Raw genomic sequence first — 114,881 nt, 5'->3', positions numbered from 1 at the left:
CTCGGCTGGGCTGCAGGCATGGCGTTCCGCAAAATGGGCGCTTGCAAGGTGTTGGTAGGCAAGGACACCCGGATCTCCGGCTATATGTTCGAATCGGCGCTCGAGGCCGGACTTACGTCGGCAGGTGCCGATGTCATGCTCCTGGGTCCGATGCCGACACCGGCCATCGCCTACCTGACACGTACCTTCCATGCCGAAGCGGGCATCGTGATCAGTGCCTCGCACAACCCTCACGACGACAACGGCATCAAGTTTTTCTCCGGAAAGGGCACCAAGCTTCCGGATGAAGTCGAGCTGATGATCGAAGAATTACTCGATACCCCGATGACCGTGGTTGAGTCGAGCAAGATCGGCAAGGTGTCGCGAATCAACGATGCCTCGGGTCGTTATATTGAATTCTGCAAGAGCAGCGTCCCGACAGGCACCAGCTTCGCGGGCCTGAAAATCGTGATCGATTGTGCTCACGGTGCGACCTACAAGGTGGCGCCTAGTGTATTCCGTGAGCTGGGGGCCGATGTCGTTGTACTTTCTGCTCATCCTAACGGCCTGAATATCAATGAAAATTGCGGTTCGACCCATATGGGGCCGCTGCAAGCTGCCGTATTGGCCGAGCATGCTGATTTGGGTATCGCCTTTGACGGTGACGGTGACCGGGTTCAGATGGTTGACCATACCGGTACTGTTGTCGACGGTGATGAGTTGCTGTTCATCATTGCTCGTGATCTGCATGAGCGCGACAAATTGCAGGGCGGAGTAGTCGGTACGTTGATGAGTAACCTGGGGCTGGAGTTGGCCCTGGCGGATCTGTCGATTCCATTTGTGCGCGCCAACGTCGGTGACCGTTACGTGATCGCTGACCTGCTGGAGCGCAACTGGCTCGTAGGTGGTGAAAACTCAGGGCATATTGTCTGCTTCAATCACACCACGACGGGTGACGCGATTATTGCTGCGCTGCAGGTGCTGATGGCGCTGAAGCGTCGCTCCGAGGGTCTGGCTCAAGCCCGTCAGGCGTTGCGCAAATGCCCTCAAGTGCTGATCAACGTGCGTTTCAGCGGTGGTGCGAGCCCGCTTGATCATTCCTCTGTCAAGGAGGCCAGCGAACGCGTTACCAAGGCTATGGCCGGTCGCGGGCGCGTGCTGCTGCGCAAGTCCGGGACGGAGCCGCTGGTGCGGGTCATGGTCGAAGGCGAGGACGAAATACAGGTTCGCGGGTACGCCGAAGAGCTGGCAAAACTGGTTACTGAAGTTTCTGCCTGAATTCGGCTTGCCAGCCATGATTGTGTTGGGTAACATCTGCGCCCACTTTGACCGACGAGGTACAGCATGCGTCGCCCTATGGTAGCTGGTAACTGGAAGATGCACGGTACCCGCGCCAGCGTCGCTGAGCTGATCAATGGCCTTCGTCATCTGGCCTTGCCGAGCGGTGTTGATGTAGCGGTATTCCCGCCTTGCTTGCATATCAATCAAGTGATTGATGGCTTGAAGGAAATGTCGATTTCGGTCGGCGCGCAGAACTCTGCGGTGGAATCCATGCAAGGTGCGCTGACCGGTGAAGTCGCGCCGAGTCAGTTGGTAGATGCAGGCTGTTCCCTGGTACTTGTCGGGCACTCCGAGCGCCGCCAGATTATGGGCGAGCAGGACGGTATGCTGATTCGCAAGTTCGCGGCGGCACAGGCATGTGGCTTGATTCCGGTGTTGTGCATAGGGGAAACCCTTGAGCAGCGTGAAGCCGGTAAAACTCTGGAGGTTGTCGGGCGTCAGCTGGGCAGTATCATAGAGGAGTTGGGTGTTGGTGCCTTTGCAAAGGCAGTAATCGCTTACGAGCCGGTCTGGGCCATTGGTACTGGGCTGACTGCTTCGCCGCAACAGGCGCAGGATGTGCACGCAGCCATTCGCGCTCAGTTGGCGGCAGAGAATTCTGAAGTCGCACAAGGTGTGCGGCTTCTATACGGCGGCAGCGTGAAGGCGGCCAATGCGGTCGAACTGTTCGGCATGCCGGATATCGATGGGGGGCTCATTGGTGGAGCTTCCCTGAATGCAGATGAGTTCGGTGCGATCTGTCGCGCCGCGGGAAACTGAAAAAATGCTGGAAACAGTCGTAGTCGTTTTTCATCTGCTGGGTGCATTGGGCGTAGTTGCTCTGGTATTGCTGCAGCAGGGTAAAGGTGCGGATGCTGGCGCGTCTTTCGGAGCAGGTGCTTCAAATACTGTGTTCGGAAGCCAAGGTTCCTCTACCTTTCTTAGTAAGTTTACTGCTATACTTGCCGCCGGTTTCTTCATAACCAGCTTAGGGTTAGGTTACTTTGCTAAAGAGAAGGCTCACCAGCTGACTCAAGTAGGTTTGCCAAATCCAGCAGTGTTGGAAGTTCCAAAGCAACAACCGGCTTCTGATGATGTACCGGTGCTTCAAGAGCAAAAGTCGGCTACTCCAGCGACTGACGTACCTCCAGCTCAAGAGCAAAAGTAAGAAGGGTTTCAAACGTAGTATTGCCGAGGTGGTGGAATTGGTAGACACGCAACCTTGAGGTGGTTGTGCCCATAGGGTGTAGGGGTTCGAGTCCCCTTCTCGGTACCAATTATCAGGAAAGCCCGCTGTTGCGGGCTTTCTTGTAGGTGGAAGGTTACATTGACCCTGTCAGGGATCGGTCGTATACTTCCGCCCCAGCTTTGTCGCGGGGTGGAGCAGTCTGGTAGCTCGTCGGGCTCATAACCCGAAGGTCGTCGGTTCAAATCCGGCCCCCGCAACCAGTTTAAGGAGCCCCTTTTAAGGGGCTTTTTGTTAGCTGGACACTTTCAACGCCGCTGTTCGACGGCGTTTCAAGGATGGGCGTTTCGCCCATTTTTTTATTTTGCACAGCATGCACATACATGCACGAGGGGGTTCAGGTGTCGAGCAAGCTAGAAGAGTTGCAGGCCTTGCTGGCCCCGGTGGTCGTGGCCCTAGGCTATGAATGCTGGGGTATTGAGTTTTCGGCTCAAGGTCGCCACTCAATGTTGCGCGTTTATATTGATAAAGAGGGCGGCGTGCTGGTGGACGATTGTGCCATCGTCAGCCGTCAGATCAGCGGTGTTCTGGATGTTGAAGATCCAATCGCCGTTGAATACACCCTTGAAGTTTCCTCGCCTGGCATGGAACGCCCACTGTTCACTATTGAGCAGTTTGCAAAATTTGCCGGTGAACAAGTGAAGATCAAGCTGCGCTCGCCTTTTGAAGGCCGACGCAACTTTCAGGGCCTTCTGCGCGGTGTAGAAGAGCAGGACGTCGTGGTGCAGGTAGAAGACCATGAGTTCCTGTTGCCGATCGATATGATCGACAAGGCCAACATTATTCCCAGTTTTGACTGAGACGCGGATCCCGCGGATCCAATGGCTTGCGAAAGGCGAGGCGTACGATGAGCAAAGAAGTACTGCTGGTTGTTGAGTCGGTATCCAATGAAAAGGGCGTACCGGCAAACGTAATTTTTGAAGCGCTGGAGCTGGCCCTGGCCACTGCTACCAAAAAGCGGTTCGAGGACGAAGTCGATCTGCGTGTGGAAATCAATCGCCACACGGGTGCTTACGAGACATTCCGTCGCTGGACGGTCGTCGAAGAAGCAGACCTGGACGATCCGGCCATCGAAACCTGGCCGAGCAAGGTTGCCGAAACGCATCCGGGTGCTCAGGTCGGTGATGTAGTCGAAGAAAAGATCGAATCCATTGAGTTCGGCCGCATCGCTGCACAGACTGCCAAGCAAGTCATCGTGCAGAAAGTTCGCGAAGCCGAGCGTGCTCAAGTCGTTGACGCCTATCGCGAACGCCTGGGGGAAATCATCTCCGGCACCGTGAAGAAAGTGACCCGCGACAATGTGATCGTCGACCTGGGCAACAACGCTGAAGCGTTGCTGGCTCGCGAAGACATCATCTCTCGCGAAACCTTCCGTGTTGGCGTGCGTCTGCGTGCGCTGCTCAAGGAAATCCGCACCGAGAACCGCGGCCCGCAGTTGATCCTGTCGCGTACCGCGCCGGAAATGCTGATCGAATTGTTCCGCATCGAAGTGCCGGAAATCGCTGAAGGCTTGATCGAAGTAATGGCAGCGTCCCGTGACCCGGGTTCGCGTGCCAAGATCGCGGTCCGCTCCAAGGACAAACGCATCGACCCGCAAGGCGCTTGCATCGGTATGCGCGGTTCGCGCGTCCAGGCAGTGTCGGGTGAGTTGGGTGGCGAACGTGTGGACATCGTCCTGTGGGACGATAACCCGGCTCAGTTCGTGATCAATGCAATGTCGCCGGCTGAAGTGGCGGCAATTATCGTTGACGAAGATGCCCATGCAATGGACATCGCCGTTGGCGCAGACAATCTGGCTCAGGCCATCGGTCGCGGAGGTCAGAACGTGCGTCTGGCTAGCCAGTTGACTGGCTGGACCCTGAACGTGATGACCGAATCGGACATCCAGGCTAAGCAGCAAGCAGAAACCGGCGACATCCTGCGCAACTTCATCGACGAGCTGGAAGTCGACGAAGACCTGGCACAGGTGCTGGTAGATGAAGGCTTCACCAGCCTGGAAGAGATTGCCTACGTACCGTTGGAAGAAATGCTCAACATCGACGGCTTTGACGAAGAAACCGTCAACGAGCTTCGCGCTCGCGCCAAGGATCGTTTGTTGACCAAAGCCATCGCTACTGAGGAAAAGCTGGCAGACGCCCATCCGGCCGAAGACCTGCTCTCGCTTGAGGGTATGGACAAGGATTTGGCGATGGAACTGGCGGTGCGCGGCGTAATTACCCGCGAAGACCTGGCCGAGCAGTCTATTGACGATCTGCTCGACATCGACGGCATTGACGATGATCGTGCCGGCAAGTTGATCATGGCCGCCCGAGCCCACTGGTTCGAGTAATTAGGCGCGGCCTGAGGAGAGAAGTGCATGACGCAAGTCACGGTGAAACAACTGGCCGATGAGGTCAAAACACCGGTAGAGCGCCTGTTGCAGCAGATGCGTGAGGCAGGTCTGCCGCACACCGCCGCCGATGAAGGTGTGAGCGATAGTGAGAAGCAGTCTTTGCTGACTCACTTGAAGAGCAGCCACAAGGCGAAAGTGGAAGAACCGCGCAAGATTACATTGCAGCGCAAAACCACCAGCACCCTGCGTGTTGCTGGCAGCAAAAGCATCAGCGTTGAAGTACGCAAGAAGAAAGTCTTCGTACAGCGCAGCCCGGAAGAAATCGAAGCCGAGCGCAAACGCGAACTGGAAGAACGTCGCGCAGTAGACAATGCTGCACGTCAGAAGGCTGAAGAAGAAGCCAAGCGTCGCACTGAAGAAGAAGCGCGTCGCCAGCCTGCTGCTGCGCAAACCGCTACTAACGACGCCGTTGCAGCACCTGCTGCAGTTGCTGAGCCAGTACGCGAAAGCGCACCGGTTGTGGCCGCTGCACCAGCGCCGTCTGCTGACGTTCGCAACAAGCAGAACGAACAGCGCCGTCCGGACAAGCCACGTGCCGACGATAACAGTCGTCGTGGCAGTGGTGATGGTGAGCGCAAAAACGCTCCGCATCGTGCTTCGGTCAAGGAAAAAGCGCCTGCTCCACGCGTTGCTCCACGTACTACCGACGAAGAAAGCGATGGTTTCCGTCGTGGTGGTCGCGGCAAGGCCAAGCTGAAGAAGCGCAACGCCCACGGTTTCCAGAGCCCTACCGGCCCTGTCGTGCGTGATGTGCAGATCGGCGAGACCATCACTGTTGGCGATCTCGCCAATCAGATGTCGGTCAAGGCTGCTGAAATCATCAAGTTCATGTTCAAACTGGGTACTCCAGCGACCATCAACCAGGTGCTTGATCAGGAAACTGCTCAACTGGTAGCCGAAGAACTGGGCCACAAAGTGACCCTGGTCAGCGACACCGCCCTGGAAGACTCCCTGGCTGAGTCCCTGAAGTTTGAAGGTGAGACGTTCTCCCGTGCGCCAGTTGTGACCGTAATGGGCCACGTTGACCACGGTAAAACTTCGCTGCTCGACTACATCCGTCGTGCCAAGGTAGCTGCTGGCGAAGCCGGCGGTATCACCCAGCACATCGGTGCGTACCACGTTGAAACTGATCGCGGCATGGTCACATTCCTCGATACCCCGGGTCACGCCGCGTTTACCGCAATGCGTGCCCGTGGTGCCAAGGCGACTGACATCGTGATCCTGGTCGTTGCAGCGGACGACGGCGTAATGCCGCAGACCATTGAAGCGGTCCAGCACGCCAAGGCTGCCGGTGTTCCGCTGGTTGTTGCAGTGAACAAAATCGACAAGCCGGGCGCTGATCTCGATCGCATCCGTAGCGAACTGTCGGTTCACGGCGTGACGTCGGAAGAGTGGGGCGGCGACACCCCGTTCGTATCGGTTTCGGCGAAAGTCGGTACTGGTGTGGACGAGTTGCTCGAAGCTGTTCTGCTGCAAGCTGAAGTTCTGGAACTGAAAGCGACTCCTTCGGCTCCTGGCCGAGGCGTCGTGGTTGAATCGCGTCTCGACAAAGGTCGTGGTCCGGTTGCTACCGTTCTGGTTCAAGACGGTACCCTGCGCCAAGGCGACATGGTGCTGGTCGGTTCGAACTATGGCCGTGTACGTGCCATGCTCGACGAGAACGGCAAGCCAATCAAGGAAGCGGGTCCTTCCATCCCTGTCGAGATCCTCGGCCTGGACGGTACCCCGGACGCTGGCGACGAGATGAGCGTGCTGTCGGACGAGAAGAAAGCCCGTGAAGTGGCTCTGTTCCGTCAAGGCAAGTTCCGCGAAGTCAAACTGGCTCGCGCTCACGCCGGCAAGCTGGAAAACATCTTCGAGAACATGGGCCAGGCAGAGAAGAAGACGCTTAACATCGTCCTCAAATCCGATGTCCGTGGTTCGCTGGAAGCGTTGAACGGTGCCTTGAACGGCCTGGGTAACGACGAAGTGCAAGTGCGTGTTGTCGGTGGCGGTGTCGGTGGTATCACCGAGTCCGACGCTAACCTGGCACTGGCCTCCAGCGCTGTACTGTTTGGCTTTAACGTGCGTGCCGATGCTGGCGCTCGCAAGATCGTCGAGCAGGAAGGTCTGGATATGCGTTACTACAACGTGATCTACGACATCATCGAAGACGTCAAGAAAGCCCTCACCGGTATGCTGGGCAGCGATGTTCGCGAGAACATCCTGGGTACTGCGGAAGTGCGTGACGTGTTCCGTTCGCCGAAGTTTGGCGCGATCGCCGGTTGCATGGTTATCGAAGGTGTTGTTCACCGTAACCGTCCAATCCGTGTACTGCGTGAAGACATCGTTATCTTCGAAGGCGAGCTGGAATCCCTGCGCCGCTTCAAGGATGACGCTTCCGAAGTACGTGCCGGCATGGAATGCGGTATTGGCGTGAAGAGCTACAACGACGTCAAAGCTGGCGACAAGATCGAAGTCTACGAGAAGGTTCAGGTTGCTCGCAGCCTCTAACTCGCGCACTTCAAGGGCCACGGCGAGCCGCCGCATGCAAGTGCGCGGCACGGCGTCAGGACTCTAAACGCAACGCCCGGTCTGGCTTTTGTCAGGCCGGGCGTTTGCCGCTTTCAGACCCCACGGGTTTCACCGTGAGGCAGTAACAGGTAACAAGACATGGCAAAAGAATACAGCCGTACCCAACGTATCGGCGATCAGATGCAGCGTGAGCTGGCACAGCTGATCCGTCGTGAAGTCAAAGACCCGCGCGTAGGCCTGGTCACCATTACCGCTGTTGAAGTCAGCCGTGACGTCGGTCACGCCAAGATCTTCATCACCGTGATGGGTCAGGACAACGCCGAAGACATCGCGCAAAGCATCAAGGTGCTCAACTCCGCCGCCGGCTTCCTGCGTATGCAGTTGGCTCGCGAAATGAAGTTGCGCAGCGTTCCACAGTTGCACTTCCACTACGACGAAAGCGTCGTGCGTGGCGCGCACCTGTCGGCCCTGATCGAGCGCGCGGTGGCTGAAGACAATCAGCACCCGGTAGCGGCTGAAGCCGAAGACGCCAAGGAGTAATCGGTGGCTCAGGTCAAACGTATCCGTCGTAACGTCAGCGGCATCATCCTGCTCGACAAGCCGCTGGGGTTCACCTCCAACGCGGCATTGCAGAAGGTTCGCTGGTTGCTGAACGCCGAGAAGGCCGGTCACACCGGCAGTCTCGATCCGCTGGCCACCGGCGTGCTGCCGTTGTGCTTCGGTGAGGCCACCAAGTTTTCGCAATACCTGCTCGATTCCGACAAGGCTTATGAAACCCTGGCGCAACTGGGCAAGACCACCACCACGGCCGATGCCGAAGGTGAAGTTTTGCAGGAACGTCCGGTGACCGTTGGTCGCGCCGATGTCGAAGCTGTGCTTCCGGGTTTTCGTGGGCAAATCAGTCAGATACCGCCGATGTACTCGGCGCTCAAGCGTGATGGCCAGCCGCTGTACAAGCTGGCCCGTGCAGGCGAAGTAGTGGAGCGCGAACCGCGTTCTGTTACTATTGCGCGCTTGGAATTGCTGGCCTTTGAGGGTGATACTGCGCGGCTTGCGGTGGATTGCAGCAAAGGCACCTATATCCGCACCCTGGTGGAAGATATTGGTGAGCAACTCGGTTGTGGCGCTTACGTTGCTCAATTGCGACGTACCCAGGCCGGGCCTTTTACGCTGGCTCAGACGGTCACGCTTGAAGAGTTGGAAGCGGTACATGCCGAAGGCGGCAACGAAGCGGTCGATCGCTTCCTGATGCCATCGGACAGCGGCCTGCTCGATTGGCCGCTGCTGCAGTTCTCGGAGCACAGCTCGTTCTACTGGCTAAACGGCCAACCGGTACGGGCCCCGGATGCACCGAAGTTCGGCATGGTACGGGTACAGGATCACAACGGTCGCTTCATCGGTATCGGTGAAGTGAGCGAAGACGGGCGCATCGCGCCGCGTCGACTGATTCGGTCAGAATGACCGGACGAGGGTGGCTGTTAACAGGCACGGTCACTTCCTCATTTTATAGATACAGGGATTTGTCCCTGGCCTGTTGAAGCTGTTTCTTTGAAACAGTTTCCTGATAAAAGGATTGCCTCATGGCTCTCGACGTTCAAGAAAAAGCTCAAATCGTAGCTGACTACCAGCAAGCTGTTGGTGACACTGGTTCGCCAGAAGTGCAAGTTGCACTGCTGACCCACAACATCAACAAACTGCAAGGTCACTTCAAGATCAACGGTAAAGATCACCACTCCCGTCGTGGTCTGATCCGCATGGTAAACCAGCGTCGTAAGCTGCTGGACTACCTGAAAGGCAAAGACGTGAGCCGTTACAGCGCTCTGATCGGTCGCCTGGGTCTGCGTCGCTAATCAGCGATTGCGCTAGAGGTTGGTTGTCTGTCGTACGTCAGTGGGTTTCCCGCTGGCGCATGGCAGGCTCCCAGCCTCAAGTTTTATCTGGATACACGTTTTACCCTGGACAGGCGTTGGGTCGACTCCCGACATTGCCCAAGAATTTCGCAAGAAGACAAGTTCCCCAAGAGCCACAAAAGAAGGTAGGACACCGTGAACCCGGTAATCAAAAAATTCCAGTTCGGTCAGTCGACCGTTACCCTCGAGACTGGCCGTATCGCCCGTCAGGCCTCCGGCGCAGTATTGGTCACCGTTGACGACGACGTCAGCGTGTTGGTGACTGTGGTCGGCGCCAAGCAAGCCGATCCAGGCAAGGGCTTCTTCCCTCTGTCCGTTCACTACCAGGAAAAGACTTACGCTGCCGGTAAGATCCCTGGCGGTTTCTTCAAGCGTGAAGGCCGTCCTTCCGAGAAAGAAACCCTGACTTCCCGACTGATCGACCGTCCGATCCGTCCGCTGTTCCCAGAAGGCTTCATGAACGAAGTGCAGGTTGTCTGCACCGTCGTTTCCACCAGCAAGAAGACCGATCCGGACATCGCTGCGATGATCGGTACCTCGGCTGCGCTGGCCATCTCCGGCATTCCTTTCGATGGCCCGATCGGCGCTGCCCGCGTTGCGTTCCACGAAAGCACCGGCTACCTGCTGAACCCGACTTACGAACAACTGAAAGCTTCGAGCCTGGACATGGTCGTTGCCGGTACTTCGGATGCCGTTCTGATGGTTGAATCGGAAGCCAAAGAGCTGACCGAAGACCAGATGCTGGGCGCGGTACTGTTTGCTCAAGACGAATTCCAGGTTGTGATCAATGCCGTTAAAGAACTGGCTGCCGAAGCTGCCAAGCCAACCTGGGCCTGGGCTCCACAACCAGAAGCTACCGCTCTGCTGGGCGCTATCCGTGCCGAGTTCGGCGACGCGATCTCCCAGGCTTACACCATCACCATCAAGGCCGACCGTTACGCTCGCCTGGGTGAGCTGAAGGACCAGGTTGTTGCCAAACTGTCCGGTGAAGAAGGCCAGCCTTCTTCCAGCGAAGTCAAAGCAGCTTTCGGCGAAATCGAATACCGCACCGTTCGCGAAAACATCGTAAACGGCAAGCCACGTATCGACGGCCGCGACACCAAGACTGTACGTCCTTTGAACATCGAAGTCGGTGTTCTGCCTAAGACCCACGGTTCGGCACTGTTCACCCGTGGCGAAACCCAGGCTCTGGTTGTTGCAACGCTGGGCACCGCCCGTGACGCACAGCTGCTGGACACCCTGGAAGGCGAGAAAAAAGACCCGTTCATGCTGCACTACAACTTCCCTCCGTTCTCGGTAGGTGAGTGTGGTCGCATGGGTGGCGCTGGTCGTCGCGAAATCGGTCACGGCCGTCTGGCCCGTCGTTCGATTCAGGCCATGCTGCCTGCTGCCGACGTGTTCCCGTACACCATCCGTGTTGTGTCGGAAATCACCGAGTCCAACGGTTCGAGCTCCATGGCTTCGGTCTGCGGCGCTTCCCTGGCGCTGATGGATGCCGGCGTTCCGATGAAGGCACCGGTTGCCGGTATCGCCATGGGTCTGGTTAAAGAAGGCGAGAAATTCGCCATCCTGACCGACATCCTGGGTGACGAAGACCACCTGGGCGACATGGATTTCAAAGTAGCCGGTACCGCCAAAGGTGTGACCGCGCTGCAGATGGACATCAAGATCAAAGGCATCACCGAAGAAATCATGGAAATCGCTCTGGGCCAAGCCCTGGAAGCGCGCCAGAACATCCTCGGTCAGATGAACCAGATCATTGGCCAGTCGCGTACCGAACTGTCGGAAAACGCTCCGACCATGATCGCGATGAAAATCGACACCGACAAAATCCGTGATGTTATCGGTAAAGGCGGCGCGACCATTCGTGCGATCTGTGAAGAGACCAAGGCTTCGATCGACATCGAAGACGACGGCTCGATCAAGATCTTCGGCGAAACCAAGGAAGCGGCTGAAGCGGCACGTCAGCGCGTTCTGGGCATCACCGCAGAAGCTGAAATCGGCAAGATCTACGTTGGTAAGGTTGAGCGCATCGTCGACTTCGGCGCATTCGTCAACATCCTGCCTGGCAAGGACGGTCTGGTTCACATCTCGATGCTGAGCGACGCTCGCGTTGAGAAAGTGACCGACATCCTGAAAGAAGGCCAGGAAGTGGAAGTGCTGGTACTGGACGTGGACAACCGCGGCCGTATCAAGCTGTCCATCAAAGACGTAGCAGCAGCCAAGGCTTCGGGCGTTTAATCACCCCGCACGCCTGACCGCTTCAACGTTGTAAAAAATGCCCTGCAGTGAAAGCTGCGGGGTATTTTTTTGCCTGCAAAAAAATGAGACGAGTCATGAAGTTGCCTGACCCCAAAGTCAGTGCTAGGTTTAGCCCACTGCCCGTGTAGCTCAGTTGGTAGAGCAGCGCACTCGTAACGCGAAGGTCGCAGGTTCGATTCCTGTCTCGGGCACCAGCGACACGTTGTTTTCAGATGATCCCGAATGGTTCTGAAGGCCAGATAATCCGGGTTTCAAACGGTTTTTTTGCGTCAGAGAGATCCTTGATGATCCAGATCCATCTTCCATTCCCCAGATCAAAGAGAACGCCATGACCGTTAAAGAATTGACCCAAGAAGCCAGACACGAAGAAGCGCTGAAGAAGTACTTGCTGGAATCACCCCAGCTAGCCGATGAGATCAAGGACTTGCCCGCCGACGATCAGAAAGACCAGATCCAGTGGGCGTTCGAAGATGAGGCAGAAGCTCAGGGCTTGCAGCCGTGGGAGCTGACGCTCAAGTACACCTCACCCCCTGAAGAGTTCGAGGCGGCGCGCCTTGTTCTGCACAAGGAGGCTGCCGAAGTGTTGGGCGTCGAGTGGGAAGAGTACTGCGAGATGAATAATCTGGTGGTCTGATAAAAACGCCAGCCTCACGAGGCTGGCGTTTTTCATTCACACAGGCGTTATCAAAGGCTCAGGCGCATCGACAGATCGACAGCCTTCACATCCTTGGTCATCGCACCAATCGAGATGTAATCCACCCCGGTTACGGCGATCGGTAGCAGCGTGTTTTCGTTGATACCGCCACTGGCCTCCAGTTTTGCCTTGCCTGCGTTCAGGCGCACGGCTTCGCGCATGTCATCCAGGCTCAACTCGTCGAGCATGATGATGTCGGCACCTGCCGCCAGGGCTTCCTTCAGCTCCTCCAGGCTTTCCACTTCGATCTCCACCGGTTTGCCCGGGGCAATCTTGTGCGCAGCGTTGATGGCCTCCGGGATGCCACCGCAGGCCGCAATATGGTTTTCCTTGATCAGGAACGCGTCGTACAGACCGATGCGGTGGTTGTGGCAACCGCCGCAGGTCACGGCGTACTTCTGCGCCAGACGCAGCCCCGGCAAGGTTTTACGGGTGTCGAGCAACTTCACCTGAGTCTCGGCAACGAAATCCGCCAGGTACTGCGCGCGTGTGGCCACGCCAGAAAGCAACTGCAGGAAGTTCAGTGCACAGCGTTCGCCCGTCAGCAGCGAGCGCGCCGGGCCTTCGAGGTGGAACAGCACTTGATCAGGTTTCACCCGCTCGCCATCGCGCACCTGCCAGTGCACCGCCACACGTGGGTCCAGCTGCCGAAACACCGCGTCAACCCAGGCTGTGCCGCAGATGACGGCAGCGTCACGGGTAATGATGGTGGCTTTGGCCAGGCGTTCGGTGGGGATCAACTGAGCGGTGATGTCGCCGCTGCCAATGTCTTCGAGCAACGCACGGCGCACGTTGGCTTCGATTTCGGCGGTCAAATCGGCGAGACGTAGATTCGGCATAACGGACTCCACAAACAAAGTGGCCCGATTATAGGGCCATGGTGCCGGGCAACCCAAGGCATCGACGCGTTCCCATCGCTCTGAAACCTGCATTTGGTCGATTCGCTTGAGCAATCGGCACTAAGTCAACGCCCTCCGTAAGCGTCTATTTCAATAGGACACGCAGAGTCTGCTGGTACAAGGGACATCTTTTGCAAGATAATCCGCCTTGCTTTTGACGTCATGGCTTTGACGTGGATTTGAATTGACGACTATTCGAAGACTCACCGTTTCAGGAGGCCTGAATGCACAACGACGGGAATGTAGTGCCTTTGCACAAGGTGGCTACCGATCAGGCGACTCCCTCGCCGCTCGCCCGCCTGCCTGTGATTCTGCTTCAGGTTCGCGACAAGGCCGCTCAACAGCTCAGGCATGGTTTGCAGGAACTGTTCGATAACGCCGACGACACGCTGTTCGAAATGGCCGACCGGGCCCGCACTGACGTCGATCAAAACCTCTTCTTTGAAGCCATGCGCGACTTGCGCCTCAAGCGCAAAAACATCGAACGCGGCGTTCTCGAACAATTCTTCGAGGCTTTTGTCCGCCTCACACAGTACGACAGCACTCAGTCTGCCTTGTCCCAGGCGCTGGCCTTCGACGCCGCGGCGGCGCTGTCCAATGACGACATGGAGCGCAGCGTGGCAGTGGAGGCGATGGTCAGCAAAGTGCTGAACCGCGACGGCTTCGCCCTGGACCAACTGACGGCCCGACTCGGCGCACTGCTGGGCAGGGAGCTGCTCGATCAGCTCAATCCCATGGGGCCGGCGATGCTCTGCGAGTACTTTTTGCAGGCCGGGCGCAACCTGGGAGTGGAGATCAAGGTCAAGCTGATCATCCTCAAGCTGTTCGAGCGCTACGTGCTCAGGGATGCCAGTCAGCTCTACGCCGAAGCCAATCAGTTGCTGATCGCCACCGGTGTTCTACCCGACCTCAAACCTGCCCCTGCGCGGCGGGCCACGGATCGTGCGGCCGCCAGCGCCGGTGTTGAACCCGCTCAGGCCAACACCCGCGCCGGTGCTCCGCCGATCGACGACAGCGTGCAGGAAGTCTTCGCCGCGTTGCAGCAATTGCTGTTTCACGTGCGGGGCAGTGTCGCGCCGACGCTTGAAGCCAGTGCCCAGACGCAGCCGATTTCCACCCGCGACCTGCTGCGCCTGCTCTCGCACTTGCAGCAATACGTGCCGACGCCGGCAGCCCGGGAAGACTTCGATCTGCGAAACCAGCTCGAACAACTGCTGACCCGGGTCAGCGTCAAAAGTGGCAAGTCACGCGTGGTCGGGGTGGCTGATGAAGACGTGATCAACCTGATCGCGATGCTCTTCGAATGCATCCTCGATGACCGCAACCTGCCGGATTCGCTCAAGGCATTGATCGCCCGTTTGCAGATCCCGATGCTGAAAGTGGCGGTGCTCGACAAGAGCTTTTTCAGCCGCAGCAGTCACCCCGCCCGGCGCCTGCTCAACGAAATCGCCACCGCAGCCATGGGGTGGGGCGAGTGCGATGACCATGAGCGCGACAGCCTGTATCTGCGCATCGAGCAAGTGGTGCAACGGTTGCTGAATGATTTTGTCGATGATCCGGCGGTTTTTTCCGAATCGCTGGCGGATTTTCTCGCCTTCACCAGCGACGAGCGCCGTCGCAGTGAGTTGCTTGAGCAACGTACCCGTGACGCCGAAGAAGGCCGCGCCAGGACTGAACTGGCCCGCCAGCGCGTCGAACAGGTGCTGAATCAGGCCTTGTTGGGCAAAGTATTGCCGCAACGGGTGGTGGTGTTTGTCCAGGACGCCTGGAGCCAAGTGTTGCTGCTGACGTGCCTCAAGCACGGCGATCAGTCAGCCGAGTGGCACGCCGATGTGCAGACCATGGCGCACTTGATCTGGAGCGTACAGCGCCATGCCGAGTCCGATGCGAGCCTGCGCCTGTTGACGCTGGTGCCGGGGTTGCTCAAGTCGTTGCGCGACGGGCTGAGCAGTTCGGCATTCGATCCGTTCGCCACCAGCGAGTTTTTCAGTGAGCTGGAAGCCTTGCACGTTCAACTGTTCGAACGTCCAGGGCAAAAGCTTGAACAGTCTGTCGATACGCCGGTCATGGTCGAAGTGCTGCAGGAAGTCGTCCTGCGAACCGCCGACGAAGGGCCGGTCGATACGACGTCAGTGCGTTTGCCGGAGGACGATGCCGGCCTGCTTCAGGTCGATCAGTTGCGGTTGGGGTGCTGGGTCGAGTTTCAGGAAGGCGACGAGAACACCTTACGCTGCAAACTCGCGGCGATCATCGAAGCCACCGGCAAGTACATTTTCGTCGATCGTACCGGAATGAAAGTGCTGGAGCGCAACCGCACCGGTCTGGCTCTGGAATTCCGTTGTGGCGCGGTGCGAGCGCTGGACGACACTTTGCTGTTTGACCGGGCGCTGGAGTCAGTGATCGGTAACCTGCGGCGCCTCAATCGCGGCAAGTGATCGCGCCCCGAGGGTCTATCACGGCATACTGGGCGCCAACACAATCGTCGTTGAAGGAACCTGTATGCAGTTGGACCCCGCGAGCGGTTGGTGCCAGGGTGTGCGTTTATGCCCCTCGCCCAACTTCAATGCGCGCCCCACGGGCGAAATTTCCCTGCTGGTGATCCACAACATCAGTTTGCCGCCAGCGCAATTCGCCACCGGCAAGGTGCAGGAATTTTTCCAGAATTGCCTGGATGTCACGGAGCATCCCTACTTTGAAGGGATCGCCGACCTGCGTGTGTCTGCGCACTTTCTGATCGAACGTGACGGCACGGTCACTCAGTTTGTCTCTTGTCTTGAGCGTGCCTGGCATGCCGGCGTTTCGAGTTTCGAAGGGCGGGAAACCTGTAACGACTTTTCCGTGGGCATCGAACTAGAGGGCACGGATGATCTGCCGTTCACCGACGCTCAGTATCAAGCATTGACGACCCTGACCCGGCAGCTGCAAAGCGCCTTCACGGCCATCACCGCACAGCGCATCTGCGGGCACAGCGACATCGCACCCGGGCGTAAAACCGACCCGGGACCCGCGTTCGACTGGGCACGCTATCGCGCTGCCCTGGCAAAAGAGGAACAACAATGAGTTTTCTGGTGTTGCTGTTGGCGGTCTGGATCGAGAAGTTCTCGGCCCTGCGCCATCGGGTTCAGCGCGATGGCGGTTGGGTCCGCGAGTTGAACAAGCTTGAGGTCAATCCGCGTCTGGCGAAAAATCCGTGGCTGATCTTGGTGATCCTGGTTTTGTTGCCAGTCGCACTGTTGGGTTTGCTGCTGCTGGTGCTGGACCCGGTGGCTTACGGTCTGCTGGCGTTGCCGGTGCACCTGCTAGTGGTGATTTACAGTTTGGGCCGCGGTGATCTGCTGGCCGGTCTCGGGCCGTTTCGCGATGCCTGGCGCCGGGAAGACCTGCAAGCTGCCGCTCATGTGGCGGAACGCGACCTGGGTATTTGCGCCGATAGCGGCGAACAACTGCTGGAACGGGTCGAAGGGCATCTGCTGTGGGAGGCTTATCAGAGCTTTTTCGCGGTGATTTTCTGGTACTTCCTGCTGGGTCCGGTCGCAGCCCTGAGCTATCGACTGCTGGCCCTGGCCGAAGAGCACGGGCAGAACCCGGCCGTGGTTGAACGCGCCGCACAACTGCGTCATGCGTTCGACTGGGTGCCGGTGCGTCTGCTGGCGGCGAGTTTTGCGTTGGTCGGCAACTTTGTCGCGGTCAGCCGGGTGATGTTGCATGAACTGCTGAACTGGAACATCAGCGCCGCCCAATTGATCGAGAAGGTCGGACTGGTGGCCGGTGAAATTCCAGCGCCGGTGGTCGGGCCTGACGGCATCAACAGCCTCGACCGGATCTGGGAACTGTTGCTGCGTGCGGCGGTGCTCTGGTACGCCGGTTTTGCGTTGTGGACTGTCCTTCCCTGATTACACCAATCCTGTAATTGGATGGACTCGCCCTCGCTGTCGTTGGCTGTTTAGACTGCCACCGTGGCGCATTGACGCCTCGGCTTGGGCGAGTCCATCCAATTACAAGACCGCGTGCGCCGTGTCGTTAACCTTAAGTTACAAAACCTCCCGCCGATTTAAGCTATACACAGTTAGCGCCGAATAGTGGCTATCTGCTGTCGACCCGCGCCTGCCAATAAAAATAAGAAATCAAAGGGAGACCTCCAGTGAAGAGCTTGCTCTATCCCGCTGTCGCGCTGATGAACCGCCTGAGCTTTGGCATGAAGTTCAGCCTGATCAGCGTGCTGTTCCTTGTGCCGATGCTGGTAACCAATTTCTATCTGGTGCGCGATTCCTATCGTGAATTCCAGGGCACCCAGGTCGAACTGCAGAGTCTCGACCTTTTGGGCAGCAGTCTTTCGTTACGGCGCGATCTGGAAACCCTGAACAATCTGGTGCAGATCAACGTCACGCTCGGTCAATCCGGTAAGGCCGGCAATGTCGAGTCGCAGATCAGCAGCCTGGGGCAAAGTGTGCTGAGCCGTTTGCAAGGGCTGACGGCGATGACCACTGACCCCGAGCAGATCATCGTTTTTGATAGTAAGCGCGATGAAATGATCGCCGCGTTCAAGGTCCAGCAAGCGGAAAATTCCCTGCAAAGTAAAAGCGGAATGATCGGCAAGCTGCTCGGCAATGCGCAGATTTTCAGCCAGATCATCGCCAGTCAGGCTGGCCTCAGCCGCGACACCCAGAGCGACATGCGCCAGCTGAGCGAACTCATTACCAATGTCACCCCGCCCGTTACCCAAATTCTGGGTGAAGGCCGGGCGATGGGCTCTTTTTCGCTGGGGCAGGGCTTTCTCAACTCGGCATCGAGTACCCGTTTTGATGAGTTGTTGGCGCAGATCGAAAAACTGCAGGCCGAATATGCCCTGAAGTTGCAGGACGCGCTGGGTTCCAGCAAAGCAGCACGGGAAACCCTGGCTGTTCAGGCCGATAGCAGCAAGGCGTCGTTGAAAAAGGCCAGTGAACTGTTCGAAGAACAGGTCGTGATGGCCGATACGCTCGATACGCCGTGGCAGGGCTTTTACGATCAGGTCACAGGCCTGATGGACCAGACCTACCAACTCAACGAAGCTACCCTGAGTTTTCTCGGCATCCAGTTACAACAGCGACTGGAGCAGAACCGCACCCACATGGTCTTGCAGGCTGTGGCGTTGTCGGTGGTGTTTGTGTTGATTTTTTACCTCTACGGCGGTTTCTACGCCTCGACCCGCACCACCCTCAAGCGTCTTGGCGCAGTGATGGACAAGGTGGCGGCGGGTGACATGACGCAGACCTTCAGCGCGAACAGTCGCGATGAACTGGGCGAGTTGGGCGAGGTGTTCAACGGCACCGTGAAGAAAATCCATGACTTGATCGAGCGGGTCGGCCAGACCGTCAGTGAGGTCGAGCGCCAGGCCGGGCAGGTGGAGACCGTTTCCGCCCAGAGCAACCAGGCGGTGGCGGGGCAGCGCACTCAGATCGAACAGGTCGCCACGGCCATGAACCAGATGTCGGCCACCTCGCTTGAGGTGGCCCGCAGTGCCGCAGCAGCGGTCAGCAGCGCCCATAGCGTCAACGACGAGACCATCAGTGGTCGCGGACTGGTGGAGTCTCAGCAGGGCAGCATCGCCGCCCTTGCCACTGAAATCGATCAGTCGGTGCTGGTGATCAATCAACTGGCCAGCGACAGCCAGTCCATCAGCCGTGTGCTGGAGGTGATCAAGAGCATCGCCGAACAGACCAACCTTCTGGCGCTCAACGCGGCCATCGAAGCTGCTCGCGCCGGTGAGCAGGGCCGTGGTTTTGCGGTGGTGGCGGACGAGGTCCGGACATTGGCCAAGCGCACCCAGCAATCGACCGAAGAAATCGAGCAGATGATCGCCAAGCTGCACAGTGGTGTCGGCGCTGCGGTGAAGGCGATGGGTACCAGTCATCAGATGGCCAACGGCACCGTGGGGCAGTCGGAGAAGGTTCAGCAAGCGCTGGAGAACATCCTCGGCGCCGTCGGCATGATCGTCGATCAGAACCAGCAAATCGCTGCCGCGGTGGAGCAACAGACAGCAGTGGCTCACGACATTGACCAGAATATTGTCGAGATCAACCGCGCGGGTGAACGCACCGCCGAAGGGGCGCACCAGACCGAAGATGCCAGTCGTGCGTTGTCGGCTCAGGTGGTGGAGCTCAAGCAGCTGATCAGCGCGTTTCGGGTGTAATCAACGCCAGTTGAACAGCTCACAGGCGTTGGCCGTGCTGGCTGCGGCCAATTGCTCGGGGCTGATCGCCATGATCCCGGCCAACGCAGAACAGATCGCCGGCAAATGAGCCGGGCTGTTGCGTTGGCCGGGGAACATGGCGGGCGCCATGTCCGGAGAATCGGTTTCCAGTACCACCGACTCAAGCGGCAAGTCGGCAAGCACACGGTGCATGCGCAGGGCTTGAGGCCAGGTTGCGGCACCGCCCAGGCCCAGTTTGAAACCGAGCTTGATGTATTCGCGGGCTTCTTCTTTGCTGCCGGCGAAGGCATGAATAATCCCCGCGCGTTTCAAGCGAAACCGTTTAAGCGTGGCAATCACCGCCGCATGGCTGCGTCGCACATGGATCAGCGCTGGCAGATTGAAGTCCGCCGCCAGTTGCAGCTGCGCGTCGAACAACGCCTGCTGGCGCGCGCGATCGAGGGTTTCGATGAAGTAATCCAGACCGATCTCGCCCACGGCGCACAACTGCCGATGGCCAGCCAGACGGGTCAGCCAGTCGCTGAGTGCCGTCAGGTCCTCGGGGCGATGAGCATCCAGATACACCGGGTGCAAACCGAACGCCGCATGCAGATCGGGATCGCTTTGCACCAGATCCCAGACACGCTGCCAGTTGCCCTGATAAACCCCCAGCACCACCATCCGCCGCACCCCGAGGGTGCGGCTCTCGGCCAGCAACGCCGTGCGATCCTCGTCGAAGTCCGGAAAATCCAGATGAGTGTGGCTGTCTATCAGCTCCACGGTTCAGTCCTGGCGAATACGCTGCTTGAAGGTCCGCGCGATGGCCTGCACGCCGGGTTGGTAATCCGATTGTTCAATGGCGGCCAGGGCCAGTTCCAGGGCTTTATCGGCGATGAGCTGATGCTGCTGGGCCATGGCATTGACCGGCAGCGGCAGGAAATCCAGCAACTGCGTGTCGCCGAAGGTGCCGAGGCGCAGCGGGCGGGTTTTCAGCGGGACATCGTGCAGGGCATCAAACACGCCTTGAAGCAGCACGTAGGACGTGGTCACCAGCGCATCCGGCAAATGGCCCAGACGCTGTAGCAATTCGTCCATCAATTGCTTGCCGCACTCACGGCTGAACGACTCGCCGTGCTCGATCAGCACTTCGCCTTTGAATCCGACCAAGGCTTCTTTAAAACCTGCCGCCCGCTCCTGGCTGATGCTCAGTTCGGGGCGTGCGCCGATCAGTGCGATCTGCTTGGGCAGCGGGTCCAGTAGACTGCGGGTCAGTTGCAGGCTGGCCTCGCGGTCATCGCTGATCACCGAGCAGAAATGCTCAGGCTCCATGACCCGGTCGATCGCGATGATTGGGGTGCCCTTGGCCTGCAATTGGCGATAGCTGTCATCGCCGGCCGGCAGGCAACTGGCAACGATCAACGCATCGCAGCGTCGAGCCCGGAACAGTTGCAGCAACTGCCGTTCGCTGTCCGGCGCATCGTCGGAACTGGCGATCAGCAACTGATAGCCGCGAGCCCGGGCGCCTTGTTCCAGCAGTTTGGCGATTCGTGCGTAACTGGGGTTTTCCAGGTCAGGCAGAATGAAACCCAAGGTGCGGGTGTGCCGACTGCGCAGCCCGGCAGCCTGGGGATTGGGCGTAAAGCCATGTTGTTCGACGACCGCGCGCACGCGCTCGACGGTGGCACTGCTGATACGTTGCTGTTCTGCCTTGCCATTGATGACATAGCTGGCGGTGGTAACGGACACACCGGCCAACTGGGCGATATCACTGAGTTTCAACCCGGGATTTCCTTGTTTTTTTCGAGCTTGCCCGACATTTTCGCCAATCCTACCCGATTCAGGCAGACGACCATTGTCGCAGCACATCCGACAATTGGACTTCAAGGATGAGACATTATCGAGTAACGTGCCAATCATTCTAGATTAAACGTTTCAGCAAGCGTGTTTTCTACCTTATAGGCTGCATTGTCGGTTCTGCCGTGAAACCGCCAAAACTGCCCCTGAAAAGGTTTGCCTAAGCGCCTAAGCTGAATCATTCAAAACAATACCTGGCGTCACAAGGCGCAAAAAAGGAGAAAGCATGCTCGAGCTCACTATAGAGCAGATATCCATGGGCCAGTCGGCTGTGGATAAGTCCGCAGCGTTGCACCTGCTGGCCCAGCATCTGGTCGCCGATGGCCTGGTGGACGCGGGTTATCTCGCCGGGTTGCAGGCGCGCGAAGTACAGGGCTCGACCTTTCTCGGTCAAGGTATTGCCATCCCCCACGGTACGCCGGAAACCCGCGATCAGGTGTTTTCCACCGGCGTGCGGCTGATGCAGTTCCCCGAGGGTGTGGATTGGGGGGACGGTCAGATCGTCTACCTGGCAATTGGTATTGCGGCCAAATCCGACGAACACCTGCGCCTGTTGCAGCTGCTGACCCGTGCCCTCGGTGAAACCGACCTGGGCCAGGCGCTGCGCCGCGCCAGTTCCGCCGAAGCCTTGTTGAAACTGTTGCAAGGCGCACCGCAAGAACTGGCGCTGGATGCGCAGATGATCGGCCTCGGTGTATCCGCCGATGATTTCGAGGAACTGGTTTGGCGTGGTGCACGTTTGCTGCGTCAGGCCGACTGTGTGAGCAACGGTTTCTCTGCGGTGTTGCAACAAGTCGAAGCGCTGCCGCTGGGCGATGGCCTGTGGTGGTTGCACAGCGAGCAAACGGTCAAGCGTCCGGGCCTGGCCTTCGTCACGCCGGACAAACCCATACGCTACCTCGGCCAGCCGCTCAGTGGCCTGTTCTGCCTGGCCAGCCTCGGTGAAGCCCATCAGGCCTTGCTCGAACGCCTTTGTGCGCTGCTGATCGAAGGTCGTGGCCATGAATTGGGCCGCGCCACCAGCAGCCGTAAAGTCCTCGAAGTCCTTGGCGGTGAACTGCCGGCCGATTGGCCCAGCGCGCGCATCGCGCTGGCCAACGCCCACGGGTTGCACGCGCGTCCGGCGAAGATCCTCGCGCAACTGGCGAAAAGTTTTGAAGGCGAAGTTCGCGTGCGCATCGTCGATGGCCAGGACAGCGCAGTGTCAGTGAAGAGCTTGAGCAAACTGCTCAGCCTCGGCGCCCGTCGCGGTCAGGTGCTGGAATTTGTCGCCGAACCGAGCATCGCCGCCGATGCCTTGCCAGCCTTGTTGGCGGCCATCGAAGAAGGCCTCGGTGAAGACGTCGAACCGCTGCCAGCCGTGAGTCAACAGCGCGAAGTGATTGCCGATGTGGCCGAGGTGATCCTCGCGCCAGCGTCCGGCAGTCTGGTTCAGGCCATTGCCGCCGCACCGGGCATCGCCATCGGCCCGGCGCACATTCAAGTGCTGCAAACCATCGATTACCCGCTGCGCGGTGAGTCTGCCGCGATCGAGCGCGAGCGTCTCAAACAGGCGTTGGCGGACGTTCGTCGCGACATCGAAGGCCTGATCGAACGCAGCACGTCCAAGGCCATTCGCGAGATTTTCATCACGCACCAGGAAATGCTCGACGACCCGGAATTGACCGATGAAGTCGATACCCGTCTCAAGCAAGGCGAAAGTGCCGAAGCGGCGTGGATGGCAGTGATTGAAGCGGCGGCCAAACAACAGGAGTCGCTGCAGGACGCGTTGCTCGCCGAGCGCGCGGCCGACTTGCGTGATATCGGTCGTCGGGTATTGGCGCAGCTGAGTGGCGTCGAAACCCCGAGCGAGCCTGAGCAACCGTACATTCTGGTGATGGATGAAGTCGGTCCGTCCGATGTCGCCCGCCTTGATCCGACCCGCGTCGCCGGCATCCTCACCGCCCGTGGCGGCGCCACCGCCCACAGCGCCATTGTCGCGCGAGCCCTCGGGATTCCGGCACTGGTCGGCGCCGGTCCGGCCGTGTTGCTGCTGGCGCCGGGCACGCCATTGCTGATTGATGGTCAACGCGGCCGCCTGCACGTGGACGCCGACGCGGCGACCTTGCAGCGCGCCACCGAAGAGCGCGACACCCGCGAGCAACGTCTGAAAGCGGCCGCCGAACAACGCCATCAACCGGCATTGACCACCGACGGTCATGCGGTCGAAGTGTTCGCCAACATCGGCGAAAGCGCGGGTGTCACCAGTGCGGTCGAGCAGGGCGCCGAAGGCATTGGCCTGCTGCGCACCGAACTGATTTTCATGGCTCACTCGCAAGCGCCGGACGAGGCGACCCAGGAAGTCGAATACCGTCGTGTTCTCGATGGTCTGGCCGGTCGGCCGCTGGTGGTGCGCACCCTCGATGTCGGTGGCGACAAGCCGCTGCCGTATTGGCCGATCGCCAAAGAAGAAAACCCGTTCCTCGGCGTGCGCGGTATTCGCCTGACCCTGCAACGTCCGCAGATCATGGAAGCGCAGTTGCGTGCCTTGCTGCGTGCTGCCGACAACCGCCCGCTGCGGATCATGTTCCCTATGGTCGGCAGCGTCGATGAATGGCGCCAGGCTCGGGACATGACCGAACGTCTGCGTCTGGAAATTCCGGTTGCCGACCTGCAACTGGGGATCATGATCGAGGTGCCGTCGGCTGCATTGCTCGCTCCGGTACTGGCCAAAGAGGTCGACTTCTTCAGTGTCGGCACCAATGACCTGACCCAATACACCCTGGCCATCGACCGTGGTCATCCAACCTTGTCGGCCCAGGCTGATGGCTTGCACCCGGCAGTGCTGCAACTGATCGACATCACCGTGCGTGCGGCGCATGCCAACGGCAAGTGGGTCGGCGTGTGCGGCGAGCTGGCGGCCGATCCGCTGGCGGTGCCGGTGCTGGTCGGTCTCGGTGTGGATGAGTTGAGTGTGTCGGGTCGCAGCATTGCCGAGGTCAAGGCGCGGATTCGCGAACTCAACCTGGCCCAGGCCCAAATCCTTGCTCAGCAGGCCCTGGCCGTGGGCAGCGCAAACGAAGTGCGCGCATTAGTGGAGGCCCTGTAATGGCCAAGATCCTAACCCTGACCCTCAACCCGGCGCTGGACCTCACCGTCCAGTTGCCGGTACTTGCACCGGGTCAGGTCAACCGTAGCGACGAGATGCACACCCACGCCGCCGGTAAAGGCGTGAACGTGGCACAGGTGCTGGCGGACCTCGGGCATCAGCTCACGGTCAGCGGTTTCCTCGGAGAGGACAACCTTCAAGCGTTCGAAACCCTGTTTGCCAAACGCGGGTTTGTCGACGCGTTCATCCGTGTTCCGGGTGAGACTCGCAGCAACATCAAACTGGCGGAAAGCGATGGGCGCATCACCGACATCAACGGTCCCGGGCCCTTGGTGAGTGAAGCCGCGCAGCAGGCATTGCTCAATCGCCTCGACCAGATTGCGCCGGGGTATGACGCGGTCGTCGTTGCCGGCAGCCTGCCTCAAGGCATCAGCCCGCAATGGTTGCAGGCGTTGATTGTGCGGTTGAAAAATCTCGGTTTGAAAGTGGCGCTGGACACCAGCGGTGAAGCCTTGCGGGCAGCGCTCAACGCCGGTCCGTGGTTGATAAAACCGAACACCGAAGAGCTGGCCGATGTGCTGGGCTGCGAGGTGGTTTCGGTGGCCGCCCAGGCGCAAGCGGCTAGCCGCCTGCACTCTCAAGGCATCGAACACGTGGTGATCTCCCACGGTGCCGACGGGGTGAATTGGTTCAGTGTCGGCTCGGCGCTGCATGCCACGCCGCCCAAGGTCAGTGTCGTCAGCACGGTGGGTGCAGGCGATTCATTACTGGCCGGCATGCTCCACGGTTTGCTCAGCGCCGACACGCCTGAACAGACCTTGCGCACTGCCACGGCGATTGCTGCGATGGCGGTCACCCAGATCGGTTTCGGCATTGGCGACGCCACGCAGTTGGCGCGGCTCGAACAGGGCGTGCGCATGCGCACCCTGACAGAACAATAAGAGGGTTTGTAATGAAGTTAGCGATTGTTACTGCCTGCCCGAATGGCATGGTCACCAGCGTGCTGTGCGCCCGTTTGCTCGATGCAGCGGCCCAGCGTCAGGGGTGGAGCACCAGTGTCGAAGTCAACGATGCCGCGCACCCTGAACGTCAATTGTCGGCGGCCACGATCGAGGCGGCCGAGTGGGTGTTGCTGGTGACCAGCGCGCCTGTGGATATGTCGCGATTCGTCGGCAAACGGGTGTTCCAAACCACCCCGGCGCAAGCCCTGCAAGATGTGGAAGCGGTGCTACGGCGCGGTGCTGAAGAAGCTCATGTTTATGTCGCCCCCGAGGCCGTGGCAGAGCCTGCCGCCCTCGTAAAAAACGCCCCGCGTCTGGTCGCGATTACCGCATGCCCGACCGGCGTCGCTCACACCTTCATGGCCGCCGAAGCTTTGCAGCAAGCGGCCAAGCGCCTGGGCTACGACCTGCAAGTGGAAACCCAGGGCTCGGTCGGTGCGCGCAATCCGTTGAGCGCCGTAGCGATTGCCGATGCGGACGTAGTGCTGCTGGCCTGTGATATTGAAGTCGCTACCGAGCGTTTCGCCGGCAAGAAGATTTACCGTTGTGGTACTGGCATCGCCCTCAAACAAGCCGAAGCGACGTTGAATAAAGCGTTGACCGAAGGCACTCAAGAAACCGCTTCCAGCGGTGCCAAAGGCCCGGCCAGGCAAGAGAAAAGTGGTGTCTACAAACACCTGCTGACCGGCGTGTCGTTCATGCTGCCGATGGTGGTGGCGGGCGGTCTGATGATCGCCTTGTCGTTCGTGTTCGGCATCACGGCCTTCAAGGAGGAAGGCACGCTCGCAGCTGCCCTGATGCAGATCGGCGGCGAGACCGCGTTCAAGCTGATGGTGCCGCTGTTGGCGGGTTACATCGCCTACTCGATCGCTGACCGTCCGGGCCTGGCGCCGGGGATGATTGGCGGCCTGCTGGCAAGCACCCTGGGCGCCGGGTTTATCGGCGGGATCATTGCCGGTTTCATCGCTGGTTACGCGGCGCAGGCGATCAATCGTTATGCGCGTTTGCCGCAAAGTCTTGAGGCACTGAAACCGATTCTGATCATCCCGTTGCTGGCGAGTCTGTTCACCGGCCTGGTGATGATTTACATCGTCGGCAAACCGGTGGCCGGGATGCTCGAAGGGCTTACGCACTTCCTCGACAGCATGGGCACCACCAACGCGATTCTGCTCGGTGTGTTGCTGGGCGCGATGATGTGCGTCGACCTGGGCGGGCCGATCAACAAAGCCGCGTATGCGTTCTCGGTGGGGCTGCTGGCATCGCAAAGTTATGCACCGATGGCTGCGACCATGGCGGCCGGCATGGTGCCGCCGATTGGCCTGGGTATCGCCACGTTTATTGCCCGGCGCAAGTTCGCCCAGACTGAACGCGAGGCCGGTAAAGCCGCGTTGGTACTGGGGCTGTGCTTTATCTCCGAAGGTGCGATTCCGTTTGCCGCCAAAGACCCGCTGCGGGTGATTCCGGCGAGCATTGCCGGTGGTGCATTGACCGGTGCGCTGTCGATGTACTTCGGCTGCAAACTGATGGCGCCGCACGGCGGGTTGTTCGTGCTGGCGATCCCGAATGCGATCAACCATGCGCTGTTGTATCTGCTGGCGATTGTGGCCGGGAGTCTGCTGACGGCGGTGGCGTATGCGCTGCTCAAGCGACCGGAAGTCGTTGAGATAGCAATAGAGCCCGTCAGCGCCTGACACCCAACCCTGTGGGAGCGGGCTTGCTCGCGATGACGGACTGACATTCGACATAGACATCGACTGTCAGGCCGCTTTCGCGAGCAGGCTCGCTCCCCCAAGGGATCTGCTGTGTTGGCAAATCACTGATGACGTCGGAATGGGTTATTCGATACACACCAACTGCACGATGTGATTCTCGTCTCTCAGGGTTCTGCCGGCAGCCTTCAAGTGTTCGCACTTGTTCTAGCGAAAGATCGTAGCCGTCAAACTCATCCTCTGGTGTATGCCAATCCATTAGTTTTGCTAGTTCCTTGTGACGGCTATTGGGTATTTCCACACTCAGGAGAAGCTCCTCACTGTGTCTGTCGAAGACCTCTATGACATGTTTCATTTTTCTTTAAATCCAGACCCTGAGTTGCGCGCCATTCAAGGCACACTCGTAGCTGCTGAGATACAGCATTAGCTCCTTGGGAAGTTCAATCATTGCGAGATTCTCAATGGCTGCAACCTGCCCGGCGGATAGTAGATGGCTTGCCATGGCATCCTCTTCTTTATGCCAAGCCATTATCGGCATCAGGGCATCCGTGGTAATGGTCCGGGACAAACTCCCAGGCTTTTTTCCCGCCTGTGTAAAAGCCGTAAGCGTTGACTGAGCCATCCGGCAATGCCTTTACATTAATACGGACACGGGTTCGCCCCGTATCCAGCATTGCGTATTGCTCATTTTGGTAAAAGGCACTGTCTGGCGAAATGCTGGTGTTCGGCATCAACACCGCAACTGTCCCGACCGCTGCACCAGTCGCCACAACCGCTGAGCCTGTTAGTAGACGCAGTGCAAGAGAACCGCCGAGACGTTGGGAAATGACGCCGCCCGTTGCCGAGGCACCCACCAGTTTCAGTGGAATCCCTTCGGCGGTGATCGCGACCCCGGTGCCAAGCACTGCCCAAAACCCGTAGTCACTCAGTTTCTCGACGGGGACAAACCCGGTCGAGTTGTTGTGATTAATTACGCCGTCTGGGAGGTTGCAGCTTTTGGCGAACACGCAACCCATGGTATTGGGCTTCGCCTCTGGCTGCGAGGGGCGCTCGTTCCGTCGGACTTCATCGCGAGCCAGTCCTTTTTCATATCGGAGAATGTCTGCATCTTGACGCCGTATGTCGTCTGGGGTCGGTTTGCGGGGGCTACAGCGGGGACAGCCTCACATATAGAAGCTTCCATACTTTCGATGAAAAACATCCCCCTAGCGGGGAGTTCAAGTGCTGGCTGTAGGGCTATTCCCAAATGCCATATTCCGTTTTCCCTATATTGCCGACCAGTGGACAAACCTGTTCCTACTGGTCCCGGGAGCTGCTTTTTTTTGCATCAACATGCGGTTGTCCCGGAGGCTACACAGCCTTGCGCCGTTGCCTACAACTGCGCCAGAATCCGCCGGCTTGTGCGCCTTGGGGGCCGTCTGTAACTTGGTTCTCGTCACTGCCCATCAGTGATCGGGTTTAGTAGCCCGTGGTTTTCCGGGGCGTATAGCGCATCAGATAGTCAGGTATTCATCCCTGCACCATATGGTGGCTGTGCGTAGGGCGCTCTCGGGCGCGCCGGCTTCCTGGATTCCCGGTCTACTAACCTGCGTACAGCTACCACCTCTTGTTTAGTAGCTCGAGAGTGGCCGCCCTAATATTGGTATCCAGGAAATGTTTAAATCGACTACAAATCCGCCGGGCGACGACCCGGCCGCTCGATCCGAATCAATCGATCCAGAAAAACTCAACCAGAATCCACGCAAGCCCAGCACAATCTTCCTCATAGACCCCGAAATCGACAACCAAACGTTGCTGGAATACGCCTGCGAATCGCTGGCCTCAGCGAATGTCATGGCGAGTGACTTCGCGAGGTATCTGAAAGGATCTCAGTGCAACACACTGCTGGGGATTCAGCAGTCGATCATGCTGGGAGAACTGGCGGTGAACCGGGTACTGGATAATCTCGATCCGCCCGGCTAGCCGCCGGATACTGTGGGAGCGAGCCTGCTCGCGAAAGCGGTCTGACAGTCAGCACATTTGTTGAATGTTAAATCGTCTTCGCGAGCAGGCTCGCTCCCACAGGAGGTTGCGTTTTCACACGGACGTCATGCATACATGCTTAAGTTTTCCTTTTCAGGGAGAACACCATGAGCGAATTCGACCTCGGCCGCCGTCGTGTCATGCAAGCGGTCGGTGCCGGGCTGTTGTTGCCAGGCCTGGCGCCGGCGGTGATCGCCTCGGTCAAGGATCGTCCGCAACTCACCGATGGCGTGCAGTCCGGCGACGTGCTGGGCGACCGGGCGATGATCTGGAGTCGTTGCGATCGCCCGGCGCGGATGGTGGTGGAATGGGACACCCGCAGCCTGTTCAATAATCCTCGTCGTTTTGTCTCGCCATTGGCCGTCTCCAATACCGATTTCACCGCACGGGTCGAACTCACTGGCCTGCCCGCCGACCAGGCGATTTTCTACCGTGTGCGCTTCGAAGACGCCCAGAGCGGCGTCGCCAGCGAACCCTGGTTCGGCCATCTGCGCAGCGTGCCGCAAACCCGTCGCGACATCCGTTTCGTCTGGAGCGGCGACACCGTCGGCCAGGGCTTCGGCATCAACCCGGACATCGGCGGCATGCGCATCTACGAAGCCATGCGTTTGCGCCTTCCAGACTTCTTTATCCACAGCGGCGACACCATCTACGCCGACGGCCCCATACCTGCGCAGCTCACCACAGAGAGCGGCCGTGTGTGGCGCAATATCACCACTGAAGCCAAGAGCAAAGTCGCGGAAACCCTCGATGAATATCGCGGCAATTACCGCTACAACCTGATGGACGAAAACATCCGCCGCTTCAACGCCGAGGTCCCGCAGATCTGGCAGTGGGACGATCATGAAGTGGTGAACAACTGGTCGCCGGGCAAGACGTTGGATGAGCGCTACAAGAGTAAGGATATCCACAGCCTGGTCGGTCGCGGGCGTCAGGCCTGGCTCGAATACGCACCGATGCGGTTGCAGAGTGCCGATGGCGGTGGGCGGATTTATCGCAAGCTCAGTTATGGTCCGATGCTTGATGTGTTTGTGCTCGACATGCGCAGTTATCGCGAAGCCAATGACGACAACCTGGGTGCCGCTAAACCGTTCCTCGGCCGTGAACAACTGGACTGGCTGAAACGTGAATTGAAGGCCTCCAATGCCCAGTGGAAAGTCATCGCTGCTGACATGCCGATTGGTCTCGGCGTACCCGACGGCGAAGTCAGCCCTGGCGTGGCGCGCTGGGAAGCGGTGGCCAACGGCGACCCTGGACCGGCTCAGGGGCGTGAGCTGGAAATTGCCGAACTGCTCGGTTTTCTACGGGCGCAACAGGTGCGCAATTTTGTTTTCCTGACAGCGGATGTGCATTACTGCGCGGCCCATCACTACCTCCCGGATCGCGCAGCGTTTCAGGATTTCGAGCCGTTCTGGGAGTTTGTCGCCGGGCCATTGAATGCGGGGAGCTACGGACCGAATCCGCTGGATAAAACCTTTGGTCCTGAAGTGGTGTTCGAAAAGGCACCTCCGGCGCAGAACACTTCACCGTTTGCAGGGTTTCAGTTTTTTGGTGAGGTGAACATTGATGGGCAGACGGGGGAGATGAGCGTGGTGTTGCGTGATCTGGATGGAGTGGCGGTGTTTGAGCAGAAGTTGCAGCCGGTTTGAGATGAAATAGCAGGCTGACTTCGATCAATGTGGGAGCGGGCTTGCTCGCGAAAGCGGACTAACATTCAACAAATGAGTTGCCTGTTAGTCCGCTTTCGCGAGCAAGCCCGCTCCCACATTTAATAAAGGGTGGGTCAGTAGACGTCGCGGCGGTAGCGGCCTTGTTCGATCAGGCGGTCGACTTCTTCAATTCCGAGTAGTTCGTTGAGCACGTGATCCACGCCTGAAGCCATTCCCTGCAAACTGCCGCAGATGTAAATAACGGCACCGTCCGCTAACCACGTCTTCAACTCCCCAGCCGACTCACGCAGTCGATCCTGCACATAAACCTTCTCGGCCTGGTCCCGCGAGAACGCCAGGTCCAACCGCTCCAGATCCCCCGAAATCAGCCACTCTTCCAGCTCGGCGCGGCACAGGTAGTCATGTTCCCGATGACGTTCGCCGAACAACAGCCAATGGCGTTGCTGCCCATCGGCGATCCGCGCCTTGAGCAAACTGCGCAGCCCGGCCAGGCCGGTGCCGTTGCCCAGCAGGATCATCGGTACCGGCTCGACCGGCAGGTGGAAACCGCTGTTGCGCCTTACGCGCAAGCTGATGGTGCCGCCCACAGGAGCGTGTTCGGTCAACCAGCCGGAGCCGACGCCCAGGTTGCCATCGGGATGCAGTTCCTGGCGCACGATCAGTTCGAGGATGCCGTCGGCGGCGATCGAGGCGATGGAGTATTCGCGCATGGCCAGGGGCACCAAGGCATTCACCAGTGCCTGAGCGTGCAGGCCGACCAGATGGGTTCTGTTTTCGGGCAGTTGTCGACTGGCGAGGGCTTGCTCCAGCGGTTGTGACAGGCTGTCGAGCGTAACAGTGGCCCGACCGTCAATGCCCAGGCCATCGAGGAAATGTTCGATTGCCCACGGGCAATTGCGCGGCAACACTTCCACCAGGTCACCGGCCAGCCAACTGCTGGTGGACGGGGCGGTGAGGCCGAGCAAGTACACGCCCGAACCGATACTGTCAGGGTTGAGCCGTTCGCGGCGGGTCAGCGTCCAGTTGTCGTAGCTCGGCGCTTGCCAGGTGTCTACGGGCGTCTGTCCGGTCAGCAGGCCGAGTTGCTGCTGCCAGTGACGCAAGGCGTAAGGGTCGCCGCTGTCGACTTCTACCGGCGCGAACAGGGTCTTGCCGCCATGCTCGCCCAGCCAGGTGTGCAAGCGTCGGGCGAATCCGCAGAAGTGCTGATACTGCCGATCACCGAGGCCGAGCACGGCGTAGTTCAGGCTTTCCAGGCTCAATGCCTGGCCCAGCACTTTGCGCTCAAACCTGCGGGCGCTGTCCGGCGCTTCACCGTCGCCGAAGGTACTGACCACGAACAGCGCATTGCCGGAATCACGCAGATCCTGCTCGCTGACATCCGCCAGCGGCTGAACCTTCACCGGCAATCCGGCTGCCTGCAATTGTCCTGCGGTCTGCCACGCCAGTTGTTCGGCAAACCCGCTCTGGCTGGCGAAGCCGATCAGCCATGCAGGAGCGTCGCTACCCGGTTGCGCGAGGCCTTTGCGGGTATCCTTGATCTGCTTTTTCTTGCGTCGACGATCGAGGTACAACAACCAACCGGTGACGAAAAACAGCGGCATCGTCAGCGCGGTAATTGTCAGGATAATCCGCCCGACAATGCCGAAGTAACTGCCGACGTGCAGCGCGTAAATGCTGGTCAGCAGTTGCGCCTTGAGGCTCTTGTCGCTGTAGCGGTCATGCCGTTTGACGATGCCGGTCACCGGATCGAGGCTGATCTGGTTCTGTGCGCGGTCGTGGGGTGAGCTGTTCAACAGGTAGAACACGGTGGCCGGCTGCCCGGCCACGGGCGGCATGCGGATGTTGTAGGCACTCAGTGCCGGACCGGCAGCGCTGTAGATGCTGCTCCACATCGCAGCGTAATCGGCGGTGGGTGCCGGGCCGCTCAGTGCAGGGCCACGACCGCCCCGAACACGCTCGTTCTGCGGTGAGTCGGAAAGTAATCGGGTCAGGCCCTTGTTGTACCACTCATAGGACCAGGACAACCCGGTCAGCGCCGCCAGAAGGTAAAACACCAGGCACCAGGTGCCGGCCACCGAGTGCAAATCCCAGTTGAAGCTGCGACCTTTTTTCTTCCAGTCGAGGGTCAGCCAGGCGCGCCAGCTTTTCCACTGACGTGGCCAGCGCAGGTACAGACCGGACAGGCAGAAGAACACCAGAATCAGCGTGCACGCGCCGGTGATCTGCCGGCCGGTATCGCCCATGGCGAGGAAACGGTGCAGCTGCAGCATCAGGCCAAAGAAGTCCTGGCCAGTGACGTCGCCCATGAACTCGGCGGTATACGGATCGAAGTAGCGCATCTCGCCACGGCGCTCACCCGGTGGCGGGGTAAAGGACACCCGCGCGGCGTTGCCGCTGTCGGTCTCGACCCAGAGCATCGCGACTTTCTTGCCGGATGCACCCTCGATTTTTTCCACCAGTTCGGCAGGCGGCAGGACGCCAGCGACTTGCTTCTCGACCTGCAACACAGAAGGGTTCAACGCGCGCAGGATTTCATCCTGAAACGACACCGTCGCCCCGGTGATGCCCATCAGGGCCAGTACCAGTCCGGCGCTGATGCCGAAAAACCAGTGCAACTGGAACAGGGTTTTCTTCAACACGTCGCTCGCCTTGTTCGTTCGGAAATAATCATCACGGCGCGCATTATGCCGTGGGTTGTCGAGAAACATTCTTTTTACGCACAAAAGCCCCGTTCACCTGGATGAACGGGGCCTCGGTCTTCACACTTCTATCAGAAGTGGAAGTTGGCGCTCAGCAGGGCGGTACGACCCGCCGCCACGTGGGCGTAGTGGTTCTGCAGTATCTGGTCGAAGTAACGCTTGTCGGTCAGGTTCTGTACGTTGAGTTGCAGGTCGACGTTCTTGGTCAGGCGATAGCTGGCCATTGCGTCGTAGCGCCAGTAGGAGGGGATCTCCACCGAGTTGGCGACGTTACCGAACTGCGAATCGACGAACGTGGCACCGGCGCCGAGGGTCAACTTGTCCGGTACCAGGTCGTAGGTCGACCAGAACGTGAAGTTGTTCTGTGGAGTGCTTGGCATGTGGTTGCCTTCATCGGCGGCGAGGGTGGTTTTGACCACTTCGCTGTCCATGTAGGTGTAGCCGCCGAAGACTCTCCAGTTACGGGTCAGCTTGCCGGCGTAGCTCAGTTCCAGGCCATTGACCTGCTGTTCGCCGTCCAGCACTTGAGTGGTGCCGCCGTCAGGATCGTTGATCCGCGCGTTGGTTTTCTCGGTACGGAACAGCGCGGCGGTCAGCGACAGATCGTCACCGAAGAAGTCCCACTTGGTGCCGATCTCGTAGTTGCGGTTCTTTTCTGGATCCAGACGGCTGTTGTTCGCTGCCAGTTCCAGACCACCGTTGCCGCTGGTTTCGCCAGCCGGGTTGCTGGAGGTGGAATAGGCCGCGTAGATGCTGCCGTTAGGCAACGGGTTGTAGACCACGCCGATCTGGTAGTTCACCAGGTCGCTGGTATTCTGACGGGAGAAACTGCCCGCTGGAGCTGTGCTGCTAGCGTTGGCGAAGCCGCTGGATTCGACCTCGTAGTTGTCATAACGCAAGCCCAGGTTCAGGGACCATTGTTCGTTGAATTTCAGCGTGTCGAACACGTAGGCCGCAGCGGTTTTGGTGTCGGTGTCGGTGAACGCGGCGCTGTCGGTGATCGAGCCGTTCCAGTTATCCCCAGGCGTCGGGTTCTGCAGGCTGGTGCAGTCGCCGGAGTTGAACAGGGCGCGGTTGCACCGAGTGCCGCTGGCGGTCGAGGTCAGGATGTACGGGCGGTTGTGGGTGTCTTGATAGGAAAACTCAAGGCCGGTGACCAGGCTGTGCTCGATGGCTCCGGTGTTGAACTTTGCGCTCAGGTCGGTCTGGTTGATCCAGCCGCTGGAGGTCGAGTTACGGCTTTTCGCGCCACGGTACACGCTGCCAAGAGCCACGTTGCCCTTGCTGTCGTCCGGGTTAGTGACGATGTAGTCGAGCGTCGAACGGGACATGCGGAAGCTGTTCGAGACGGTCAGGGCATCATTCAGATCGTGTTCGATCTTGAGGGTGCCGCTGTCGTTGCTGGTCTGGCGATAGTCGCGACCGGTGAGGCCGTAGAAGTTGTCGCGATCGACATGCACAGGTTTGTCGACGTTGTACTTGCTGCGGTTGGGGCTCAAGGTCAACGGGAGGCCGTAGTCGGGCATGTCGTCGGTTTCGACATGGTAGTAGCCGACGGTCAGGCGGGTGTCGGTACCCAGGCCGAACGCGAAGGAAGGTGCCACGCCCCAACGGCTGACGTCTACGGCATCACGGCCGGCTACGTTGGCTTCATGCTTCATCAGGTTCAGACGGAAGGCCGAGGTGTCGGTCATCTGCTGGTTCAGATCGAGGGTGGTGCGCTTGGTCTGGTCCGAACCCCAGGTGAAGCCGCCGTTGTAGGCATTGCCCAGCTTGGCGGTCTTGCTCACCAGGTTCAGGCTGCCACCGGTGGAACCCGCGCCGGTGAAGGCCGATCCCGGACCCTTGCTGACTTCGATCGATTCTATGTTGAAGATCTCGCGGCTCTGGGATGCAGGGTCGCGCATGCCGTCGATAAACACGTCGCTTTCTGCGTTGAAGCCGCGAATGATCGGACGATCGCCGGCCGGGTTGCCGCCTTCACCGGCACCGAACGTGATACCCGGGGTGGTACGCAGCGCGTCGACGAGACTGGTGGCGCCCGTGTCGCGAATCACTTGCTGCGGAATCACCGTGACGCTTTTCGGCGTTTCGCGCAGCGGCGCGGTGTACTTCTTGTTGGCCGAGGTATCGGTCTTGTAGGAGGTCTCGTCCTGGGCGTCGCCGGTGATATCGGTAGCGCCCAGGGAAATCACGTTGCTCGGCGCTTTTTCGTTGGTCTTTTCCGCCGCGAAAGCCATGTGGCCCGCAGAGCCGGCAGTGATCGCCACGCCAATTGCAGTCGCGAGCAAACGCGTGAACTGACCGGTAATTGTGGTTGTTGGCGTGACATGAGAATTCCCCTCCCCAAGGATTTGAGGCCGCGGAATATAGGGTAAACACGTATTTGTATCAATTGCGAAACGTTACTATTTGCGATGAATTTACATTCTTTACAATTTACTCTTACGGTTTTTGCAGTCTCGTTCGTCACAGGGGTTTTACAGAGCCAATAAGAATCAATACCATTGGCGTCCCTTTGCCTTCAGGTGTCTTTCCATGTTGCTGCACATTCCCGGCGTGTTCGCGAAAGAAGAAGTGCAGCGCATTCGCGAGGCCCTGACGCAGGCGGATTGGGCTGACGGCAAGATCACCGCCGGCTATCAGTCGGCCAAAGCCAAGCACAATCTGCAACTGCCCGAAGGTCATCCGCTGGCCAAGGAAGTCGGCGCGGCGATGCTTGAACGGCTATGGAAAAATCCGCTGTTCATGTCAGCCGCGTTACCGCACAAGGTTTTCCCTCCGTTGCTGAACTGTTACACGGCCGGCGGCAGTTTCGACTTTCACATCGACAACGCCGTGCGTCAGCCCAAGGGCAGCATCGAGCGCGTGCGCACTGATTTGTCGGCCACGCTGTTCTTCAGCGAGCCGGACGACTACGACGGCGGCGAGCTGGAAATCCAGGACACTTTCGGCACCCAACGGGTGAAGTTGCCCGCCGGCGACATGGTCTTGTACCCCGGCACCAGCCTGCACAAGGTCAACGCCGTCACCCGCGGCACCCGATACGCCTCATTTTTCTGGACCCAAAGTCTGGTGCGCGAAGACAGCCAGCGCGCCTTGCTGTTCGAGATGGACGGGGCGATCCAGCAGTTGACCCAGGACATGCCTGACCACCCATCGCTGATTCGCCTCACCGGCACTTACCACAACCTGTTGCGTCGCTGGGTTGAGGTGTAAGTGTCGGACTTTCGTTTACGCCGTGAGGAAGTCCTCGACGGTGATCGGCTCAAAGCGATGCTCGACGAAAGTCCGGCGCGGGCGGCTCAGGCGATTCTGATCGCTGCCCGTGAAGGTGTTCTCGATGCTCAGGCCTTGCTCGGGCAGATTTTGCTGGACGGGCAGGGCATCACCCAGGATCAACCGCTGGCCTTGCGCTGGTTCGATATTGCCGCTCAGCGTGGACATCTGATGGCGCGCAACATGCTCGGTCGTTGCCATGAACATGGCTGGGGTTGCAACGCCGACGCCTCGATTGCCGCGCGGCATTATCGAATCGCGGCAATAGCCGGGCTGGATTGGGCGATGTACAACCTCGCCAATCTGCTGGCGACTGGGCGTGGTGTGGCGGTGAGTCAGCTGCAAGCTTTGGGTCTGTATCGACAGGCAGCCGAACTGGGCCACGCGAAGTCCATGAACCTACTGGGACGGTATCTGGAAGAAGGCGAGTTTTGCCTCGCTGACCCGCATGCGGCGCGACTCTGGTATCGACGATCTGCCGAAGGCGGGGATTTTCGAGGTCAATTCAGTTTTGCGGCGCTGTTGGCAGATGAAGGGCAGATTGACGAAGCAATGTCCTGGTTACGCCGGGCATTGGCCGACGGTAACCAGAACTTTCTGCGGGTAAGCGGGGAAGCGTTACTCAACGCTCCACACCCCGGGATTCGCGCAATGGCTCAGCACTATCAGCAACGGGTGACCCAACTCGCTCATCAACTGAATTAACCGCGCAGCCACTGACCTTTGAGATTTTCAAGGGGGGGCGTAAAAGACTTCGCATGCGCTACCAGTTGCTGACCCTTTTTGATGACGTCGTTTTCCGCATCTAGTGTGATTGCCTCTAAGAGCAGCGAGAATGAATCGACAATTCTTCTCGTCTCATCCGCATAGGTGTTTCGGGGTTCGATCACCTTTTTGGTGTCGTTCAACTGTTTGGTTCTCTTGTCGTTGTCATTCATCTGTGCGACCAGTGAATCCAGGCGTTCCTGGCGCGCGTTGAGGCGGACCCGCAGCGTCGTTCGAGCTTTGTATGCGATCCATGAAGCACACCTACCGTCAGATGCGCTTCCCGTTTACCGTGGCATTTCCGGTGAGCAGTTCCACGGCAGCAATGCTTCATAGTCGGTTACTGACTGCGCATGCGGCAGTCGCTCCAGTACGTGGCGCAGCCACGTATAGGGCTCTTGGCCGTTGACCTTCGCGGTTTCGACCAGGCTGTAGATCTGGGCGCTGGCAGTCGCGCCTTTGGGCGTATCGCTGAACAGCCATGCCTTGCGCCCGATCACAAACGGTTTTATTGCACGCTCCGCCGGATTGTTGTCAATCGGTAAAAATCCGGCCTCCACGTAGCGCTCCAGGCGGCTCCAGTTGCTGGCCAGATAATTAACGGCCTTGCCAAGCGCACTTTGCGGCGTCACCTGCGACTGCGTTTTATCCAGCCAGCTTTTCAACTGAGCCAGGATCGGCAGGCTCTTTTCCTGACGAACGATAAAACGCTGCTTATCGCTGACATCCTTGAGTTCACGCTCGATGCCGTACAGCTTGTTGATCATCGTCAGCGCGATATCGGCACGTCCCGTCTTGCCCTTGGGCTGCACTTTTTGCGCATCGACGAACTTGCGCCGTGCATGGGCCATGCACGCCAGACGTTCCACGCCCGGTTGCAACGCCAACGCGTTATATCCCGCGTAATCGTCGGTCATCACATAGCCGCGATAACCTTCCAGCAGGCGCAACGGCACGTCCTGCGCACGGCTGGAGGTGTAGTCGAACAGCACGACTTTTCGATCGGGTGGCCCGCTGGCCTGCACCCACATCCAGGATTGGCTGGTCGGGTCTCGATCCGGCTCTTTAAGTACCTGGACGCGGGTTTCATCGCAGTGAATGACCGGGCTTTCCAGCAACCGGTCGCGCATCAGATTCAGCAGCGGTTGCAAGTGCTCCCCGCACTGGATAATCCAGCGGGCGAGGGTCTGACGCGGGATATCGATACCGTGTCGACTCAACACCGTCTCGAAACGATGCAGCGGCAAGCCATCGACATACTTGGTGGTCAACAGCATCGCCAACACGCTCGGACTGGCCATGCTCTTTTCGATCAATTGAGCGGGCTTGTCAGCGGTGACCGGAGCCGTTTCACAACCGCGGCAACCGTAGACTTTGCGGATGTGTTTGATCACCCGAATCTGCATTGGCACGATGTCCAGCTGCTCGCTGGTTTCTTCACTGATCACATGCTTGCGGCAACCGCAGGCACAGGTCAGTTCGTGTTCGGGCAGTTCGTGGATGACTTCAATACGCGGCTGATCAGCCGACAGTGGCTTGCGCTTGCCACGGCGCGGAACTGGAGCAACGACTTCCTCATCGGCATCGCCGACGACGGGCATTGGTTCGCTTTCGGGTTCGTTGAATAAGGCCAGTTGCGGCGTGTTGGGCTCGACTGTTTGCTCGGATTTACGACCGAACAAACGGTCGCGTAACAATTTGATCTGTTCTTTCAGGTCAACAATATGCGTTTCGTAAGCCTGACCCACTTCCTGCTGGCGAGCGAGCGCGTCGAACGCATCAAGCAGCATTTGCTTGAGAAGTTCTGGGTCATCAGGAAGGTGTTCGGGCATCGAAATCATGCCCCGGATTATACCCGTCAGGCGACGAATCTTGGAGTCAAAACCTGATGAGGGCGATTGCGCCACAGGTCAAAACCGTCGAGCAACCAGTTCAATTCCTGGACGCTCAGCACGATGGCCTCGTCGCTGGCGTCGGGCGATGTTTTAAAACGCTCGGATTCCAGGCGCTTGAGCCAAAGGCAGAAGCCGTTGCGCTCCCAGTAAAGGATTTTCAGTCGATTACGGTGGCGATTCAGAAAGACGAAAAGCACAGGGTCGAACACCGCGACCTTGATATCCAGCTCGACCAAGGCGGCCAGGCCGTCGATGGATTTTCGGAAGTCCACGGGCTTGGGATAGAGGTACACTTTTTCGACTTTAGCGTCGGGTCGCATCATGACGTGCTGGCTCCAGAGAGAAATCGGAGTACAGCTTCGGGGATCAACTGCTGGCTTTGAATGTGGGGTTTATGGAGCGGTTACCGAGCTTTGATCAAGTCTTGGTATTTGATCAGTTCGTTTGCTCATCAAGAAACTTGTTCGCAACCAACAGGCCAGCCTTCATTGCAGCGGTTTGAGGCGATCGATAATGCTGAGACTTTCAAACAGGCTGATCGCTTCGTTCAGTGACTTTTCATCACCGAGCAGTTTTTCCACGGGTACTTTTTCAACGTCAAGCTGCGCGGCGAGCACTGCCTGTGCTTCAACCAGTTCGTCAATTTTGAATCTGTTATTGCTGATGGGGGCTCAATTTCGCTGTAACTTATTCAGCGTTTCTGTGCGCATTGTGATCAATTGGTCGGCGATTTTTGTATAAGATTGAATGGCTTTTTCAGTCTCTGCATTTTCGTCTTCTGTCAGTGCGACCAGCGCTTCCAGCGTATCACGCAGCGCTTTGGTATCCAGGCTGATGATGGCAGAAGTTAATGCCTTGGAGACTGCCTGGTCCGTGCTGGTGACCCCGGTATTAAGTTCAAGAAGTTAATTTCTAAGCGCTTCAATATATAAGTCTGCAGAGCCGATAATAGCGTGAGAACGGATAGTTTCCCGGCTGTCACGAATCAGCGACATATCAGGCGCGGTAAACAATAGAGTTGTCATAAGTATCCTTATTTATGAAGGGTTTCGCGAAAGAGAGGAATGGTAGCGTCAGTCGAATGCAGGGGTAAGGGCTTTTGCGTTAGCATCGATTTTTTTCCAGTCTTCGAGAACAACCCGCAGGCTCGTAACAAATACTCTTAACGACAGGAATTCGTGAATGCCATCAATTTTGTTTTTTGACGAGTTGATGTATTCGGAAATGGTGATCCACAAGGTTTCCAGCAGGGCGGTGCTGCTGACAGCACCGATAATGTAAGTGTCTACGCTGTACAGACGGTTATGCAGCGTCTGCAACATTCCCGTGAGTACATGCTTCTTGCGGACTTGCTCGGTGAGTTCATCCCTCTGACGAATCAAGGGGGGAAGGGAGGTATCGATGCAAAAATAAAAAAACCGTGAGCGATCACGGGTTATTTATACAGGTTATACGGTGTTAAACGTAAAATGATGTTGCGTGATAAAGAGCATTGCTTGATTAAGTTAAATGCACTAGTCGAGTGTGCGTGATGTCATGAGGCGAAGTGGTAGCTGTAGTGATTGGGTCTTGATTCGATATAAGTCTATTCGGTCAGCGAGTCGGCGGTGTTTGTATTTAAAGTATTTATTGATTGGGTGTTGCCGTTGGCAGTGTATGAGTTGTCTTGAATTTTAATATTTGAAGGCTTGTGAGTAATTATCAAGGTGCTATAAGGTTTGGTTTCTCGATATCTGCAATTGGGTTGTATGAAGCGACTTGTCAGTATGGAGAGCAAACTTAAATAATATTAACGTCTGAAAAGACAAGGAGTCTAAGGTGGCGTACAAGATAGATGATAAGGTAGTCGAGGCCGCTGCAAAAGCGCCCAGAATGTTTGTGGAGGCATCGCTTGGTGAGGGTGAGGAATATAATCGAGAACCCGGGATTCAGCTAACCAAAGAGCAGATTATTAGTCTGAGGAAGTATGAGGTCTTAGGGCTTTCTTTTCCCGTTCGGCTAACAGATGTAGTTGCCTATTTAAATTATGGCGCCGGTGATACTGGCGGCACGGGACTTGCCGCCAAGGATTTTCTACGCACTTTCACAATGACGTATGATCATGCCCTGCGCTGGTCGCCATTGCGCCAGGAGATAATGCTGACAGGAACCGACCTTTACGTTTTCGCTGGCAGCATTATCAGAACGGGTGCGGCAATTGTAGAGGTCTATGAAGATCACAAGGCATCGAAATACCTGGAAGATCATAATATCGATACACCCGAGGAGTTTCTGAAACTCCCGTTCCCGAATCTTCCCGATCTTGAGTTGCCTTCAGGGGATGTGTCGGATATCAAGGCTTACCTCAATGACATGCTTGCGAAGGTTAAGTGGTGTAATGAAAAGGCCGAGAGGGTAAAAGCAGAACTGGATAGTTTTGGTACCGATTTGCGCGCGAAAGTGCTGCCGGAAATAAAACTGCGATTGGAATTTGTTTCCAGAAATACGTATCAGAAAGATGTTCAGGATTTGCAAAATGAAATTGACCAGCGCTCGAAAGAGATTGATGAGCTCAATAAACAATATGACCAACTCGTTCAGGAAGCGATCAAGGCGGCTGCGACCCTCAATATCGGTGGTTTGATTCTTGGCATCTATCAGGGTGTCAAGGCTGGAAAGATACGCAATGAACGAAATAAACTGAAGGAAGCACAGCAAGTCGCCAATGAAAAGATGGGCAGTAAAAGCCAGACGCTGAACTCCTTGAATAGAGTGCGTGATGATCTTCAGAACCTGAGCTCCGTTACGATCGAAGCTGACGCTGCAACTCAAAATCTTATGCTTGTGTGGAATGCGCTGAGTTTATATATCGCCGCCTCCATTCAAGCGGTCGATGGGTTAAAGGACGCGACTTCTTTGAGGCGGTTTAAAAATCAGATACTCAGTATCATTGATCCTTGGGAACAAATTAAAGTGAGTTCGGATCAATTGCGTGACGTGTTCGATGAGGCGGAAAGAGAATATGAGAACGGTCGTTTGATTTTTAGGAGCAAGATGGACATGGATTCCCTGTTTAATAATCCGGAACACCCGATTTTCAATATGGCAGACTTGCGTAGGCACAATGCCGCGCTGCAAGGCACGAACACCACTGCACAAATGCTTGTGCAACAGTATGATTACTTGCCTGGCACTGTCGGAGCAATGAATGATCTGGCGGTTGCTATCAACAAGACAACATTCGATATACGTAACCAGGCCCAGACAAGTAGTCTCAATTTGGGACGTGCGGAGAAAAGACTGAAAGGCTTTCAAGCAGAGCTTGAGTATCCGGACGATGTGGACGAAGTTCGTGAGGACATGGAAGTGGAACTCAAAAATCTTTTCAACATAATGTCCGCACAAGCAGAGGATGTTAAAAGTATCCATAAACGTATTAGCGCCCCCTATGACAGGGCTACCTCGAAAAAATGGGTTGATACGCTCCAGCAGGATCGGGCACTCACGGAAGAGCTAAAAAGTAAATCCGAAGTAAAATTGGCTGAACTGAACGAGCAGATGAAGTCCGTGTCCGAAGCGATTGACTTGATCGGGAAAGCCGGTGTCGAAAAAATCGGTGATGAAGCTCAGTTATCGCTGGATAATCTGAAAGCACTGGGTTTGGCGCCACCGCAGATTCAAATCGCACTGTTGGCTATTGATACACTTAAAAAATTGATTTCTGGTATTGGGGAGGCCATTAATTATCTAAACATGCTGGCGGCGTACAACAGGCTTAAGGAGAAAGCTGGCGATCTGAGGGGGCAGTTGCAACAATACAACAAAGGTATCGCCCAGATTGATGGGAAGATTGAATTGGTAATGACCCTGGACGAGTTGGACGATGGGCGCTGGGCATATGTGAACGAATTTTCGAATCTGGTTGCCGACTTCGAAAAGTTCTCCCTCGAATTCAAGCAAGATAAGTCGCTGCCCGTCGAGGAACGAGCGGATACCGCGATTGCCAGGATCGCAGACGTTGCTAAATACATGAAGACTATTCAGCAGCCATAAGGAGTTGAGGAGGTGGGCCGTACGCCCACCCCCCCCCCTCTAAAATGAAAGATGAATATACTTGCATATGAATTTACCGCGGCGCGGCGGCGTGTGTTAGATCGTTACACCCATTTTCTTGGTTCCCTGCAGCCGACATTCAACAGTATACCGGTTGTGTTTGCGCGGCGTAGAAACAGCGGCCATCAACTTGCGATTCTGGCCCAGGATTCGCGCCTGAACAATGCCAGATTTAATGAGCGATATCTGCAAGAGTTTTGGGGGTGTACTGAAGAAGCCAGGCTTCTATGCAGCGCTTATGTTGAAGATCTGGCGACTTTCACTCGCGAATCTTTAGAGGTGACTAAGCAAACTTCCAGGAGCGAGCCAATTGACCAAGTGGATTTCAGGTTGTACGGCTTATCCAATTCCCAGACCTGGAAGTTATTTCCGCCCCAGAACGTACCGGACCTGGTTCACGAATTGGCTCTTCGATTTTATGAGCTAAGAGCTGCGATACGACAACTGACATATACGATCCGGGAGCTGCATAACGAGTCGTTTGGACTGAAATCGGTATTCACGCGGGCAATGGACCATCGATCTTGTCATTGCCATCCACAACCGACTGTTGCGCAAGAGTTGTTTCGCGAGTCTAGCACTACACCTGTCTGGGACATCGCTTACTCTTCCAGGGACGCTTCGGTCAGGGCGCCGGAATATAAGGCCGATATTACAGCGTTATTTAACGGGTTCGCTTCTGTGAGCTCGCAGATGGGGTTGTTTATCGAGGAAATATATCAACGTATGGATGGTGTAATCAACGAACTGTTGAGTGCAAAACGAGTGTCCAAACTCGGGGAGTTGAATTTCAAGTTGGGTGCGACTATGGAGGGCGCTAATGAGTGCATGGCGATGATGAACCATTTTGAGGAATGGCTGCGGAAATAAAAAAAAGGTCCATGTTTTCATGGACCTTTTTTTCATGAGATCACTTATACGTAGAAGGATTTCAACGGCGGGAAGCCATTGAATTCAACCGCGCTGTAACTGGTGGTGTAAGCACCGGTCGACAACCAGTACAAACGATCACCGATCGCCAGGTTCAGCGGCAAACCGTACTTGTAGTTTTCGTACATGATGTCGGCGCTGTCGCAGGTCGGGCCGGCGATGACCACTTCTTCCACTTCGCCTTTCTTCTCGGTCCAGATCGGGAACTTGATGGCTTCGTCCATGGTTTCGATCAGGCCGGAAAACTTGCCCACATCCGTGTACACCCATCGCTCGACGGCGGTACGGGATTTACGTGCAACCAACACCACTTCGCTGACCAGGATGCCAGCGTTGGCGATCAGCGAACGGCCTGGTTCCAGGATGATTTCCGGCAGTTCGTCACCGAAATCTTCCTTGAGGAAACGGATGATTTCTTCGGCGTAGGTTTCCAGGCTGTTGGTGCGGGTGATGTAGTTGGCCGGGAAGCCGCCGCCCATGTTGATCAGCTTCAGGTGAATGCCGTCTTCTTCTTTCAGGCGCTCGAAGATCACTTTGACCTTGGCGATCGCCGCGTCCCAGACGCTGATGTCGCGCTGTTGCGAGCCGACGTGGAACGAGAGGCCGTACGGCACCAGGCCCAGGTCGCGGGCGAGAATCAGCAGGTCCATGGCCATGTCGGTCTGGCAGCCGAATTTGCGCGACAAAGGCCAGTCAGCGGTGGTCGAGCCTTCGGTGAGGATGCGCACGTAGACTTTCGAACCCGGTGCAGCCTTGGCGATGTTGCGCAGGTCGGCTTCGGAGTCGGTGGCGTACAGACGCACGCCCTTCTCGTAGAAGTAGCGAATGTCTTTGGATTTCTTGATGGTGTTGCCGTAGCTGATGCGATCAGGGCCGACGCCCTGGTTCATCACTTTGTCGAGCTCGTAGATCGAGGCGATGTCGAAGTTCGAGCCTTTCTCTTTGAGCAGGTCGATGACTTCGACGGCCGGGTTGGCCTTGACCGCGTAGTAGACCTTGGCGAAATCGAAACCGGCGCGCAGGTCATCGTAGGCCTGGCTGATCATCGCGGTGTCGATCACCACGAACGGGGTTTCTTGTTTGTCGGCGAACGCCTTCATTTTCTGGAAGGTATCGCGCGCGAAATAGTCTTCGACGTTGATCGACATGCTGGGAACTCCTACTGGCAAACTGAAATTAACAATGGGTGCAAATGAACGTCCTCCGTATCCCCACTTTGGTTCGCCTACTTCCCAAGGCATGTCGCCGAAAGCAAAAAGGCCATGGGAGGCGGTGCTTCCCTTGGCCTTGCTGTCTCGTCGTCAGTACTTGAGCCGGATGGATCGTTTCCAGCATGGACGTTCGGCGCGAACTTTAGGGCGTGAGGGGCTTGAGATCAACAAAAAATGTCGCGTTTTTGCACGCATCCGTCGTGCGGTGCGCGTCAGTCACCTGTGTAACCGACCTGCATGACAGTGTGATGTTCCCGTTGGAGGGGAATTTGAGGTAGTTCAGGGGGATTTGTGGTGCCCCATTCGCGAGCAAGCCCGCTCCCACATTGGTCCGCGTTCATTCAGATAACGCCGATCAAATGTGGGAGCGGGCTTGCTCGCGAAGGCGTCAGATCATGCGACAGCAGTCTCGGCAGGCGAAACAATGCTGGTCTTGCCGCCACGGGACTTACCAGAGCTCAAATACTCGGCAATCGATTCCTGAGTCACTTCACCCAGGAACACCCGCTCGGCATCCATCACCGGCAACCACGAGCGGTTGAACTCGTACATGCGCGACAGCAGGATGCGCAAATGCTCGTCAAACGCCGCTGTCGCGTTGAACTCGCGCAGGTATTGCGCGCACGTACCGGTCTGACGGTGCAGGTCGCGGCGTCGTACATAACCGAGCGCCTTGTTCTCACCGTCAGTGACCACCACATAACGACGGTCCAGTTCGTCCATCAACTCCAGGGCTTCAGCCACGGGCGTTTCCGGACTCACCGACGGTGCGTTGTCCGCCGCGTCTTCGGCTTTAACCAGCAACAGACGCTTGAGGGTGCTGTCCTGGCCAACGAAGTTGCTGACAAAGTCATCCGCCGGGTGCGCCAGCAGCGTATCCGGGTGATCGATCTGCAACAGTTTGCCTGCGCGGAAGATCGCAATTTTATCGCCCAGCTTGATCGCTTCGTCGATGTCGTGGCTGACCATGATCACGGTCTTGTTCAGCGCCCGTTGCATCTCGAAGAACTCGTTCTGAATCATCTCGCGGTTGATCGGGTCGACCGCGCCAAACGGTTCGTCCATCAGCAACAGCGGTGCATCCGCCGCCAGCGCACGAATCACGCCGATCCGTTGCTGTTGGCCACCGGACAATTCACGCGGGTAGCGATTCAGGTATTGCTTGGGTTCCAGCTTGATCATGCTCATCAACTCGCGGGCGCGGTCGTGGCATTTCTGTTTGTCCCAACCCAACAGGCGCGGAACGATGGTGATGTTTTCCTCGATGGTCATGTTCGGGAACAGACCGATCTGCTGAATCACATAACCGATGTTGCGGCGCAGGGTCACGGCGTCGAGGTCGGTGGTGTCTTCGCCGTTGATCAGAATCTTGCCCGAGGTTGGTTTGATCAGGCGGTTGATCATCTTCAGCGTGGTGCTTTTGCCGCAGCCCGATGGCCCCAGGAACACACAGATCTCGCCTTCATTGACGGTCAGGCTTACCGAGTCCACGGCTTTCACATCTTTGCCGTTGCTTTGGAAGGTCTTGCTGAGGTTTTGAAGTTCGATCATTTCAGGAGTCCTTTTGGAGTCAGCGTGCGTTGCAGCCATTGCAGAAGCAGGTCGGCGAAGATGGCCAGGAGACTGACCAGCACGGCGCCGACGATCAGCATCGACATGTCGCTGCGGCTGATTGAAGCGAGAATAAGTACACCGAGGCCACCGGCGCCGATGGTCGCGGCGATGGTCATGACACCAATGTTCATGACCACGGCGGTGCGTACGCCGGCGAGGATCACGGGCACGGCGATCGGCAACTCGACCATGCGCAGGCGCTGGCCGAAGGTCATGCCGATGCCGCGCGCGGCTTCGCGAATGCCGGGTTCGACGCCGGTCAGGGCGAGGTAGGTGTTACGCATGATCGGCAGCAGCGAGTATAGAAACACTGCGGTAATCGCCGGCATCGGACCCAGGCCCTGGCCGAACTTGGAGTAGAACGGCAGCAACAGGCCGAACAGCGCAATCGACGGCACCGTCAGCAGCACCGTGGCGCTGGCTTGCAACGGACCGGCGAGGGTCGGGAAGCGGGTCATCAGGATGCCCAGCGGCACGCCGACCAGAATCGCCAGGGTCACGGCAATACCGACGAGGGTGATGTGCTGCCCGGTCAGTTGCAGGACCAATGGCCAGTCAAGATGGGAAAAGGCGTTCAGAAATTCCATGGCTTTTCCTCCTTAGTTGATGGGGTGCTGGCGCAGGAAATCGGCGGCAACGGATGAAGGGCTTTCATGATCGACATCGACCCGCGCATTGAGCTGGCGCATGGTGGCGTCGTCGAACAGTTCGGCCAGCGGCTTGAGTTCTTCTGCGAGTTTCGGATGAGCATCGAGGTAGACCTGACGCACCACTGGCGCGGCGGTGTAGTCCGGGAAGTAGTGCTTGTCGTCTTCCAGCAGTTTCAACTTGAAGGCGTTCAGACGACCATCAGTGGTGTAGACCAGACCGGCAAACACTTGGCCATTGCGCAGGGCGGTATAGACCAGCCCGGCGTCCATCTGGCGGATGTTTTTGCGGGTCAGGTTCATGCCGTAGAGCTCGACCATGCCGTCCAGCCCGTCGGAACGGTTGGCGAACTCGGTGTCCAGCGCGACAAGATGATGGGTCTTCGCCTCAGCCTGCAGCACCGTGTTCAGCTCGCTGATGGTGTTGATCTGGGGGTAGGCCTTCGCGGTTTTTTCCGGCAAGGCCAGGGCGTAGGTGTTGCTGAACTTCGACGGGGTGAGCCAGATCAGGCCTTTTTTTGCGTCGAGTTCTTTCACTTTGGCGTAGGACTGAGCGCTGTCGAGCTTGTCAGTGATGTGGTTGTACGCCACCAGCGACACGCCGGTGTATTCCCACATCAAATCCAGCTGACCACTTTCGTGGGCGCTGCGGGCCAGGTTGCTGCCCAGACCACCGGTCACCTGAGTGTCGTAACCCTTGGTGCGCAGGTACTGGGAAGTGATTTCCGCCAGCAGGGTTTGTTCGGTGAACACCCGGGCGCCGATGCGAATCACGGGTTTTTCAGCGGCTTGGGCAAATCCTGCGAACAGCAGGACGCAGCCCATCAATAAGGTCATGCCTTTTAGGTGGAAAGCTTTCATAAATATTCCTTTGCCGAGGCTTAAGACGGGCGCAAGCCGCGTTCGAGCCAGAGGCGGCTGGCGAGTGTCACCAGACCGTCGAGCAGCAAGGCCAGCAGGGCGGTGCAGGCCGCGCCGAGCAGCAGTTGCGGCTGATTGTTCAGGGCGATGCCTGGGAAAATCAGGCTGCCCAGACTGTTGGCGCCGATCAGGAACGCCAGCGGTGCAGTCCCGACGTTGATCGCCAGGGCCACACGCACGCCACCGATGATGATCGGGACGGCGTTCGGTAGTTCGACGCGCCACAGCACCTGAGTCGGTGTCATGCCGATGCCGACGGCCGCTTCCTTGAGCGATCCCTGGACGTTCTTCAGGCCTTCATAGGTGTTGCGCACGATCGGCAACAGCGAGGCGAGGAACAGAGCGAAAATCGCGGGCCCGCTGCCGATGCCGAGGATCCCCAGGGCGATGGCCAGTACGGCAAGAGGCGGCACGGTGTTGCCGATGTTGAAGATCTGCATGAAGCGTTCAGCGCGTCCCACCATGGTCGGGCGGCTGAGGAAGATGCCGGCGGGGATGCCCACAACGAGGGCGGCCAGCATGGAAACAAGGACGAGAATCAAGTGAGCTTGCAGGTAAAACAACAAATCGTCGCGGTAATGTTCGATCGTGTTGATGCCAATCCAGTGGACCAGCAGGGCCAGAAGGGCGACGACAACCGCACCTCCTATCAGCCCCTTGCCATAGCGAATAGCCACAGGCGGACTCCTTTTTTCAGTCGGCGGACGCAGTCCCGTGGGGCATGCCATTCCTGGCTGCCGGGATTATCAACGTTCGCGAGAAGCAGCTCCCCATGCTGATGGAACCGCATGAGATCGAGCCATAAGCGCAGCCTCGTCAGGCTAACTTGCAGATTTTTCAAACCCTGCTACGAGTGATGTAACGGGGGAGTGGACGCCTCCACCTTTTAAAAGGTTCCATATTTAGCAGCATTTAGCCACCCTTGATGTCCCAACGGTCCCGTCAATCGCCATGGGCGACTGGGCGAGCGGTGGTCCGTAAGGCTCGGTTTGCGCTATACTCGCCGCCCTTTTTTGAATCACCTGCCAGGCGATTTCCCATGACCAAACAGGCCGCCGAAGTCGCGAAGCGCCGCACTTTCGCCATTATTTCCCACCCCGATGCCGGTAAAACCACCATCACCGAGAAGCTCTTGCTGATGGGCAAGGCGATTGCGATTGCTGGCACGGTGAAATCCCGTAAATCCGACCGCCATGCCACCTCCGACTGGATGGAAATGGAAAAACAACGGGGTATTTCCATTACCACGTCGGTCATGCAGTTCCCGTATCGCGATCACATGATCAACCTGCTCGACACCCCGGGCCACGAAGACTTCTCCGAAGACACTTACCGCACCCTGACGGCGGTTGACTCGGCATTGATGGTCCTCGACGGCGGTAAGGGTGTAGAGCCACGGACCATCGCGCTGATGGACGTCTGCCGTCTGCGTGACACGCCGATTGTCAGCTTCATCAACAAACTCGACCGTGACATCCGCGACCCGATCGAATTGCTCGACGAAATCGAAGCGGTCCTGAAGATCAAGGCGGCGCCGATCACCTGGCCGATCGGTTGCTACCGCGACTTCAAGGGCGTTTACCACCTCGCCGACGATTACATCATCGTCTACACCGCCGGCCACGGCCACGAGCGCACCGATGTGAAAATCATCGAGAAGCTCGACTCCGATGAAGCCCGCGCGCACTTGGGCGACGAGTACGATCGCTTCGTCGATCAGCTGGAGCTGGTGCAGGGCGCCTGTCACGAATTCAATCAACAGGAATTCCTCGACGGCCAACTGACCCCGGTGTTCTTCGGTACTGCACTGGGCAACTTCGGTGTCGATCACGTGCTCGACGCCGTGGTCAACTGGGCGCCGAAACCGCTGGCCCGTGTTGCCAACGAGCGCACCGTTGAGCCAGTTGAAGAGAAATTCGCCGGCTTCGTGTTCAAGATCCAGGCGAACATGGACCCGAAACACCGCGACCGTATCGCCTTCATGCGTATCTGCTCCGGCAGATACGAAAAAGGCATGAAAATGCGCCACGTGCGCACCGGCAAGGACGTACGGATCGGCGATGCGCTGACGTTCTTCTCCTCCGAGCGTGAGCAACTGGAAGAAGCGTTTGCCGGCGACATCATCGGCCTGCACAACCACGGCACTATCCAGATCGGCGACACCTTCACCGAAGGCGAAGTCCTGGGCTTCACCGGCATCCCGCACTTCGCCCCGGAACTGTTCCGTCGCGTGCGCCTGCGTGATCCGCTCAAGTCCAAGCAACTGCGTCAGGGTCTGCAGCAACTGGCGGAAGAAGGCGCGACCCAGGTGTTCTTCCCCACGCGCAGCAACGACATCATCCTGGGTGCCGTCGGTGTGCTGCAGTTCGATGTGGTCGCCAGTCGCTTGAAAGAGGAATACAAGGTCGAGTGCTCCTATGAGCCGATCACCGTTTATTCCGCGCGCTGGATCGATTGCAGCGATAAGAAAAAGCTTGAAGAGTTCCAGATCAAGGCGGTGGAAAACCTCGCGATTGACGGCGGCGGTCACCTGACCTACCTGGCCCCGACCCGGGTCAACCTGGCACTGATGGAAGAGCGCTGGCCGGACGTGAAATTCCGTGCGACGCGTGAGCATCATTAAGCGCTGAGTCGCTTTGATGAAAGCCCCCGATGCGTGAGCCTCGGGGGCTTTTTTTTGTCTGTGAAATTGATTTTCCGGAGTAGTCGCAGTCGTTGCGCAACGATTTTTCCGTAGGTTTTTTCCCTTCGCCGGGTAGCTTGATTCTGGTTTTGCGATGTTGGTGTTTCTACTCGCGACAACCCAGTCGTAGCCGTCTACTGTTCGGAAGGCAATTCGCAAATAGCTGCCTTTTTAAGGATCAATGGAATGACGAGTCGGCTGACTCACTTGCTGCGGCTGGATGGTTATTTCTGCACCATGGCCTGGGTGCTGGCGGCGCTGCTTTTCATCAATCGCTTGAGCAGCATGGTCAAGCTGTTCATGGCGCTGTACCTGCGTCAGGAACTTGGGCTGGCCATTGAAACCGTCGGCTGGTTGCTGTCTGCTTATGGCGCCGGGCTGTTGATCGGCTCGATGCTGGGCGGATGGCTGAGCGATCATGTGGCCACGGCGCGGCTGACCGCAGCGCTGTTTTTTGCCTCGGTGTGGACGCTGGTCTTACTCGGGCTGACCACGCAGGTGCCGCTGCTGGCAGGTTTGCTTTTGCTCAGCGGGACACTCGACGGGTCGATTCGTACGCTGCATCAGCGGCTGATCATGGAGTACTGCGAGGTGGCGCAGCGTCCTCGCGCGCAGGCCTTGAGCCGTGTCGCCAGAAACCTCGGAATGGCTGCCGCCGGGCTGGCGGGCGGGGTGCTGGCGCAGACCGATTTTCGCTGGGTGTTTTTTGTCAGCGCGGCCATGACGCTGCTGGCATTGCTTTGGTTTGTCCGCACGACATGGCACCGACCGGTGCTGATTCCTGACGAAACGCCCGATGCCGGCGCAGGCACAGGCGTCCCTTATCGAGATCGACCGTTCCTTTGGTTGCTGGCAGCGGTGATCTTGCTCGGCATGGCGTTCGACTCGATCTACAGCATGCTCGGCAATTACCTGCGGGATTACTACCGGTTGAGCACTGAAGCCATCGGCTGGCAGTTCGGGCTCAATGCGATGCTGATTGTGGTATTGCAAATACCGCTGTCGCACTGGGGCGAACGCATGGGCGCGCGCCGCCAACTGGTGGCGGGATGTGTGTTGCTGGCGGTCGGGCTCGGCATGTTGCCCCTCGGCTCCGGGGTGTTTTACGCCTGTCTGTCGACTGTGGTCTGGACGCTGGGGGAAGCCCTGTTCATGCCGCCGCTGAATGTGCTCGTCATGCAGCACGCGCAAGCCGGAAAAAGCGGCCAGTACTTCGGCCTGTTCTTCATGTGCTGGAGTGCGAGCGCGCTGCTTTCACCGGTGCTTGGTGGTCAGCTTTACGGCCATTTCGGTGGGCACATTGTCTGGTTCGTCAGCGCCGCGCTGGCGTTGCTGTCCACCCCGCTGATTTATCAGGCCACACGTTTGGGCGCCTCGAAAGGGCTTGACCCACAAACGCCGCGCGCCACTTCGCTTAGCTGATTCGGTTATGGGTGTTATCAGAAACCAGTCTGGCCGCTGACGGCATTTCCGCCCATTCGTTAGCGTCCTATCTGGAGAACCCGGCTGAGCGCTACTAGATTTCACACAGCGCCAGTCAGGCACTTATGTTTCACCCGCAAAAGGATGGAATCGGCTATGAACAGATTTTTCCGGGTTTTATTGCTGTTGAAAGTGGTGGTGATGTTGTCCCTCGGCAGTTCGTCGGTGTGGGCCGAATGTGAGGATCACGATACTCAGGCGTCGAGCGGAGCGGTGGTGCAGGGTGATCTGATGCTTGCCAAATCCGAATCAGAGCCCGGTGATCAGGGGCAGGGCGGCAGTGCAGATGATGACGACTCGACCACTGACGATCCCGATGCCGATACCGATGAAAATGAAGGGGCTTAGGTAGCAGGCAAAAGAAAACCCCTTCTCCCCCGACTGATGCGCAGCGGGGCAGAAGGGGTTATTGAACAGGTCGCAAATCCCTGTGGGAGCGAGCCGGCTCGCTCCCACAGTTTGTTACGCGGCGCCGTCGAGGAATTGCTCGGCGTAGTGGCAAGCCACCTGGCGGCTGTCGAGCAGGCGCAAGGCCGGCTCTTCAGTGCTGCAGCGCTCGGTCGCGTACGGGCAGCGCTTGTGGAATGCGCAGCCGGATGGCGGGTTCAACGGGTTGGGCAACTCGCCGACGATCTTGATTTTCGGCTTGTTCGGGTCCGGGTGAATGGTCGGGGTGGCCGACAGCAACGCCTGGGTGTACGGGTGCAAAGGACGCTCGTAGATGTCGTTCTTCGGGCCCATTTCCACAGGGCGACCGAGGTACATCACCATCACGTCATCGGCGACGTGTTGCACCACTGCCAGGTTGTGGGAGATGAACACGTAGGCGGTGTTGAACTCTTGCTGCAGATCCATGAACAGGTTCAATACCTGCGCCTGAATCGACACGTCCAGCGCCGAGGTCGGTTCATCCGCTACCAGCACTTTAGGCTGCAACATCATCGCGCGGGCCAGGGCGATCCGCTGGCGCTGACCGCCGGAGAACATGTGCGGATAACGCTGGTAGTGCTCAGGACGCAAGCCCACCTGCTTCATCATCGCCTGAACTTTCTCGCGACGTTCGGAAGCCGACAGGTTGGTGTTGATCAGCAGCGGCTCGCCGAGCTGGTCACCGACTTTTTGCCGTGGGTTCAACGACGCGTAAGGGCTCTGGAACACCATCTGCACGTCTTTGCGCAGTTGCTTGCGTTCAGCCTTGTTCGCGCCGGTGACTTCCTGCCCGGCGATTTTCAAGGAGCCGGAGGACGGCTCTTCAATCAGCGTCAGGGCACGGGCCAGGGTGGATTTTCCGCAGCCCGATTCGCCGACGACAGCGAGGGTCTTGCCGGCTTCCAGTTCGAACGACACACCGTTCAAGGCGCGCACGGTCGCATGGCCCTTGAACAGGCCACGGGACACTTCGTAGTGACGGGTCAGGTCGCGGGCGGTAAGTACGACGGCCATTACGCCACCTCCTGATTCAGCGGGTAGAAGCAGCGGGCGAGGCTGTTGCTTTTCGGGTCAAGGGTTGGACGTTGCTGACGGCAGGAGTTCTGCACATACGGGCAACGCGGCGACAGCAGGCAACCCTGCGGACGGTCATAACGACCGGGAACGATGCCCGGCAGCGTGGCCAGGCGCGTGGCGCCCAGGCTGTGTTCCGGAATCGCCTTGAGCAGCGCTTCGCTGTACGGGTGCGCCGGAATGTCGAACAGCTGAGGCACCTGACCCACTTCTACCGCTTGGCCGGCGTACATCACGCACACACGCTGAGCGGTTTCAGCCACGACCGCAAGGTCATGAGTGATCAGCACCAGGCCCATGTTCTGCTCTTTCTGCAGCGCCAACAGCAGGTCCATGATTTGCGCCTGAATCGTGACGTCCAGTGCGGTGGTCGGTTCGTCGGCGATCAGCAGTTTCGGCTCGCCGGCAATCGCCATGGCGATTGCGACTCGCTGGCTCATGCCGCCGGACAGTTGATGCGGGTAAGCATCCATACGGCTGGCGGCACCCGGGATTTCAACTTTTTCAAGCAGTTCGATGGCGCGTGCGCGGGCTTGCTTGCCAGACATTTTCAGGTGCAGGCGCAGCACTTCTTCGATCTGGAAACCGACGGTGTAGCTCGGGTTCAGCGCGGTCATCGGGTCCTGGAAGACCATGGCCAGGTCTTTGCCGACGATCTGCCGACGCTGACGGTTGCTCAGCTTGAGCATGTTCTTGCCATCGAAATTCAGGGCGTCGGCGGTGACGATCCCCGGATGTTCGATCAGGCCCATCAGCGCCATCATGGTCACGGACTTGCCGGAACCCGATTCGCCAACGATGGCCAGAACTTCGCCCTTGTCCACGGTGATGTCGAGGCCGTCGACCACCGGAACAGCGTTCTTGTCGCCAAAGCGAACGTTGAGATTCTTGATTTCTAACAGTGACATTTGAATCTCCTCAGGCGGCGTTCTTGAGTTTCGGGTCCAGCGCATCGCGCAGACCGTCGCCCATCAAGTTGATTGCCAGCACGCTGAGCAAAATGGTCAAACCAGGCAGACTGACGACCCACCAGGCGCGTTCGATGTAGTCGCGAGCCGAAGCCAGCATGGTGCCCCACTCAGGGGTTGGCGGTTGCACGCCAAGGCCGAGGAAGCCCAGTGCCGCGGCATCGAGAATCGCCGAGGAGAAACTCAAGGTGGCCTGAACGATCAGCGGTGCCATGCAGTTAGGCAGCACGGTGATGAACATCAGGCGTGGCAGCGTGGCGCCGGCCAGACGCGCGGCGGTCACGTAGTCGCGGTTCAGCTCGCCCATCACCGCCGCGCGGGTCAGACGAACATAGGACGGCAGGGACACCACGGCGATGGCAATAATGGTGTTGATCAGGCCAGGGCCGAGGATGGCGACAATCGCCACCGCCAGCAGCAGGGACGGCAGGGCCAGCATGATGTCCATCAGACGCATGATGGTCGGGCCCAGCAGGCGCGGGTAGAACCCGGCGAACAGACCCAACAGGATGCCCGGAATCAGCGACATCACCACCGACGACAAGCCGATCAGCAGGGACAGGCGCGAACCGTGGATCAGTCGCGACAGCAGGTCGCGACCCAGTTCATCGGTGCCGAGCAGGAACTGGAGTTGCCCACCTTCCAGCCAGGACGGCGGGGTCAGCAGGAAGTCGCGGTACTGCTCGCTCGGGTTATGCGGTGCCACCCAAGGGGCGAACAGTGCGCAGAAAATCACCAGCAGCATGAACATCAGGCCGGCGACAGCGCCTTTGTTCCTGGAGAATGCATGCCAGAATTCTTTGTACGGGGACGGGTACAGCAGGCTTTGATCGACTGCTACCGATGGAATTGAAGTGGTCATGGTCATGATGATCTCAGCGCTGGTGACGAATGCGTGGGTTGGCAAAGCCGTAGAGGATGTCCACCACGAAGTTGACCAGAATCACCAGGCAGGCGATTAACAGGATGCCGTTTTGCACCACGGGATAATCCCGTGCGCCAATGGCTTCGATCAGCCATTTGCCGATGCCGGGCCAGGAGAAGATGGTTTCGGTCAGGACCGCACCGGCCAGTAATGTGCCGACTTGCAGGCCGACCACGGTCAGTACCGGAATCAGCGCGTTACGCAGACCGTGCACGAACACCACGCGCGACGGCGACAGGCCTTTGGCGCGGGCGGTACGGATGTAGTCTTCACGCAGCACTTCGAGCATCGAAGAGCGGGTCATCCGCGCGATCACCGCCAGCGGGATGGTGCCGAGCACAATGGCCGGCAGGATCAGGTGGTGCAGCGCATCGAAGAACGCACCGACGTCATCAGCCAGCAGCGTGTCGATGAGCATGAAGCCGGTCCGCGGCTCGATGTCATAGAGCAGGTCGATCCGCCCTGACACCGGAGTCCAGCCCAGGGACACCGAGAAGAACATGATCAGGATCAGGCCCCACCAGAAGATCGGCATCGAATATCCCGCCAGGGAGATGCCCATCACCCCGTGGTCGAACAGGGATCCTCGCTTGAGTGCCGCGATCACCCCGGCCAGCAGGCCCAGGATGCCGGCGAACAACAGGGCGGCCATGGACAGTTCCAGGGTCGCGGGGAATAGAGAGGTAAATTCGGTCCAGACGCTTTCACGGGTACGCAGGGATTCGCCGAGATCGCCATGGGCCAGTTTGCCGATGTAATCCAGGTATTGGGCATACAGCGGTTTGTTCAGCCCCAGGCGTTCCATTGCCTGAGCATGCATTTCGGGGTCGACGCGACGTTCGCCCATCATCACTTCCACGGGGTCGCCTGGAATCATGCGGATCAACGCGAAAGTCAGCAAGGTGATGCCGAAGAACGTGGGGATCAATAACCCCAGTCGGCGGGCAATAAAACTAAACATCTTGTGGTGTACCTCATCAGCCGGTTAGGCGTGCCCGGCATTCCTGGGTCAGGAATGCCGGCAGTTTCTTATCTACTTCACCTGGGTGGTGGCGAAGTTATTAGTGGTGAGCGGGCTAATGTGATAACCCTCTACGTTGTTGCGCATTGCAGTGAACATACGGGTGTGGGCCATGCTGATCCAAGGTTGGTCCTGATTGAAAACCTCCTGGGCTTGCTCATAGAGCGCTGCACGTTCCGCCGGGTTCACTTTAGCGCGGGCTTCATCGATCAGCGCCTGGAACTTCTCATTGCACCAGCGCGCGTAGTTTTCGCCGTTTTTGGCCGCCTCGCAACTGAGCATAGGCGTCAGAAAGTTATCCGGGTCGCCGTTATCGCCCGCCCATCCGGCAGACACCATGTCGTGCTCGCCGTTTTTCGCGCGTTTGAGCATTTCGCCCCATTCCATGACGCGAATGTCGACCGTGATTCCGACTTTGGCCAGATCAGCCTGCATCATCTGCGCGCCGAGCATCGGGTTCGGGTTGGTTGGACCGCCACCGTTACGGGTGAACAGGGTAAACGTAGTGCCTTCCGGCACGCCGGCTTCCTTGAGCAGGGCGCGAGCCTTGTCTAGATCACGTGGCGGGTTTTTCAGGTCGTGGTTGTAGCCTAGCAGCGTGTCCGGGAACGGATTGACCGCGACAGTTGCGTTGCCTTTGCCAAACAGCGCGTTCACGTACGCAGCTTTGTCGAACGCAATGTCGATGGCCTTACGCACACGCACGTCGCTCATGTATTTGTGCGAGGTGTTCATCGCGATGTAGGAAACGGTCATCGCGTTCATCTCATCAACCTTCAGGTTGGTGTCTTTCTTGATGCTCGGGATGTCATCCGGTTTCGGATACAGCGCGACCTGGCACTCGTTGGCCTTGAGCTTTTGCAGGCGCACGTTGTTATCGGTGGCGATGGCCAGGATCAGGGCATCAGCCGGTGGCTTGCCACGGAAGTAGTCCGGGTTGGCCTTGAAGCGCACCTGGGCATCTTTGTTGTAACGCTGGAAAACGAACGGGCCGGTGCCGACCGGCTTGTTGTTCAGGTCGCCGGTCTTGTCGGCCTTGAGCAACTGGTCGGCGTACTCGACGGAATAGATCGAGGAGAAGGCCATGGCGACGTCTGCCAGGAACGGCGCTTCGCGACGGGTCAGCGTGAATTTGACGGTGTTGTCGTCAACTTTCTCGACGCTTTTCAGCAGTTCCTTGAAGCCCATGCTTTCAAAGTACGGGAAGCCCACGCTCGACAGCTTGTGCCACGGGTGATTCGGGTCCAGCTGACGCTGGAAGCTCCAGACCACGTCGTCGGCGTTCATGTTGCGGGTAGGCTTGAAGTATTCGGTGGTGTGAAACTTGACGCCTTTACGCAGGTGGAACGTGTAGGTCAAACCGTCTTCGCTGATGTCCCAGGAATCGGCCAGTGCCGGAATCACTTCAGTGGTGCCGGGCTTGAAGTCCGCCAGACGGTTGAAGATGGTTTCGGCCGCGGCGTCAGCGGTGACTGCAGTCGTGTACAGGGCGGTGTCGAAACCTTCCGGACTGGCTTCGGTGCAAACCACCAGGGGTTTGGCCGAGACGCCAACAGCGACACTCAGCAACGCGGCAGCGATGGCCGCACGTAGGGGAAGCATTTTCATCAAAGAACCCTCTGCAATCGGTTGAACAGGAAAAAGCCAAACGGCCGACTCGTCATGAGTCAGCCGTCGGGCAGTGTTTTTACAAAATCTTGAACGGGATAGTGGTCACGAGACGGAACTCGTTGATGCTGCCGTCAGCCTGGTTATCACTGGCGCGGTGAGTGGTGTAGGTCGCGCGAACAGTGGTGGCCTTGAGCGGACCGCTTTGCACGGCGTACGAAGAACCGATGCCGTATTCATAGTGGTTCTCGCCGTCCATGTTGCGAACGTCGTAGGCGGTACCGGTGTAGTGCGTACCGTCGATGCCCCAGCCGCGAGCCTGGTAGATGTTGAACTTCAGGCCTGGCACGCCGTATTCGGCCATGTTCAGACCGTAGGCAATCTGGAAGGACTTCTCGTTCGGGCCGTTGAAGTCCGACAGCAGGGAGTTGGCCAGGTAGATGCCGTTGGTTTCGTGCAGGTAGTCGAAGTACTCGTTACCGTTCACTTCCTGGTACGAGAAGGTCAGGCTGTGGGCCTGGTGAGTCAGGCCGAACGACAGAGAGTAGGTGTCGTTGTCGATTTCACCCATCAACTTTTTGCCTTCGTCGACGGTTTTGTAGTAGTTCAGGCCGGTGGTCAGGCTCAGGACCGAGCTGTCACCCAGTTCGTGAGTAGCGCCGAAGTAGTACTGGTTCCAGAAGTCTTCGACGTTGGTCGCGTACAGGCTGGTTTTCAGGCTTTTGAACGGCTGATAGTTCAGGCCGGCAGTGTTCACGTGGTCGGTTTCAGCGCCGTTGTTGGTGTACTCGGAGCGGAATTTCGACAGGCTCTGCTCGGTACGTGGCGACACGCGGTCGAAAGTGCCGAGGTCGAACGACAGGTTGTCGAACTCTTCGCTGTGAATGGCCACACCTTCAAAGCTCGAAGGCAACGGACGGTTGCCGATGACATCGACGATCGGGCTGCTGAAGTTCATGCGGCCGGCGGTCAGGGTGGTGTTGGAGATACGTGCCTTGACGTTGGCCAGACCCAGTTTGCTCCACTGATCCACGGCATCGCCGTTGGTGTGAGCCAGGGTACGGTTGGAACCGCCCTTGATGTCTTCGCGGCTGCGATCCAGCGCAATGGCGTTGTAGGCAGCAACTTCGGTGCTGAAACCCACGGTGCCTTGGGTGAAGCCGGAGGTGTAGTTCAGGATGGTGCCCTGAACCCAGTTGATGCGACGCGAGCCGGTCAGCGTTTCACCATGGCGTTCGTACTTGAAAGTACCGCCACGTTGTTTGTCTTCGTTGGCATACCAGTTTCGGGTAGAACCCGACAGGCTTTGGCCATCGATGAAGCCTTTGGCTTCCGACTGGGAATTGGTGCTGGCCAGTTGGGTCGGAACGAAGTCCTGGCTTTGGGTTTCTGCGTAAGCCGTGGCGGTTACGCTGCTGATGGCCATAGCCAAGAACGCAGTGCTACTCAGTTTCATGGAGTGAAGCTCCTTTCTATCTTTTTTTTAATGCCGGTCTTTTTGGGTGATCCGGCTATTTTGTTTTTAAGTCATTGAAGGCATCGCAAACGTTTGCTACACGCCGAACTGAGGAATTACGGCAATACGCTTGCGTGAGGGCGGAATCCGCCCTCAGCGTTTCTGGCTAATCGATTACTTTTCTATGCTGACGCCCGAGAACACGTTGCGACCGAAAGGACTCACCTTGAATCCTTCGATTTTGGCGCTCAACGGCTGGTTAACCGTCGAGTGGGCGACTGGCGTCATGGGCACCTGCTGCTTGAGGTACTGCTGCGCCTGTTTGTAAAGCACGGTGCGCTGGTCGCGGTCGGTGACAACCTTGGCCTGCTTGATCAGCTTGTCGTAAGCCGGATCACACCACATGGAGTAGTTGTTGCCGCCAATGGCGTCGCAGCTATAAAGCGTGCCGAGCCAGTTGTCCGGGTCCCCGTTGTCACCGGTCCAGCCAATCAGGCTGATGTCGTGTTCGCCATTCTTGGTGCGCTTGATGTACTCGCCCCATTCGTAGCTGACGATCTTGACCTTGAGGCCGATCTTCGCCCAGTCAGCCTGAAGCATTTCGGCCATCAACTTGGCATTGGGGTTGTACGGGCGTTGGACCGGCATGGCCCAGAGGGTAATTTCAGTGCCTTCCTTCACGCCGGCAGCCTTGAGCAGTTCCTTGGCTTTTTCCGGGTTGTAGGCGACGTCTTTGATGGTCTCGTCGTAGGACCATTGGGTCGGTGGCATGGCGTTGACCGCCAGTTGCCCCGCGCCTTGGTAAACGGCGTTGAGAATGCCCTGCTTGTTCACCGCCATGTCCAGCGCCTGGCGAACTTCGAGTTGATCGAAAGGCTTGTGCCGAACGTTATAGGCGATGTAACCGAGGTTGAAACCAGGCTTCTCGATGAGCGTGAGTTTCGGGTCGTTCTTCAGCGCAGTCACATCGGCAGGGCGCGGGTGCAGGGTGATCTGGCACTCGTTGGCCTTGAGCTTCTGCACGCGCACCGAGGCATCGGTGTTGATGGCGAAGATCAGGTTGTCGAGCTTGACCCGGCTCGGGTCCCAGTACTGCTTGTTGCCGGTGTAACGGATGTTGGAATCTTTCTGGTAGCTCTTAAACACGAACGGCCCGGTGCCGATCGGCTTCTGGTTGATGTCGCTCGGTTTTCCTTCGGCCAGCAGTTTGTCAGCGTATTCGGCGGACAGAATGGCGGCGAAGCTCATGGCGATGTTCTGGATGAACGCGGCGTCCACGCTGTTGAGTGTCATGACCACGGTCAGCGGCCCGGTCTTCTCGACCTTGGCGATGTTCTTGTTCAGGCTCATCCCGTTGAAATACGGGAACTCGGTCGGATAAGCCTTACGGAAAGGTTGCTGTGGATCAAGCATGCGATTGAACGTGAACAGCACGTCGTCGGCGTTAAAATCACGAGTCGGCGTGAAGTATTTGGTCGTGTGAAATTTCACCCCTTCGCGTAGGTGAAAAGTGTATTTGAGGCCGTCTTCGGAAATATCCCAGCGAGTGGCCAGGCCTGGTACGACGTTGGTCGCGCCTTTTTCGAACTCTGCCAGCCGGTTGTACAACGGCTCGGCGGCATCGTTATCGGTCGAAGTCGTGTACTGCGCGGTGTCGAAGCCAGCGGGGCTGCCTTCGGAGCAGAACACCAGGCTGTTATTGGCGGCCTGGCTAATGGAAGTGGCGGCCAGCAGGCCGGTGCCCAGTAATGCGGATAAAACCAAGGTATGGCGCATGACGCTCGCTCTTTATTTTTAGTGGTTAAACAATGAGTCGCCCCGTCCAGACACGTGGAGGCCTCACTGATCCCAGACCATGACGTGCAGCAATAACCGAGAACCCACGCATGCACTGGTCAGATCCCGACGGTATGAGCGATGGGTCTGGCAGTAAATGCGTAGAGTCCTAAAGACTTGTAGGAAAGGTCAACGCGTCCGACACCGCTGCCGTAATACTCAGCGGAAATGGATGTAGGTTGCTTCCTACTTTCTCGGCAGATAAAGCAACGGCGACGTCAAGAACGTCGCCGTTGCAAAACCTTATTTGCTGACGCTGACGCCGTAGAAGGAGTTCAAGCCAAACGGGCTGATCTTGAAGTCCTGCACGTTGTCGCGCATGGGTTGGAACACCGTCGAGTGAGCGATAGGTGTCATTGGAACAGCGTCTTTGAGGACGTGCTGCGCCTGCTTGTACAGTTCGGTGCGCTTGGCCTGGTCGGTTGTGCGCTTGGCTTCTTTAACGAGACCGTCGAACTTCTTGTCGCACCACTTGGAGAAGTTGTTGCCGCTCAGCGAGTCGCAACCAAACAATACGTTGAGCCAGTTGTCCGGATCACCATTGTCGCCGCTCCAACCGATGATCATCGCCTGGTTTTCGCCGCCCTTGGAGCGCTTGATGTACTCGCCCCACTCGTAGCTCTGGATCTTGACATTGAGTCCGATCTTGGACCAATCGGACTGCAGCATTTCTGCCATCAGCTTGGCGTTCGGGTTGTATGGACGCTGCACCGGCATCGCCCACAGAACGATTTCGGTACCTGGCTTGACGCCGGCTTCCTTGAGCAGCTCTTTAGCTTTCTCAGGATCGTATTTGGCGTCTTGATGGTGGTGTCGTAGGACCACTGGGTTGGCGGCATGGCATTAACAGCCAGTTGGCCGGCGCCCTGATAAACCGAGTCAATGATCTGCGGTTTATTCACCGCCATGTCCAGCGCCTGGCGAACTTTCAGGTTGGCCAACGGGTTTGGCTCGTTGCTGCCCTTGACCTTGTCCATCACGTTGTAGGCGATGTAGCCCAGGTTGAAACCAGCCTGGTCAGGCATTTTCAGGGTTTTGTCTTCCTTCAGCGCCTTCAGGTCGGCCGGACGCGGGAACAGAGTGATCTGGCACTCGTTCTTCTTCAGCTTCTGAATACGTACCGACGGGTCAGTGGTGATGGCGAAGATCAGGTTGTCGATCTTGACGTCTTCAGGCTTCCAGTAGTCCTTGTTCCCGGTGTAGCGGATGTTGGAGTCTTTCTGGTAGCTCTTGAACACAAACGGGCCAGTACCGACCGGCTTCTGGTTGATGTCGGCGGTTTTGCCTTCCTTGAGCAGCTGGGCAGCGTACTCGGCGGACTGGACCGAAGCGAAACTCATGGCCATGTTCTGGATGAACGCGGCATCAACTTCTTTGAGGGTGAACTTGACGGTGTGGTCGTCGACTTTATCGATCTTGGTGATGTTGGTGTCCATCGCCATGTCGGTGAAGTACGGGAATTCGGTCGGGTACGCTTTGCGGAACGGATCATCCTTGTTAATCATGCGATTAAAGGTGAACAGCACGTCGTCGGCGTTGAACTCACGAGTCGGCTTGAAGTACGGGGTAGTGTGGAACTTGACGCCTTCACGCAGGTGGAAGGTGTAAGTCAGGCCGTCATCGGAGATGTCCCACTTGGTCGCCAGACCAGGAATGACAGCGGTGCCTCCACGTTCGAACTGAGTCAAACGGTTGAACATGGTTTCTGCAGAGGCGTCGAAGTCGGTTCCGGTGGTGTACTGACCAGGATCAAAACCGGCCGGGCTCCCTTCGGAGCAAAACACCAGGTTAGTCGCCGCTTGGGCGAAAGGTGCGGCAGCTAATAAGCTGGCGCCGACTAAAAACGGAATGACCGCGTGTTTAAGCATGGTGGCCTCATGATTTGTTGTCATTTTTTAATTTTGAGGACGACCTCGTGAGTCGTGCCTGCGGATACTTATGCAGGGGCCATACCTATTGCAAGATCCTGAGTCGCAACAAGCCTTAAACAGTGGTACGAACGTACCTTAATGTCGCATATGTATAAATTCAGGCGCATTTGATCGTTTGCGCAGGTTTTTTCCGGTGCAAATCGCGCACCTGAGCGGGGCGATCTGGACGTCTTGCGCACTCGATTGGAGCGCGGTGTTACTTAATTATACCCATCACTGAGGGGTGTGAATGGGGAGGGCGGGCGTGAAAGAGATTGAGTTCTAGTTTGGCAGGTAGGTGTTTGTTGTTTAACAGGTTGTTGTGTGTGGGGCGGGCAGATTGTTCCGTTACTGTTTGTCAGTGGACATCTGTGGGTGATGCTTGGCTTTGGGATTTGGTGGGGGCTGCGTGGGCGTGTTGGTAGTACCGGGGGTGCAACCTTTGCTGCTTGCGGTAGCGCTTTTGGTTTTTTCCCACGGCCTTCGGCAAACTCCTACAGAGGAATTGCTTGGGTTTTGGTCTGGCATAAAAAAACGGCGATCACTTCAGTGACCGCCGTTTCTATGTACGGTTATCGAATCAAGGCATCAACACTTCAATCGCCCCATCCGCTGTCATGCTGACCTGGCTGGTGCCAGCCTCAACTTCCGGCGTCACCGGCGCACTGTCCATGCTCGCCGCTTTCATCATCATCGGCCCACGCATGTACGGCTGTGGATAACCGTTGCTGTTCAGGTTCAGGTTAACGATTTTGTAACCGTTGCCGCCCAGCGCATCAGTGGCCAGTTGAGCGCGGGCCTTGAAGGCCGTCACGGCTTCTTTAAGCAGCGCATCTTCGCTGGCCTTGCGGGTTGGTGTGGCGATGGCGAAGTCCATGCCGCCCATTTTCAGGTCGGTGAGCAGTTCGCCGGTCAGTTTCGACAGCGCGGCGAAGTCAGAGCTTTCCAGGCGCAGTTCGGCGCGTTCGCGCCAGCCGGTGATTTTCTGGCCCTTGGTGTCGTAGATCGGGTAGCTGTTGCGGCTGCCCTGGCGCAGGGTGATGTCTTTGACCTGTTTGGCCTGGGCCAGCGCTTTGTTCATGGTGGTGCTGACGTCGGCGGCGAGTTTGGCCGGGTCGGTGTTTTGTTCTTCGGTGTAGAGGGTCACGATCATCAGGTCGCGGGCGACTTCCTGACTGACTTCGGCGCGCAGGGCGATCTGGTTGTAATGAAGTTCGTCGGCAGCCAGGGCCGGGAGGCTGGCGACGGTGCCAACGCTTAGGGCAAGAAGGGCGGCGCTGCGGCGGAAAGTGTGCATGAAAACTCCTTGGACGGTGCGCAGGGGTTAAGGTCCGAGCCTGCGTGAAACCATCAGACTCTAGCTTTAATGATCCGGTTCGCACAGTTACAACTTCTATACAGATCGACGCGATCCTGTGTAGCAGCTGCCGAAGGCTGCGTTCGAGCGCGAAGCGGTCGCCATTGGGCTGACGCGTTTTACCTGAAGGAATGAGGTCTCAGGTTTTACGAGCGCTTCGCGCTCGAACGCAGCCTTCGGCAGCGGCTACAAGGGATGCGTGTCGGCCAATAGGCTGTGGCCGTTTGCCGCACTTTTGCCTGCCAGCCCCCGTGCTTGGTTATACTCCGTGCGATCCGCCTGGAGCGCTCATCAGGAGAGCTCATGCTCGCCCCCGTTCAAATCACTTCCGCGACTCGCCAGAATCTTTGGCGGCTGACGTTCATCCGCACGTTGGTGTTGGCCGCTCAGGCCGGTTCCGTGGGCCTGGCCTACTGGCTCGACTTGCTGCCCTTGCCTTGGTTTCAATTGGCCGCGACCCTCGGTTGCTCGATGTTGTTGTGCGCGTTCACGGCGATTCGCCTGCGCACCTCATGGCCGGTAACCGAGCTCGAATACGCCGTACAACTGGCTTGCGACCTGTTTATCCACAGTGCCTTGCTGTATTTCTCCGGCGGCTCGACCAACCCCTTCGTCTCTTATTACCTGGTGCCGCTGACCATCGCAGCCGTGACCTTGCCGTGGCGTTTTTCGGTGATTCTGTCCGGTATCGCGCTGACGATGTACACCCTACTACTGGCGCGCTTTTATCCGCTGCAGACATTTCCGATTGCTCGGGAAAACCTCCAGGTTTACGGGATGTGGCTGAGTTTCGCCCTGGCCGCGGCGGTCATCACCTTCTTCGCCGCACGCATGGCCGAAGAGTTGCGCCGTCAGGAAGAGCTGCGTGCCATCCGTCGCGAAGAAGGCCTGCGCGATCAGCAACTGCTGGCCGTCGCCACCCAGGCCGCCGGCGCTGCTCATGAATTGGGCACGCCGCTGGCGACCATGAGCGTGCTGCTCAAGGAAATGCGCCAGGACCATCACGACCCGATGTTGCAGGACGATCTGAGCGTGTTGCAGGATCAGGTCAAGCTCTGCAAGGAAACATTGCAGCAGCTTGTTCGGGCGGCTGAGGCCAATCGCCGCTTGGCCGTGGAGATGCAGGACGTCACCGATTGGCTCGACGAAGCGCTGAACCGCTGGCACCTGATGCGCCCGGAAGCCAGTTATCGCTTCCAGCGCCTCGGTCAAGGAGCCGTTCCGCGCATGGCGCCGCCGCCGGACCTGACCCAGGCGCTGCTGAATTTGCTCAACAACGCTGCCGACGCTTGCCCCGAAGGGCTGCAAGTGACGCTGGACTGGAATGCCGATGACCTGACCATCAGCATCCGCGACCACGGCGCCGGTGTGCCGCTGGCCATCGCCGAGCAGATCGGCAAGCCATTTTTTACCACCAAGGGCAAAGGTTTCGGCCTGGGCCTGTTTTTGAGCAAGGCCAGCGTGACACGCGCTGGCGGCTCAGTGAAACTCTACAGTCATGAGGAAGGCGGCACGCTCACCGAGCTGCGCCTGCCCCGTGTCGCCCGAGGAGACGAACATGAGTGACGAGATCCAAGTCGAAGGCGAAGGCGAAGAACTGCCGCATTTGCTGCTGGTAGACGACGACGCAACTTTTACCCGGGTGATGGCCCGTGCCATGTCCCGCCGCGGCTTTCGCGTCAGCACCGCCGGTTCCGCCGAAGAAGGCCTGACCATCGCTCAGGCCGACCTGCCGGACTACGCCGCGCTGGACCTGAAAATGGACGGCGATTCCGGCCTGGTGCTGCTGCCCAAGCTACTTGAGCTGGACCCGGAAATGCGCGTGGTGATCCTCACCGGTTACTCGAGCATCGCCACCGCCGTCGAGGCGATCAAGCGTGGCGCCTGCAATTATCTGTGCAAACCGGCGGATGCCGATGACGTGTTGGCCGCGCTGCTTTCCGAGCACGCCGACCTCGACACGCTGGTGCCGGAAAACCCGATGTCGGTGGATCGCCTGCAGTGGGAGCACATCCAGCGTGTGCTGACCGAACACGAAGGCAACATCTCCGCCACTGCCCGCGCCTTGGGCATGCACCGCCGCACGCTGCAGCGCAAACTGCAGAAGCGTCCCGTTCGTCGCTGAACCTGCGCTGAACAAATGCGGGCCGTTCCTCGCGATAAACCGAACCGATCATCTATGATCGGTTCGTGTGTGTTCTTTTCTTTATCGAGCCTTATCCATGAATCAGAACGCTGAATATTCCGCGGTCAATGATGCTGTGCGCGGGCAGTTTTTTCGCAAAGTCTGGGCGATGATCACCCCTTACTGGCGCAGCGAAGAGAAGGGCAAGGCCTGGACGTTGCTGATCGCCGTGATCGCGCTGTCGCTGTTCAGCGTGGCGATTTCGGTGTGGATCAACAGTTGGTACAAGGACTTCTACAACGCCCTGCAGAAAAAGGACGAAGCGGCCTTCTGGCAGTTGATCCTGTATTTCTGCGGCATCGCGGCGGTGGCGATCCTTGGCGCGGTGTATCGGCTTTACCTGACGCAGATGCTGACAATTCGCTGGCGAGCCTGGCTCACCGAGAAGCATTTTGCCCGCTGGCTCAGCCACAAGAATTACTACCAGCTGGAGCAGGGCGGTTACACCGATAACCCGGACCAGCGGATTTCCGAAGACCTCAATAAATTCACCAGCAACACGTTGGGCCTGGGGCTCGGGTTGATTCGCAACATCGTCAGCCTCGTATCGTTCTCGATCATTCTGTGGGGCGTATCGGGCAGTATCGAAGTGTTTGGTTTCACGATTCCCGGTTACATGTTCTGGTGCGCGCTGGTATACGCCGCCGTCGCCAGTTGGCTGACGCATTTGATTGGCCGTCGACTGATCGGCCTCAACAACAACCAGCAACGCTTCGAAGCCGACCTGCGTTTCTCCATGGTGCGGGTTCGCGAGAATGCCGAAAGCATTGCGCTGTACAACGGCGAGCCTAATGAGAACCGCCGCTTGAGCAGCCGTTTCGGGATGGTCTGGCACAACTACTGGGACATCATGAAAGTGTCCAAGCGCCTGACCTTCTTTACTTCCGGTTATGAGCAGATCGCAGTCATTTTCCCGTTCATGGTCGCCGCGCCGCGTTACTTCACTGGCAAGATCGAACTGGGTGAGCTGATGCAAATCAACTCGGCGTTCGCTAATGTCCAGGACAACTTCAGTTGGTTCATCACGGCGTACCAGGACCTTGCCGAATGGCGCGCCACCTGTGATCGTCTGCTGAGTTTCCGCCAGGCCATGACCGACAACGAGGAGCGTGCGCCGGCGATTGATGTGCAAAACCAGGGCTCGGCGTTGAAGGTGCACAACCTTGGCCTCGATCTGGCCGACGGTCGTCACCTGCTGAGCAACGCCGACATGACCGTGGAGGAGGGTGAGCGCGTCATGCTCAGCGGTCGCTCCGGCAGCGGTAAATCCACTTTGTTTCGAGCGATGGGGCACCTTTGGCCGGCTGGCCACGGCAGTATCCGTCTACCGACGGGGCGTTATCTGTTCCTGCCGCAAAAACCGTATCTGCCGATTGGCAGCCTGCGTGAGGCGCTGAGTTATCCACAGTCTGGCGATACCTATCCGCACGAGCGCTACGTTCATGTGCTGGAAGCCTGTCGATTGCCGCATCTGGTGTCGCGTCTTGATGAAGCGAATCACTGGCAGCGCATGCTCTCGCCCGGTGAGCAACAGCGTCTGGCCTTTGCCCGTGCGCTGCTGTATGCACCGCAATGGCTGTATATGGACGAAGCGACCTCGGCGATGGACGAGGAGGATGAGGCGTCGCTGTATCAGACCTTGATCGATGAGATTCCGGGATTGAGCATTGTCAGCGTCGGGCATCGCAGCAGCCTGAAGCGGTTCCATCCACGGCATGTTCGTATCGAGAATGGCCATCTGGTGGATCAGACTGTGACCGCATAAACACCACAAACCTGTAGATACTCTGTTCACGGTCAAGCTTTCGCGAGATGTTTTTCGCTAAAAAGTTTGGCCGTATTAAATTCTTCTCCAGATCGCATGCAGGCCCATAACCCGGTCAGGTATTTGCGCATCACTGCTCCGATGGCCTGCATTTTCTTCTTGCCGCGAGCTACCAGCGCCTCGTAAAAGGCCTTCACATTCTCATCACAGCGGATTGCCGTCATTGCCGGCATGAACATCGCTGCCCGTAAATACGCGTTGCCGCATTTGGACATCCGGCCTGGCCGGTTCACGCTGGTGCCTGACTGGGTCAACCTTACGTCGAGCCCTGCATAACGGCTGACCTGTGCCGATTTAAGCGTCACCGGCAGCGTTGTCAGCTCAGCCAGTGCGGCGATGGCCGAGGCTTCCCCCACGCCGGGGGCGGCCATCATGCAGCGAAACTGCAAGCTCAGATCCGGGCATTTGGCGATGGCCTCGCGTGCGGCCTTCTTCAAACGATCAATCCGTGTGTCCAGCGCTGCAATCGCATCTTTTTCATCCTCGATCAGCAGTTCAACACTCGTTTCCGTCGCTTGTAATGCGTGCAACTCGTTCTTGGCTCGGGTCCGATGGCCAATCAGCCGGTTGATATGACGACCAATCGCACGCAGCATCAGTTGATCTGCAGTAGGTGGCACCCAAAGTCTAGGCGCCATGCGTTCACCATATTCGGCCAGCAGTTGAGCATCAATCTGGTCAGTTTTGCTGTTTTGCAGCATCAGCTTGGCAAAATTATGGAAGCTTTTGGGGTTGATCACCGAGACCGGTAGGCCGGCGGCGTGCAACTCCAGCGCAAGGTCCAGGTAGTAAATGCCGGTGGCCTCCATGACCACGCTCAGCGGTTTGAGGCCCAACATCTTGGTCACGGCAGCCTTACGCCCCTTGGGTGTGTGCTGAATGTCCCACTGGCCTGATGTTTTACCGTTCTGCCGCCATCCCATGGCAGACGTTTTGGCACCAATGTCTATGCCGACATGAGTATTCATGCTTTTCACTTCCCTGACTTTCGGTAAGATTGCTTCTGGTTCCCCCGACCTCGAACTTCATGCCACTGCAACCTTGTAATGCGAAGTCCGACTTGTCGGCTTCTCGATACTCTTCGTGGTGGGCAATGAGGCGGGGGGGCCTCTCTACAGACAAGGTCAGGAGCGAATCCTGCCTTCAGGAGCGATCGGCCTCCCCCAGAAACGTACTTGCTGCTGTATGAATCCTTGAGCGTAACCTCTCTCGTTGGAATCAGGGTCAACATACAAGGAGCTGCCGAAGGCTGCGATCTTTTGATCTTCAAAGTCAAAAGATCGCAGCCTTCGGCAGCTCCTACGGGGCGGTGGTGATCGTACAACCGCGTTGAGCTATGATGCGGTTTCAGCCGCAACTTTCGAGAAAGACGTTCACCATGGAAAACCCGATCGACGCACCACGCCTCCCTCGCAAGCGCCGCAGCCTCGCTCAGGAACTGGTGACGGTGCTGTCCGAGCAGATCCGCGACGGTCACCTCAAGCGTGGCGACAAATTGCCCACCGAGTCGGCGATCATGGATGCCCATGGCGTCAGCCGCACCGTGGTGCGCGAAGCGATTTCGCGTTTGCAGGCGGCCGGGCAGGTGGAAACCCGCCATGGCATCGGCACCTTCGTGCTCGATACCCCAAGCCCCAGCGGTTTCCGAATCGACCCGGCGACTGTGGTGACGTTGCGCGATGTGCTGGCGATTCTGGAACTGCGCATCAGTCTCGAAGTGGAGTCCGCCGGCCTTGCCGCGCAACGCCGAAGCGCCGAACAGTTGGCGTTGATGCGAGCGGCGCTGGACGCGTTGAATGAAAGTGTCTCCCATGCCAGCGATGCCGTGGCGTCCGACTTCCAGTTCCACCTGCAAATCGCCCTGGCGACGGGCAACCGCTATTTCACCGACATCATGACCCACCTGGGCACCAGCATCATTCCGCGCACGCGTCTGAACTCCGCGCGCCTGGCCCATGACGATCAGCAGCACTACATGAATCGTCTGAGCCGTGAACACGAAGAGATTTACGACGCGATTGCCCGCCAGGATTCCGATGCGGCCCGTGCGGCCATGCGCTTGCACCTGACCAATAGCCGTGAGCGGCTGCGTCATGCGCATGAAGAGGCAGAAGCTCAGCGGGGTTGAGCGTTGCCAGAAAGGACGCCATCGCGGGCTTGCCCGCGATGGGGCCCATAGCCGTCAATTAATCTTTCAGACGGTCTCCAAAATCCCCCGATCCACTCGCACCGCCAGTTTTAGTGCCCCAGGATTGGCGTCGAATGCCACTTCCCCATACTCACCCACCACCGCTTTGGCAACGGGATTGCCATCAGCCAACAACTCCAGCGGTGCACCCTTCAGCGATTGGCCCGAGGCCAGTTCCAGTTTCAATTTGATAGTCATCTTTGATCTCCTTATCAGGCAACGTTGCCAGTGGGTTTGTAGTCCTTGAGCAGCAGGTAAGTGCTCCAGCCCCACCAGTCATCGACGGTGGCGGTGTCGTTCAGGTTGTTGACGTCTTTGCGCCGCAGCACCTTGTTGCCCTCGACCTTGAACAACGGCGAGAAATTACCCGTCGGGTTCAGTGCCGCTTGCAGGTCAGGCAGCTTTTTCAAGGCGCCGAAATGGCTGGCCGAGGGCGCGATTCCACTGAGATAAGCCGCGAACACTTCATCTGCAGACACCTGAACGGCTTGATTCACCTGGGCGCGATTGGCGCTGGAGAGGGCGTCGAAGTAGCGCTTGTCCCCATACGCGTGCCATTGATCGCCGTTGCCGTTGCGCACATTGAGGCCGAACTTGCTGTCTTCGTCATGCATGAAACGGGTGATCAACGAACCCAGATCGCTGGGGGTAACCACCGCTGCCAATTGTTTGCGCGGCACTCGCAGGTGGCCGGCGGAAAACAGGTCGGTCAGGTAGTGATCGGCAAAAGCGTTCATCGCATAGGCCAGCTCCAACTGCTGTTCATCGCCGCTGTTGTGCGCCAGAACCGCTTGCTGTACCGCCACGGTGTGCCCGGCGATATAGGCCAGCAGCGCCCATTCGGCGAAGTGATCGGCATTGTTGGCGGCCAGTTTCAAGTAGCGCCCCAGTGGGAACAGCGCCGAGACGACGCTGCCGCCACCGGTGATTTTGTTCCACTTCCGACAACGTATCACCGAGGACGTCATAAGCCTCGTGAGGTTGTTTACCGTCCTTGATCGCCTGCTTGATCGCGGCGACTTCCTTTTGCATCACGCCGAGGATCAGCTTTGCCTCGGCATTCGAGGCCGGCAGTACGGCCAGGGAGTTGAAGGCGTTAGTAAAACGCTGGATTCGGTCTGCGGCTGTCGTGCCTTCACTGATGGGTTGATCGGGAATGCCATAGAAATCACCCCCCAGCGCAACGACCTGGCCATAGGTCAGCGCCAGCCCATTGGGTAAATGCAACTCTACCTGCGAAGCGGGGATAGCCGGTGCATCCTTGACGAAACGCAGCAATGTACTGTCGCCGATAGCGGTGTGTTCGCCACCCTCGAACCTCAGCTGTGGCTTGTCTGTCAGGGCTTTTCCGGAGGCAGTGGGTAGAGGCGTGGGAAGGACAGACACAGGGTTTTGATGATCAGCAATCTGCAAGACCAGGTGTTGGGTGTCCCCGGTGAGGAGGATGCCATGCTCGGTAAAAAGATCATTCAGATCGGCAATGGCCTGTTTCGGTTTTTCCTGCGGTTGGGTGTGTAGACCTGACATTTCTATCTCCTTGATATGTCGTCGGTACGATCAAAAGTAACTGTATGCATATACAGTTATTTGGATCATAGATGAGAAATTTCCTACGTCAAGAAAATACCTTTCCGACGCAAATTCTGAGGGTGACGATGAAATGCAGTTGACGGTTATTTTTTAAGTTGTACGATGACCTACAACTTCGGCGCAGGCTGAATGGTTTTCTCACACACAACGTCGCTATCCAGGGTGTTCGAATAATGAATCCACAAGAACTGAAGTCCATCCTCTCTTCCGGTCTGCTGTCTTTCCCGGTTACCGATTTCAATGCTCAGGGCGATTTCCATCGTGCTGGCTACATCAAACGTCTCGAATGGCTGGCCCCATACGGCGCCACGGCATTGTTCGCCGCGGGCGGCACCGGTGAGTTCTTCTCTCTGGCGGCCAGCGAATATTCGGAAATCATCAAGACGGCGGTCGACACCTGCGAAACCAGCGTGCCGATCCTGGCCGGCGTTGGCGGTTCGACTCGTCAAGCCATCGAATACGCACAGGAAGCCGAGCGGCTGGGCGCCAAAGGCTTGTTGCTGCTGCCGCACTACCTGACCGAAGCCAGCCAGGACGGCGTTGCCGCCCACGTTGAAGCCGTGTGCAAATCGGTGAAAATCGGCGTGGTGGTTTACAACCGCAACGTCTGCCGCCTGACCGCGCCACTGCTGGAACGCCTGGCCGAGCGCTGCCCGAACCTGATCGGCTACAAGGATGGCCTGGGCGATATCGAGTTAATGGTGTCGATCCGTCGCCGCCTCGGCGATCGCTTCAGCTACCTGGGTGGTTTGCCGACCGCCGAAGTTTACGCCGCGGCTTACAAGGCCCTGGGCGTACCGGTTTACTCCTCGGCGGTGTTCAACTTCATCCCGAAAACCGCGATGGATTTCTACCACGCCATTGCCCGCGAAGATCACGCCACCGTCGGCAAGATCATCGACGACTTCTTCCTGCCGTACCTGGACATTCGTAACCGCAAAGCCGGTTACGCCGTGAGCATCGTCAAGGCCGGGGCAAAAATAGCCGGCTATGACGCAGGTCCTGTGCGTGCGCCGCTGACCGATCTGACGGGCGAAGAGTACGAAATGCTCGCCGCGCTGATCGACAAGCAAGGTGCTCAGTAACACACCCGATTAAACAAGGCCGCTGAGCAATCAGCGGCTTTTTGCGTGAGGAGATTGCTTGTGGCTGATTCAAAGCGTTTTGATAACTACATCGGTGGCCAATGGGTTGCCGGCACCGACTACTCCACCAACATCAACCCGTCGGAGTTGACCGACACCATTGGCGAGTACGCCAAGGCTGATCTGGCTCAAGTCCATGCCGCCATCGACGCCGCTCGCGCCGCGTTCCCGGCGTGGTCGACTTCGGGCATTCAGGCGCGTCACGATTCGCTGGATAAAGTTGGCACTGAAATCCTCGCTCGCCGCGAAGAACTCGGCACCTTGCTGGCCCGGGAAGAGGGCAAGACCCTGCCTGAGGCCATCGGCGAAGTCACTCGCGCCGGCAACATCTTCAAGTTCTTCGCCGGCGAATGCCTGCGCCTGTCCGGCGACTACTTGCCGTCGGTACGTCCGGGTGTGAACGTCGAAGTGACGCGCGAAGCGCTGGGTGTGGTCGGTCTGATCACCCCGTGGAACTTCCCGATCGCGATCCCTGCGTGGAAAATCGCCCCGGCCCTGGCCTACGGCAACTGCGTTGTGCTGAAGCCGGCCGATCTGGTGCCGGGTTGCGCCTGGGCACTGGCCGAAATCATCTCCCGCGCAGGCTTCCCGGCCGGCGTGTTCAACCTGGTGATGGGCAGCGGTCGAGTGGTTGGCGATGCGCTGGTGCAGAGCCCGAAAGTCGACGGCATCAGCTTCACCGGTTCCGTGGGCGTTGGTCGTCAGATCGCCGTCAGCTGCGTGTCGCGCCAGGCCAAGGTTCAGCTGGAAATGGGCGGCAAGAACCCGCAGATCATTCTCGACGACGCCGACCTCAAGCAAGCGGTCGAGCTGTCGGTACAGAGCGCGTTCTACTCCACCGGCCAGCGTTGCACCGCCTCGAGCCGCTTCATCGTCACCGCCGGGATTCACGACAAGTTCGTTGAAGCCGTGGCCGAGCGCATGAAGTCGATCAAGGTCGGTCACGCGCTGAAAACCGACACCGACATCGGTCCGGTGGTTTCCCAGGCTCAGCTTGAACAGGACATGAAGTACATCGACATCGGCCAGTCCGAAGGTGCACGTCTGGTCAGCGGCGGTGGTCTGGTGACCTGCGATACCGAGGGCTACTACCTCGCGCCAACCCTGTTTGCCGACAGCGAAGCCGCGATGCGCATCAGCCGTGAAGAGATTTTCGGCCCGGTCGCCAACGTCGTTCGCGTCGCGGATTACGAGGCCGCGCTGGCCATGGCCAACGACACCGAATTCGGTCTGTCCGCGGGCATCGCCACCACATCGTTGAAGTACGCCAACCACTTCAAACGCCACTCCCAGGCGGGGATGGTGATGGTCAACCTGCCGACGGCGGGCGTGGATTACCACGTTCCATTCGGTGGGCGTAAAGGTTCATCCTATGGCTCCCGCGAGCAAGGTCGCTACGCGCAAGAGTTCTACACCGTGGTGAAGACCTCTTACATCGGATCCTGACAGGACACACCGCGGTGTCGGCATCGACACCGCAACCCCGGTAGGAGCTGTCGAGTGAAACGAGGCTGCGATCTTTGCGTTTAAAGATCAAAAGATCGCAGCCTCGTTTCACTCGGCAGCTCCTACGCGGACATAAAAGATTCACCCGCGCATAAAAATAATCAGTGGGAGTACATCTACATGCAAGCGACCAAGCCGACCCACGTCCGCTATTTGATTTTGCTCATGCTTTTCCTGGTGACCACGATCAACTACGCCGACCGGGCCACTATCGCCATCGCGGGCTCCAGCCTGCAAAAAGACCTCGGCATCGACGCGGTCACCCTCGGTTACATTTTCTCCGCATTCGGTTGGGCCTACGTGGCCGGGCAAATTCCCGGTGGCTGGTTGCTGGACCGTTTCGGCTCGAAAAAAATCTACGCGTTAAGCATTTTCACCTGGTCGCTGTTCACCGTGTTGCAGGGCTATGTCGGTGAGTTCGGCGTATCCACGGCGGTGGTTGCGCTGTTCATGCTGCGCTTCCTGGTGGGCCTGGCCGAAGCGCCTTCCTTCCCCGGTAACGCACGTATTGTTGCGGCTTGGTTCCCGACCGCTGAACGCGGTACGGCGTCTGCGATTTTCAACTCGGCGCAATACTTCGCCACCGTGTTGTTCGCACCGCTGATGGGCTGGATCGTTTACTCCTTCGGCTGGCAGCATGTGTTCATCGTCATGGGCGTGATCGGCATCGTCTTCTCGGGCATCTGGCTGAAGGTGATCTACAGCCCGCGCCAGCACCCGATGATCAACGACGCCGAGTTCAAGCACATCGCCGACAACGGCGGCATGGTCGACATGGACCAGGACAAAGGCAAAGGCAAAAAGGGCGACGGTCCGAAGTGGGACTACATCCGCCAGCTGCTGACCAACCGCATGATGCTCGGCGTGTATCTGGGCCAGTATTGCATCAACGGCATCACCTACTTCTTCCTGACCTGGTTCCCGGTGTACCTGGTGCAAGAGCGCGGCATGACCATCCTCAAGGCCGGTTTCATTGCTTCGCTGCCGGCGATCTGCGGGTTTATCGGTGGTGTGCTTGGCGGCGTGATTTCCGATTACCTGCTGCGTAAGGGGCACTCGCTGACCTTCGCCCGCAAGGCGCCAATCATTGCTGGCTTGCTGGTCTCCAGCAGCATCGTGGCCTGCAACTATGTCGATGTTGAATGGATGGTTGTCGGCTTCATGGCCCTCGCATTCTTCGGTAAAGGCGTGGGCGCGCTGGGTTGGGCCGTGGTGTCTGACACGTCGCCGAAGCAGATCGCCGGTCTCAGCGGTGGCTTGTTCAACACCTTCGGCAACATTGCTTCGATTACTACCCCGATCGTGATCGGCTACATCATCAGCTCCACCGGTTCATTCAAATGGGCGCTGGTGTTTGTCGGTTGCAACGCCCTGGTCGCAGTATTCAGCTACCTGGTGATCGTTGGTCCGATCAAGCGTGTGGTGCTTAAAGAGCCGCCCGTCAGCGGCCCTGAGCTGACCAAATTATCTGAAGCGCATTCCTGAGGAGCGGCGTCATGCAGTTGATTGAACATTCCGACTCGCCGCGCTACATCCGCCTGCACGAGCGGGACAACGTAGTGATCGTGGTCAATGACCAAGGCGTGCCGGCCGGTACCGAATTTCCGGACGGCCTGGTCACTGTGGATTTCGTGCCACAGAGCCACAAGGTCACCCTGGAAGACATTCCCGAGGGCGGCCAGGTGATTCGTTACGGCCAGACCATTGGCTACGCGTTGCAGCCGATTCCGCGCGGCAGCTGGGTCAAGGAAGATCAACTGCGCATGCCCACCGCACCACCGCTGGACAGCTTGCCGCTGTCCACCGAAGTGCCGGCGGCGCAGGCACCGCTGGAAGGCTATACGTTCGAGGGATATCGCAACGCCGACGGCACCGTCGGCACGCGCAACATTCTGGGGATTACCACGACGGTTCAGTGCGTCACTGGCGTGCTCGATCATGCGGTCAAGCGCATCAAGGACGAGTTGCTGCCCAAGTACCCGAATGTCGATGACGTGGTCGCGCTGACCCACAGCTACGGCTGTGGCGTGGCGATTACCGCGACTGACGCGTACATCCCGATCCGTACCGTGCGCAACCTGGCGCGTAACCCGAACCTGGGTGGCGAAGCCTTGGTCATCAGCCTGGGCTGCGAAAAATTGCAGGCCGGGCAGGTGATGCACGAGAACGACAGCTCGGTGGATTTGAGCGATCCGTGGCTGTACCGCTTGCAGGATTCGAGTCACGGTTTCACTGAGATGATCGAGCAGATCATGGCGTTGGCCGAGACCCGCTTGAAGAAGCTCGATCTACGTCGCCGGGAAACGGTGCCGGCGTCCGAGCTGATTCTCGGAATGCAGTGCGGCGGCAGTGATGCGTTTTCCGGCATCACCGCCAACCCGGCGCTGGGCTATGCCTCGGACCTGTTGCTGCGGGCGGGCGCGACGGTGATGTTTTCCGAAGTCACCGAAGTGCGCGATGCGATTTATTTGCTGACGTCCCGTGCGCAAACCGAGGCGGTGGCTCAGGAACTGGTGCGGGAAATGGACTGGTACGACCGTTACCTGGCCAAGGGCGAAGCGGATCGCAGCGCCAACACCACGCCGGGGAACAAGAAGGGCGGGTTGTCGAACATTGTCGAGAAGTCCCTTGGGTCGATCGTCAAATCCGGCAGCAGCGCGATCAACGGGGTGCTGGGCCCTGGCGAGCGTTTCAAGCGCAAAGGGCTGATCTTCTGCGCAACCCCGGCCAGTGATTTTGTCTGCGGGACGTTGCAGTTGGCGGCGGGGATGAACCTGCATGTTTTTACCACCGGGCGTGGCACGCCTTATGGGTTGGCGATGGCGCCGGTGGTGAAGGTGTCGACCCGGACCGAGCTGGCGCAGCGTTGGCCGGACCTGATCGACATCGATGCCGGGCGGATTGCGACCGGGCGGGCCTCGATTGAAGACCTCGGCTGGGAGTTGTTTCACTACTACCTGGATGTGGCCAGCGGGAAGCAGCAGACGTGGGCGGAGAAGCACAAGCTGCATAACGACATCACCTTGTTCAACCCGGCGCCGATTACGTAAGACCGCGTTGTCGTTCTTCGCGAGCAGGCTCGCTCCCACACTGATCGCGTGAACACTGGAGATCAAATGTGGGAGCGAGCCTGCTCGCGAAAGCGGTCTAACAGACGCCAGAGGACTTGGTGGCTTATCATTAGCCCCCTAACGACGCCCACCCAAGGTTCTCCCCGGCATGCTGGCTATCTTCCTCGAAACCCTGAACATTACCGCGCCGGTGTTTGCCATGCTGTTTCTGGGTGTGCTGCTCAAGCGCATCGACTGGATCAACGACAACTTCATCCACACCGCGTCGGCCCTGGTGTTCAACGTCACCATGCCGGCGTTGCTGTTTCTGGGCATCCTGCATGCCGACCTGCACGCTGCGTTGCAACCGGCGCTGCTGATCTATTTCTCGCTCGCCACCCTGGTATGTTTCGCCATCGCCTGGGGCTGGGCGATCTGGAAGTGCCCGCGGGAAGACCGGGGGATTTACACCCAAGGCGCATTTCGCGGCAACAACGGGGTGATCGGCCTGGCGCTGGCGGCGAGCATGTACGGCGACTACGGGATTTCCCTCGGGGCGATTCTTGCGGCGTTGGTGATCCTGTTTTACAACACGCTCTCGACCATTGTGCTGGCGGTTTACAGCCCGGTGATCAAGTCCGACCCTTGGAGCATCTGCAAAAGCGTGATGGTCAATCCGCTGATCATCAGCGTGTTTGTGGCGGCGCCGTTTGCCTACTTCAAGATCAGCTTGCCGGGATGGCTGGAAACGTCCGGCCAATATCTGGCGCAAACCACCCTGCCATTGGCGTTGATCTGTATCGGCGGCACGCTGTCGCTGGCGGCGCTGCGCAAAAGCGGCAACATGGCGCTGAGCTCAAGCCTGGTGAAGATGATCGGCCTGCCGGTTCTGGCGACACTGGGTGCGTGGCTCTGGGGCTTTCGTGGTGCGGAGTTGGGAATTCTGTTCCTGTACTTCGGCAGCCCGACCGCCGCAGCCAGTTTTGTCATGGCCCGTCAGGCCAATGGCAATCATGAACTGGCAGCAGCGATCATCGTGATCACCACGTTGATGGCCGCGGTCACCACCAACATCGGGATCTTCTTGTTGCAGTGGGGCGGGTGGATCTAACCTCGGGATTTGCTGTGTTTTATCGGGCCTCTTCGCGAGCAAGCCCGCTCCCACATTTGACCGAGTTCTTTCAGAAGGAATGCGATTAATGTGGGAGCGGGCTTGCTCGCGAAGACGGCCGAACAGCCACTACAACTTTCGGCTGCTTACTCCGGCTTCTGGTAGCTGTCGATCACTTCCTGCGCCGCCCGAAACGCATCGATTGCCGCCGGTACACCGGCATACACCGCACAATGCAGCAGCGCTTCACGAATCTCTTCCACGGTGCAGCCATTGTTCAGCGCACCACGCACGTGACCCTTCAATTCCTGCGGACACTTCAATGCGGTCAGTGCGGCGAGGGTGATCAGGCTGCGGGTTTTCAATGGCAGGCCTTCGCGGTTCCAGACGCTGCCCCAGGCGTGCTCGTTGACGAAATCCTGCAGCGGTTGAGTGAACTCGGTGGCATTGCCCAGTGCGCGGTCGACGAAGGCGTCGCCCATCACTTGGCGGCGTACTTCAACGCCAGGCTTTCTATCATCGGTCATGGCAATTCACTCTTGTGGTGTTGGCGACGCCAGGCGCGCAGCGACGTGAACAGCAAAAACGCCACCAGCGCCGGCAGGGCAAAAAACAGCATCAAGTGTTCGAGCTTGCCCGCCAACGGCATGCCGGTGGTGAACGACACCACGTGCAGACCGTAAGCCAGATACAAACCCAACAACATCAGACCTTCGGCGCGGGTCACCCGGTAACCGGAATAAAACACCGGCAGGCACAAAACCGCGACACCGAGCATCACCGGCAAGTCGAAATCCAGGGCGTTGGGCGATACCGACAGCGGCGACGGCGCGATCAATGCGGTGAAGCCCAGCACGCCCAGGAGGTTGAACAGGTTGCTGCCGATCACGTTGCCCACGGCGATATCGCGCTGACCGCGCAAGGCGGCAATCAACGAGGTGGCCAGTTCCGGCAGGGAGGTGCTGACCGCGACGATGGTCAGGCCGATGATCCGCTCTGACAACCCGAGATCGGTCGCGACCGAAACCGCCGCGCCCAACAGCAAGTGCCCGGCGTAGACCAGCATCGCCAGTCCGGCGACGATCATCAGCAAACTGCTGAACCACGGCGCTGGTGTTTCGTCATGGGATGGCGGACGGGCCGAGTGCCGCGACTGGCGCAGCAGCAAGCCCAAATACAATGCCAGCGCGGCCAGCAGAATGATGCCGTCCACGCGGGTCAGTTCTTCGTTCCACGCCAATACGAACACCAGCAGGCTGGCGCCGATCATCAGCGGGATATCCAGGCGCACCAGTTGCCGTGAAACCCGCAGCGGGATGATCAGCGCCGAGAGCCCGAGAGTGACAAGGATGTTGAAGATGCTACTGCCGATCACGCTGCCGACGGCGATGTCGGCGTTCTGCGCCAGGGTGGCTTGCAGGCTGACCGCCATCTGCGGTGCGCTGCTACCGAGGGCGACGATGGTCAGGCCGATAATCAGCGGTCGTACATGCAGGCGCGCGGCCAGGCGCACGGCGGCACGCACCATCAGCTCGGCACCGGCGATCAGCAGCAGCAAGCCGCTGAGCAATTCAATCACGCTGATCAGGGGTAAATCGGCAAGTCCGAAAATGGTCGGCGCTCCGTGGGTCAGTCGTCGAGGGCTTGCACGCGAACCCGTGCGGTGCCGCTTCTGAGCATACCCAGTTGTTCGGCGGCCTCGTGTGAAACATCGATCAGACGTCCACGGGTATGTGGCCCGCGATCGTTGATGCGTACTACACAGGATTTGTCGTTATTGAGATTGGTGACCTTTACCCGTGTGCCAAAGGGTAGCTGGCGGTGGGCGGCGGTCAGGGAATTCTTGTTGAAACGCTCGCCGCTGGCGGTGCGTTTGCCTTGGTGTTTAGCGCCGTAATACGAGGCAACACCGGTCTTGTTGTAGCCGTGTGGATCGATGGCATCGGTGCTGGCGCAACCGGCCAGCAGAGAGAGCAGGGCGCAGGCACCCAGTAGACGCTTCATAAATGGTTCCCCAAAACAAATGTGGGAGCGGGCTTGCTCGCGAATGCATTCTGACAGTCAACCTTGTGTTGAGTGCCGGACCGCATTCGCGAGCAAGCCCGCTCCCACAAGGGAATGGAGCCAGGCTTAAGATCTGGCTCCATTCCGGTTAGCCTTCGAGCTTGCTTTTCAGCAGTTCGTTGACCTGTTGCGGGTTGGCCTTGCCTTTGGAAGCTTTCATGGCCTGGCCGACAAAGAAGCCGAACATCTTGCCGCGCTTGGCTTCGTCTGCCGCGCGGTATTGTTCAACTTGTTCGGCGTTGGCTGCGAGCATCTCGTCGAGCACCGCAGAGATCGCGCCCGTGTCGGTCACTTGCTTCAGACCGCGCTTGTCGATGATCTCGTCCGCGCTGCCTTCGCCGTTGGCCATGGCCTCAAAGACCACCTTGGCAATTTTGCCGGAGATGGTGTTGTCAGTGATGCGCAGCAGCATGCCGCCCAATTGCTCGGCCGAGACCGGCGACTGATCGATGTCCAGGCCCTGTTTGTTCAACAGGCTGCCCAATTCAACCATGACCCAGTTGGCCGCCAGCTTGGCGTCGCCACCGATGCTCACGACTTTCTCGAAGTAATCGGCTTGCTCGCGGCTGGTGGCCAGGACGCTGGCGTCGTAGACCGACAGACCGAACTGCGCCTGGAAGCGCTCGCGTTTCTGCGGTGGCAATTCCGGCAGGGTGGCGCGTACGTCGTCGAGGAACGAGTCCTCGATGACCACTGGCAGCAGGTCCGGATCCGGGAAGTAACGGTAGTCGTTAGCTTCCTCTTTGCTGCGCATCGGACGGGTTTCGTCCTTGTTCGGATCGTACAGGCGGGTTTGCTGGATCACCTTGCCGCCGTCTTCGATCAGTTCGATCTGACGCTGCACTTCGCTGTTGATCGCCTTCTCGATGAAGCGGAACGAGTTGACGTTCTTGATCTCGCAGCGCGTACCGAATTCAACCTGGCCTTTTGGACGGATCGACACGTTGCAGTCGCAACGAAGCGAGCCTTCGGCCATGTTGCCGTCGCAGATGCCGAGGTAACGCACCAGCGCGTGGACCGTCTTGACGTAAGCCACGGCTTCCTTGGCGCTGCGCATGTCAGGCTCGGAAACGATTTCCAGCAGCGGCGTGCCAGCGCGGTTCAGGTCGATGCCGGTGGCACCGGTGAACTCTTCGTGCAGGCTTTTACCGGCGTCTTCTTCCAGGTGTGCCCGGGTGACGCCGACACGTTTGATCGTGCCGTCGTCCATGGCGATGTCCAGGTGACCCTTGCCAACGATCGGCAATTCCATCTGGCTGATCTGGTAGCCCTTCGGCAGGTCCGGATAGAAATAGTTTTTACGGGCGAACACGTTGTGTTGGCCGATCTCGGCATCAATCGCCAGACCGAACATCACTGCCATGCGCACCGCTTCCTGGTTCAGCACCGGCAATACGCCAGGCATACCGAGGTCAACCAGGCTGGCCTGGGTGTTCGGCTCGGAACCAAACGTGGTGGAACTACCGGAAAAGATTTTCGACCGGGTGGTGAGCTGGGTGTGAATCTCCAGCCCGATCACGACTTCCCATTGCATGTGTTTCTCCTCAGAAGCCGGTTGGGGTGCGGGTGTGCCAGTCAGTGTTTAACTGATACTGGTGCGCAACGTTGAGCAAGCGGCCTTCCTGGAAATACGGGGCGAGCAGTTGCACGCCAACCGGCAAGCCGTCGACGAAACCGGCCGGCATCGACAGGCCCGGCAGGCCGGCGAGGTTGGCGGTGATGGTGTAGACGTCTTCCAGGTAAGCAGCGACCGGGTCGCTGTTCTTGGCGCCGAGTTTCCAGGCCGGGTTCGGCGTGGTTGGGCCGAGAATGATGTCGACCTCATTAAAGGCTGCCATGAAGTCGTTCTTGATCAAGCGACGAATCTTCTGGGCCTTCAGGTAATAGGCATCGTAGTAACCGGCCGACAACGCATAGGCACCGACCATGATCCGGCGCTGCACTTCCGGGCCGAAACCTTCGCCACGGGAGCGCTTGTACAGGTCGATCAGGTTTTTCGGGTCTTCGCAGCGGTAGCCGAAACGCACGCCGTCGAAACGCGACAGGTTGGAAGAGGCTTCTGCCGGCGCGATCACGTAGTACGCAGGGATTGCGTGCTGCATGTTCGGCAGGCTGATTTCCTTGACCACGGCGCCGAGCTTTTTCAGCTCTTCGACACTGGCCATGACCAAGTCGGCGATGCGCGGGTCCAGGCCGGCGCTGAAGTATTCCTTCGGCACGCCGATGCGCAGGCCTTGCAGTGAACCGTTGAGGCCGGCGCTGTAATCAGGCACGGGCTCGTCGATGCTGGTGGAGTCTTGCGGGTCGAAACCGGCCATGCCTTGCAGCAGGATCGCGCAGTCTTCGGCGGTGCGGGCCAGAGGGCCGCCCTGATCGAGGCTGGAGGCGTAAGCGATCATGCCCCAGCGCGAAACACGACCGTACGTCGGTTTCAGGCCAGTCAGGTTGGTCAGTGCGGCGGGCTGACGGATCGAGCCGCCCGTGTCAGTGCCGGTGGCCGCAGGCAGCAGGCGCGCGGCAACCGCAGCGGCCGAACCGCCGGACGAACCGCCCGGAACGTGTTCCAGGTTCCACGGGTTTTTCACCGGGCCGTAGTAGCTCGACTCGTTGGCCGAACCCATGGCGAATTCGTCCATGTTGGTCTTGCCCAGGGTCACCGCGCCGGCAGCGGCCAGTTTGGCAACGACGGTGGCGTCGTACGGTGCTTTAAAGTTGTCGAGCATCTTCGAGCCGCAGCTGGTGCGGATGCCCTGGGTGCAGAACAGGTCTTTGTGCGCGATCGGCGCGCCGAGCAGGGCGCCGCTCTCACCTTGGGCGCGGCGTGCGTCAGCGGCTTTCGCCTGCTGGAGCGCCAGGTCTTCGGTGAGGCTGATGAAGCTGTTGAGCTGCGGATCGAGCTGGGCGATGCGCGCCAGCAGGGTTTTGGTCAGCTCTTCGGAAGAAAACTTTTTATCGGCGAGTCCGCGGGCGATCTCGGCCAGAGTCAATTGATGCATTGCAGGCTCTTTCCCTTTAGTCGATGACTTTCGGAACCAGGTACAGGCCGTTTTCGACCGCTGGTGCGATGGACTGATAGGCCTCGCGATGATCGGTCTCGGTCACGACGTCTGCACGCAGGCGCTGGCTGGCTTCCAGTGGGTGGGCGAGCGGCTCGATACCGTCGGTATTGACCGCCTGCATTTCGTCGACCAGCCCCAGAATGCTGTTCAGGGCCGAAGTAATATGTGGAAGATCGGCATCATTAAGGCCCAGACAGGCCAGATGAGCGATTTTTTCCACGTCGGAGCGTTCAAGCGCCATGGGAATCTCCAGTGGAAAACAGAACGGACGGCGTCCGTGTGTTAGATTGTCGGAACACTACCGCATTTCTACGGTCATAAGGCCGCGATTGTGGGGGTTGGTGCACAGAAAAGCGGCCAATTTAACATATTGGCGCCTTGCCCAAAATCCCTGTCGTTGTTAGAGTTTGCCGCACTTTTTTACCCACGCGTTGCCTAGGGTCCTTTCCCCATGTTCAAGAAACTGCGTGGCATGTTTTCCAGCGATCTTTCCATTGACCTGGGCACTGCCAACACCCTTATTTACGTGCGCGAGCGCGGTATCGTTCTGAATGAGCCCTCGGTTGTGGCTATTCGGACACACGGTAACCAGAAAAGTGTCGTTGCTGTCGGCACCGAGGCCAAGCGCATGCTCGGCCGTACGCCGGGCAACATTGCTGCCATTCGTCCGATGAAGGACGGTGTGATCGCCGACTTCAGCGTTTGCGAAAAGATGCTTCAGTACTTTATCAACAAGGTTCACGAAAACAGCTTCCTGCAGCCTAGCCCTCGCGTGTTGATCTGCGTCCCGTGCAAATCCACCCAGGTTGAGCGTCGTGCCATCCGTGAATCCGCCCTTGGTGCCGGTGCCCGTGAAGTGTTCCTGATCGAAGAGCCAATGGCTGCTGCGATCGGTGCCGGCCTGCCGGTTGAAGAAGCTCGCGGCTCGATGGTTGTCGATATCGGTGGTGGTACCACTGAAATCGCGCTGATCTCCCTGAACGGTGTGGTTTACGCCGAATCCGTACGGGTTGGCGGCGACCGCTTCGACGAAGCGATCATCACTTACGTGCGTCGCAACTACGGCAGCCTGATCGGCGAATCCACTGCCGAGCGCATCAAGCAGGAAATCGGTACGGCCTACCCGGGCGGCGAAGTTCGCGAAGTCGACGTTCGTGGCCGTAACCTGGCCGAAGGCGTTCCACGCGCATTCACCCTGAACTCCAATGAAGTGCTGGAAGCTCTGCAAGAGTCGCTGGCAACCATCGTTCAGGCGGTGAAAAGTGCACTGGAGCAATCGCCTCCGGAACTGGCTTCCGATATCGCCGAGCGTGGTCTGGTACTGACCGGTGGTGGCGCCTTGCTGCGTGACCTCGACAAGTTGCTGGCCCAGGAAACCGGTCTGCCGGTGATCGTTGCCGAAGACCCGCTGACCTGTGTGGCTCGCGGCGGTGGCCGTGCATTGGAAATGATGGATAAACACACCATGGACCTGCTTTCCAGCGAGTGATTTCGCCGGTCGCATCTATGCTGTTGGCGCGCAGGCAGCACTTTGCAGTGCTGCCTGTTGGCGTTTATCTTCTGTCAGTCTGCATCCAGGCCGGTTTGATGCCGTATGAATAAAGAGAACATTTGCCTGGGAGGAGCGGCTTATTAAACCGCTTTTCACAAAAGGGCCTTCACTGGGCGTGCGCTTGTTGGTGCTGGTCGTGCTATCGGTCGCGCTGATGGTGGTCGATGCCCGCTTCACACTGTTCAAGCCAGTGCGTAGCCAAATGTCGCTGGTGCTGATGCAGTCCTACTGGATCACCGACCTGCCGCAGCGGCTATGGCAGGGTGTGGCCAGCCAATTTGGCAGCCGAACCGAGCTCGTCGCCGAAAACGAAAAACTCAAAACCGAAAACCTGCTGTTGCAGGGCCGCATGCAAAAGCTTGCCGCCCTCACCGAGCAGAACGTTCGGCTGCGCGAGTTGCTCAACTCCTCCGCACTGGTCAACGAGAAGGTCGAAGTGGCCGAGTTGATCGGCATGGACCCCAATCCCTTCACCCATCGCATCATCATCAATAAAGGGGAGCGTGACGGTGTGGTCCTTGGTCAGCCGGTGCTCGATGCCCGCGGCCTGATGGGCCAGGTGGTCGAGTTGATGCCGTACACCTCTCGTGTGCTGCTGCTGACCGACACCACTCACAGTATTCCCGTGCAGGTGAACCGCAACGGTTTGCGGGCGATTGCCAGCGGCACCGGCAACCCGGAGCGCCTGGAGCTGCGTCACGTGGCCGATACCGCCGACATTAAGGAAGGCGATCTGCTGGTCAGCTCCGGTCTGGGTCAGCGGTTCCCGGCGGGTTACCCGGTGGCGACGGTCAAGGAAGTGATTCACGATTCCGGTCAGCCGTTCGCTATTGTGCGTGCCGTACCGACCGCCGCCTTGAACCGCAGCCGTTACCTGCTGCTGGTGTTCACCGACGGCCGCACAGCCGAAGAGCGTGCCAACGAAGCCGCCCAGGCTCAAGAGGCTCTGGACCAACACGGTGGTGGGCCGATCATTCCAGCGGCCGTGCCCAAACCTGCCATCGTCCCGGCTGCCGTTGCTGCGCCCGCGACTCCGGTTGCACCGACGACTGCCCCGGCTGCCGCAACCCCGGCCAAACCTGTGGCAACTCATCCTGCTGCCGTGAAGCCTGCTGCCAAACCGCCTGTCTCCGCGCCGGCTACCACTGGGGGACGAGAATAATGGTTGGTGCTACTGCATCCCGAAACGGCTGGATCGTCTGGCTGACCTTCGCCATCGGCCTGCTGCTCAGCATTTCGCCGCTGCCGCAATTCATGGAAATCCTCCGTCCGCTGTGGCTGGCCCTGTTGCTGGCGTTCTGGGCGTTGGCCATGCCACAGAAAGTCGGGATGGTCACCGCGTGGTGCCTGGGCCTGGCCGAAGACGTGCTCTATGGCACGCTGCTGGGCCAGAACGCGTTGATCCTGACGCTGATCACGTATCTGGTGCTGGCGCTGCAACAGCGTCTGCGCATGTTTCCGATGTGGCAACAGAGCCTGGTGATCCTGGTGATCTTCGGCCTCGCGCAGCTTATACAACTATGGCTCAGCGCCCTGACCGGCAATCGTCAGCCGACGCTGGCGCTGGTCTTGCCGGCATTGGTCAGTGCGTTGCTGTGGCCATGGATCAGCTACGGTTTGCGCGGTTTGCGTCGACGCTACAAAATCAATTAATTCGGTCAGGCATTTGCCCGCACCAGGGCACTGGACAGGGAGATGTCTTGATGAAACAGCTATATCTCGCCTCAGGCTCGCCGCGTCGGCGTGAACTGCTCACGCAGATCGGCGTGCCGTTCTGCGCCATCAGCGCGGACATCGATGAAACCCCTTTAAAAGATGAATCACCGTCGGCCTATGTCGAGCGCCTGGCGCGCGGCAAAGCTGAGGCCGGGCGCCGGATTGTCATGTCCGACGTAGATTTTTGCGTGCTGGGCGCCGATACCGCCGTGGTGCTGGGCGGGAAAATTCTCGGCAAACCGGTTGATGAAGCGCAAGCATGCACCATGCTTATGATGTTGTCCGGGTGTGAACATGAAGTCCTGACGGCGATTGCGGTGCGAGAGGGTGAGCGTTGCGAGTCTCGGGTCGTGCGCAGTCTGGTGCGTTTTCGCAACATCAGTCGTGATGAAGCGGTGGCCTACTGGGCCAGCGGCGAGCCGCAGGACAAGGCCGGCGGCTATGGCATTCAAGGGCTCGGCGCAGTGTTTGTCGCCGGCCTTAATGGCAGCTACTCGGCGGTGGTCGGGTTGCCGCTGTGCGAAACCGCTGAGCTGCTCGGCCATTTCGGCATACCCTGTTGGCAAACCCTTAACGCGCGTTGAGCGTCGTACTGACAAGATGCGGCCATTATCGTGAACATGCCTGAACGAGACCCTGCCATGAGTGAAGAGATCCTGATCAACATCACGCCGATGGAATCGCGCGTGGCGGTGGTTGAAAACGGTGTCCTGCAAGAGGTCCACGTCGAGCGCACGCAAAAACGCGGGATCGTCGGCAACATCTATAAAGGCAAGGTCGTGCGGGTATTGCCGGGCATGCAGGCGGCCTTTGTCGACATTGGTCTGGACCGCGCCGCGTTCATTCATGCCTCGGAAATTTCCCTGCGCGAAGGCCCTGCGGTCGAGAGCATCAGCGCTCTGGTTCACGAAGGCCAGAGCCTGGTGGTGCAAGTCACCAAGGACCCGATCGGTTCCAAAGGCGCACGCCTGACGACTCAGTTGTCGATTCCATCGCGTTATCTGGTGTACATGCCGCGCACTGCGCACGTCGGCATTTCGTTGAAGATCGAAGACGAAGCCGAGCGCGATCGACTCAAGCAGGTGGTCACCGATTGCGTGGCCAAAGAAGGCATCAAAGAGGCTGGTGGTTTCATCCTGCGCACCGCCGCCGAAGGTGCCGGCGGCGATGAAATCCTCATGGACATCCGCTACCTGCGCCGTCTCTGGGATCAGATCAACGAACAGATCAAAACCATCGGCGCACCCAGTGTGATCTACGAAGATCTCGGCCTGGCGCTGCGCACCTTGCGTGACCTGGTGAGCCCGAAGATCGAGAAGATCCGGATCGACTCCCGGGAAACCTTCCAGAAAACCACGCAGTTTGTCGCAGAACTGATGCCGGAAATCGCCGATCGTCTTGAGCATTACCCGGGTGAACGGCCGATCTTCGACCTGTACGGCGTCGAAGACGAAATCCAGAAGGCGCTGGAACGCAAAGTCCCGCTGAAGTCCGGCGGTTATCTGGTGGTCGATCCGGCGGAAGCCATGAGCACCATCGACGTCAACACCGGGGCGTTCGTCGGTCATCGCAACCTCGAAGAAACCATCTTCAAGACCAACCTCGAAGCGGCAACCGCCATTGCTCGTCAGCTGCGCCTGCGCAACCTGGGCGGGATCATCATCATCGATTTCATCGACATGGAAGATGAAGAGCACCAGCGTCAGGTGCTGCGCACACTTGAGAAGCAACTGGAGCGCGATCACGCCAAGACCAACATCATCGGCATCACCGAGTTGGGCCTGGTGCAGATGACCCGCAAGCGCACCCGCGAAAGTCTCGAACAAGTGCTGTGCGAGCCGTGCAGCAGTTGTCAGGGTCGCGGCAAGCTCAAGACGCCGGAAACCGTTTGCTACGAGATTTTCCGCGAAATCCTCCGAGAGGCTCGCGCCTATCAGGCGGAAGGCTATCGTGTATTGGCAAACCAGAAAGTGGTCGACCGCCTGCTCGATGAAGAATCGGGCAATGTCGCCGAGCTCGAAGGTTTTATCGGGCGCACCATTCGGTTCCAGGTGGAAACCATGTATTCCCAGGAACAATACGACGTGGTGCTGCTCTGAATCGCTGTATTTCACCCCTAATAGAACGGCTGGCTTCAGCTTTTTGCAGTATTTTTGCCATGGGAGCCAACTGACATGGAGCGTCTGACACGCATTTTGGCCGCATTGACCCGCTGGGGTCTGGGCCTGTGCGCGTTGGTATTGGTGTTGATGGCGTTATACGTCAGCCTCGGCCGAGAGCTGACGCCGCTGGTGGCCGAGTACCGTGCCGAAGTCGAAGCCAAAGCCAGTGCTGCCTTGGGCATGCCGCTGAATATCGGCGAACTGGAAGGCAACTGGAGCGGCTTTGCGCCGATGATGCTGGCTCACGATGTCATGGTCGGCGAGGGCGCCAATGCCCTGCGTCTGGATCAGGTTCGCGTGGTGCCGGATCTGTGGGAGAGCCTGCTGGCTCGCGAAGTGCGCATCGCTCACCTGGAACTCAGCGGCCTGAAGATCAGCCTCAAAGAAGGCGAGGACGGCCATTGGGCGCTGGAAGGTTTGCCGGTGCAGCGGGATCAGCCGCTGGATCCTCAACAATTGCTCAATCGCATGCAGACGGTTCAGCAGCTTTCGGTGCTCGATAGCCAGATCACTTTGCAGCCACTGCAAGAGCAGCCTCTGACCCTGACTTATGTCGGCCTGAATCTGAAAACTGGCGTCTCCCGCCAGCGACTCGACGCCCGTTTGACCCTGCCCGATGGACAACCGGTGGCCATCAGTCTGCGTACCCGTCTGCGCGCCAGCGAATGGAAAGACGGCGAGGCCGAAGCTTATTTGAGCCTGCCGCAAAGCGACTGGTCGAAATGGTTGCCTGAGCGCCTGACCCAACAATGGAATTTTTCCGAGTTCAAGGCCGGCGGCGAGCTTTGGGTAAACTGGAACAAGGGCGCCCTGCAGAGTGCTGCGATTCGCTTGAACGCGCCGCAACTCAAGGGCGCGTACGCCGAGCGAAAGCCGATCCAGATCAACAATCTGGCGCTCAATGGCTATTTCAAGCGCAGTTCCGAAGGCGTCCTGATCACCCTGGACTCGCTGGCCATGAACCTCGGCGAAACCCGCTGGGAATCGCACCTGCAACTCAAACAAAGCGCGGCTACCGACAAGATTGAAGAGCTTTGGCATCTGCAAGCCGACCGCCTCGACCTCACCCCGATCACCCCGGTACTGAATGCTTTGGGGCCGCTGCCCGAAGGCGTTGCCACGGCCGTCGAGCGACTCAAGGTGACAGGTGGCCTGCGCAACGTGCTGATCGACTTCCGGCCCAATGCCACCGACGACAGCAAGCTCAGCTTTGCCGCCAACCTGGATCGGGTCGGCTTCGATGCCTATCACGGTGCCCCGGCCGCACGGAATGTCAGTGGCAGCATCAGCGGTGATCTGGGCAGTGGCGAGCTGCGCATGGACAGCAAGGATTTTTCCTTGCACCTGGACCCGATCTTCGCCAAGCCATGGCAGTACATTCAGGCCAATGCCCGGCTGACCTGGAAACTCGACAAAGACGCCTTCACCTTGATCGCACCGTACCTGAAGGTACTGGGTGAAGAAGGCAAGATTGCCGGCGACTTTCTGATCCGCCTGCATTTCGATCACACCCAGGAAGATTACATGGACCTGCGGGTCGGTCTGGTGGACGGCGACGGGCGTTACACCGCCAAGTACCTGCCGAAAATGCTCAGCCCGGCGCTGGACGAATGGCTGCGTACGGCGATTCTCAAAGGTGCGGTGGACGAAGGCTTCTTCCAGTACCAAGGGTCGTTGAACCACGGTGCCGCTGATACTGCCCGCAGCATCAGCCTGTTTTTCAAGGTTCACGATGCCGAACTGGCCTTCCAGCCAGGCTGGCCACCTGTCAGCAAGGTCACAGGTGACGTGTTTGTTGAGGACAGCGGCGTGCGGGTCCTCGCCAGCAAGGGTCAGTTGCTCAATACCCAGGTCAGCGACATTTACGTCAATATTCCCCATGCGCCTGCGGGGCAAAACGTCCACTTGTTTCTCGACGGTGGATTCGCCGGCGGGTTGGGCGATGGTCTGAAGATTCTTCAGGAAGCGCCGATCGGCACCGCAGCCACCTTTGCCGGTTGGGAAGGTGAGGGCGATCTGCAGGGCAAGCTGAAACTGGATATACCGCTGGCCAAAGGCGAGCAGCCGAAGATCCTCGTCGACTTCAAGACCGCTAAGGCCCGCTTGAAACTGGCCGAGCCAACCCTGGAGTTGACTCAGCTCAAGGGCGATTTCCGTTTCGACAGCACCAAGGGTTTGAGCGGGCAAAACATCACCGCACGCGCCTTCGATAAACCTGTCACCGCACAGATTTTCGCCGATGGCGGCCCCGGCAACCTCAGGACTCGCGTCACCGCTTCGGGTCAGGTCGAGGTCAAGAAGCTGACTGACTGGCTGAGCGTTACTCAGCCGTTGCCAGTGGCCGGGGTGATCCCTTATCAGCTGCAACTGAACCTTGAAGGTGCCGACAGTCAATTGATGGTCAGCTCCAACCTCAAGGGCGTAGCAATCGATTTGCCGGCGCCGTTCGGCATGGCTGCCGATGTGGGCCGCGACACCACGTTCCGCATGACCCTGCAGGGGCCGGAGCGACGCTACTGGGTCAACTACGGTGAGCTGGCTAACTTCACGTTTGCGGCACCGCCCGGTAATTTCGCCGACGGTCGTGGCGAGTTGTTCCTGGGGGGCGGCAATGCCGTGTTGCCCGGCGCCAAGGGCTTGCGAGTTAGAGGCGTGCTGTCGGAACTGGATGTCGGCCCGTGGAAGGATCTGGTGGACAAGTATGCTGGCCAAGACCCGGGCGGCAGCGCCAAACAGTTGCTCAGCAGCGCGGACTTCAAGGTCGGCAAACTCAGCGGAATCGGAACCACGCTCGATCAGGCGTCGGTGCAATTGAACCGCAAACCGACCGCGTGGGCCTTGCAACTCGACAGTCAGCAGGTCAAGGGCAGCGCCAGCCTCCCCGATGCGAAAGCCGCGCCGATTGCGATCAATCTGCAATACGTGCGTTTGCCGGCGCCAGACCCGACGGTCCAGGCCGACGAAAACTCGCCAGATCCGCTGGCCTCGGTGGATCCGACGAAGATTCCGGCGTTGGATATCACCATCAATCAGCTGTTCCAGGGCAAGGACCTCGTCGGGGCCTGGTATCTGAAAGTCCGTCCGACCGCCAAGGGCATTGCGTTTAATACGCTGGATCTTGGCCTCAAGGGCATTCTCTTGCAGGGCAGCGGCGGTTGGGAAGGCATGCCCGGTTCCAGCAGCAGTTGGTACAAAGGCCGGATCAGTGGCAAGAATCTCGCCGATGTGCTGAAGGGCTGGGGCTTTGCGCCGAGTGTCACCAGTGAAGACTTTCATATGGATGTCGATGGTCGCTGGCCCGGTTCGCCGGCCTGGCTGGCCACCAAGCGCTTCTCCGGAACCCTCGATGCTTCGCTGAACAAAGGCAAGTTTGTTGAAATAGAGGGCGGCGCCCAGGCGTTGCGAGTGTTTGGCTTGCTGAACTTCAACTCCATCGGCCGCCGGCTGCGCCTGGATTTCTCCGACCTGTTCGGCAAAGGCTTGAGTTACGACCGGGTCAAAGGCCTGCTCGTCGCGACCAACGGTGTATACGTGACCCGCGAGCCGATCCTGATGACCGGCCCGTCGAGCAATATTGAGCTCAACGGCACCCTGGACCTGGTGGGCGACAAGGTCGATGCCAAGTTGCTGGTGACCTTGCCTGTAACCAATAACCTGCCGATTGCTGCACTGCTTGTCGGCGCACCGGCTATCGGCGGTGCGCTGTTCCTGATCGACAAGCTGATCGGTGACCGTGTGGCACGTTTCGCGAGCGTCAAATACACCGTCAAGGGGCCGTGGAAAGAGCCGAAAATTACCTTCGACAAGCCTTTTTGACTGTCTTTCTCAGAGCCCACGTCCTTGGCCGATGGAGTAGCATGACCAAAGGCTTTTATGTGGCTACGCAAGTCCCTACAGGTAGCCGTACGGATCTCAAGTAAGGAAAGGCCATGTCTGTAGCGGTGATTCAAATGGTCAGCCAGAGCGATGTGCTGGCCAATCTGGCCCAGGCCCGTCGGCTGCTCGAGCAGGCGGCGGCCGGTGGTGCGCAACTCGCCGTCCTGCCGGAAAACTTCGCCGCCATGGGCCGTCGCGACATTGCCGACATCGGCCGCGCCGAGGCGTCGGGCGAAGGCCCGATCCTGCCATGGTTGAAACAGACCGCCCGCGACCTCAAGTTATGGATAGTGGCCGGCACGTTGCCGTTGCCGCCGGTGGATCAGCCGAAGGCCAAAGTGCATGCCTGTTCGCTGCTGGTGAATGACCACGGCGAAACCGTTGCACGATATGACAAGCTGCACCTCTTCGACGTCGATGTGGCGGACAATCGCGGGCGTTATCGCGAATCCGATGACTATGCTTATGGCAGTGGGGTAGTGGTGGCGGACACGCCCGTCGGTCGAGTCGGGCTGACCGTGTGTTACGACCTGCGCTTCCCGGAGCTGTACAGCGAATTGCGCGCTGCCGGTGCGCAGTTGATTACCGCGCCGTCGGCCTTTACCGCGGTGACCGGCGCGGCGCATTGGGATGTATTGATTCGCGCGCGGGCCATCGAAACTCAATGTTATGTGCTCGCGGCCGCTCAGGGTGGAAACCATCCGGGGCCGCGAGAAACCTGGGGTCATGCGGCAATCATCGACCCGTGGGGGCGTGTGTTGGCGCAACAGGACCAAGGCGAGGCCGTGCTGCTGGCCGAACGCGATAGCAGCGAACAGGCGTCCATCAGGGCGCGGATGCCGGTGTCCAGTCACCGGCGCTTTTTCTCGCAGGGCGCACAGCGACCTGCCCGGAACGACGAATTTAAGGCGTAAAAATATGAGCGAGTTGTTGTCCTCCGTCAGTGAACACCTCCTTGCGCCCGGTGGCGTAACGATCGAGAGCCTGCAAGGTGTGCTCGGCGATCTGGCCGGTCCGGGTATCGATGCTGCGGATCTGTATTTCCAGGGGCAGATTTCCGAGTCCTGGGCGCTGGAAGACGGGATCGTCAAGGAAGGCAGCTTCAACCTCGACCAAGGTGTCGGTGTGCGAGCGCAATCGGGTGAGAAAACCGGTTTTGCCTACAGCAATGCCATTACTCTCGAAGCCCTTGGCGCTGCGGCCCGTGCCGCGCGTTCGATCTCGCGCGCCGGTCAGAACGGCACGGTGCAAGCGTTCACCACTCAGGATGTCGCCCAGTTGTATGGGCCGGACAACCCATTGGAAGTGATGACCCGTGCCGAGAAAGTCGAATTGCTCAAACGCATCGACGTCGCGACTCGTGCCCTCGATCCGCGTATCCAGCAAGTCACCGTGAGCATGGCCGGCGTCTGGGAGCGAATCCTCGTGGCCTCCACCGATGGCGGCCTGGCCGCCGATGTACGACCGTTGGTGCGCTTTAACGTTAGCGTGATCGTCGAGCAGAACGGTCGCCGTGAGCGCGGGGGGCATGGCGGTGGTGGTCGTACCGATTACCGTTATTTCCTCAGCGATGACCGTGCCATGGGCTATGCCCGTGAAGCGTTGCGTCAGGCGCTGGTCAACCTCGAGGCCATCCCTGCGCCGGCCGGTACGTTACCGGTGGTGCTGGGTTCGGGCTGGTCCGGCGTGTTGCTGCACGAAGCAGTCGGCCACGGCCTGGAAGGCGACTTCAACCGCAAGGGCAGTTCCGCCTACAGCGGGCGCATGGGCGAGATGGTTGCGTCCAAGCTGTGCACCATTGTTGATGACGGCACGCTGGCCGGTCGTCGCGGTTCCCTGAGCGTTGATGATGAAGGCACACCGACCGAGTGCACCACGCTGATCGAAAACGGCGTACTCAAAGGCTACATGCAAGACAAGCTCAACGCCCGTCTGATGGGGGTGGCCCGTACCGGTAACGGTCGCCGCGAATCCTACGCGCACCTGCCAATGCCGCGCATGACCAACACCTACATGCTGGCGGGCGAAAGCGACCCGGCGGAAATCATCGCCTCGGTGAAACGCGGCATCTACTGCGCCAACCTTGGCGGCGGCCAGGTGGACATTACCAGCGGCAAATTCGTGTTCTCCACCAGCGAGGCGTACCTGATCGAAGACGGCAAGATTACTGCCCCGGTCAAAGGCGCGACGTTGATCGGCAACGGCCCGGAAGCCATGAGCAAGGTGTCGATGGTCGGTAACGATCTGGCGCTGGACAGCGGTGTGGGGACGTGTGGCAAGGATGGGCAGTCGGTGCCGGTGGGTGTCGGCCAGCCAACGCTGAAAATCGATGCGATCACTGTGGGTGGCACAGGATCTTGAGGAATGGAGCTTCGGGTGAACTGCAATGCAGCTCACCCGATTCGAGATTTAACGCAAACCGCGTTGAGTCTCGTCCAGTTCACGGATGTACTTGAAGATTTTACGGCTCGATGCCGGTGGCTTGTTGGTCGCCAGTTCGTGCTGGGCCTGACGGATCAGGGAGCGCAATTGCTGGCGATCAGCCTCCGGGTAGTCGACGACGAACTTCTCCAGGACCGCATCGTCGCCCGCGATCAAGCGATCGCGCCAGCGTTCCAGGCCATGGAAACGTTCGTTGTACTGCCGAGTGGAGGCATCGAGTTGATCGAGCAAAGTCAGAATGGCGTCAGTGTCCTGATCGCGCATCAGTTTGCCGATGAACATAAGGTGCCGTTTACGCGCGATATTCGCGGTGTGCTTGGGAGCATCGGCCAGTGCCCGGCGCATAGCGTCGGTCAACGGCAGTTTTGCCAGCAAGTCAGGCTTGAGCGTTGTAAGGCGCTCGCCGAGGTCAACCAGAGCATGAAGCTCGCGTTTAACCTGGGATTTGCTTTTTTCTCCCGTATCGAGGGAGTCGTCGTAAGAATCAACCATGGTGGCCGTCCGCAAAGAAACGCCGCCATGATAACCAGTCGGGGGCCGCTTGTCCGGCCCGGTCGCTCGAAGGCCCCAGCCGAAAGCAGAATTTGAGTGGAGAACAGCATGAGTGCAGTTGAAAGCGTCGGCCCACAAGCGTTGCCGGCACTGCAAGAACAAGTCGAGCAGATCATCGCTGAAGCCAAGCGCCAGGGCGCCAGTGCCTGTGAAGTGGCGGTATCCCTGGAGCAGGGTCTGTCGACCTCGGTGCGTCAGCGAGAAGTCGAAACCGTCGAATTCAACCGCGATCAGGGCTTTGGCATCACCTTGTACGTTGGCCAGCGCAAAGGCTCGGCCAGCACCTCTGCCAGCGGTCCGGAGGCGATTCGCGAAACCGTCGCCGCCGCATTGGCCATCGCCAAGCATACTTCCGAAGACGAAGCTTCGGGCCTGGCGGACGCCGCGCTGATGGCCAAGGATCTGCAGGATTTCGACCTGTTCCACCAATGGGACATCACCCCGGAACAAGCCATCGAAATGGCCTTGAGCTGTGAAGCGGCGGCGTTTGCCACCGACAGCCGGATCAAGAACGCCGACGGCACCACCCTCAGCACTCATCAGGGCTGCCGCGTTTACGGCAACAGCCACGGTTTTATCGGTGGTTATGCGTCGACCCGGCACAGCCTGAGCTGCGTGATGATCGCCGAGGCCGACGGCCAGATGCAGCGCGATTACTGGTATGACGTCAACCGTCAGGGCAGCTTGCTGGCCGACCCGGTGAGCATCGGCCAGCGTGCCGCGCAACGGGCGGCGAGCCGTTTGGGCGCGCGTCCGGTGCCGACCTGTGAAGTGCCAGTGCTGTTTTCCGCGGAACTGGCCGGTGGTTTGTTCGGCAGTTTCCTCTCGGCGATTTCCGGCGGCAGTCTGTATCGCAAATCATCGTTCCTCGAAGGCACGCTGGGGCAGAAGTTGTTCCCGGAATGGCTGACCCTCGATGAGCGTCCGCACCTGATGCGCGCCATGGGCAGTTCGGCGTTCGATGGAGACGGTTTGGCGACCTACGCCAAACCGTTCGTCGAAAACGGCGAGTTGGTGTCGTACATTCTCGGCACGTACTCCGGCCGTAAGCTCGGGATGCCGAGCACCGCGAATGCCGGCGGCGTGCACAACCTGTTCGTCAGCCATGGCGACGAAGACCAGGCAGCCTTGTTGCGCCGCATGGGTCGCGGCCTGCTGGTAACAGAATTGATGGGCCAGGGCCTGAGCATGGTCACCGGCGATTACTCCCGTGGCGCGGCGGGTTACTGGGTCGAGAACGGCGAAATCCAGTTTGCGGTCCAGGAAGTCACCATCGCTGGCAATATGCGCGACATGTTCAAACAGATCGTTGCGGTGGGTAACGACCTGGAATTGCGTAGCAACATTCGCACAGGTTCGGTGCTGATCGAGCGGATGACGGTAGCGGGTAGCTAAGGCTTCACCGTTAAACAAAAAGGCGCGCCACCCATCGTTGGGTGGCGCGCCTTTTTTTGCGTTGATTTTCTCGGGGTTGTTTGTGTTTGCCATCATCGCCCACAACATCCCCGAAGGCATGGCGGTGGGTGTATCGGCGGGCGGTGGCATGCCCGATGCCAATAGCCTGGCCATGGGCATCGCCTTGCAGGATGTGCCGGAAGGTCTGGTGATTGCGCTGGTATGAAGATTCCCGAGTCGCGCCGCAGTGGTCACGACAAGATTGCAAGTCTTGGGCTGCTGATCGGGTTTTGTTGGCCTGAAGCTGCTACAGGGCGAGTACTTACTCGCCTTCGCCAAAGTAGTCGTTGATTAAAGCCAACAATGCCTGCAGCGCCTCATCAGCCTTTTCGCCTTCGGTGCTCAGGTAGATCTTGGTGCCCTTGCCAGCGGCCAACATCATCATTGCCATGATGCTTTTGCCGTCGACCGTGGATTCCGGTGTGCGTCCTACTCTGATCGCGCAATCCTTGTATTCACCGGCGACGCCAACGAATTTTGCAGAAGCGCGGGCATGCAGGCCCAGTTTGTTGATGATTTCAATTTCCAGAGCAGGCATCGCGGTGTGAATCCTTTAGCTGAGGTCGCGGTGGCGAACCTGGACGTTCTTCAGGGTTTTTTGCAAGGCCTGGCCCAGACGTTCGGTCAGGTAGACGGAGCGGTGATGCCCGCCGGTGCAGCCAATGGCAATGGTGACATAAGCACGGTTGCTGGCGGCGAAGCGTGGCAGCCATTTGAGCAGGTATGTGGAAATATCCTGGAACATCTCTTCAACATCCGGTTGCGCCGCCAAGTACTCGGCGACCGGTTGATCGAGCCCGGAATGATCGCGTAACTCTGGCTTCCAATAGGGATTGGGCAAGCAACGCACGTCGAACACCAGATCGGCGTCCACCGGCATGCCACGCTTGAACCCGAAAGACTCCACCAGAAATGCAGTACCGGGCTCCGGCTGGTTCAGCAAGCGCAGCTTGATGGTATCGCGCAGCTGATACAGGTTCAGGTTGGTGGTGTTTACTTTCAGATCGGCGAGGTCGGCAATCGGCCCGAGCAGGTTGGTTTCATCGTTGATGGCTTCGGCCAGTGAGCGATTGGCACTGCTCAGCGGGTGACGCCGGCGGGTTTCCGAGAAGCGTTTGAGCAAGGTTTCTTCGTCGGCGTCCAGATAAAGCACATCACACTGGATATGCCGGCTGCGCACTTCTTCCAGCAACTCTGGAAACCGCGACAAGTGACTTGGCAAGTTGCGCGCATCAATGGATACGGCAACCAGCGGTTGTGCCAGCTCGGTGTGAATCAACGCGCGTTCGGCCAGTTCCGGCAACAGGCCGGCGGGAAGGTTGTCGATGCAGTAGTAGCCGTTGTCCTCGAGAACATCGAGCGCGGTACTTTTACCTGAGCCGGAGCGGCCACTGACGATGATCAAGCGCATGATTACTGACCGTTTTGCTCGTCCAGGACAACCTGATACAAGGCTTCATTGCTCGGGGCGCTGCGCAGTTTTTCGCGCACTTCCTTACGATCGAGCATGCTGGCGATCTGGCGCAGAAGCTCCAGGTGCGCATCGGTGGCAGCTTGCGGGACCAGCAGAACGAACAGCAGGTCAACCGGGGCACCGTCGATGGCGTCGAAATCGATGGGGGCGTCGAGGTGCATCAAGGCACTGATAGGCGAGTTGCAACCCTTCAGGCGACAGTGGGGAATGGCGATGCCGTTGCCAAAACCGGTGGAACCGAGTTTTTCACGGGCAATCAGAGCCTCGAAAACATCTTGCATCTCCAGATCCGGCACTTCGCGGTGGATAAGGTTGGCAATTTGCTCGAGGGCTTTCTTTTTACTGCCGCCCGGCACGTTCACGAGGGAACGGCCGGGGGTCAGGATGCTTTCAAGTCGGATCATGGGTTGGGAGTGTTAACGACCGGTCGCGCCCTGGAGGAGGCTTTGGGTCTTTTCCTTATGCTTTTTGAGTTGTTTATCCAGCTTGTCGGTCAGTGCGTCGATCGCCGCGTACATATCGGTATGCTCCGCGTTTGCGACCACTTCATTGCCGGGAATATGCAGCGTGGCTTCGATTTTCTGCTTGAGCTTTTCGACCGTCATCGTGACTTGCACGTTGGTGATCTTGTCGAAATGCCTCTCTAATCGTTCGAGTTTTTCGCCGATGTAGGTGCGAAGAGGTTCGGTCACTTCCAGTTGGTGTCCACTGATGTTGACTTGCATACAGCTTCTCCTTCGTTGCCAGTGCATAAAGCGGCAGGCAGAAATGCCTGCCACTGGAACGCTGTGGCGTGGCTCTACATCAACCGCTTGCGTTCGCTCGAAGGCGCGATCCCTAGGGATTCGCGGTACTTGGCGACGGTGCGGCGAGCCACCTGAATGCCTTGTGCCTCCAGTAAACCAGCGATCTTGCTGTCACTCAACGGCTTTTTCTGATTTTCCGCCGCAACCAGTTTTTTGATGATCGCGCGGATCGCCGTAGACGAGCATTCACCGCCCTCAGAGGTGCTGACGTGACTCGAAAAAAAGTATTTCAGTTCATATATGCCCCGTGGGGTATGCATGAATTTCTGCGTGGTCACCCGTGAAATCGTCGACTCGTGCATGCCCACCGCTTCGGCGATGTCATGCAGGACCAGCGGTTTCATGGCTTCGTCGCCGTATTCAAGAAATCCGCGCTGATGCTCGACGATCTGAGTGGCTACTTTCATCAGGGTTTCGTTGCGGCTTTGCAGGCTCTTGATAAACCAGCGGGCCTCTTGCAACTGATTACGCATGAAAGTGTTGTCGGCGCTGGTGTCGGCGCGGCGCACGAAACCGGCGTATTGAGCATTGACGCGCAGTCGCGGCACGGACTCCTGGTTCAGTTCCACCAGCCAGCGCTCGTTGTCCTTGCGTACGATCACGTCGGGAATGACGTATTCGGCTTCGCTGGACTCGATTTGCGAGCCTGGGCGCGGGTTGAGGCTCTGGACCAGTTCAATCACTTGGCGCAGTTCATCTTCCTTGAGCTTCATGCGACGCATCAGCTGGCTGTAATCGCGGCTGCCGAGCAGGTCGATGTAATCGGTGACCAGGCGTTTGGCCTCGACCAGCCAAGGGGTCTTGGCAGACAACTGACGCAATTGCAGCAGCAGGCATTCGCCCAGGTTACGGGCGCCGATGCCAGCGGGTTCGAATTGTTGGATGCGGTGCAGGACGGCTTCGATTTCGTCCAGTTCGATGTCCAGTTCCGGATCGAAGGCTTCGAGAATCTCCTCGAGGGTTTCGTCCAGGTAGCCCTGATTGTTGATGCAGTCGATCAGGGTCACGGCGATCAGGCGATCGGTGTCGGACATCGGTGCCAGATTCAGTTGCCACAGCAGGTGGCTTTGCAGGCTTTCGCCGGCCGATGTGCGGGTGGTGAAATCCCACTCGTCGTCATCGTTGCTCGGCAGGCTGCTGGCGCTGGTCTGGTAGACGTCTTCCCACGCGGTATCGACGGGCAGCTCGTTGGGAATGCGCTCGTTCCAGTCGCCTTCCTCAAGGTTGTCCACCGTCGGGGCGGTTTCCTGGTAGGAAGGTTCCGAAACATCGGCGTTGGGTGGCTGTTCGGCTTTGTCGGCCAAGGGGTCGGCGTTATCGAAGTCGTCGCCTTCTTCCTGGCGTTCGAGCATCGGATTTGACTCCAGGGCCTCCTGGATTTCCTGTTGCAGGTCCAGGGTCGACAATTGGAGCAGCCGGATGGCCTGCTGCAGCTGCGGTGTCATCGTCAGCTGCTGGCCCATTCTCAAGACTAGCGATGGTTTCATGGCAGGGGCTTAACACCTTATTCGCCGGCGCACATGCGCCATCCACTACAGGGCGCCGGGGCGCCAAACATAAGCAAATTATATGCCTGAAACTGCAACGTTTGCCTAGAGCGCTGTAACAATAAAAAAGTATTGATTTTTATCGAGACAAGCGCTCGGTCGACTAGCCAGACACCTCAGTGCTTACAGGCGGAACTCATGGCCCAGATACACTTCCTTGACCAGGTCGTTGGCCAGGATGGTGGCAGAGTCACCTTCGGCAATCAGCTGGCCATCGTTGACGATGTAAGCAGTTTCGCAGATATCCAGGGTTTCACGGACGTTGTGGTCAGTGATCAATACGCCAATGCCCTTGGCCTTGAGGTGATAGATGATCTGCTTGATGTCGCCCACCGAAATCGGGTCCACGCCGGCGAACGGTTCGTCGAGGAGGATGAATTTCGGGTTGGTGGCCAGTGCCCGGGCGATTTCCACGCGGCGGCGTTCACCACCGGACAGACTCATGCCGAGGTTGTCGCGGATGTGGCTGATGTGGAATTCCTGCAGCAGGCTTTCCAGCTCTTTGCGACGACCGGTCTTGTCGAGCTCCTTGCGGGTCTCGAGGATTGCCATGATGTTGTCGGCTACCGAGAGTTTGCGGAAGATCGATGCTTCTTGCGGAAGATAGCCGATACCGGCCTTCGCACGACCGTGCATAGGCTGGTGGCTGACATCCAGATCGTCAATCAGTACGCGGCCCTGATCGGCCTGTACCAAGCCAACAATCATGTAGAAACAGGTGGTCTTGCCGGCGCCGTTGGGACCCAGCAGGCCGACGATCTGACCGCTGTCGATCGACAGGCTGACGTCGCGCACGACCTGACGGCTCTTGTAGCTCTTGGCCAGATGCTGAGCTTTCAGAGTTGCCATTACGGGGCCTTTTGCTCTTCGGTTTTCTTTTTCGGCTGGATCACCATGTCGATCCGCGGACGCGACTCGGTGACCTTGCTGCCCGTAGCGCGACCGGCGCTGGCGAGCTTTTTGTTGGTGTCATAGACGATTTTCTCGCCCTGGGTCACGTTGCCGTCCTTGTCGATGACCTTGGCGCGGTCGATCAGCACGACACGGTCTTGCGAGGCGTGGTACTGGATAGTGACGCCATAGCCTTGAACCGGCTTTGTATCGCCTGCCGTTTGCAGTTGCTCGAAGTAGGCGAGGTTGCCCACCGAAGTCACTACGTCGATATCGCCGGCTGGGGTGCGGGTCATGGTCACAGTATTGCCGGTGACCTTCATCGAGCCCTGGGTGATGATCACGTCACCTTTATAGGTGGCAATGCCGTTCTTGTCGTCCAGTTGGGCATCGTCCGCCTGGATGCGGATAGGCTGCTGTTGATCGTCCGGCAGAGCCCAGGCGCTCACGCTTCCCAGTGCTGCGCTCAGGCCGAGCAAAATAGGGAGGGTTTTAACGAGCCTCATACTGTCCTCTTACGTTCGATAGCAGGTGTATCCTGCTTTCTTTCAAATACGCCTTCATTCCCTTGCCAGTCGAGACACCACCAGCGCCGTCGATTCTAACGGGTTGATCGGTCTGCGCATATTGCTGCTGCGGGAACACTGTCATGCGGGTGGTGGTAATCAGCGTCTTGCGGTTTTTCTCGTCGAAACGCGTGATTCGCACCGAGTCGATCAGTTCGACCTGAGTGCCATCCGGATTGACTTCGCCACGTTCGCTCTGGACGTGCCAGGGGAATTGGGTGCCGCGGAATAGGTTCAGATCCGGATTGGTCAACAGCGTCACTTCGGTCGCCTTCAGGTGTTCGACCTTGTCGGACGTCATTTCGTATTGCAGTTTACCGTCCGGCAGGTACTGCACGCTGTGGGCGTTGACCGCGTAATAGTCGATCGCGGTTTCATCGACCTTTGCCAGTGGCTGGTCGAGGAAGCGTTCCGGGCTGATGTTCCAGTAGCCGACCGCCGCGAATATCGCTGCGATGCAACCGAACACCAGGAATTTGCGAATCTTTTTGCTCAGCATAGTTGGCTCACAAGTACGCGGCGTTGGCCGCATCGAGACGGCCCTGGGCGCGCAGGATCAATTCGCAGAACTCGCGAGCGGCACCCTCGCCACCACGAGCCTGGGTGATGCCGTGGGCGTGTTCACGGACGAAACTGGCAGCATTGGCCACCGCCATACCCAGCCCGACGCGGCGAATCACCGGCAGGTCCGGCAGGTCGTCGCCGAGATAGGCGACTTGCTCATAGCTTAGGTTGAGTTGGGCAAGAAGCTCGTCGAGCACCACCAGTTTGTCTTCGCGTCCCTGGTACAGGTGTGGAATACCGAGGTTCTTCGCTCTCCGCTCGACCACCGGGGTCTTGCGGCCGCTGATGATAGCGGTCTGCACGCCGGCTGCCATCAACATCTTGATGCCTTGGCCATCGAGGGTGTTAAACGTCTTGAATTCGCTGCCGTCTTCAAGGAAGTACAGGCGTCCGTCGGTCAGTACGCCATCGACGTCGAAAATCGCCAGCTTGATGTTCTTGCCGCGTTGCAACAGGTCGGTGCTCATCACATTACTCCTGCGCGCAGCAGATCGGACAGGTTGAAGGCGCCGATCGGACGGTCTTCCTTGTCGACTACCACCAGCGCGTTGATTCGATGGTCTTCCATGATTTTCAGGGCTTCGGCTGCCAGCATATCGGCCCGGGCGGTCTTGCCATGAACGGTCATGACCTCGTCGATGGTCGTTTGGTGGATGTCGATGGTTCGGTCAAGGGTGCGGCGTAAGTCGCCGTCGGTGAAGATCCCGGCCAGTTTGCCGTCGGCCTCCAGGATCGCGGTCATGCCCAGGCCCTTGCGGGTCATTTCCATCAGCGCGTCCTTGAGGAGCGTGCCACGTTGCACCTGGGGCAGTTCTGCGCCAGCGTGCATGACGGTTTCCACTTTCAGCAGCAGGCGTCGGCCAAGTGCGCCACCGGGGTGGGAAAAAGCGAAATCTTCAGCGGTAAAACCGCGTGCTTCCAGCAGCGCAACCGCCAGGGCGTCGCCCATGACCAGCGCGGCCGTGGTCGACGAGGTCGGTGCCAGGTTAAGCGGGCAGGCTTCGTGCTCGACGTGCACGTTGAGATTGACCTCGGCAGCCTTGGCCAGCTGTGAGTCAGGGTTGCCGGTCATGCTGATCAATTGAATGCCCAGACGCTTGATCAGCGGCAGCAGGGTGACGATTTCATTGGTGGAGCCGGAGTTAGACAGCGCCAGGATGATGTCGTCGCGGGTGATCATGCCCATGTCACCGTGGCTGGCTTCGGCAGGGTGCACGAAAAAGGCCGTGGTGCCGGTGCTGGCCAGGGTGGCGGCGATCTTCTTGCCGATGTGCCCGGATTTGCCCATGCCGACCACGACCACGCGGCCTTTGCTGGCCAGAATCATCTCGCAAGCGCGTACGAAATCTGCGTCGATACGGGGCAGCAAGCCTTGTACGGCTTCCAGTTCGAGGCGGATGGTGCGTTGAGCAGATTGAATCAGGTCGCTGGATTGGCTCATGTCTGAAATCGTATAGCCTGATGAAAAGGCGGCGATTATAACGGTAATGATCGAAACCCTCACGCAAGTTCGTCGCGCTTTGTCATTCCCTGTTACCGAATACCCCTCAATAGAAGCTTTTGCCCTGTCATGTTGCTCAACATGGCCCGGCGTGGGCCTTGGGCGCTTGGCCTTTGCAGTGATATAGTTCGCCGCCAGTTCGGCCTGCCCGGGAGGTATGTGCTTTCGTCAGAAAGTCAGGCGTCCGAGTGAGAGGCTGCATCGCAAGGAGTTTAGATGAGTGCCGATAAAGCCTACGCGGTCGAGCTGAAGGGACTGACCTTCAAGCGCGGTGCGCGCAGCATTTTCAATAACGTCGATATACGTATCCCGCGCGGCAAGGTTACCGGCATCATGGGGCCTTCCGGCTGTGGCAAGACTACACTGTTGCGGCTGATGGGCGCACAGTTGCGGCCCACCAAAGGCGAAGTCTGGGTCAACGGGCAGAACCTGCCGAAGCTGTCGCGCAGTGATCTGTTCGATGCGCGCAAGCACATGGGCGTGCTTTTTCAGAGCGGTGCACTGTTCACCGATCTCGATGTGTTCGAGAACGTTGCCTTTCCGCTACGCGTTCATACCGAACTGCCGGAAGAAATGATCCGGGACATTGTCCTGCTCAAATTGCAGGCCGTGGGCTTGCGTGGCGCCATCGACCTGATGCCTGACGAGTTGTCCGGCGGCATGAAGCGTCGTGTCGCTCTGGCCCGGGCGATTGCCCTCGATCCGCAAATCCTCATGTACGACGAGCCCTTTGTCGGCCAGGACCCCATCGCCATGGGCGTGCTGGTGCGACTGATCCGCCTGCTCAACGATGCGCTGGGCATCACCAGTATCGTGGTCTCTCACGACCTGGCCGAGACCGCGAGCATCGCCGATTACATCTATGTCGTCGGCGAAGGCCAGGTGTTGGGGCAGGGCACTCCCGAGGAACTGATGAACTCGCAGGAGCCACGCATCCGTCAATTCATGACGGGCGAGCCGGACGGTCCGGTCGCCTATCACTTTCCAGCGACGGATTACCGCGCAGATCTTCTGGGGAAGCGTTGATGCGCAAGATTTCACTGATAGAGCGGGTTCGCCGGTTCGGCCACGCTGGCATTGACGTGCTGGGGGTGTTCGGCCGTTCGGCGATATTCCTGTTTCATGCCTTGCTCGGCCGTGGTGGCATTGGTGGCGGTTTTGGCCTGTTGATCAAGCAACTGCATTCAGTGGGCGTGATGTCCCTGGTGATCATCGTGGTCTCCGGGGTATTCATCGGCATGGTGCTGGCGCTGCAAGGCTTCAATATTCTATCCAGCTACGGTTCGGAGCAGGCGGTCGGCCAGATGGTTGCGCTGACGTTGTTGCGCGAACTGGGGCCCGTGGTCACGGCATTGTTGTTCGCCGGGCGCGCCGGTTCGGCATTGACTGCCGAAATCGGCAACATGAAGTCCACCGAGCAGTTGTCCAGTCTGGAAATGATTGGTGTCGATCCGCTCAAGTACATCATTGCCCCCCGCCTGTGGGCCGGCTTCATTTCCCTTCCTGTGCTGGCGATAATCTTCAGCGTGGTGGGCATCTGGGGTGGTTCATGGGTGGCCGTCGACTGGCTGGGCGTCTATGAAGGTTCCTACTGGTCGAACATGCAGAACAGCGTGACCTTTGCTGACGATGTGCTCAACGGCATCATCAAAAGCATCGTTTTCGCCTTTGTCGTGACCTGGATCGCCGTATTCCAAGGCTATGACTGCGAGCCCACTTCCGAGGGGATCAGTCGTGCCACTACCAAGACCGTGGTGTATGCCTCTTTGGCTGTACTCGGCCTGGACTTTATTCTGACCGCCTTGATGTTTGGAGATTTTTGATGCAAAACCGCACCCTGGAAATCGGTGTCGGCCTTTTCTTGCTGGCTGGCATCCTGGCTTTGCTGTTGCTGGCGTTGCGGGTGAGTGGCCTGTCCCCGAGCGCAACCACCGATACTTATAAAACTTATGCGTATTTCGACAATATCGCCGGTTTGACTGTCAGAGCTAAAGTGACCATGGCCGGTGTGACTATCGGCAAGGTCACGGCGATCGATCTGGACCGCGACAGTTTCACCGGTCGAGTGACCATGCAGCTGGAAAAGCGCGTAGATAACCTGCCGACTGACTCCACTGCATCTATCCTGACCGCTGGTCTGTTGGGCGAGAAGTACATCGGTATCAGCGTGGGCGGGGAAGAAACCTTGCTCAAGGATGGTTCAATCATCCACGACACGCAGTCGTCGCTGGTGCTTGAGGACCTGATTGGTAAATTTCTGCTCAATACCGTAAGCAAAGACGCCAAATGAGGAGCTTTTGAATGATCTCTACCTTGCGACGTGGCCTGTTGGTATTACTCGCAGCCCTGCCGTTGGTGGCTAACGCCGTGGCGGCGCCTTCGGCGCACGATCTGGTACAGGACACCACGACCCGGTTGCTGGCGGATCTTGCCGCCAACAAAGAAAAGTACAAACAAGATCCGCAAGATTTTTATACCGCGCTGAACACCATCGTCGGGCCTGTGGTGGATGCCGAAGGCATTTCCAAAAGCATCATGACGGTCAAGTATTCACGCAAGGCCACGCCTGCGCAGATGAAGACCTTTGAAGAAAATTTCAAAAAGGGTCTGTTCCAGTTTTATGGCAACGCTTTGCTCGAGTACAACAATCAGGGGATCGTCGTCGACCCTGCCAAGGATGAGTCGGGAGACCGTACAAGCGTTGCCATGACGGTCAAAGGTGCCAACGGTGCGATCTTTCCTGTGTCTTACACACTCGAAAAGATCAGTGGCGAGTGGAAACTGCGTAACGTAATCATCAACGGCATTAACATCGGCAAGTTGTTCCGTGATCAGTTCGCTGATGCGATGCAGCGCAATGGTAACGACCTGGACAAGACCATCAATGGTTGGGCCGGGGAAGTCGCCAAAGCCAAGGAAACCAGCCAGAAGCAAACCACCGAGACGCAAGCTCAATGAGTGTGTCGGCCATTCGCATGAGCGAAACCGGCGAGCTGACGCTTAGCGGCATGCTGGATTACCGCACCGGCCCAGGCTTGCGCAAGCAGGGGCAGGCGCTGATCAAGTCCAGCAAGGCCGATGCGCTGGTGGTCGATTGCTCGGCGGTGTTGAAGTCCAGCAGTGTCGGCTTGTCGCTGTTGCTGTGCTTCATGCGTGATGCAGAGGAGGCCGGCAAGGCGCTGAGCATCCGTGGAATGCCAGAAGATATGCGCGAAATCGCTCAGGTCAGTGAATTGACCGAGCTGTTGGCGCATCCCTAACCATCATCAATAAAGAAGCCCCCCGTCAGAGTCCTGCTTCGCGGGGTTCGCAGGCGCAGGGCTTTTTTGTATGATGTCCGACCCGCGCGCACAGGGCGCCGATTGAGGTTGAGCATGCAGGCCGTAGAAGTGAAGAGCTTCCTTGAAGGAAAGCTGCCCGGAACGTTGGTAGAAGTTGAGGGCGAAGGCTGCAACTTTCAGCTGAACGTGATTAGCGATGAACTGGCGGCGTTGAGCCCGGTGAAGCGTCAGCAGCAGATCTATGCCCATTTGAACCCATGGATCACCGATGGCAGCATCCATGCGGTCACTATGAAATTTTTCAGCAGCGCGGCCTGGGCCGAGCGCACCTGAGCCCAAGGGCGTCGAGATTCTTATGGATAAATTGATTATTACCGGTGGCGCTCGTCTTGATGGCGAGATCCGCATTTCCGGGGCAAAGAACTCTGCCCTGCCGATCCTGGCCGCCACCTTGCTGTGCGATGGCCCGGTTACCGTGGCCAACCTGCCGCACCTGCACGACATCACCACCATGATCGAGCTGTTCGGTCGCATGGGTATCGAGCCGGTGATCGACGAGAAGCTCAGCGTCGAAATCGACCCGCGCACCATCAAGACCCTGATCGCACCGTACGAACTGGTTAAAACCATGCGTGCGTCGATTCTGGTGCTGGGCCCGATGGTTGCCCGTTTCGGTGAAGCCGAAGTTGCACTGCCTGGCGGTTGCGCCATCGGTTCGCGTCCGGTTGACCTGCACATCCGTGGCCTCGAAGCCATGGGCGCGGTCATCGACGTCGAAGGCGGCTACATCAAGGCCAAGGCACCTGAAGGCGGCCTGCGCGGTGCGCACTTCTTCTTCGACACCGTCAGCGTGACCGGTACCGAAAACATCATGATGGCGGCCGCTCTGGCCAAGGGCCGCAGCGTCCTGGCCAACGCCGCTCGTGAACCTGAAGTCGTCGACCTGGCGAACTTCCTGATCGCCATGGGCGCCAAGATCACTGGCGCCGGCACCGACACCATCACCATCGATGGCGTCGAGCGTCTGCACCCGACCACGTACAAAGTGATGCCTGACCGTATCGAAACCGGCACCTACCTGGTCGCGGCTGCCGTGACCGGCGGTCGTGTGAAGGTCAAGGACACTGATCCGACCATCCTCGAAGCCGTTCTTGAGAAACTCAAGGAATCGGGCGCGGAAATCACCTGCGGCGAAGACTGGATCGAGCTGAACATGCACGGCAAGCGGCCAAAAGCCGTCAACGTGCGGACCGCTCCGTACCCGGCGTTCCCGACGGACATGCAAGCGCAGTTCATCTCCCTCAACGCCATTGCCGAAGGCACCGGTGCCGTGATCGAGACGATCTTCGAGAACCGCTTCATGCACGTTTACGAACTGCACCGCATGGGCGCCAAGATCCAGGTCGAAGGCAACACTGCCATCGTCACCGGTACCGAGAAGCTGAAAGGCGCGCCAGTCATGGCCACCGACCTGCGTGCTTCGGCCAGCCTGGTGATCTCGGCGCTGATCGCTGAAGGTGACACCCTGATCGACCGCATCTACCACATTGACCGTGGTTACGAGTGCATCGAAGAGAAACTGCAGATGCTCGGCGCCAAGATTCGCCGCGTACCGGGCTAGTTTCTGCTGCATGGGCGCAGGGACGCGCCCGTTGATTTCGCTTCAAGTCGAGGGTGTCTTTTCATTATTGAGAAAGCCCTCGAAGTGTGTTCGGCGCCGTTTGCGACCGGGCATGAGTACCTTGATAAGGACTGACGTTTCCCATGTTGACCATCGCACTGTCCAAGGGCCGCATCCTTGACGACACCTTGCCGCTTCTGGCTGAAGCGGGCATCGTGCCGACCGAGAATCCGGACAAGAGCCGCAAGCTGATCATCCCCACGACTCAGGCCGATGTGCGGCTGCTGATCGTGCGCGCCACCGATGTGCCGACGTATGTCGAGCATGGTGCCGCTGACCTGGGCGTCGCCGGTAAAGATGTGTTGATGGAATATGGCGGCCAAGGTTTGTACGAGCCTTTAGACCTGCGAATTGCCCTCTGCAAGCTGATGACCGCTGGCCGTGTCGGCGATGTCGAGCCCAAGGGCCGTTTGCGGGTGGCGACCAAATTCGTCAACGTCGCCAAGCGCTACTACGCCGAACAGGGCCGCCAGGTCGACATCATCAAGCTTTACGGCTCGATGGAACTGGCGCCGCTGATCGGTCTTGCAGACAAGATCATCGACGTGGTCGACACCGGCAACACCCTGCGCGCCAATGGCCTGGAACCCCAGGATTTCATTGCCGACATCAGCTCCCGGCTGATCGTCAACAAAGCTTCGATGAAAATGCAGCACGCCCGTATCCAGGCGTTGATCGACACCCTGCGCAAGGCAGTGGAGTCTCGACACCGCGGCTGATTCACCCGCGCGACGTTAAGTCGCGCCCGTCTATCCGCCTCATAGCCAGAATTCTCAGGTGCCCAAGCGGATCGATGGTAGCTTCGGGTACCTGAGTTTTCGCCATTCCTATGAGGCTCTCGCTATGACCGCACCGACTGCAATTCGCCGACTCAACGCTGCTGACCCGGATTTCGCGCATCATCTGGATCATCTGCTGAGCTGGGAAAGTGTGTCTGACGACTCGGTCAATCAGCGGGTGCTGGACATCATCAAGGCTGTGCGCGAGCGTGGCGATGCGGCGCTGGTGGAGTTCACCCAGAAGTTCGACGGCCTGCAAGTCGCGTCCATGGCGGACCTGATCCTGCCTCGCGAACGTCTGGAACTGGCCCTGACCCGAATCACCGTGCCTCAGCGTGAAGCGCTGGAAAAAGCCGCGACTCGAGTACGCAGCTACCACGAGAAACAGAAACAGGATTCCTGGAGCTACACCGAAGCCGACGGCACCGTGCTGGGCCAGAAGGTCACGCCGCTGGATCGCGCCGGCCTGTATGTACCGGGTGGCAAGGCGTCTTATCCTTCTTCGGTTCTGATGAACGCAATTCCGGCCAAGGTGGCCGGTGTGACCGAAGTGGTCATGGTGGTGCCGACGCCTCGCGGTGAAATCAACGAGCTGGTGCTGGCTGCCGCCTGCATCGCCGGTGTCGACCGCGTGTTCACCATCGGCGGCGCTCAAGCGGTCGCCGCGCTGGCTTACGGTACCGAAAGCGTGCCGAAGGTCGACAAAGTGGTCGGCCCAGGCAATATCTACGTCGCCACCGCCAAGCGCCACGTGTTTGGCCAGGTCGGCATCGATATGATCGCCGGTCCATCCGAAATCCTCGTGGTGTGCGACGGCAAGACCGATCCGGACTGGATTGCCATGGACCTGTTCTCCCAGGCCGAGCACGACGAAGACGCCCAGGCGATTCTGGTCAGCCCGGACGCCGAGTTCCTCGACAAGGTCGCCGCCAGCATCGCCAAGTTGCTGCCGACCATGGAGCGTGCCGAGATCATCGAAACGTCGATCAATGGCCGTGGTGCGCTGATCAAGGTTCGTGACATGGACCAAGCCATCGAAGTGGCCAACCGCATCGCGCCGGAACACCTTGAGTTGTCCGTTGCTGATCCGCAGGCCTGGCTGCCGCAGATCCGCCACGCCGGCGCGATCTTCATGGGCCGTCACACCTCCGAAGCCTTGGGCGACTACTGCGCCGGTCCGAACCACGTGTTGCCAACTTCCGGCACCGCGCGCTTCTCCTCGCCGCTGGGCGTGTACGACTTCCAGAAACGTTCGTCGATCATCTTCTGCTCCGAGCAGGGTGCGTCGGAACTGGGTAAAACCGCTTCCGTGCTGGCCCGTGGCGAGTCGCTGACCGCTCACGCGCGCAGTGCCGAATACCGCATCGTTGACGAAGACTTTCTTCAAGGGCAGGGGAACTGAACATGAGTAAATTCTGGAGCCCGTTCGTCAAGAATCTGGTGCCTTACGTGCCGGGCGAGCAGCCGAAACTGGCGAAACTGGTGAAGCTCAACACCAACGAAAACCCGTACGGCCCATCGCCAAAAGCCTTGGCGGCGATGCAGGCCGAACTCAATGACAACCTGCGTCTGTACCCGGACCCGAACAGCGATCTGCTCAAGCAAGCGGTCGCCAGGTACTACGGCGTGCAGGGCAATCAGGTGTTCCTCGGCAACGGTTCCGATGAAGTCCTGGCGCACATCTTTCACGGTTTGCTGCAACACGATCAGCCGCTGCTGTTCCCGGACATCAGCTACAGCTTCTATCCGGTTTACTGCGGGTTGTATGGCATCACCTTCGATGCGGTGCCGCTGGACGAGCAGTTCCAGATCAACCCGGCGGACTACGCCAAGCCGAATGGCGGGATCATCTTCCCGAATCCAAATGCACCGACGGGCTGCCTGTTGGCGCTGGATGCCGTGGAGCAAATCCTCAAGGCCAGCCCGGATTCGGTGGTCGTGGTCGATGAGGCTTACATCGACTTCGGTGGTGAGACGGCAATCAGCCTGGTGGACCGTTATCCGAACCTGCTGGTGACTCAGACGCTGTCCAAGTCCCGTTCACTGGCGGGCCTGCGGGTGGGGCTGGCGGTGGGGCATCCGGACCTGATCGAGGCGCTGGAGCGGATCAAGAACAGCTTCAACTCTTATCCGCTGGATCGCCTGGCGAATGTCGGTGCAGCCGCAGCGTTTGAAGATCGCGAGTATTTCGACAAGACCTGCCGGTTGGTCATCGAGCATCGTGAACAGGTCGTTGCGCAATTGGAAGGGAAGGGCTTTGAAGTGTTGCCGTCGGCGGCGAACTTCATTTTCGCCCGTCATCCGAAACACGATGCGGCGGGACTGGCGGCGAAGTTGCGCGAGCAAGGCGTGATCGTGCGGCATTTCAAGCAGGAGCGGATTGCCCAGTTCCTGCGGATTTCGATTGGCACACCTGAGCAGAATCAGGCACTGATCGACGGCTTAGGCGACCTCTAAGCCTGTGGGAGCGAGCCTGCTCGCGATGCGGCCATAACATTCAACATTGATGTTGAATGCAAAACCGCTATCGCGAGCAGGCTCGCTCCCACAAGGATTTGTGTTACTCGTGATGCGGTTCGCCGAGGAACGTCAACGAACTGAACACCCCGCGCGTCGCCACATCCGGATTGTCCTTCAGCGCAATCTCCATCTGCGCCGAAATCACATTCAGCCCCTCATTACGCACCACCACTTGCGCCCGGCCGTCCGCATCGGTTTCGGTACTCAACGTATTCGGTGCACTGCGATAGTCGCCAGTCAACTTCACTCCCGCCGC

The 114,881-nt window shown here is 58.5% G+C and carries 98 protein-coding genes, 3 tRNA genes and 5 pseudogenes (2 of these 106 only partly in view); 59 read left to right on the top strand and 47 right to left on the bottom strand.

Annotated elements, in window-relative coordinates; all coding sequences use genetic code 11:
* The 14 genes from glmM to ACYZTX_RS26375 all read left to right on the top strand — a co-directional run.
* Positions 1-1,257 carry the 3' portion of a phosphoglucosamine mutase gene (gene glmM / locus ACYZTX_RS26440; RefSeq protein ID WP_462036498.1) on the top strand. 81 nt of this gene lie to the left of the window's left edge, so only the last 1,257 of its 1,338 coding nucleotides appear in the window; its start codon lies off the left edge, out of view; it ends in the stop codon at positions 1,255-1,257.
* A gap of 66 nt (positions 1,258-1,323) precedes the next feature.
* The gene (tpiA, locus tag ACYZTX_RS26435; protein ID WP_462036497.1) at positions 1,324-2,079 is read left to right on the top strand and encodes a triose-phosphate isomerase; all 756 of its coding nucleotides are present in this window, start codon (positions 1,324-1,326) and stop codon (positions 2,077-2,079) included.
* 4 nt (positions 2,080-2,083) lie between these two features.
* Entirely contained in the window at positions 2,084-2,467 is a 384-nt protein-coding gene (gene secG, locus ACYZTX_RS26430) for a preprotein translocase subunit SecG (protein WP_017336473.1), read from the top strand.
* 22 nt (positions 2,468-2,489) lie between these two features.
* Positions 2,490-2,575 (top strand) — tRNA-Leu (locus ACYZTX_RS26425).
* A 96-nt stretch (positions 2,576-2,671) separates the two neighbouring features.
* Positions 2,672-2,748: transfer RNA gene (locus ACYZTX_RS26420), tRNA-Met, on the top strand.
* A 138-nt stretch (positions 2,749-2,886) separates the two neighbouring features.
* On the top strand, positions 2,887-3,345 hold the full coding sequence (gene rimP / locus ACYZTX_RS26415) for a ribosome maturation factor RimP (RefSeq protein WP_010463487.1): 459 nt from the start codon (positions 2,887-2,889) through the stop codon (positions 3,343-3,345).
* Positions 3,346-3,392: 47 nt separating this feature from the next.
* Positions 3,393-4,874: a transcription termination factor NusA gene (nusA, locus tag ACYZTX_RS26410; RefSeq protein WP_008024459.1), complete on the top strand. Its 1,482-nt coding sequence runs from the start codon at positions 3,393-3,395 to the stop codon at positions 4,872-4,874.
* 27 nt (positions 4,875-4,901) lie between these two features.
* Positions 4,902-7,430: a translation initiation factor IF-2 gene (infB, locus tag ACYZTX_RS26405; protein WP_462036496.1), complete on the top strand. Its 2,529-nt coding sequence runs from the start codon at positions 4,902-4,904 to the stop codon at positions 7,428-7,430.
* A gap of 159 nt (positions 7,431-7,589) precedes the next feature.
* Positions 7,590-7,991, top strand: coding sequence for a 30S ribosome-binding factor RbfA (gene rbfA / locus ACYZTX_RS26400; protein ID WP_461951925.1), 402 nt, complete (start codon positions 7,590-7,592; stop codon positions 7,989-7,991).
* A 3-nt stretch (positions 7,992-7,994) separates the two neighbouring features.
* A complete protein-coding gene (gene truB, locus ACYZTX_RS26395) occupies positions 7,995-8,912 on the top strand; it encodes a tRNA pseudouridine(55) synthase TruB (RefSeq protein WP_449643169.1) in 918 nt (305 codons plus the stop codon).
* Between the two features lie 119 nt (positions 8,913-9,031).
* The gene (gene rpsO / locus ACYZTX_RS26390; RefSeq protein WP_282374990.1) at positions 9,032-9,301 is read left to right on the top strand and encodes a 30S ribosomal protein S15; all 270 of its coding nucleotides are present in this window, start codon (positions 9,032-9,034) and stop codon (positions 9,299-9,301) included.
* 195 nt (positions 9,302-9,496) lie between these two features.
* Complete coding sequence (gene pnp, locus ACYZTX_RS26385; RefSeq protein ID WP_461976905.1) at positions 9,497-11,602, top strand: polyribonucleotide nucleotidyltransferase; 2,106 nt, start codon at positions 9,497-9,499, stop codon at positions 11,600-11,602.
* A gap of 139 nt (positions 11,603-11,741) precedes the next feature.
* Positions 11,742-11,817: transfer RNA gene (locus tag ACYZTX_RS26380), tRNA-Thr, on the top strand.
* A gap of 134 nt (positions 11,818-11,951) precedes the next feature.
* Positions 11,952-12,257, top strand: coding sequence for a DUF6388 family protein (locus ACYZTX_RS26375; RefSeq protein ID WP_462036495.1), 306 nt, complete (start codon positions 11,952-11,954; stop codon positions 12,255-12,257).
* Between the two features lie 50 nt (positions 12,258-12,307).
* On the opposite strand, the gene nadC is transcribed toward ACYZTX_RS26375, so the two are convergent.
* Positions 12,308-13,156, bottom strand: a complete 849-nt coding sequence (gene nadC, locus ACYZTX_RS26370) for a carboxylating nicotinate-nucleotide diphosphorylase (protein ID WP_462036494.1) — start codon at positions 13,154-13,156, stop codon at positions 12,308-12,310.
* A 284-nt stretch (positions 13,157-13,440) separates the two neighbouring features.
* Here nadC and ACYZTX_RS26365 point away from each other — a divergent pair, with 284 nt between their 5' ends.
* The 4 genes from ACYZTX_RS26365 (at position 13,441) to ACYZTX_RS26350 (ending at position 19,388) form a co-directional block, all read left to right on the top strand.
* A complete protein-coding gene (locus ACYZTX_RS26365) occupies positions 13,441-15,651 on the top strand; it encodes a DUF1631 domain-containing protein (RefSeq protein ID WP_462036493.1) in 2,211 nt (736 codons plus the stop codon).
* A 64-nt stretch (positions 15,652-15,715) separates the two neighbouring features.
* A complete protein-coding gene (ampD, locus tag ACYZTX_RS26360; protein WP_462036492.1) occupies positions 15,716-16,276 on the top strand; it encodes a 1,6-anhydro-N-acetylmuramyl-L-alanine amidase AmpD in 561 nt (186 codons plus the stop codon).
* Positions 16,273-17,109 carry a regulatory signaling modulator protein AmpE gene (gene ampE / locus ACYZTX_RS26355; protein ID WP_462036491.1) on the top strand — a complete coding sequence of 279 codons (837 nt, stop codon included), beginning with the start codon at positions 16,273-16,275 and terminating at the stop codon, positions 17,107-17,109. Before ampD ends, ampE begins: the two co-directional genes overlap by 4 nt.
* Before the next feature lie 248 nt (positions 17,110-17,357).
* Positions 17,358-19,388, top strand: a complete 2,031-nt coding sequence (locus ACYZTX_RS26350; protein WP_462036490.1) for a methyl-accepting chemotaxis protein — start codon at positions 17,358-17,360, stop codon at positions 19,386-19,388.
* On the opposite strand, the gene ACYZTX_RS26345 is transcribed toward ACYZTX_RS26350, so the two are convergent.
* Complete coding sequence (locus tag ACYZTX_RS26345; protein ID WP_462036489.1) at positions 19,389-20,168, bottom strand: TatD family hydrolase; 780 nt, start codon at positions 20,166-20,168, stop codon at positions 19,389-19,391.
* 3 nt (positions 20,169-20,171) lie between these two features.
* Positions 20,172-21,167, bottom strand: coding sequence for a catabolite repressor/activator (gene cra, locus ACYZTX_RS26340; protein WP_462036488.1), 996 nt, complete (start codon positions 21,165-21,167; stop codon positions 20,172-20,174).
* 301 nt (positions 21,168-21,468) lie between these two features.
* Here cra and ptsP point away from each other — a divergent pair, with 301 nt between their 5' ends.
* Genes ptsP through ACYZTX_RS26325 form a run of 3 tightly spaced genes read left to right on the top strand, consistent with a single transcriptional unit; the run spans position 21,469 to position 27,022 of the window.
* Complete coding sequence (gene ptsP / locus ACYZTX_RS26335) at positions 21,469-24,330, top strand: phosphoenolpyruvate--protein phosphotransferase (RefSeq protein ID WP_462036487.1); 2,862 nt, start codon at positions 21,469-21,471, stop codon at positions 24,328-24,330.
* A complete protein-coding gene (gene pfkB / locus ACYZTX_RS26330; RefSeq protein WP_462036486.1) occupies positions 24,330-25,271 on the top strand; it encodes a 1-phosphofructokinase in 942 nt (313 codons plus the stop codon). The genes ptsP and pfkB overlap by 1 nt, the downstream gene beginning before the upstream one ends.
* A gap of 11 nt (positions 25,272-25,282) precedes the next feature.
* Positions 25,283-27,022 (top strand): PTS fructose-like transporter subunit IIB, encoded by a 1,740-nt coding sequence (locus ACYZTX_RS26325; RefSeq protein WP_462036485.1) that lies wholly within the window; start codon positions 25,283-25,285, stop codon positions 27,020-27,022.
* On the opposite strand, the gene ACYZTX_RS26320 is transcribed toward ACYZTX_RS26325, so the two are convergent.
* Both ACYZTX_RS26320 and ACYZTX_RS26315 read right to left on the bottom strand, forming a co-directional pair.
* The gene (locus ACYZTX_RS26320; RefSeq protein ID WP_462036484.1) at positions 27,012-27,395 is read right to left on the bottom strand and encodes a DUF7683 domain-containing protein; all 384 of its coding nucleotides are present in this window, start codon (positions 27,393-27,395) and stop codon (positions 27,012-27,014) included. The two genes, ACYZTX_RS26325 and ACYZTX_RS26320, sit on opposite strands and share 11 nt — an antisense overlap.
* 205 nt (positions 27,396-27,600) lie before the next feature.
* Positions 27,601-28,140, bottom strand: a pseudogene (locus tag ACYZTX_RS26315) (S-type pyocin domain-containing protein); the annotation flags it as partial.
* A gap of 553 nt (positions 28,141-28,693) precedes the next feature.
* Here ACYZTX_RS26315 and ACYZTX_RS26310 point away from each other — a divergent pair.
* Together ACYZTX_RS26310 and ACYZTX_RS26305 are read left to right on the top strand one after the other, a co-directional pair.
* On the top strand, positions 28,694-29,002 hold the full coding sequence (locus ACYZTX_RS26310) for a DUF6124 family protein (RefSeq protein WP_462036483.1): 309 nt from the start codon (positions 28,694-28,696) through the stop codon (positions 29,000-29,002).
* Between the two features lie 167 nt (positions 29,003-29,169).
* Positions 29,170-30,711 (top strand): alkaline phosphatase D family protein, encoded by a 1,542-nt coding sequence (locus ACYZTX_RS26305; RefSeq protein ID WP_462036482.1) that lies wholly within the window; start codon positions 29,170-29,172, stop codon positions 30,709-30,711.
* A gap of 134 nt (positions 30,712-30,845) precedes the next feature.
* Here the strand turns inward: ACYZTX_RS26305 and ACYZTX_RS26300 are convergent, their stop codons facing one another.
* Both ACYZTX_RS26300 and ACYZTX_RS26295 read right to left on the bottom strand, forming a co-directional pair.
* On the bottom strand, positions 30,846-33,374 hold the full coding sequence (locus ACYZTX_RS26300) for a PepSY domain-containing protein (RefSeq protein ID WP_462036481.1): 2,529 nt from the start codon (positions 33,372-33,374) through the stop codon (positions 30,846-30,848).
* A gap of 131 nt (positions 33,375-33,505) precedes the next feature.
* Positions 33,506-35,766: pseudogene (locus ACYZTX_RS26295) on the bottom strand (TonB-dependent receptor).
* Between the two features lie 206 nt (positions 35,767-35,972).
* Here ACYZTX_RS26295 and ACYZTX_RS26290 point away from each other — a divergent pair.
* Both ACYZTX_RS26290 and ACYZTX_RS26285 read left to right on the top strand, forming a co-directional pair.
* A complete protein-coding gene (locus tag ACYZTX_RS26290; RefSeq protein WP_462036480.1) occupies positions 35,973-36,653 on the top strand; it encodes a Fe2+-dependent dioxygenase in 681 nt (226 codons plus the stop codon).
* A 57-nt stretch (positions 36,654-36,710) separates the two neighbouring features.
* Positions 36,711-37,418: a tetratricopeptide repeat protein gene (locus ACYZTX_RS26285; RefSeq protein ID WP_462037113.1), complete on the top strand. Its 708-nt coding sequence runs from the start codon at positions 36,711-36,713 to the stop codon at positions 37,416-37,418.
* On the opposite strand, the gene ACYZTX_RS26280 is transcribed toward ACYZTX_RS26285, so the two are convergent.
* The 5 genes from ACYZTX_RS26280 to ACYZTX_RS26260 all read right to left on the bottom strand — a co-directional run bounded on the left by ACYZTX_RS26280 (position 37,415) and on the right by ACYZTX_RS26260 (position 40,695).
* The gene (locus ACYZTX_RS26280) at positions 37,415-37,651 is read right to left on the bottom strand and encodes a hypothetical protein (protein ID WP_462036479.1); all 237 of its coding nucleotides are present in this window, start codon (positions 37,649-37,651) and stop codon (positions 37,415-37,417) included. The genes ACYZTX_RS26285 and ACYZTX_RS26280 overlap by 4 nt on opposite strands.
* A 114-nt stretch (positions 37,652-37,765) precedes the next feature.
* Positions 37,766-39,319 (bottom strand): IS66 family transposase, encoded by a 1,554-nt coding sequence (gene tnpC, locus ACYZTX_RS26275; RefSeq protein ID WP_462036478.1) that lies wholly within the window; start codon positions 39,317-39,319, stop codon positions 37,766-37,768.
* A gap of 17 nt (positions 39,320-39,336) precedes the next feature.
* A complete protein-coding gene (gene tnpB, locus ACYZTX_RS26270; protein WP_462036477.1) occupies positions 39,337-39,696 on the bottom strand; it encodes an IS66 family insertion sequence element accessory protein TnpB in 360 nt (119 codons plus the stop codon).
* 162 nt (positions 39,697-39,858) lie between these two features.
* Entirely contained in the window at positions 39,859-39,990 is a 132-nt protein-coding gene (locus ACYZTX_RS26265) for a hypothetical protein (protein WP_462036476.1), read from the bottom strand.
* A gap of 456 nt (positions 39,991-40,446) precedes the next feature.
* On the bottom strand, positions 40,447-40,695 hold the full coding sequence (locus ACYZTX_RS26260) for a hypothetical protein (RefSeq protein WP_462036475.1): 249 nt from the start codon (positions 40,693-40,695) through the stop codon (positions 40,447-40,449).
* A 496-nt stretch (positions 40,696-41,191) separates the two neighbouring features.
* Between ACYZTX_RS26260 and ACYZTX_RS26255 the strand changes: the two genes are divergently transcribed.
* Together ACYZTX_RS26255 and ACYZTX_RS26250 are read left to right on the top strand one after the other, a co-directional pair.
* Positions 41,192-43,405: an alpha-xenorhabdolysin family binary toxin subunit A gene (locus tag ACYZTX_RS26255; protein ID WP_462036474.1), complete on the top strand. Its 2,214-nt coding sequence runs from the start codon at positions 41,192-41,194 to the stop codon at positions 43,403-43,405.
* Positions 43,406-43,456: 51 nt separating this feature from the next.
* Entirely contained in the window at positions 43,457-44,335 is an 879-nt protein-coding gene (locus ACYZTX_RS26250) for a hypothetical protein (RefSeq protein WP_462036473.1), read from the top strand.
* A gap of 44 nt (positions 44,336-44,379) precedes the next feature.
* Here ACYZTX_RS26250 and ACYZTX_RS26245 read toward each other — a convergent pair whose 3' ends face one another.
* From ACYZTX_RS26245 to ACYZTX_RS26225, 5 genes are all read right to left on the bottom strand, one after another.
* A complete protein-coding gene (locus tag ACYZTX_RS26245) occupies positions 44,380-45,543 on the bottom strand; it encodes a type III PLP-dependent enzyme (protein ID WP_462036472.1) in 1,164 nt (387 codons plus the stop codon).
* 456 nt (positions 45,544-45,999) lie between these two features.
* Complete coding sequence (locus tag ACYZTX_RS26240) at positions 46,000-47,157, bottom strand: osmoprotectant ABC transporter ATP-binding protein OsmV (protein ID WP_121733608.1); 1,158 nt, start codon at positions 47,155-47,157, stop codon at positions 46,000-46,002.
* Positions 47,154-47,807, bottom strand: a complete 654-nt coding sequence (locus ACYZTX_RS26235) for an ABC transporter permease (RefSeq protein WP_131062971.1) — start codon at positions 47,805-47,807, stop codon at positions 47,154-47,156. Before ACYZTX_RS26235 ends, ACYZTX_RS26240 begins: the two co-directional genes overlap by 4 nt.
* A 12-nt stretch (positions 47,808-47,819) precedes the next feature.
* Positions 47,820-48,728: a glycine betaine ABC transporter substrate-binding protein gene (locus tag ACYZTX_RS26230; protein ID WP_462036471.1), complete on the bottom strand. Its 909-nt coding sequence runs from the start codon at positions 48,726-48,728 to the stop codon at positions 47,820-47,822.
* 20 nt (positions 48,729-48,748) lie between these two features.
* Entirely contained in the window at positions 48,749-49,465 is a 717-nt protein-coding gene (locus ACYZTX_RS26225; RefSeq protein ID WP_054049992.1) for an ABC transporter permease, read from the bottom strand.
* A gap of 362 nt (positions 49,466-49,827) precedes the next feature.
* Between ACYZTX_RS26225 and ACYZTX_RS26220 the strand changes: the two genes are divergently transcribed.
* The 3 genes from ACYZTX_RS26220 to ACYZTX_RS26210 all read left to right on the top strand — a co-directional run bounded on the left by ACYZTX_RS26220 (position 49,828) and on the right by ACYZTX_RS26210 (position 53,301).
* Positions 49,828-51,411 carry a peptide chain release factor 3 gene (locus ACYZTX_RS26220; RefSeq protein ID WP_462036470.1) on the top strand — a complete coding sequence of 528 codons (1,584 nt, stop codon included), beginning with the start codon at positions 49,828-49,830 and terminating at the stop codon, positions 51,409-51,411.
* Between the two features lie 246 nt (positions 51,412-51,657).
* Positions 51,658-52,893, top strand: a complete 1,236-nt coding sequence (locus ACYZTX_RS26215) for an MFS transporter (protein WP_462036469.1) — start codon at positions 51,658-51,660, stop codon at positions 52,891-52,893.
* A 156-nt stretch (positions 52,894-53,049) separates the two neighbouring features.
* Positions 53,050-53,301, top strand: coding sequence for a hypothetical protein (locus tag ACYZTX_RS26210; RefSeq protein ID WP_462036468.1), 252 nt, complete (start codon positions 53,050-53,052; stop codon positions 53,299-53,301).
* Positions 53,302-53,415: 114 nt separating this feature from the next.
* Here the strand turns inward: ACYZTX_RS26210 and ACYZTX_RS26205 are convergent, their stop codons facing one another.
* From ACYZTX_RS26205 to ACYZTX_RS26165, 9 genes and pseudogenes are all read right to left on the bottom strand, one after another.
* Positions 53,416-54,396, bottom strand: coding sequence for a peptide ABC transporter ATP-binding protein (locus ACYZTX_RS26205; protein ID WP_282375031.1), 981 nt, complete (start codon positions 54,394-54,396; stop codon positions 53,416-53,418).
* Positions 54,396-55,364, bottom strand: a complete 969-nt coding sequence (locus ACYZTX_RS26200; protein ID WP_461984205.1) for an ABC transporter ATP-binding protein — start codon at positions 55,362-55,364, stop codon at positions 54,396-54,398. The genes ACYZTX_RS26205 and ACYZTX_RS26200 overlap by 1 nt, the downstream gene beginning before the upstream one ends.
* 10 nt (positions 55,365-55,374) lie before the next feature.
* Positions 55,375-56,286, bottom strand: a complete 912-nt coding sequence (locus ACYZTX_RS26195) for an ABC transporter permease subunit (RefSeq protein ID WP_462037112.1) — start codon at positions 56,284-56,286, stop codon at positions 55,375-55,377.
* A 13-nt stretch (positions 56,287-56,299) separates the two neighbouring features.
* Complete coding sequence (locus ACYZTX_RS26190) at positions 56,300-57,310, bottom strand: ABC transporter permease subunit (RefSeq protein WP_075947650.1); 1,011 nt, start codon at positions 57,308-57,310, stop codon at positions 56,300-56,302.
* A 72-nt stretch (positions 57,311-57,382) separates the two neighbouring features.
* Positions 57,383-58,978 carry an ABC transporter substrate-binding protein gene (locus tag ACYZTX_RS26185; RefSeq protein WP_462036467.1) on the bottom strand — a complete coding sequence of 532 codons (1,596 nt, stop codon included), beginning with the start codon at positions 58,976-58,978 and terminating at the stop codon, positions 57,383-57,385.
* 79 nt (positions 58,979-59,057) lie between these two features.
* Positions 59,058-60,434 carry an OprD family porin gene (locus ACYZTX_RS26180; protein WP_462036466.1) on the bottom strand — a complete coding sequence of 459 codons (1,377 nt, stop codon included), beginning with the start codon at positions 60,432-60,434 and terminating at the stop codon, positions 59,058-59,060.
* 174 nt (positions 60,435-60,608) lie between these two features.
* Positions 60,609-62,210: an ABC transporter substrate-binding protein gene (locus tag ACYZTX_RS26175; protein WP_462036465.1), complete on the bottom strand. Its 1,602-nt coding sequence runs from the start codon at positions 62,208-62,210 to the stop codon at positions 60,609-60,611.
* A 303-nt stretch (positions 62,211-62,513) separates the two neighbouring features.
* Positions 62,514-64,138: pseudogene (locus ACYZTX_RS26170) on the bottom strand (ABC transporter substrate-binding protein).
* A gap of 622 nt (positions 64,139-64,760) precedes the next feature.
* On the bottom strand, positions 64,761-65,477 hold the full coding sequence (locus ACYZTX_RS26165) for an SIMPL domain-containing protein (RefSeq protein ID WP_462036464.1): 717 nt from the start codon (positions 65,475-65,477) through the stop codon (positions 64,761-64,763).
* Positions 65,478-65,840: 363 nt separating this feature from the next.
* On the opposite strand from ACYZTX_RS26165, the gene ACYZTX_RS26160 reads away from it, so the two are divergent.
* The 3 genes from ACYZTX_RS26160 to ACYZTX_RS26150 all read left to right on the top strand — a co-directional run bounded on the left by ACYZTX_RS26160 (position 65,841) and on the right by ACYZTX_RS26150 (position 69,487).
* A complete protein-coding gene (locus ACYZTX_RS26160; RefSeq protein ID WP_462036463.1) occupies positions 65,841-67,103 on the top strand; it encodes an ATP-binding protein in 1,263 nt (420 codons plus the stop codon).
* Positions 67,096-67,662: a response regulator transcription factor gene (locus ACYZTX_RS26155; RefSeq protein ID WP_449643206.1), complete on the top strand. Its 567-nt coding sequence runs from the start codon at positions 67,096-67,098 to the stop codon at positions 67,660-67,662. Before ACYZTX_RS26160 ends, ACYZTX_RS26155 begins: the two co-directional genes overlap by 8 nt.
* 97 nt (positions 67,663-67,759) lie before the next feature.
* Positions 67,760-69,487: an ABC transporter ATP-binding protein/permease gene (locus tag ACYZTX_RS26150; protein WP_462036462.1), complete on the top strand. Its 1,728-nt coding sequence runs from the start codon at positions 67,760-67,762 to the stop codon at positions 69,485-69,487.
* Between the two features lie 32 nt (positions 69,488-69,519).
* Here the strand turns inward: ACYZTX_RS26150 and ACYZTX_RS26145 are convergent, their stop codons facing one another.
* The gene (locus ACYZTX_RS26145) at positions 69,520-70,515 is read right to left on the bottom strand and encodes an IS110 family RNA-guided transposase (protein WP_462033164.1); all 996 of its coding nucleotides are present in this window, start codon (positions 70,513-70,515) and stop codon (positions 69,520-69,522) included.
* 410 nt (positions 70,516-70,925) lie between these two features.
* Here ACYZTX_RS26145 and ACYZTX_RS26140 point away from each other — a divergent pair, with 410 nt between their 5' ends.
* Positions 70,926-71,675 carry a FadR/GntR family transcriptional regulator gene (locus tag ACYZTX_RS26140; protein WP_309675998.1) on the top strand — a complete coding sequence of 250 codons (750 nt, stop codon included), beginning with the start codon at positions 70,926-70,928 and terminating at the stop codon, positions 71,673-71,675.
* 66 nt (positions 71,676-71,741) lie between these two features.
* Here the strand turns inward: ACYZTX_RS26140 and ACYZTX_RS26135 are convergent, their stop codons facing one another.
* Together ACYZTX_RS26135 and ACYZTX_RS26130 are read right to left on the bottom strand one after the other, a co-directional pair.
* Positions 71,742-71,933 carry a hypothetical protein gene (locus ACYZTX_RS26135; protein ID WP_462036461.1) on the bottom strand — a complete coding sequence of 64 codons (192 nt, stop codon included), beginning with the start codon at positions 71,931-71,933 and terminating at the stop codon, positions 71,742-71,744.
* 14 nt (positions 71,934-71,947) lie between these two features.
* A pseudogene (locus ACYZTX_RS26130) lies at positions 71,948-73,262 on the bottom strand (phospholipase).
* A gap of 236 nt (positions 73,263-73,498) precedes the next feature.
* On the opposite strand from ACYZTX_RS26130, the gene kdgD reads away from it, so the two are divergent.
* The 5 genes from kdgD (at position 73,499) to ACYZTX_RS26105 (ending at position 80,137) form a co-directional block, all read left to right on the top strand.
* The gene (gene kdgD / locus ACYZTX_RS26125) at positions 73,499-74,410 is read left to right on the top strand and encodes a 5-dehydro-4-deoxyglucarate dehydratase (protein WP_109627960.1); all 912 of its coding nucleotides are present in this window, start codon (positions 73,499-73,501) and stop codon (positions 74,408-74,410) included.
* Positions 74,411-74,470: 60 nt separating this feature from the next.
* On the top strand, positions 74,471-75,916 hold the full coding sequence (locus ACYZTX_RS26120) for an aldehyde dehydrogenase family protein (protein WP_462036460.1): 1,446 nt from the start codon (positions 74,471-74,473) through the stop codon (positions 75,914-75,916).
* A gap of 132 nt (positions 75,917-76,048) precedes the next feature.
* Positions 76,049-77,461, top strand: coding sequence for an MFS transporter (locus tag ACYZTX_RS26115; RefSeq protein WP_462037111.1), 1,413 nt, complete (start codon positions 76,049-76,051; stop codon positions 77,459-77,461).
* 11 nt (positions 77,462-77,472) lie between these two features.
* Positions 77,473-79,026, top strand: coding sequence for a galactarate dehydratase (gene garD / locus ACYZTX_RS26110; protein WP_462036459.1), 1,554 nt, complete (start codon positions 77,473-77,475; stop codon positions 79,024-79,026).
* Between the two features lie 169 nt (positions 79,027-79,195).
* Positions 79,196-80,137, top strand: coding sequence for an AEC family transporter (locus ACYZTX_RS26105; protein WP_462036458.1), 942 nt, complete (start codon positions 79,196-79,198; stop codon positions 80,135-80,137).
* Between the two features lie 146 nt (positions 80,138-80,283).
* On the opposite strand, the gene ACYZTX_RS26100 is transcribed toward ACYZTX_RS26105, so the two are convergent.
* The 6 genes from ACYZTX_RS26100 to gatC all read right to left on the bottom strand — a co-directional run bounded on the left by ACYZTX_RS26100 (position 80,284) and on the right by gatC (position 85,501).
* Positions 80,284-80,664, bottom strand: a complete 381-nt coding sequence (locus ACYZTX_RS26100; protein WP_462036457.1) for a carboxymuconolactone decarboxylase family protein — start codon at positions 80,662-80,664, stop codon at positions 80,284-80,286.
* Complete coding sequence (locus tag ACYZTX_RS26095; RefSeq protein ID WP_462036456.1) at positions 80,661-81,716, bottom strand: calcium/sodium antiporter; 1,056 nt, start codon at positions 81,714-81,716, stop codon at positions 80,661-80,663. The genes ACYZTX_RS26100 and ACYZTX_RS26095 overlap by 4 nt, the downstream gene beginning before the upstream one ends.
* 50 nt (positions 81,717-81,766) lie before the next feature.
* Positions 81,767-82,141: a septal ring lytic transglycosylase RlpA family protein gene (locus ACYZTX_RS26090; protein ID WP_462036455.1), complete on the bottom strand. Its 375-nt coding sequence runs from the start codon at positions 82,139-82,141 to the stop codon at positions 81,767-81,769.
* A 148-nt stretch (positions 82,142-82,289) separates the two neighbouring features.
* A complete protein-coding gene (gene gatB / locus ACYZTX_RS26085; protein WP_462036454.1) occupies positions 82,290-83,735 on the bottom strand; it encodes an Asp-tRNA(Asn)/Glu-tRNA(Gln) amidotransferase subunit GatB in 1,446 nt (481 codons plus the stop codon).
* A gap of 10 nt (positions 83,736-83,745) precedes the next feature.
* On the bottom strand, positions 83,746-85,197 hold the full coding sequence (gene gatA, locus ACYZTX_RS26080; protein ID WP_462036453.1) for an Asp-tRNA(Asn)/Glu-tRNA(Gln) amidotransferase subunit GatA: 1,452 nt from the start codon (positions 85,195-85,197) through the stop codon (positions 83,746-83,748).
* A 16-nt stretch (positions 85,198-85,213) separates the two neighbouring features.
* Positions 85,214-85,501: an Asp-tRNA(Asn)/Glu-tRNA(Gln) amidotransferase subunit GatC gene (gatC, locus tag ACYZTX_RS26075; RefSeq protein WP_045061473.1), complete on the bottom strand. Its 288-nt coding sequence runs from the start codon at positions 85,499-85,501 to the stop codon at positions 85,214-85,216.
* Between the two features lie 210 nt (positions 85,502-85,711).
* On the opposite strand from gatC, the gene mreB reads away from it, so the two are divergent.
* The 8 genes from mreB (at position 85,712) to tldD (ending at position 96,927) form a co-directional block, all read left to right on the top strand.
* Positions 85,712-86,749 (top strand): rod shape-determining protein MreB, encoded by a 1,038-nt coding sequence (mreB, locus tag ACYZTX_RS26070; RefSeq protein ID WP_002555108.1) that lies wholly within the window; start codon positions 85,712-85,714, stop codon positions 86,747-86,749.
* Between the two features lie 142 nt (positions 86,750-86,891).
* Positions 86,892-87,974, top strand: a complete 1,083-nt coding sequence (gene mreC / locus ACYZTX_RS26065; RefSeq protein WP_462037110.1) for a rod shape-determining protein MreC — start codon at positions 86,892-86,894, stop codon at positions 87,972-87,974.
* Positions 87,974-88,465 carry a rod shape-determining protein MreD gene (gene mreD / locus ACYZTX_RS26060; protein ID WP_462031659.1) on the top strand — a complete coding sequence of 164 codons (492 nt, stop codon included), beginning with the start codon at positions 87,974-87,976 and terminating at the stop codon, positions 88,463-88,465. The genes mreC and mreD overlap by 1 nt, the downstream gene beginning before the upstream one ends.
* A 50-nt stretch (positions 88,466-88,515) precedes the next feature.
* On the top strand, positions 88,516-89,112 hold the full coding sequence (locus ACYZTX_RS26055) for a Maf family protein (RefSeq protein ID WP_462036452.1): 597 nt from the start codon (positions 88,516-88,518) through the stop codon (positions 89,110-89,112).
* Positions 89,113-89,169: 57 nt separating this feature from the next.
* Positions 89,170-90,627 (top strand): ribonuclease G, encoded by a 1,458-nt coding sequence (rng, locus tag ACYZTX_RS26050; protein WP_462036451.1) that lies wholly within the window; start codon positions 89,170-89,172, stop codon positions 90,625-90,627.
* 75 nt (positions 90,628-90,702) lie between these two features.
* A complete protein-coding gene (locus ACYZTX_RS26045) occupies positions 90,703-94,506 on the top strand; it encodes a YhdP family protein (RefSeq protein ID WP_462036450.1) in 3,804 nt (1,267 codons plus the stop codon).
* 113 nt (positions 94,507-94,619) lie between these two features.
* Positions 94,620-95,480: a carbon-nitrogen hydrolase family protein gene (locus tag ACYZTX_RS26040; protein WP_462036449.1), complete on the top strand. Its 861-nt coding sequence runs from the start codon at positions 94,620-94,622 to the stop codon at positions 95,478-95,480.
* Positions 95,481-95,484: 4 nt separating this feature from the next.
* The gene (gene tldD, locus ACYZTX_RS26035; RefSeq protein ID WP_033058018.1) at positions 95,485-96,927 is read left to right on the top strand and encodes a metalloprotease TldD; all 1,443 of its coding nucleotides are present in this window, start codon (positions 95,485-95,487) and stop codon (positions 96,925-96,927) included.
* A gap of 48 nt (positions 96,928-96,975) precedes the next feature.
* Here the strand turns inward: tldD and yjgA are convergent, their stop codons facing one another.
* Positions 96,976-97,500, bottom strand: a complete 525-nt coding sequence (gene yjgA, locus ACYZTX_RS26030) for a ribosome biogenesis factor YjgA (RefSeq protein WP_033058015.1) — start codon at positions 97,498-97,500, stop codon at positions 96,976-96,978.
* Between the two features lie 108 nt (positions 97,501-97,608).
* On the opposite strand from yjgA, the gene pmbA reads away from it, so the two are divergent.
* Together pmbA and ACYZTX_RS26020 are read left to right on the top strand one after the other, a co-directional pair.
* Positions 97,609-98,955 (top strand): metalloprotease PmbA, encoded by a 1,347-nt coding sequence (gene pmbA / locus ACYZTX_RS26025; protein ID WP_462036448.1) that lies wholly within the window; start codon positions 97,609-97,611, stop codon positions 98,953-98,955.
* Positions 98,956-99,031: 76 nt separating this feature from the next.
* A pseudogene (locus ACYZTX_RS26020) lies at positions 99,032-99,306 on the top strand (hypothetical protein); the annotation flags it as partial.
* Here ACYZTX_RS26020 and ACYZTX_RS26015 read toward each other — a convergent pair.
* The 10 genes from ACYZTX_RS26015 to ACYZTX_RS25970 form a co-directional block, all read right to left on the bottom strand.
* On the bottom strand, positions 99,278-99,553 hold the full coding sequence (locus ACYZTX_RS26015; RefSeq protein WP_462036447.1) for an HPr family phosphocarrier protein: 276 nt from the start codon (positions 99,551-99,553) through the stop codon (positions 99,278-99,280). The pseudogene ACYZTX_RS26020 and the gene ACYZTX_RS26015 sit on opposite strands and share 29 nt — an antisense overlap.
* 15 nt (positions 99,554-99,568) lie before the next feature.
* Positions 99,569-100,426, bottom strand: coding sequence for an RNase adapter RapZ (gene rapZ, locus ACYZTX_RS26010; protein ID WP_462036446.1), 858 nt, complete (start codon positions 100,424-100,426; stop codon positions 99,569-99,571).
* Positions 100,427-100,428: 2 nt separating this feature from the next.
* Complete coding sequence (ptsN, locus tag ACYZTX_RS26005; RefSeq protein ID WP_462036445.1) at positions 100,429-100,893, bottom strand: PTS IIA-like nitrogen regulatory protein PtsN; 465 nt, start codon at positions 100,891-100,893, stop codon at positions 100,429-100,431.
* 12 nt (positions 100,894-100,905) lie between these two features.
* On the bottom strand, positions 100,906-101,214 hold the full coding sequence (hpf, locus tag ACYZTX_RS26000; RefSeq protein WP_007941242.1) for a ribosome hibernation-promoting factor, HPF/YfiA family: 309 nt from the start codon (positions 101,212-101,214) through the stop codon (positions 100,906-100,908).
* Between the two features lie 74 nt (positions 101,215-101,288).
* Positions 101,289-102,782 (bottom strand): RNA polymerase factor sigma-54, encoded by a 1,494-nt coding sequence (locus ACYZTX_RS25995; protein WP_462036444.1) that lies wholly within the window; start codon positions 102,780-102,782, stop codon positions 101,289-101,291.
* A 183-nt stretch (positions 102,783-102,965) separates the two neighbouring features.
* Positions 102,966-103,691 carry an LPS export ABC transporter ATP-binding protein gene (gene lptB / locus ACYZTX_RS25990; protein WP_282375090.1) on the bottom strand — a complete coding sequence of 242 codons (726 nt, stop codon included), beginning with the start codon at positions 103,689-103,691 and terminating at the stop codon, positions 102,966-102,968.
* A complete protein-coding gene (gene lptA / locus ACYZTX_RS25985) occupies positions 103,691-104,239 on the bottom strand; it encodes a lipopolysaccharide transport periplasmic protein LptA (RefSeq protein WP_449643231.1) in 549 nt (182 codons plus the stop codon). The genes lptB and lptA overlap by 1 nt, the downstream gene beginning before the upstream one ends.
* Positions 104,226-104,798 (bottom strand): LPS export ABC transporter periplasmic protein LptC, encoded by a 573-nt coding sequence (gene lptC, locus ACYZTX_RS25980; protein ID WP_462036443.1) that lies wholly within the window; start codon positions 104,796-104,798, stop codon positions 104,226-104,228. Before lptC ends, lptA begins: the two co-directional genes overlap by 14 nt.
* Before the next feature lie 7 nt (positions 104,799-104,805).
* Positions 104,806-105,330, bottom strand: coding sequence for a KdsC family phosphatase (locus ACYZTX_RS25975; protein WP_282375095.1), 525 nt, complete (start codon positions 105,328-105,330; stop codon positions 104,806-104,808).
* Complete coding sequence (locus tag ACYZTX_RS25970; RefSeq protein WP_462036442.1) at positions 105,330-106,304, bottom strand: KpsF/GutQ family sugar-phosphate isomerase; 975 nt, start codon at positions 106,302-106,304, stop codon at positions 105,330-105,332. Before ACYZTX_RS25970 ends, ACYZTX_RS25975 begins: the two co-directional genes overlap by 1 nt.
* Positions 106,305-106,580: 276 nt before the next feature.
* Here ACYZTX_RS25970 and ACYZTX_RS25965 point away from each other — a divergent pair, with 276 nt between their 5' ends.
* From ACYZTX_RS25965 to hisC, 10 genes are all read left to right on the top strand, one after another.
* Positions 106,581-107,390, top strand: a complete 810-nt coding sequence (locus tag ACYZTX_RS25965) for an ATP-binding cassette domain-containing protein (protein ID WP_059403257.1) — start codon at positions 106,581-106,583, stop codon at positions 107,388-107,390.
* Complete coding sequence (mlaE, locus tag ACYZTX_RS25960; protein ID WP_462036441.1) at positions 107,390-108,187, top strand: lipid asymmetry maintenance ABC transporter permease subunit MlaE; 798 nt, start codon at positions 107,390-107,392, stop codon at positions 108,185-108,187. The genes ACYZTX_RS25965 and mlaE overlap by 1 nt, the downstream gene beginning before the upstream one ends.
* Positions 108,187-108,654, top strand: coding sequence for an outer membrane lipid asymmetry maintenance protein MlaD (mlaD, locus tag ACYZTX_RS25955; RefSeq protein WP_462036440.1), 468 nt, complete (start codon positions 108,187-108,189; stop codon positions 108,652-108,654). The genes mlaE and mlaD overlap by 1 nt, the downstream gene beginning before the upstream one ends.
* Positions 108,655-108,665: 11 nt before the next feature.
* Positions 108,666-109,322 carry an MlaC/ttg2D family ABC transporter substrate-binding protein gene (locus ACYZTX_RS25950; protein ID WP_347803525.1) on the top strand — a complete coding sequence of 219 codons (657 nt, stop codon included), beginning with the start codon at positions 108,666-108,668 and terminating at the stop codon, positions 109,320-109,322.
* Positions 109,319-109,624 (top strand): STAS domain-containing protein, encoded by a 306-nt coding sequence (locus tag ACYZTX_RS25945; protein ID WP_462036439.1) that lies wholly within the window; start codon positions 109,319-109,321, stop codon positions 109,622-109,624. Before ACYZTX_RS25950 ends, ACYZTX_RS25945 begins: the two co-directional genes overlap by 4 nt.
* 114 nt (positions 109,625-109,738) lie before the next feature.
* Positions 109,739-109,978, top strand: a complete 240-nt coding sequence (locus tag ACYZTX_RS25940) for a BolA family protein (RefSeq protein ID WP_007912386.1) — start codon at positions 109,739-109,741, stop codon at positions 109,976-109,978.
* Between the two features lie 22 nt (positions 109,979-110,000).
* Entirely contained in the window at positions 110,001-111,266 is a 1,266-nt protein-coding gene (gene murA / locus ACYZTX_RS25935; RefSeq protein WP_462036438.1) for a UDP-N-acetylglucosamine 1-carboxyvinyltransferase, read from the top strand.
* Between the two features lie 143 nt (positions 111,267-111,409).
* On the top strand, positions 111,410-112,045 hold the full coding sequence (hisG, locus tag ACYZTX_RS25930) for an ATP phosphoribosyltransferase (RefSeq protein ID WP_007901570.1): 636 nt from the start codon (positions 111,410-111,412) through the stop codon (positions 112,043-112,045).
* Positions 112,046-112,169: 124 nt separating this feature from the next.
* Positions 112,170-113,507 (top strand): histidinol dehydrogenase, encoded by a 1,338-nt coding sequence (gene hisD / locus ACYZTX_RS25925; protein WP_462036437.1) that lies wholly within the window; start codon positions 112,170-112,172, stop codon positions 113,505-113,507.
* Positions 113,508-113,509: 2 nt separating this feature from the next.
* Positions 113,510-114,562: a histidinol-phosphate transaminase gene (hisC, locus tag ACYZTX_RS25920; RefSeq protein ID WP_462036436.1), complete on the top strand. Its 1,053-nt coding sequence runs from the start codon at positions 113,510-113,512 to the stop codon at positions 114,560-114,562.
* Positions 114,563-114,665: 103 nt separating this feature from the next.
* Here hisC and ACYZTX_RS25915 read toward each other — a convergent pair whose 3' ends face one another.
* Positions 114,666-114,881, bottom strand: the 3' portion of a protein-coding gene (locus ACYZTX_RS25915; RefSeq protein WP_462036435.1) for a DUF4198 domain-containing protein. 504 nt of this gene lie beyond the right edge of the window; the window shows 216 of its 720 coding nt (coding positions 505-720); the start codon falls outside the window, past its right edge; it ends in the stop codon at positions 114,666-114,668.

The organism is Pseudomonas sp. MDT1-17, from assembly GCF_054898105.1.
This window is presented reverse-complemented; position numbering and strand designations above follow the sequence as displayed.

What these genes read in the sequence shown, in the direction of transcription:
- ACYZTX_RS25995 (WP_462036444.1), bottom strand. Translation starts at nt 102,782, where the DNA reads ATGAAACCATCGCTAGTCTTGAGAATGGGCCAGCAGCTGACGATGACA.
- lptA (WP_449643231.1), bottom strand. Translation starts at nt 104,239, where the DNA reads ATGAGGCTCGTTAAAACCCTCCCTATTTTGCTCGGCCTGAGCGCAGCA.
- ACYZTX_RS26205 (WP_282375031.1), bottom strand. Translation starts at nt 54,396, where the DNA reads ATGGCCGTCGTACTTACCGCCCGCGACCTGACCCGTCACTACGAAGTG.
- ptsN (WP_462036445.1), bottom strand. Translation starts at nt 100,893, where the DNA reads ATGATCCGACTTGAAAGCATCCTGACCCCCGGCCGTTCCCTCGTGAAC.
- ACYZTX_RS26260 (WP_462036475.1), bottom strand. Translation starts at nt 40,695, where the DNA reads ATGTTGCAGACGCTGCATAACCGTCTGTACAGCGTAGACACTTACATT.
- mlaD (WP_462036440.1), top strand. Translation starts at nt 108,187, where the DNA reads ATGCAAAACCGCACCCTGGAAATCGGTGTCGGCCTTTTCTTGCTGGCT.
- ACYZTX_RS26145 (WP_462033164.1), bottom strand. Translation starts at nt 70,515, where the DNA reads ATGAATACTCATGTCGGCATAGACATTGGTGCCAAAACGTCTGCCATG.
- kdgD (WP_109627960.1), top strand. Translation starts at nt 73,499, where the DNA reads ATGAATCCACAAGAACTGAAGTCCATCCTCTCTTCCGGTCTGCTGTCT.
- nusA (WP_008024459.1), top strand. Translation starts at nt 3,393, where the DNA reads ATGAGCAAAGAAGTACTGCTGGTTGTTGAGTCGGTATCCAATGAAAAG.
- tnpB (WP_462036477.1), bottom strand. Translation starts at nt 39,696, where the DNA reads ATGATGCGACCCGACGCTAAAGTCGAAAAAGTGTACCTCTATCCCAAG.
- ACYZTX_RS26045 (WP_462036450.1), top strand. Translation starts at nt 90,703, where the DNA reads ATGGAGCGTCTGACACGCATTTTGGCCGCATTGACCCGCTGGGGTCTG.
- ACYZTX_RS26325 (WP_462036485.1), top strand. Translation starts at nt 25,283, where the DNA reads ATGAAGTTAGCGATTGTTACTGCCTGCCCGAATGGCATGGTCACCAGC.
- ACYZTX_RS26280 (WP_462036479.1), bottom strand. Translation starts at nt 37,651, where the DNA reads ATGAATGACAACGACAAGAGAACCAAACAGTTGAACGACACCAAAAAG.
- gatB (WP_462036454.1), bottom strand. Translation starts at nt 83,735, where the DNA reads ATGCAATGGGAAGTCGTGATCGGGCTGGAGATTCACACCCAGCTCACC.
- ACYZTX_RS26090 (WP_462036455.1), bottom strand. Translation starts at nt 82,141, where the DNA reads ATGAAGCGTCTACTGGGTGCCTGCGCCCTGCTCTCTCTGCTGGCCGGT.
- ACYZTX_RS26310 (WP_462036483.1), top strand. Translation starts at nt 28,694, where the DNA reads ATGTTTAAATCGACTACAAATCCGCCGGGCGACGACCCGGCCGCTCGA.
- ACYZTX_RS26100 (WP_462036457.1), bottom strand. Translation starts at nt 80,664, where the DNA reads ATGACCGATGATAGAAAGCCTGGCGTTGAAGTACGCCGCCAAGTGATG.
- rng (WP_462036451.1), top strand. Translation starts at nt 89,170, where the DNA reads ATGAGTGAAGAGATCCTGATCAACATCACGCCGATGGAATCGCGCGTG.
- lptC (WP_462036443.1), bottom strand. Translation starts at nt 104,798, where the DNA reads ATGCTGAGCAAAAAGATTCGCAAATTCCTGGTGTTCGGTTGCATCGCA.
- ACYZTX_RS25945 (WP_462036439.1), top strand. Translation starts at nt 109,319, where the DNA reads ATGAGTGTGTCGGCCATTCGCATGAGCGAAACCGGCGAGCTGACGCTT.
- ACYZTX_RS26365 (WP_462036493.1), top strand. Translation starts at nt 13,441, where the DNA reads ATGCACAACGACGGGAATGTAGTGCCTTTGCACAAGGTGGCTACCGAT.
- ACYZTX_RS26245 (WP_462036472.1), bottom strand. Translation starts at nt 45,543, where the DNA reads ATGTCGATCAACGTCGAAGACTATTTCGCGCGCGATACCTTCCAGAAA.
- ACYZTX_RS26215 (WP_462036469.1), top strand. Translation starts at nt 51,658, where the DNA reads ATGACGAGTCGGCTGACTCACTTGCTGCGGCTGGATGGTTATTTCTGC.
- nadC (WP_462036494.1), bottom strand. Translation starts at nt 13,156, where the DNA reads ATGCCGAATCTACGTCTCGCCGATTTGACCGCCGAAATCGAAGCCAAC.
- rpsO (WP_282374990.1), top strand. Translation starts at nt 9,032, where the DNA reads ATGGCTCTCGACGTTCAAGAAAAAGCTCAAATCGTAGCTGACTACCAG.
- murA (WP_462036438.1), top strand. Translation starts at nt 110,001, where the DNA reads ATGGATAAATTGATTATTACCGGTGGCGCTCGTCTTGATGGCGAGATC.
- ACYZTX_RS26160 (WP_462036463.1), top strand. Translation starts at nt 65,841, where the DNA reads ATGCTCGCCCCCGTTCAAATCACTTCCGCGACTCGCCAGAATCTTTGG.
- ACYZTX_RS26055 (WP_462036452.1), top strand. Translation starts at nt 88,516, where the DNA reads ATGAAACAGCTATATCTCGCCTCAGGCTCGCCGCGTCGGCGTGAACTG.
- ACYZTX_RS26040 (WP_462036449.1), top strand. Translation starts at nt 94,620, where the DNA reads ATGTCTGTAGCGGTGATTCAAATGGTCAGCCAGAGCGATGTGCTGGCC.
- ACYZTX_RS26290 (WP_462036480.1), top strand. Translation starts at nt 35,973, where the DNA reads ATGTTGCTGCACATTCCCGGCGTGTTCGCGAAAGAAGAAGTGCAGCGC.
- ACYZTX_RS25940 (WP_007912386.1), top strand. Translation starts at nt 109,739, where the DNA reads ATGCAGGCCGTAGAAGTGAAGAGCTTCCTTGAAGGAAAGCTGCCCGGA.
- hisG (WP_007901570.1), top strand. Translation starts at nt 111,410, where the DNA reads ATGTTGACCATCGCACTGTCCAAGGGCCGCATCCTTGACGACACCTTG.
- mreB (WP_002555108.1), top strand. Translation starts at nt 85,712, where the DNA reads ATGTTCAAGAAACTGCGTGGCATGTTTTCCAGCGATCTTTCCATTGAC.
- ACYZTX_RS26105 (WP_462036458.1), top strand. Translation starts at nt 79,196, where the DNA reads ATGCTGGCTATCTTCCTCGAAACCCTGAACATTACCGCGCCGGTGTTT.
- yjgA (WP_033058015.1), bottom strand. Translation starts at nt 97,500, where the DNA reads ATGGTTGATTCTTACGACGACTCCCTCGATACGGGAGAAAAAAGCAAA.
- hisD (WP_462036437.1), top strand. Translation starts at nt 112,170, where the DNA reads ATGACCGCACCGACTGCAATTCGCCGACTCAACGCTGCTGACCCGGAT.
- ACYZTX_RS26320 (WP_462036484.1), bottom strand. Translation starts at nt 27,395, where the DNA reads ATGAAACATGTCATAGAGGTCTTCGACAGACACAGTGAGGAGCTTCTC.
- tldD (WP_033058018.1), top strand. Translation starts at nt 95,485, where the DNA reads ATGAGCGAGTTGTTGTCCTCCGTCAGTGAACACCTCCTTGCGCCCGGT.
- ACYZTX_RS26195 (WP_462037112.1), bottom strand. Translation starts at nt 56,286, where the DNA reads ATGACCACTTCAATTCCATCGGTAGCAGTCGATCAAAGCCTGCTGTAC.
- tpiA (WP_462036497.1), top strand. Translation starts at nt 1,324, where the DNA reads ATGCGTCGCCCTATGGTAGCTGGTAACTGGAAGATGCACGGTACCCGC.
- lptB (WP_282375090.1), bottom strand. Translation starts at nt 103,691, where the DNA reads ATGGCAACTCTGAAAGCTCAGCATCTGGCCAAGAGCTACAAGAGCCGT.
- ACYZTX_RS26305 (WP_462036482.1), top strand. Translation starts at nt 29,170, where the DNA reads ATGAGCGAATTCGACCTCGGCCGCCGTCGTGTCATGCAAGCGGTCGGT.
- garD (WP_462036459.1), top strand. Translation starts at nt 77,473, where the DNA reads ATGCAGTTGATTGAACATTCCGACTCGCCGCGCTACATCCGCCTGCAC.
- gatC (WP_045061473.1), bottom strand. Translation starts at nt 85,501, where the DNA reads ATGGCGCTTGAACGCTCCGACGTGGAAAAAATCGCTCATCTGGCCTGT.
- ACYZTX_RS26220 (WP_462036470.1), top strand. Translation starts at nt 49,828, where the DNA reads ATGACCAAACAGGCCGCCGAAGTCGCGAAGCGCCGCACTTTCGCCATT.
- ACYZTX_RS26230 (WP_462036471.1), bottom strand. Translation starts at nt 48,728, where the DNA reads ATGAAAGCTTTCCACCTAAAAGGCATGACCTTATTGATGGGCTGCGTC.
- ACYZTX_RS25975 (WP_282375095.1), bottom strand. Translation starts at nt 105,330, where the DNA reads ATGAGCACCGACCTGTTGCAACGCGGCAAGAACATCAAGCTGGCGATT.
- secG (WP_017336473.1), top strand. Translation starts at nt 2,084, where the DNA reads ATGCTGGAAACAGTCGTAGTCGTTTTTCATCTGCTGGGTGCATTGGGC.
- ACYZTX_RS25965 (WP_059403257.1), top strand. Translation starts at nt 106,581, where the DNA reads ATGAGTGCCGATAAAGCCTACGCGGTCGAGCTGAAGGGACTGACCTTC.
- ACYZTX_RS26235 (WP_131062971.1), bottom strand. Translation starts at nt 47,807, where the DNA reads ATGGAATTTCTGAACGCCTTTTCCCATCTTGACTGGCCATTGGTCCTG.
- hisC (WP_462036436.1), top strand. Translation starts at nt 113,510, where the DNA reads ATGAGTAAATTCTGGAGCCCGTTCGTCAAGAATCTGGTGCCTTACGTG.
- ptsP (WP_462036487.1), top strand. Translation starts at nt 21,469, where the DNA reads ATGCTCGAGCTCACTATAGAGCAGATATCCATGGGCCAGTCGGCTGTG.
- tnpC (WP_462036478.1), bottom strand. Translation starts at nt 39,319, where the DNA reads ATGATTTCGATGCCCGAACACCTTCCTGATGACCCAGAACTTCTCAAG.
- ACYZTX_RS26375 (WP_462036495.1), top strand. Translation starts at nt 11,952, where the DNA reads ATGACCGTTAAAGAATTGACCCAAGAAGCCAGACACGAAGAAGCGCTG.
- mlaE (WP_462036441.1), top strand. Translation starts at nt 107,390, where the DNA reads ATGCGCAAGATTTCACTGATAGAGCGGGTTCGCCGGTTCGGCCACGCT.
- ACYZTX_RS26155 (WP_449643206.1), top strand. Translation starts at nt 67,096, where the DNA reads ATGAGTGACGAGATCCAAGTCGAAGGCGAAGGCGAAGAACTGCCGCAT.
- ACYZTX_RS26135 (WP_462036461.1), bottom strand. Translation starts at nt 71,933, where the DNA reads ATGACTATCAAATTGAAACTGGAACTGGCCTCGGGCCAATCGCTGAAG.
- ACYZTX_RS26200 (WP_461984205.1), bottom strand. Translation starts at nt 55,364, where the DNA reads ATGTCACTGTTAGAAATCAAGAATCTCAACGTTCGCTTTGGCGACAAG.
- ACYZTX_RS26285 (WP_462037113.1), top strand. Translation starts at nt 36,711, where the DNA reads ATGCTCGACGAAAGTCCGGCGCGGGCGGCTCAGGCGATTCTGATCGCT.
- ACYZTX_RS26180 (WP_462036466.1), bottom strand. Translation starts at nt 60,434, where the DNA reads ATGAAACTGAGTAGCACTGCGTTCTTGGCTATGGCCATCAGCAGCGTA.
- ACYZTX_RS25950 (WP_347803525.1), top strand. Translation starts at nt 108,666, where the DNA reads ATGATCTCTACCTTGCGACGTGGCCTGTTGGTATTACTCGCAGCCCTG.
- ACYZTX_RS26150 (WP_462036462.1), top strand. Translation starts at nt 67,760, where the DNA reads ATGAATCAGAACGCTGAATATTCCGCGGTCAATGATGCTGTGCGCGGG.
- gatA (WP_462036453.1), bottom strand. Translation starts at nt 85,197, where the DNA reads ATGCATCAATTGACTCTGGCCGAGATCGCCCGCGGACTCGCCGATAAA.
- mreD (WP_462031659.1), top strand. Translation starts at nt 87,974, where the DNA reads ATGGTTGGTGCTACTGCATCCCGAAACGGCTGGATCGTCTGGCTGACC.
- rapZ (WP_462036446.1), bottom strand. Translation starts at nt 100,426, where the DNA reads ATGCGCTTGATCATCGTCAGTGGCCGCTCCGGCTCAGGTAAAAGTACC.
- rbfA (WP_461951925.1), top strand. Translation starts at nt 7,590, where the DNA reads ATGGCAAAAGAATACAGCCGTACCCAACGTATCGGCGATCAGATGCAG.
- ampD (WP_462036492.1), top strand. Translation starts at nt 15,716, where the DNA reads ATGCAGTTGGACCCCGCGAGCGGTTGGTGCCAGGGTGTGCGTTTATGC.
- ACYZTX_RS26140 (WP_309675998.1), top strand. Translation starts at nt 70,926, where the DNA reads ATGGAAAACCCGATCGACGCACCACGCCTCCCTCGCAAGCGCCGCAGC.
- ACYZTX_RS25970 (WP_462036442.1), bottom strand. Translation starts at nt 106,304, where the DNA reads ATGAGCCAATCCAGCGACCTGATTCAATCTGCTCAACGCACCATCCGC.
- ACYZTX_RS26250 (WP_462036473.1), top strand. Translation starts at nt 43,457, where the DNA reads ATGAATATACTTGCATATGAATTTACCGCGGCGCGGCGGCGTGTGTTA.
- hpf (WP_007941242.1), bottom strand. Translation starts at nt 101,214, where the DNA reads ATGCAAGTCAACATCAGTGGACACCAACTGGAAGTGACCGAACCTCTT.
- ACYZTX_RS26185 (WP_462036467.1), bottom strand. Translation starts at nt 58,978, where the DNA reads ATGAAAATGCTTCCCCTACGTGCGGCCATCGCTGCCGCGTTGCTGAGT.
- ampE (WP_462036491.1), top strand. Translation starts at nt 16,273, where the DNA reads ATGAGTTTTCTGGTGTTGCTGTTGGCGGTCTGGATCGAGAAGTTCTCG.
- ACYZTX_RS26015 (WP_462036447.1), bottom strand. Translation starts at nt 99,553, where the DNA reads ATGCCTGCTCTGGAAATTGAAATCATCAACAAACTGGGCCTGCATGCC.
- ACYZTX_RS26190 (WP_075947650.1), bottom strand. Translation starts at nt 57,310, where the DNA reads ATGTTTAGTTTTATTGCCCGCCGACTGGGGTTATTGATCCCCACGTTC.
- ACYZTX_RS26210 (WP_462036468.1), top strand. Translation starts at nt 53,050, where the DNA reads ATGAACAGATTTTTCCGGGTTTTATTGCTGTTGAAAGTGGTGGTGATG.
- infB (WP_462036496.1), top strand. Translation starts at nt 4,902, where the DNA reads ATGACGCAAGTCACGGTGAAACAACTGGCCGATGAGGTCAAAACACCG.
- ACYZTX_RS26165 (WP_462036464.1), bottom strand. Translation starts at nt 65,477, where the DNA reads ATGCACACTTTCCGCCGCAGCGCCGCCCTTCTTGCCCTAAGCGTTGGC.
- ACYZTX_RS26175 (WP_462036465.1), bottom strand. Translation starts at nt 62,210, where the DNA reads ATGCGCCATACCTTGGTTTTATCCGCATTACTGGGCACCGGCCTGCTG.
- pfkB (WP_462036486.1), top strand. Translation starts at nt 24,330, where the DNA reads ATGGCCAAGATCCTAACCCTGACCCTCAACCCGGCGCTGGACCTCACC.
- ACYZTX_RS26240 (WP_121733608.1), bottom strand. Translation starts at nt 47,157, where the DNA reads ATGATCGAACTTCAAAACCTCAGCAAGACCTTCCAAAGCAACGGCAAA.
- pmbA (WP_462036448.1), top strand. Translation starts at nt 97,609, where the DNA reads ATGAGTGCAGTTGAAAGCGTCGGCCCACAAGCGTTGCCGGCACTGCAA.